Source organism: Nocardia sp. NPDC051052 (assembly GCF_044456045.1).
GTDB lineage: Bacteria > Actinomycetota > Actinomycetes > Mycobacteriales > Mycobacteriaceae > Nocardia.
Window position 1 is genome coordinate 745,436 of record NZ_JBITFL010000002.1, and the last position, 113,794, is coordinate 859,229.

General features: G+C 67.6%; 110 protein-coding genes and 1 pseudogene (2 of these 111 cut by a window edge). 37 read left to right on the top strand and 74 right to left on the bottom strand.

The features are described 5' to 3' along the window. Both ACIBCN_RS08515 and ACIBCN_RS08520 read right to left on the bottom strand, forming a co-directional pair. Positions 1-217 carry the 5' end (the start) of a TetR family transcriptional regulator gene (locus ACIBCN_RS08515; RefSeq protein ID WP_396990849.1) on the bottom strand. Its footprint begins 380 nt before the window's first position, so 217 of the gene's 597 nt are visible here — the first part of the coding sequence; the start codon lies at positions 215-217; its stop codon lies beyond the left edge, outside the window. Between the two features lie 148 nt (positions 218-365). Continuing rightward, positions 366-1,262: an alpha/beta hydrolase gene (locus tag ACIBCN_RS08520; protein WP_396990850.1), complete on the bottom strand. Its 897-nt coding sequence runs from the start codon at positions 1,260-1,262 to the stop codon at positions 366-368. Positions 1,263-2,017: 755 nt separating this feature from the next. Between ACIBCN_RS08520 and ACIBCN_RS08525 the strand changes: the two genes are divergently transcribed. Further along, a complete protein-coding gene (locus ACIBCN_RS08525) occupies positions 2,018-2,221 on the top strand; it encodes a cold-shock protein (protein WP_069166293.1) in 204 nt (67 codons plus the stop codon). A 53-nt stretch (positions 2,222-2,274) separates the two neighbouring features. Here the strand turns inward: ACIBCN_RS08525 and ACIBCN_RS08530 are convergent, their stop codons facing one another. Continuing rightward, positions 2,275-2,922: a TetR-like C-terminal domain-containing protein gene (locus ACIBCN_RS08530; protein ID WP_396990851.1), complete on the bottom strand. Its 648-nt coding sequence runs from the start codon at positions 2,920-2,922 to the stop codon at positions 2,275-2,277. A 113-nt stretch (positions 2,923-3,035) separates the two neighbouring features. On the opposite strand from ACIBCN_RS08530, the gene ACIBCN_RS08535 reads away from it, so the two are divergent. After that, positions 3,036-3,428, top strand: coding sequence for a hypothetical protein (locus ACIBCN_RS08535; RefSeq protein WP_396990852.1), 393 nt, complete (start codon positions 3,036-3,038; stop codon positions 3,426-3,428). A 34-nt stretch (positions 3,429-3,462) separates the two neighbouring features. Here the strand turns inward: ACIBCN_RS08535 and ACIBCN_RS08540 are convergent, their stop codons facing one another. The 8 genes from ACIBCN_RS08540 to recC all read right to left on the bottom strand — a co-directional run bounded on the left by ACIBCN_RS08540 (position 3,463) and on the right by recC (position 15,275). Continuing rightward, complete coding sequence (locus ACIBCN_RS08540; RefSeq protein ID WP_396990853.1) at positions 3,463-3,972, bottom strand: methylated-DNA--[protein]-cysteine S-methyltransferase; 510 nt, start codon at positions 3,970-3,972, stop codon at positions 3,463-3,465. 62 nt (positions 3,973-4,034) lie between these two features. Further along, positions 4,035-4,319, bottom strand: coding sequence for an Ada metal-binding domain-containing protein (locus ACIBCN_RS08545; protein ID WP_396990854.1), 285 nt, complete (start codon positions 4,317-4,319; stop codon positions 4,035-4,037). Beyond that, positions 4,306-5,034 carry a 2OG-Fe(II) oxygenase gene (locus ACIBCN_RS08550; protein ID WP_396990855.1) on the bottom strand — a complete coding sequence of 243 codons (729 nt, stop codon included), beginning with the start codon at positions 5,032-5,034 and terminating at the stop codon, positions 4,306-4,308. The genes ACIBCN_RS08545 and ACIBCN_RS08550 overlap by 14 nt, the downstream gene beginning before the upstream one ends. Positions 5,035-5,066: 32 nt before the next feature. Next, positions 5,067-5,681: a methylated-DNA--[protein]-cysteine S-methyltransferase gene (locus ACIBCN_RS08555; protein ID WP_396991167.1), complete on the bottom strand. Its 615-nt coding sequence runs from the start codon at positions 5,679-5,681 to the stop codon at positions 5,067-5,069. Then, positions 5,681-6,154: an RNA polymerase sigma factor gene (locus ACIBCN_RS08560; protein WP_396991168.1), complete on the bottom strand. Its 474-nt coding sequence runs from the start codon at positions 6,152-6,154 to the stop codon at positions 5,681-5,683. The genes ACIBCN_RS08555 and ACIBCN_RS08560 overlap by 1 nt, the downstream gene beginning before the upstream one ends. A gap of 49 nt (positions 6,155-6,203) precedes the next feature. Continuing rightward, positions 6,204-8,117: an exodeoxyribonuclease V subunit alpha gene (gene recD, locus ACIBCN_RS08565; protein ID WP_396990856.1), complete on the bottom strand. Its 1,914-nt coding sequence runs from the start codon at positions 8,115-8,117 to the stop codon at positions 6,204-6,206. Next, positions 8,114-11,620: a UvrD-helicase domain-containing protein gene (locus ACIBCN_RS08570; RefSeq protein WP_396990857.1), complete on the bottom strand. Its 3,507-nt coding sequence runs from the start codon at positions 11,618-11,620 to the stop codon at positions 8,114-8,116. Before ACIBCN_RS08570 ends, recD begins: the two co-directional genes overlap by 4 nt. Before the next feature lie 262 nt (positions 11,621-11,882). Further along, the gene (gene recC, locus ACIBCN_RS08575; RefSeq protein WP_396990858.1) at positions 11,883-15,275 is read right to left on the bottom strand and encodes an exodeoxyribonuclease V subunit gamma; all 3,393 of its coding nucleotides are present in this window, start codon (positions 15,273-15,275) and stop codon (positions 11,883-11,885) included. A 654-nt stretch (positions 15,276-15,929) separates the two neighbouring features. Here recC and ACIBCN_RS08580 point away from each other — a divergent pair. Next, positions 15,930-16,775 (top strand): tat pathway signal sequence, encoded by an 846-nt coding sequence (locus ACIBCN_RS08580; RefSeq protein WP_396990859.1) that lies wholly within the window; start codon positions 15,930-15,932, stop codon positions 16,773-16,775. Between the two features lie 23 nt (positions 16,776-16,798). Here the strand turns inward: ACIBCN_RS08580 and ACIBCN_RS08585 are convergent, their stop codons facing one another. Continuing rightward, positions 16,799-18,310, bottom strand: a complete 1,512-nt coding sequence (locus ACIBCN_RS08585) for a cytochrome P450 (protein ID WP_396990860.1) — start codon at positions 18,308-18,310, stop codon at positions 16,799-16,801. Between the two features lie 233 nt (positions 18,311-18,543). Between ACIBCN_RS08585 and ACIBCN_RS08590 the strand changes: the two genes are divergently transcribed. Both ACIBCN_RS08590 and ACIBCN_RS08595 read left to right on the top strand, forming a co-directional pair. Next, complete coding sequence (locus ACIBCN_RS08590) at positions 18,544-20,034, top strand: NAD(P)/FAD-dependent oxidoreductase (protein ID WP_396990861.1); 1,491 nt, start codon at positions 18,544-18,546, stop codon at positions 20,032-20,034. Between the two features lie 370 nt (positions 20,035-20,404). Beyond that, entirely contained in the window at positions 20,405-21,124 is a 720-nt protein-coding gene (locus ACIBCN_RS08595) for a hypothetical protein (RefSeq protein ID WP_396990862.1), read from the top strand. Positions 21,125-21,364: 240 nt separating this feature from the next. On the opposite strand, the gene ACIBCN_RS08600 is transcribed toward ACIBCN_RS08595, so the two are convergent. From ACIBCN_RS08600 to ACIBCN_RS08620, 5 genes are all read right to left on the bottom strand, one after another. Beyond that, complete coding sequence (locus ACIBCN_RS08600; RefSeq protein ID WP_396990863.1) at positions 21,365-22,021, bottom strand: urease accessory protein UreD; 657 nt, start codon at positions 22,019-22,021, stop codon at positions 21,365-21,367. Continuing rightward, entirely contained in the window at positions 22,011-22,730 is a 720-nt protein-coding gene (ureG, locus tag ACIBCN_RS08605) for an urease accessory protein UreG (RefSeq protein WP_396990864.1), read from the bottom strand. The genes ACIBCN_RS08600 and ureG overlap by 11 nt, the downstream gene beginning before the upstream one ends. 24 nt (positions 22,731-22,754) lie before the next feature. Continuing rightward, complete coding sequence (locus tag ACIBCN_RS08610) at positions 22,755-23,387, bottom strand: urease accessory protein UreF (RefSeq protein ID WP_396991169.1); 633 nt, start codon at positions 23,385-23,387, stop codon at positions 22,755-22,757. A gap of 179 nt (positions 23,388-23,566) precedes the next feature. Further along, the gene (locus tag ACIBCN_RS08615) at positions 23,567-24,460 is read right to left on the bottom strand and encodes an SDR family NAD(P)-dependent oxidoreductase (protein WP_396990865.1); all 894 of its coding nucleotides are present in this window, start codon (positions 24,458-24,460) and stop codon (positions 23,567-23,569) included. A gap of 52 nt (positions 24,461-24,512) precedes the next feature. Beyond that, positions 24,513-26,057, bottom strand: coding sequence for an MFS transporter (locus tag ACIBCN_RS08620; protein ID WP_396990866.1), 1,545 nt, complete (start codon positions 26,055-26,057; stop codon positions 24,513-24,515). 92 nt (positions 26,058-26,149) lie between these two features. Between ACIBCN_RS08620 and ACIBCN_RS08625 the strand changes: the two genes are divergently transcribed. From ACIBCN_RS08625 to ACIBCN_RS08635, 3 genes are all read left to right on the top strand, one after another. After that, the gene (locus tag ACIBCN_RS08625) at positions 26,150-26,830 is read left to right on the top strand and encodes a TetR/AcrR family transcriptional regulator (protein WP_396990867.1); all 681 of its coding nucleotides are present in this window, start codon (positions 26,150-26,152) and stop codon (positions 26,828-26,830) included. A 51-nt stretch (positions 26,831-26,881) separates the two neighbouring features. Beyond that, on the top strand, positions 26,882-27,877 hold the full coding sequence (locus ACIBCN_RS08630; RefSeq protein ID WP_396990868.1) for a zinc-binding dehydrogenase: 996 nt from the start codon (positions 26,882-26,884) through the stop codon (positions 27,875-27,877). A 69-nt stretch (positions 27,878-27,946) separates the two neighbouring features. Then, a complete protein-coding gene (locus ACIBCN_RS08635) occupies positions 27,947-28,534 on the top strand; it encodes a TetR/AcrR family transcriptional regulator (RefSeq protein ID WP_396990869.1) in 588 nt (195 codons plus the stop codon). A gap of 6 nt (positions 28,535-28,540) precedes the next feature. Here the strand turns inward: ACIBCN_RS08635 and ACIBCN_RS08640 are convergent, their stop codons facing one another. The 4 genes from ACIBCN_RS08640 to ACIBCN_RS08655 form a co-directional block, all read right to left on the bottom strand. Beyond that, a complete protein-coding gene (locus tag ACIBCN_RS08640) occupies positions 28,541-30,757 on the bottom strand; it encodes an acyl-CoA dehydrogenase family protein (RefSeq protein ID WP_396990870.1) in 2,217 nt (738 codons plus the stop codon). A 154-nt stretch (positions 30,758-30,911) separates the two neighbouring features. Further along, on the bottom strand, positions 30,912-31,721 hold the full coding sequence (locus ACIBCN_RS08645) for an enoyl-CoA hydratase/isomerase family protein (protein WP_396990871.1): 810 nt from the start codon (positions 31,719-31,721) through the stop codon (positions 30,912-30,914). Continuing rightward, positions 31,718-32,734 (bottom strand): TIGR03617 family F420-dependent LLM class oxidoreductase, encoded by a 1,017-nt coding sequence (locus ACIBCN_RS08650; RefSeq protein WP_396990872.1) that lies wholly within the window; start codon positions 32,732-32,734, stop codon positions 31,718-31,720. The genes ACIBCN_RS08645 and ACIBCN_RS08650 overlap by 4 nt, the downstream gene beginning before the upstream one ends. Then, entirely contained in the window at positions 32,731-33,999 is a 1,269-nt protein-coding gene (locus tag ACIBCN_RS08655; protein ID WP_396990873.1) for a cytochrome P450, read from the bottom strand. The genes ACIBCN_RS08650 and ACIBCN_RS08655 overlap by 4 nt, the downstream gene beginning before the upstream one ends. 177 nt (positions 34,000-34,176) lie before the next feature. Here ACIBCN_RS08655 and ACIBCN_RS08660 point away from each other — a divergent pair, with 177 nt between their 5' ends. Further along, positions 34,177-34,776, top strand: coding sequence for an exonuclease domain-containing protein (locus ACIBCN_RS08660; protein WP_396991170.1), 600 nt, complete (start codon positions 34,177-34,179; stop codon positions 34,774-34,776). Positions 34,777-34,956: 180 nt separating this feature from the next. Here ACIBCN_RS08660 and ACIBCN_RS08665 read toward each other — a convergent pair whose 3' ends face one another. The 6 genes from ACIBCN_RS08665 to ACIBCN_RS08690 all read right to left on the bottom strand — a co-directional run bounded on the left by ACIBCN_RS08665 (position 34,957) and on the right by ACIBCN_RS08690 (position 42,562). Beyond that, entirely contained in the window at positions 34,957-35,631 is a 675-nt protein-coding gene (locus ACIBCN_RS08665) for an O-methyltransferase (RefSeq protein WP_396990874.1), read from the bottom strand. 136 nt (positions 35,632-35,767) lie between these two features. Next, on the bottom strand, positions 35,768-37,471 hold the full coding sequence (locus ACIBCN_RS08670; RefSeq protein ID WP_396990875.1) for a hypothetical protein: 1,704 nt from the start codon (positions 37,469-37,471) through the stop codon (positions 35,768-35,770). A gap of 118 nt (positions 37,472-37,589) precedes the next feature. Next, on the bottom strand, positions 37,590-39,413 hold the full coding sequence (locus ACIBCN_RS08675; RefSeq protein ID WP_396990876.1) for a hypothetical protein: 1,824 nt from the start codon (positions 39,411-39,413) through the stop codon (positions 37,590-37,592). Positions 39,414-39,480: 67 nt separating this feature from the next. Continuing rightward, entirely contained in the window at positions 39,481-40,776 is a 1,296-nt protein-coding gene (locus tag ACIBCN_RS08680; RefSeq protein WP_396990877.1) for an ABC transporter substrate-binding protein, read from the bottom strand. Between the two features lie 32 nt (positions 40,777-40,808). Next, positions 40,809-42,131, bottom strand: a complete 1,323-nt coding sequence (locus ACIBCN_RS08685) for an SPFH domain-containing protein (protein WP_396990878.1) — start codon at positions 42,129-42,131, stop codon at positions 40,809-40,811. Then, complete coding sequence (locus ACIBCN_RS08690) at positions 42,131-42,562, bottom strand: NfeD family protein (protein WP_396990879.1); 432 nt, start codon at positions 42,560-42,562, stop codon at positions 42,131-42,133. Before ACIBCN_RS08690 ends, ACIBCN_RS08685 begins: the two co-directional genes overlap by 1 nt. Before the next feature lie 150 nt (positions 42,563-42,712). On the opposite strand from ACIBCN_RS08690, the gene ACIBCN_RS08695 reads away from it, so the two are divergent. From ACIBCN_RS08695 to ACIBCN_RS08705, 3 genes are all read left to right on the top strand, one after another. Next, the gene (locus ACIBCN_RS08695; protein WP_396990880.1) at positions 42,713-43,540 is read left to right on the top strand and encodes a DUF3097 domain-containing protein; all 828 of its coding nucleotides are present in this window, start codon (positions 42,713-42,715) and stop codon (positions 43,538-43,540) included. 90 nt (positions 43,541-43,630) lie between these two features. Further along, on the top strand, positions 43,631-44,446 hold the full coding sequence (locus tag ACIBCN_RS08700; protein WP_396990881.1) for a hypothetical protein: 816 nt from the start codon (positions 43,631-43,633) through the stop codon (positions 44,444-44,446). A 28-nt stretch (positions 44,447-44,474) separates the two neighbouring features. After that, a complete protein-coding gene (locus tag ACIBCN_RS08705) occupies positions 44,475-45,227 on the top strand; it encodes a S1 family peptidase (RefSeq protein ID WP_396990882.1) in 753 nt (250 codons plus the stop codon). Positions 45,228-45,254: 27 nt separating this feature from the next. On the opposite strand, the gene ACIBCN_RS08710 is transcribed toward ACIBCN_RS08705, so the two are convergent. From ACIBCN_RS08710 to ACIBCN_RS08755, 10 genes are all read right to left on the bottom strand, one after another. Continuing rightward, positions 45,255-45,716: a hypothetical protein gene (locus tag ACIBCN_RS08710; protein WP_396990883.1), complete on the bottom strand. Its 462-nt coding sequence runs from the start codon at positions 45,714-45,716 to the stop codon at positions 45,255-45,257. Positions 45,717-45,788: 72 nt separating this feature from the next. Next, entirely contained in the window at positions 45,789-46,850 is a 1,062-nt protein-coding gene (locus tag ACIBCN_RS08715; RefSeq protein ID WP_396990884.1) for a ferrochelatase, read from the bottom strand. An 18-nt stretch (positions 46,851-46,868) separates the two neighbouring features. Next, complete coding sequence (gene inhA, locus ACIBCN_RS08720; protein WP_396990885.1) at positions 46,869-47,705, bottom strand: NADH-dependent enoyl-ACP reductase InhA; 837 nt, start codon at positions 47,703-47,705, stop codon at positions 46,869-46,871. Positions 47,706-47,783: 78 nt separating this feature from the next. After that, a complete protein-coding gene (gene fabG1, locus ACIBCN_RS08725; RefSeq protein ID WP_396990886.1) occupies positions 47,784-48,500 on the bottom strand; it encodes a 3-oxoacyl-ACP reductase FabG1 in 717 nt (238 codons plus the stop codon). A 150-nt stretch (positions 48,501-48,650) separates the two neighbouring features. Continuing rightward, complete coding sequence (locus ACIBCN_RS08730; RefSeq protein WP_396990887.1) at positions 48,651-48,995, bottom strand: peptidase inhibitor family I36 protein; 345 nt, start codon at positions 48,993-48,995, stop codon at positions 48,651-48,653. Between the two features lie 177 nt (positions 48,996-49,172). Further along, on the bottom strand, positions 49,173-50,174 hold the full coding sequence (locus tag ACIBCN_RS08735) for a VWA domain-containing protein (protein WP_396990888.1): 1,002 nt from the start codon (positions 50,172-50,174) through the stop codon (positions 49,173-49,175). Further along, positions 50,171-51,127, bottom strand: coding sequence for a DUF58 domain-containing protein (locus ACIBCN_RS08740; protein WP_396990889.1), 957 nt, complete (start codon positions 51,125-51,127; stop codon positions 50,171-50,173). Before ACIBCN_RS08740 ends, ACIBCN_RS08735 begins: the two co-directional genes overlap by 4 nt. A 26-nt stretch (positions 51,128-51,153) precedes the next feature. Further along, positions 51,154-52,362, bottom strand: coding sequence for an AAA family ATPase (locus ACIBCN_RS08745; RefSeq protein WP_396990890.1), 1,209 nt, complete (start codon positions 52,360-52,362; stop codon positions 51,154-51,156). Between the two features lie 151 nt (positions 52,363-52,513). Next, positions 52,514-53,926, bottom strand: coding sequence for an NlpC/P60 family protein (locus ACIBCN_RS08750; protein WP_396990891.1), 1,413 nt, complete (start codon positions 53,924-53,926; stop codon positions 52,514-52,516). A 265-nt stretch (positions 53,927-54,191) separates the two neighbouring features. Continuing rightward, positions 54,192-54,764: a DUF6676 family protein gene (locus tag ACIBCN_RS08755; protein WP_396990892.1), complete on the bottom strand. Its 573-nt coding sequence runs from the start codon at positions 54,762-54,764 to the stop codon at positions 54,192-54,194. A 366-nt stretch (positions 54,765-55,130) separates the two neighbouring features. On the opposite strand from ACIBCN_RS08755, the gene ACIBCN_RS08760 reads away from it, so the two are divergent. Next, positions 55,131-57,950, top strand: coding sequence for an aconitate hydratase (locus ACIBCN_RS08760; protein WP_396990893.1), 2,820 nt, complete (start codon positions 55,131-55,133; stop codon positions 57,948-57,950). Positions 57,951-58,037: 87 nt separating this feature from the next. Next, complete coding sequence (locus tag ACIBCN_RS08765) at positions 58,038-58,604, top strand: TetR/AcrR family transcriptional regulator (protein WP_147132001.1); 567 nt, start codon at positions 58,038-58,040, stop codon at positions 58,602-58,604. A gap of 113 nt (positions 58,605-58,717) precedes the next feature. Here the strand turns inward: ACIBCN_RS08765 and ACIBCN_RS08770 are convergent, their stop codons facing one another. Together ACIBCN_RS08770 and ACIBCN_RS08775 are read right to left on the bottom strand one after the other, a co-directional pair. Beyond that, positions 58,718-59,512 (bottom strand): hypothetical protein, encoded by a 795-nt coding sequence (locus tag ACIBCN_RS08770; protein WP_396990894.1) that lies wholly within the window; start codon positions 59,510-59,512, stop codon positions 58,718-58,720. A gap of 147 nt (positions 59,513-59,659) precedes the next feature. Next, entirely contained in the window at positions 59,660-60,205 is a 546-nt protein-coding gene (locus tag ACIBCN_RS08775) for a MarR family winged helix-turn-helix transcriptional regulator (protein ID WP_396990895.1), read from the bottom strand. A 102-nt stretch (positions 60,206-60,307) separates the two neighbouring features. Between ACIBCN_RS08775 and ACIBCN_RS08780 the strand changes: the two genes are divergently transcribed. The 4 genes from ACIBCN_RS08780 (at position 60,308) to ACIBCN_RS08795 (ending at position 63,043) form a co-directional block, all read left to right on the top strand. Then, positions 60,308-60,811: a cupin domain-containing protein gene (locus tag ACIBCN_RS08780; protein WP_396990896.1), complete on the top strand. Its 504-nt coding sequence runs from the start codon at positions 60,308-60,310 to the stop codon at positions 60,809-60,811. Positions 60,812-60,890: 79 nt separating this feature from the next. Next, positions 60,891-61,307, top strand: coding sequence for an acyl-CoA thioesterase (locus tag ACIBCN_RS08785; RefSeq protein WP_396990897.1), 417 nt, complete (start codon positions 60,891-60,893; stop codon positions 61,305-61,307). Between the two features lie 261 nt (positions 61,308-61,568). Next, complete coding sequence (locus ACIBCN_RS08790) at positions 61,569-62,069, top strand: hypothetical protein (protein WP_396990898.1); 501 nt, start codon at positions 61,569-61,571, stop codon at positions 62,067-62,069. An 11-nt stretch (positions 62,070-62,080) separates the two neighbouring features. Next, positions 62,081-63,043, top strand: coding sequence for a hypothetical protein (locus ACIBCN_RS08795; protein WP_396990899.1), 963 nt, complete (start codon positions 62,081-62,083; stop codon positions 63,041-63,043). 252 nt (positions 63,044-63,295) lie between these two features. Here ACIBCN_RS08795 and ACIBCN_RS08800 read toward each other — a convergent pair whose 3' ends face one another. Together ACIBCN_RS08800 and ACIBCN_RS08805 are read right to left on the bottom strand one after the other, a co-directional pair. Then, entirely contained in the window at positions 63,296-63,529 is a 234-nt protein-coding gene (locus ACIBCN_RS08800; RefSeq protein ID WP_040736162.1) for a helix-turn-helix domain-containing protein, read from the bottom strand. A gap of 80 nt (positions 63,530-63,609) precedes the next feature. After that, positions 63,610-65,241: an ABC-F family ATP-binding cassette domain-containing protein gene (locus ACIBCN_RS08805; protein ID WP_396990900.1), complete on the bottom strand. Its 1,632-nt coding sequence runs from the start codon at positions 65,239-65,241 to the stop codon at positions 63,610-63,612. Positions 65,242-65,482: 241 nt separating this feature from the next. On the opposite strand from ACIBCN_RS08805, the gene ACIBCN_RS08810 reads away from it, so the two are divergent. From ACIBCN_RS08810 to ACIBCN_RS08825, 4 genes are all read left to right on the top strand, one after another. Then, a complete protein-coding gene (locus ACIBCN_RS08810) occupies positions 65,483-66,247 on the top strand; it encodes an SDR family oxidoreductase (RefSeq protein WP_396990901.1) in 765 nt (254 codons plus the stop codon). A 137-nt stretch (positions 66,248-66,384) separates the two neighbouring features. Next, positions 66,385-67,497 (top strand): lycopene cyclase family protein, encoded by a 1,113-nt coding sequence (locus tag ACIBCN_RS08815; protein ID WP_396990902.1) that lies wholly within the window; start codon positions 66,385-66,387, stop codon positions 67,495-67,497. Positions 67,498-67,584: 87 nt separating this feature from the next. Next, positions 67,585-68,508, top strand: a complete 924-nt coding sequence (locus ACIBCN_RS08820) for a Ku protein (protein ID WP_396990903.1) — start codon at positions 67,585-67,587, stop codon at positions 68,506-68,508. 33 nt (positions 68,509-68,541) lie between these two features. Next, a complete protein-coding gene (locus ACIBCN_RS08825) occupies positions 68,542-69,099 on the top strand; it encodes a GNAT family N-acetyltransferase (protein ID WP_396990904.1) in 558 nt (185 codons plus the stop codon). Between the two features lie 100 nt (positions 69,100-69,199). On the opposite strand, the gene ACIBCN_RS08830 is transcribed toward ACIBCN_RS08825, so the two are convergent. Both ACIBCN_RS08830 and ACIBCN_RS08835 read right to left on the bottom strand, forming a co-directional pair. Further along, positions 69,200-69,814 (bottom strand): hypothetical protein, encoded by a 615-nt coding sequence (locus ACIBCN_RS08830; RefSeq protein WP_396990905.1) that lies wholly within the window; start codon positions 69,812-69,814, stop codon positions 69,200-69,202. Between the two features lie 45 nt (positions 69,815-69,859). Next, positions 69,860-70,237: a hypothetical protein gene (locus ACIBCN_RS08835; protein WP_396990906.1), complete on the bottom strand. Its 378-nt coding sequence runs from the start codon at positions 70,235-70,237 to the stop codon at positions 69,860-69,862. A 233-nt stretch (positions 70,238-70,470) separates the two neighbouring features. On the opposite strand from ACIBCN_RS08835, the gene ACIBCN_RS08840 reads away from it, so the two are divergent. After that, positions 70,471-71,508 (top strand): isopenicillin N synthase family dioxygenase, encoded by a 1,038-nt coding sequence (locus ACIBCN_RS08840; RefSeq protein WP_396990907.1) that lies wholly within the window; start codon positions 70,471-70,473, stop codon positions 71,506-71,508. Positions 71,509-71,514: 6 nt separating this feature from the next. On the opposite strand, the gene ACIBCN_RS08845 is transcribed toward ACIBCN_RS08840, so the two are convergent. Continuing rightward, positions 71,515-72,381 (bottom strand): MetQ/NlpA family ABC transporter substrate-binding protein, encoded by an 867-nt coding sequence (locus ACIBCN_RS08845; RefSeq protein WP_396990908.1) that lies wholly within the window; start codon positions 72,379-72,381, stop codon positions 71,515-71,517. Positions 72,382-72,513: 132 nt separating this feature from the next. On the opposite strand from ACIBCN_RS08845, the gene ACIBCN_RS08850 reads away from it, so the two are divergent. The 3 genes from ACIBCN_RS08850 to ACIBCN_RS08860 are packed head-to-tail and all read left to right on the top strand — an operon-like array spanning position 72,514 to position 75,073. Then, positions 72,514-73,389, top strand: coding sequence for a MetQ/NlpA family ABC transporter substrate-binding protein (locus tag ACIBCN_RS08850; RefSeq protein WP_396990909.1), 876 nt, complete (start codon positions 72,514-72,516; stop codon positions 73,387-73,389). Further along, on the top strand, positions 73,386-74,399 hold the full coding sequence (locus ACIBCN_RS08855; RefSeq protein ID WP_396990910.1) for a methionine ABC transporter ATP-binding protein: 1,014 nt from the start codon (positions 73,386-73,388) through the stop codon (positions 74,397-74,399). Before ACIBCN_RS08850 ends, ACIBCN_RS08855 begins: the two co-directional genes overlap by 4 nt. Before the next feature lie 11 nt (positions 74,400-74,410). Further along, positions 74,411-75,073, top strand: coding sequence for a methionine ABC transporter permease (locus tag ACIBCN_RS08860; protein WP_396990911.1), 663 nt, complete (start codon positions 74,411-74,413; stop codon positions 75,071-75,073). A gap of 66 nt (positions 75,074-75,139) precedes the next feature. Here ACIBCN_RS08860 and ACIBCN_RS08865 read toward each other — a convergent pair whose 3' ends face one another. The 3 genes from ACIBCN_RS08865 to ACIBCN_RS08875 form a co-directional block, all read right to left on the bottom strand. Beyond that, positions 75,140-75,571, bottom strand: a complete 432-nt coding sequence (locus ACIBCN_RS08865) for a DUF4189 domain-containing protein (RefSeq protein WP_396990912.1) — start codon at positions 75,569-75,571, stop codon at positions 75,140-75,142. Between the two features lie 120 nt (positions 75,572-75,691). Then, positions 75,692-76,132: a DoxX family protein gene (locus ACIBCN_RS08870; protein WP_396990913.1), complete on the bottom strand. Its 441-nt coding sequence runs from the start codon at positions 76,130-76,132 to the stop codon at positions 75,692-75,694. Between the two features lie 97 nt (positions 76,133-76,229). Then, positions 76,230-76,649: a DUF4189 domain-containing protein gene (locus ACIBCN_RS08875; RefSeq protein WP_396990914.1), complete on the bottom strand. Its 420-nt coding sequence runs from the start codon at positions 76,647-76,649 to the stop codon at positions 76,230-76,232. Positions 76,650-76,708: 59 nt separating this feature from the next. Between ACIBCN_RS08875 and ACIBCN_RS08880 the strand changes: the two genes are divergently transcribed. After that, positions 76,709-77,149: a hypothetical protein gene (locus ACIBCN_RS08880; RefSeq protein ID WP_396990915.1), complete on the top strand. Its 441-nt coding sequence runs from the start codon at positions 76,709-76,711 to the stop codon at positions 77,147-77,149. Here the strand turns inward: ACIBCN_RS08880 and ACIBCN_RS08885 are convergent. From ACIBCN_RS08885 to ACIBCN_RS08925, 9 genes are all read right to left on the bottom strand, one after another. Beyond that, complete coding sequence (locus ACIBCN_RS08885) at positions 77,139-77,507, bottom strand: metal-sulfur cluster assembly factor (RefSeq protein ID WP_396990916.1); 369 nt, start codon at positions 77,505-77,507, stop codon at positions 77,139-77,141. The genes ACIBCN_RS08880 and ACIBCN_RS08885 overlap by 11 nt on opposite strands. Then, the gene (sufU, locus tag ACIBCN_RS08890; protein ID WP_396990917.1) at positions 77,504-77,983 is read right to left on the bottom strand and encodes a Fe-S cluster assembly sulfur transfer protein SufU; all 480 of its coding nucleotides are present in this window, start codon (positions 77,981-77,983) and stop codon (positions 77,504-77,506) included. Before sufU ends, ACIBCN_RS08885 begins: the two co-directional genes overlap by 4 nt. Before the next feature lie 3 nt (positions 77,984-77,986). After that, positions 77,987-79,240 (bottom strand): cysteine desulfurase, encoded by a 1,254-nt coding sequence (locus ACIBCN_RS08895; protein ID WP_396990918.1) that lies wholly within the window; start codon positions 79,238-79,240, stop codon positions 77,987-77,989. Between the two features lies 1 nt (position 79,241). Further along, the gene (gene sufC / locus ACIBCN_RS08900; RefSeq protein WP_396990919.1) at positions 79,242-80,060 is read right to left on the bottom strand and encodes a Fe-S cluster assembly ATPase SufC; all 819 of its coding nucleotides are present in this window, start codon (positions 80,058-80,060) and stop codon (positions 79,242-79,244) included. Positions 80,061-80,098: 38 nt separating this feature from the next. After that, entirely contained in the window at positions 80,099-81,307 is a 1,209-nt protein-coding gene (gene sufD, locus ACIBCN_RS08905; RefSeq protein ID WP_396990920.1) for a Fe-S cluster assembly protein SufD, read from the bottom strand. Beyond that, positions 81,307-82,743 (bottom strand): Fe-S cluster assembly protein SufB, encoded by a 1,437-nt coding sequence (sufB, locus tag ACIBCN_RS08910; RefSeq protein WP_396990921.1) that lies wholly within the window; start codon positions 82,741-82,743, stop codon positions 81,307-81,309. The genes sufD and sufB overlap by 1 nt, the downstream gene beginning before the upstream one ends. Next, entirely contained in the window at positions 82,740-83,540 is an 801-nt protein-coding gene (locus ACIBCN_RS08915; protein ID WP_396990922.1) for a helix-turn-helix transcriptional regulator, read from the bottom strand. Before ACIBCN_RS08915 ends, sufB begins: the two co-directional genes overlap by 4 nt. 356 nt (positions 83,541-83,896) lie before the next feature. Beyond that, entirely contained in the window at positions 83,897-84,916 is a 1,020-nt protein-coding gene (locus ACIBCN_RS08920) for a zinc-binding dehydrogenase (RefSeq protein ID WP_396990923.1), read from the bottom strand. 51 nt (positions 84,917-84,967) lie between these two features. Beyond that, positions 84,968-85,705: a TetR/AcrR family transcriptional regulator gene (locus ACIBCN_RS08925; protein ID WP_396990924.1), complete on the bottom strand. Its 738-nt coding sequence runs from the start codon at positions 85,703-85,705 to the stop codon at positions 84,968-84,970. Positions 85,706-85,797: 92 nt separating this feature from the next. Between ACIBCN_RS08925 and mptB the strand changes: the two genes are divergently transcribed. The 5 genes from mptB to pip all read left to right on the top strand — a co-directional run bounded on the left by mptB (position 85,798) and on the right by pip (position 91,285). Further along, positions 85,798-87,492: a polyprenol phosphomannose-dependent alpha 1,6 mannosyltransferase MptB gene (mptB, locus tag ACIBCN_RS08930; protein ID WP_396990925.1), complete on the top strand. Its 1,695-nt coding sequence runs from the start codon at positions 85,798-85,800 to the stop codon at positions 87,490-87,492. Continuing rightward, positions 87,486-88,418, top strand: a complete 933-nt coding sequence (locus ACIBCN_RS08935; RefSeq protein WP_396991171.1) for an ABC transporter ATP-binding protein — start codon at positions 87,486-87,488, stop codon at positions 88,416-88,418. The genes mptB and ACIBCN_RS08935 overlap by 7 nt, the downstream gene beginning before the upstream one ends. Then, positions 88,415-89,206, top strand: a complete 792-nt coding sequence (locus tag ACIBCN_RS08940) for an ABC transporter permease (protein WP_396990926.1) — start codon at positions 88,415-88,417, stop codon at positions 89,204-89,206. Before ACIBCN_RS08935 ends, ACIBCN_RS08940 begins: the two co-directional genes overlap by 4 nt. Positions 89,207-89,273: 67 nt before the next feature. Further along, positions 89,274-90,242 carry a heme A synthase gene (locus ACIBCN_RS08945; RefSeq protein WP_396991172.1) on the top strand — a complete coding sequence of 323 codons (969 nt, stop codon included), beginning with the start codon at positions 89,274-89,276 and terminating at the stop codon, positions 90,240-90,242. A gap of 56 nt (positions 90,243-90,298) precedes the next feature. Then, complete coding sequence (gene pip, locus ACIBCN_RS08950) at positions 90,299-91,285, top strand: prolyl aminopeptidase (RefSeq protein ID WP_396990927.1); 987 nt, start codon at positions 90,299-90,301, stop codon at positions 91,283-91,285. Here pip and ACIBCN_RS08955 read toward each other — a convergent pair. The 11 genes from ACIBCN_RS08955 to ACIBCN_RS09005 form a co-directional block, all read right to left on the bottom strand. Beyond that, positions 91,282-91,881: a TetR/AcrR family transcriptional regulator gene (locus ACIBCN_RS08955; protein WP_396990928.1), complete on the bottom strand. Its 600-nt coding sequence runs from the start codon at positions 91,879-91,881 to the stop codon at positions 91,282-91,284. The two genes, pip and ACIBCN_RS08955, sit on opposite strands and share 4 nt — an antisense overlap. After that, positions 91,878-92,543 carry a TetR/AcrR family transcriptional regulator gene (locus ACIBCN_RS08960; protein ID WP_396990929.1) on the bottom strand — a complete coding sequence of 222 codons (666 nt, stop codon included), beginning with the start codon at positions 92,541-92,543 and terminating at the stop codon, positions 91,878-91,880. The genes ACIBCN_RS08955 and ACIBCN_RS08960 overlap by 4 nt, the downstream gene beginning before the upstream one ends. A 44-nt stretch (positions 92,544-92,587) precedes the next feature. Beyond that, on the bottom strand, positions 92,588-93,340 hold the full coding sequence (locus ACIBCN_RS08965) for a hypothetical protein (protein WP_396990930.1): 753 nt from the start codon (positions 93,338-93,340) through the stop codon (positions 92,588-92,590). Positions 93,341-93,355: 15 nt separating this feature from the next. Beyond that, complete coding sequence (locus tag ACIBCN_RS08970) at positions 93,356-94,300, bottom strand: MlaD family protein (protein ID WP_396990931.1); 945 nt, start codon at positions 94,298-94,300, stop codon at positions 93,356-93,358. After that, the gene (locus ACIBCN_RS08975) at positions 94,297-95,316 is read right to left on the bottom strand and encodes an MlaD family protein (RefSeq protein ID WP_396990932.1); all 1,020 of its coding nucleotides are present in this window, start codon (positions 95,314-95,316) and stop codon (positions 94,297-94,299) included. Before ACIBCN_RS08975 ends, ACIBCN_RS08970 begins: the two co-directional genes overlap by 4 nt. Continuing rightward, positions 95,313-96,362 (bottom strand): MCE family protein, encoded by a 1,050-nt coding sequence (locus tag ACIBCN_RS08980; protein ID WP_396990933.1) that lies wholly within the window; start codon positions 96,360-96,362, stop codon positions 95,313-95,315. The genes ACIBCN_RS08975 and ACIBCN_RS08980 overlap by 4 nt, the downstream gene beginning before the upstream one ends. Then, on the bottom strand, positions 96,362-97,408 hold the full coding sequence (locus tag ACIBCN_RS08985) for an MlaD family protein (protein WP_396990934.1): 1,047 nt from the start codon (positions 97,406-97,408) through the stop codon (positions 96,362-96,364). The genes ACIBCN_RS08980 and ACIBCN_RS08985 overlap by 1 nt, the downstream gene beginning before the upstream one ends. Beyond that, positions 97,405-98,412, bottom strand: a complete 1,008-nt coding sequence (locus tag ACIBCN_RS08990; RefSeq protein WP_396990935.1) for an MlaD family protein — start codon at positions 98,410-98,412, stop codon at positions 97,405-97,407. The genes ACIBCN_RS08985 and ACIBCN_RS08990 overlap by 4 nt, the downstream gene beginning before the upstream one ends. Further along, a complete protein-coding gene (locus ACIBCN_RS08995; protein ID WP_396990936.1) occupies positions 98,409-99,437 on the bottom strand; it encodes an MlaD family protein in 1,029 nt (342 codons plus the stop codon). The genes ACIBCN_RS08990 and ACIBCN_RS08995 overlap by 4 nt, the downstream gene beginning before the upstream one ends. 3 nt (positions 99,438-99,440) lie before the next feature. Beyond that, complete coding sequence (locus tag ACIBCN_RS09000; protein ID WP_396991173.1) at positions 99,441-100,235, bottom strand: MlaE family ABC transporter permease; 795 nt, start codon at positions 100,233-100,235, stop codon at positions 99,441-99,443. Between the two features lie 74 nt (positions 100,236-100,309). Beyond that, positions 100,310-101,143 carry an MlaE family ABC transporter permease gene (locus tag ACIBCN_RS09005; protein WP_396990937.1) on the bottom strand — a complete coding sequence of 278 codons (834 nt, stop codon included), beginning with the start codon at positions 101,141-101,143 and terminating at the stop codon, positions 100,310-100,312. A 195-nt stretch (positions 101,144-101,338) separates the two neighbouring features. Between ACIBCN_RS09005 and ACIBCN_RS09010 the strand changes: the two genes are divergently transcribed. Beyond that, entirely contained in the window at positions 101,339-102,250 is a 912-nt protein-coding gene (locus tag ACIBCN_RS09010; RefSeq protein WP_396990938.1) for a 2-hydroxyacid dehydrogenase, read from the top strand. Between the two features lie 55 nt (positions 102,251-102,305). On the opposite strand, the gene ACIBCN_RS09015 is transcribed toward ACIBCN_RS09010, so the two are convergent. The 3 genes and pseudogenes from ACIBCN_RS09015 to ACIBCN_RS09025 form a co-directional block, all read right to left on the bottom strand. Further along, on the bottom strand, positions 102,306-103,763 hold the full coding sequence (locus ACIBCN_RS09015) for a flotillin family protein (protein WP_396990939.1): 1,458 nt from the start codon (positions 103,761-103,763) through the stop codon (positions 102,306-102,308). Positions 103,764-103,772: 9 nt separating this feature from the next. Continuing rightward, positions 103,773-103,949 (bottom strand): hypothetical protein, encoded by a 177-nt coding sequence (locus ACIBCN_RS09020; protein ID WP_396990940.1) that lies wholly within the window; start codon positions 103,947-103,949, stop codon positions 103,773-103,775. Between the two features lie 542 nt (positions 103,950-104,491). Continuing rightward, positions 104,492-104,966 (bottom strand): annotated as a pseudogene (locus ACIBCN_RS09025) (IS5 family transposase); the annotation flags it as partial. 69 nt (positions 104,967-105,035) lie between these two features. Between ACIBCN_RS09025 and ACIBCN_RS09030 the strand changes: the two are divergent. Further along, positions 105,036-106,022, top strand: a complete 987-nt coding sequence (locus ACIBCN_RS09030) for a threo-3-hydroxy-L-aspartate ammonia-lyase (RefSeq protein ID WP_396990941.1) — start codon at positions 105,036-105,038, stop codon at positions 106,020-106,022. Positions 106,023-106,308: 286 nt separating this feature from the next. On the opposite strand, the gene ACIBCN_RS09035 is transcribed toward ACIBCN_RS09030, so the two are convergent. Both ACIBCN_RS09035 and ACIBCN_RS09040 read right to left on the bottom strand, forming a co-directional pair. Next, the gene (locus ACIBCN_RS09035; protein ID WP_396990942.1) at positions 106,309-107,091 is read right to left on the bottom strand and encodes a transporter substrate-binding domain-containing protein; all 783 of its coding nucleotides are present in this window, start codon (positions 107,089-107,091) and stop codon (positions 106,309-106,311) included. 3 nt (positions 107,092-107,094) lie between these two features. Next, positions 107,095-107,445 (bottom strand): hypothetical protein, encoded by a 351-nt coding sequence (locus ACIBCN_RS09040; protein ID WP_396990944.1) that lies wholly within the window; start codon positions 107,443-107,445, stop codon positions 107,095-107,097. A 115-nt stretch (positions 107,446-107,560) separates the two neighbouring features. Between ACIBCN_RS09040 and ACIBCN_RS09045 the strand changes: the two genes are divergently transcribed. Continuing rightward, positions 107,561-108,526, top strand: coding sequence for a quinone oxidoreductase family protein (locus ACIBCN_RS09045; protein ID WP_396990945.1), 966 nt, complete (start codon positions 107,561-107,563; stop codon positions 108,524-108,526). Between the two features lie 181 nt (positions 108,527-108,707). On the opposite strand, the gene ACIBCN_RS09050 is transcribed toward ACIBCN_RS09045, so the two are convergent. Continuing rightward, on the bottom strand, positions 108,708-109,304 hold the full coding sequence (locus ACIBCN_RS09050) for a TetR/AcrR family transcriptional regulator (protein WP_396991174.1): 597 nt from the start codon (positions 109,302-109,304) through the stop codon (positions 108,708-108,710). A gap of 90 nt (positions 109,305-109,394) precedes the next feature. On the opposite strand from ACIBCN_RS09050, the gene ACIBCN_RS09055 reads away from it, so the two are divergent. Beyond that, the gene (locus tag ACIBCN_RS09055) at positions 109,395-110,822 is read left to right on the top strand and encodes an FAD-dependent monooxygenase (protein ID WP_396990946.1); all 1,428 of its coding nucleotides are present in this window, start codon (positions 109,395-109,397) and stop codon (positions 110,820-110,822) included. Between the two features lie 88 nt (positions 110,823-110,910). Here ACIBCN_RS09055 and ACIBCN_RS09060 read toward each other — a convergent pair whose 3' ends face one another. Beyond that, positions 110,911-111,897, bottom strand: coding sequence for a heme o synthase (locus tag ACIBCN_RS09060; protein ID WP_396990947.1), 987 nt, complete (start codon positions 111,895-111,897; stop codon positions 110,911-110,913). A gap of 606 nt (positions 111,898-112,503) precedes the next feature. Here ACIBCN_RS09060 and tkt point away from each other — a divergent pair. Then, positions 112,504-113,794, top strand: the 5' portion of a protein-coding gene (gene tkt / locus ACIBCN_RS09065; protein ID WP_396990948.1) for a transketolase. Its footprint extends 851 nt past the window's final position; only the first 1,291 of its 2,142 coding nucleotides appear in the window; its start codon is at positions 112,504-112,506; its stop codon lies off the right edge, out of view.

Sequence of the window (113,794 nt, forward strand, 5' to 3'; positions counted from 1 at the left end):
GTCCCTGGTCCGCGATCGCGGCCCGGAACAGCTCGTCCTTGTTGCCGAAATACCGGAACAGCAAGGCCTGATTCACCCCGGCGCGCGCCGCGATGTCGCGCACCGTGGCGCGCTCATACCCCCGCTCGGCGAACAATTCCTGCGCCGCCGCCAGGATCGCGGCGGTGGTGGCGGCCGAATCCCTTTTCCGGCTGACCGTTTCGTTCTCGCTGGACATGCATCCTCCGGTTGCCAAATCTGCGCAAGAGCAGCGTAAAGCAGGCAACCGATCCTTCGCTGACACCCGTTGCGGAGGCGACCGAGCGGTCCGCAACTGCCGTCAAGGATTGTCTACTTCGAGGCTTTTCGCGAGGTCTGCCGGTGTTTCAGGCGCCGAGGGCACTAGCCAGATGCGGCCAGGAGTCGTGCAGGTCCGTTTCGAACTGGCCCCAGGTGTGCGCGCCCTCGGGCCGGTTGACGTGCACCGCGGGCAGTCCGAGCTGATCGAGCCTGCCCGCGAACGCCGCAGTGCAGGCGCTGGCGATGGCCTCGATCGGCGGGAACGGCAGTCCCCCTTCATCGATCGCGCCGGGGGTTCCGGTAGCGGCCGACAGGTAGATCGTTTTCCCTGCCAGCACAGCCGCATTGGCGAACGCGTCGTGCGCCCGCCAGATCGCGTCGCCCGGCGCGCCCCACATGTTCGCCGTATTGCCGCCGCCGCGGACGACCTGCGCGCTGACCATCGCGACCCCGAGAGCGTCAGCGGTCCAAGGACATCCGCTGTACGCGGCCACGGCGCTGTACACCTCAGGTGCCTGGATCGCGAGGTCGACCGCCGACCCCGCACTCATCGAGACCCCCGCGATCGCGTTGCGTCGAGTGGAGCCGAGCTGGGCGTCGAGGACTCCCGGCAGTTCCCGGGTGAGGTAGGTCGTCCACCGGTTGCGCCCCACCGCCGGGTCGTCGGCGAGCCAATCGGTGTACAGGCTGTACGCGCCGCCGACCGGCATCACCACGTTGACGTGCTTGTCGGCGAAGAAGTCCCGGACATCGGTGTCGTCCCACCAGGAGATGCCGTCCTGACCGCCGCCGATCCCGGTGAGCAGGTACAGCGTGGGCGCCGGACCGCCGGCGGCCCGAATCACCCGGTTGGTCACCACCCGATCCATCGACGGTGAGTAGACATCCATCCGCGAGACCGACCCGCCCAGCGAGGCCTCCTCGACCAGCCGCGCGCCGGTCGGAACCGCCGCGGCCGGGCCGACCGACAAGACCGAAGCCATCAACACACCAACAAGCAAAACCACATACTTTGAAGCCGCCACTATCCCGTTATACCGCCGGAAGATCATCGCAAAACCTGAAGCGTCGGACCAAGATTCGGGTCTTGACAGTGCGACGCCATGCCGTTTCGTCCGGCCCGTCACCTGCCAGAAAATCGGTGCACCATAGACACTCAGGTTTACATCGCGTACAAGCCGCGCGAGACGGTGAACGTGCCTGCATCGGACACCAATTCGCATACCACGAAGATTCGCGCGCGCTCGCCACCATCGGGCGACGCCGTACGAGCCGAACTAAACCTCGATTTCGGTGAACAAATCACACTCAATCTCGAGGGATTTCGTGCCGAATCGCGCCGGCGGACCGCGGCGACGCCGAGGGCTCGCGGCGGGGCCCGGTCGATGGCCGCGGCACTAGCCGGGCGGACAGAAAAGTTACGCGCAGATCGGGCACGCGGTCGCACGTGGCGCTGACATGCCCTGATCGGAATCGCGGCGCGCCGAAGCGCCGACACGGGTTGTCCGTCGAGCCGCCCAGGCGCCGCCACCCACAATCGGCGGGAAAAAGGTAGGCTGACGCGGCGCTAGTGCTGTCGGCTCCAGGCCGGTAGCGCAGCGAGCGGAGAATGCTTTTGCACACATTCCGCCCGCCCGCGTTAACCACGCGGCCAGCGCGCATGGAATGCTGTCCACTGAGTCCGTAAATTTTGCACCATTTCTGTGGACTGAAACATCACTGAGTACAAGGAGAAAATATGACACAGGGCGTCGTCAAGTGGTTCAACGCGGAGAAGGGGTTCGGCTTCATCGCGCAGGACGGCGGCGGTCCCGACGTCTTCGTCCACTACTCGGCTCTCGGCGGGTCCGGGTTCAAGTCCCTCGATGAGGGACAGCGTGTGGAGTTCGAGGTCGGCCAGGGCCAGAAGGGTCCGCAGGCCACGGACGTCCGCGCCATCTGATCAGGCCGGATTGACGCTCCTCCCACTTTTCGGGTGGGAGGGGCACACCTGCTTCATATGCCGCGATCGATCATGTCCAGCATCCGCTCACTCATAGCGTCGAGCTGATCGTCCGGCAAGGTCCGCAGCGGGCCGTCGATGGCCAGAAACGCCATCCCGTGCACCGCCGACCACACCAAATACTCCGCCCCGGGTCGCCGTTCCGGCGGCACGTTCCCGGCAGCGACCATTTCGTCGAGCGCGTCTCCGAGAAGTTCGATGCCGGACCGGCCGGTAGGGCCCGCGGCATCCGGTAGGCCCATCGCGGTGGCATCCCGCCCGCTCGTGAACGCGGTGCGGAACAGCCCGGGTTCGGTACGCGCGAATCGCAGATAGCCGACGCCGACGCCGCGGAAACGCTGCCGCGCGGCCACCGCGGGATCCGCACTCAGGGTGAGACCGTCCTGCTCCGCCGCCATCATGGTCGCCATCTGTGCCAGCGCCGCGTTCGCCACCGCGGCGACGAGCGCGTTGCGGTCGGCGAAATAGGTGTACGCGGCGTTCGGCGCGACACCCGCCTGCCGAGCCGCCTCCCGGAGCACGATCGCGGCCGGGCCGCCACCGCCGCGAGCCAGGCGCAGCCCGGCTTCGATCAGCGCGGGCCGCAAGGCGCCATGCCGGTAGGTAGTGCGGCACGCGGCCTGCGGGTTGCGTTCAGTCATATCACCTCTCGATGTGATTCACCGCACAACATCTGTACGGCATCCAGATGCCGACCTGTGTTCTGTACGCCGTTCAGATTAGTGGAACGGGCACATCGACTGAGAGACGACCCATGGACCCCATCAAGCTGTTCACCGCGATCGCGCTGATCTCCCTGCCCACCGTGATGTTCGGTGGCGTGATGGCCTTGCGCCTGCTCGCCGCCGAGAAGCTCACCGAGTACCAGCGCACCTACTTCCGGACCGGGCACGCGCACGCGGGCGTGCTGCTGGTGATGACGTTGGCGACGCTCGCGATTCTGGCGGATACCGGATTCGACGACGGGGTGCTGTGGGTCGTGTGCACGCTGCTCGCGCTCGGCGTGATCGCCCAATCCGGCGGCATGTTCCTCAATCTGGCGATCGGCAAGCCGGGCAAGTGGTCGGCCACGAACACCCTGAGCGCCTTCGGTGGCGTGCTGCTCGCTGTCGCGATGCTCACCACCGCGTACGGCGTGATCGCCTGACGGCCCAGCGAGTTGTCTCGCCGGGCCGTCTGCGTCAGATTGCCAGGGGCAGTAGGAGATCGGCGGACTCGAGATCCAGCAGCGCGCGTTTGGCGGGGAGCCCGCCCGCGTAGCCGGTGAGGGCGCCGCCCGCGCCGAGGACTCGGTGGCACGGAATCAGGATCAGTAGCGGGTTGCGCGACAGCGCGCCGCCGACCTTGCGGGCGTCCTCGGGTCCACGACCTAGTGCGCGGGTGAGCGCGCCGTAGGTAGTCGTGTCGCCGTAACCGGTTGTGGCTTCGAGGGTTTCCAGGACCTGACGGTCGAAGGCGCTCATCGCGGACCGGTCCATGGGGACCGTGAATTCCTGACGGGTGCCCGCCAGATACCCATCGATCTCGACGATCGCGGTGACGAGATAGTCGAGCGCGCAAGAATTCTCGGCAGTCGGTGCGGTGGCCGCGTCGTCGGTGCGGACGACGCGGGTGATGCCCGTCGTGCTTGCTTCGATGCGGAGGTTGCCGAGTGTCGAGGCGTGAACTGTGCGGGCTGTTGAGTTCTGCATGGCGTGCTCCTGTTCGGCGTTCTTGTCATCTGGTAGACGCCGGTCGGGCCGCAAACGTGAGATCACTGGGAATTGTTGTGCCGGGCCGCTTTCCAGGCGGCGTACCGCTCCGGTAAACAGACCGCGCACGGTCGGTAGCCCGCGCTGATCGCGGTCGGTTCGTCGGCGAAGAAGACGCGATGGGCGCGATAAGCACCGCGAGACAGCGCACGTAACGCGGACGGGCAGTCCAGGCGACCGTAGATCCTGCCGCGCCGATGGCCGCCGTATCCTCCCGGAGTCGGGCTGAGGTACGGGCGGCCGTCGGCGTCGAGCAGCGTGTACATGCGGTTGTTACTGGGCGTCATGCAGGACTAGGCCGAGGGTGTGGCGGATGCCACCCCGAATTCGGCTGACGCCGTGCCGAACTGGCGAGCGAGACCAGCCACGACTCGACGGGGTCGGCCGGTCGCGGGTGGTGAAGATCAGGCCGTGCCCCTGCTCCAGCACGGTGACGGTCGCTTTCGACTGGGCCCGGGGTCGTTGCTCGACGAGCAGGAACTCGCCGCCGGTGTGGTCGATTCCCGGACGATCCAGCCCGATCACCACCTGCAATGGGAACACCAGGTCACCGTAGAGATCGCGGTGCAGGGCGTTCCAGTCACCTTCGGTGTAGCGCAACAGGATCGGCGTCGGCTTGGACTGCCCTGCGGCGTGACAGGCGTCGAGCCAATCGCCGAAGTCGTCGGGCCACGGAGCCGGATCGCCCAACCGTTCGGCCCAAGAGCGGGCGACGGGCAACAGCTTTCGATAGAACGCCGCGCGCATGGCCATGATCGGCTCGGGCACCGGATCGGCGAAGTACCGGTAGGTGCCCTGCCCGAATCGGTAGCGGGCCATGTCGATGGTGGAGCGGAATCTCGCCAGGTCGTCCCACATTTCGGTGAACTCGGCGCATTCGCCGGGCGTCAGCAGCGGGCCGGTCTGGGCGCAACCATAAGCATCGATCTCGTCGGTGAGGTCGGGCCAGGACTGTGCGGCGATTCGATCGGCCAGCGGGGCAAGGGTTTCGGTGTTTCGCATACCGCCTCCAAGGTCAGCGGGGTGGTCGGTGCTTACGCGGCTTCCAGCGTGAGCAGGGTGGTTTTGGCCTCGATGCCGCCGACGTACTGGCCGATCGATCCATCGCTGCGTACCACCCGATGGCACGGAATCACCACGGGCAGTGGGTTGTGCGCGCACGCCGAACCGACGGCGCGGACCGCCCGTGGATTGCCGACGGCAGCGGCGACGACGGCGTAGCTTTCGCGCTGCCCGTAGCCGATGTCGCTCAGATGCTCGATCACTTGACGACGGAATCCGCCGGTCAGTCGCAGATCGAGGGGCAGGTCGAAATGTGTTCGGGCACCGGCGAAGTACTCGTCGATCTCGCGGGCCGCGGCATCCAGGCGCGCGGGTGCGGCGAGCACGCGGGGGCTGACCCGCTCGGCGAGGGTGGTCAGGACGGTGTCGTGGTTCTCGTTGGGATAGGCGACGCGCACCAACCCAGCCGGGGTTGCCGCGAGCAACAGCGAGCCGACGGGGGTGTCCATGGTGCGGTAAGCGACGTCGAGCAAGCCCACGGACTGTGCGTCCGCCGCCAACCGGCGGTGCAGCTGAGCGAGCAGGTCACGGTCGGGGGTCAGGCCGTCGAACAGGCCGTTCGGGTCGCCACGGTCGATGGTGGCCATCATGTTTCATCCTTCGGATAGAGCTTGCGCAGAGTTTTGAGGCCGTCGGCGGCGGCGCGGCGGGCGGCGTCGGTGGAATTGCCGAGCAGCTCGGCGATTTCGGCGTGCGGCAGGCCTGCCAGATAGTGGTAGGCGACCGCCTGACGTTGCTTGGGCGGCAACGCTTTCAAGGCGGCCCAGAGGTGCGGGTCGTAGTCGGCCGGGTCCGGTTCCGCGGACGGGCGTTCCGGCAGTGTCTCGGCCGGGACCGGAGCGCGGGTGAGCGCGCGGCCGACGTCGATCGCGCGACGGTGCGCGATGGTGACCAACCATGCCTCGATGTTCGCGTCGGGTGCGAGGTCGGGATACGCGCGCAGGGCGGACAGGAAGGTCTCCGACCACGCGTCGGCCGCGTCGGTCGGCCCGAGCACCGCCCGGCAGACGCGCAGCACCATCGGGCCGTATTCGGCCACCACTTCCTCGAACGGAGGCAATCTCACACTGGGTAGACGTTCAGGCCGTCGGAAACGTGAGATTCGCCGGTCATCGGGCGCCGTCCGCGCGCCGGGACAACCCGCTCGCGCGCAGCACCCGGCGGGCGATCCCGGCCCTGATGGATTCGTCGGTGCCGATGACGCGCACGTGGCGGCGGGCCCTGGTGATCGCTGTGTAGAGCAGTTCCCTGGTCAGCAGGGTCGACTCCGGTTCGGGCAGCACCACCGAGACGGTGTCGTACTGGCTGCCCTGACTGCGGTGGATGGTCATGGCGAACACGGTGACCACGGCCGGGAACTGGGTCGGGTGCACCAGGTACGGCTCGCTGCCGCGTTGCAGCGCGGCGCGCAGCGAACCGTCGGGCATGCGCACGACCACGCCGGTGTCGCCGTTGTAGATGCGGGCCTCGTGGTCGTTGGCGGTGACGAGCAGCGGCTGGCCGGGGTACCAGGGTGCCGAATGGGATTCGGGGCCCGCTCCGCCGGCGGCCGCCCACTCGGCGGCCATCCGGTCCCAGCGTTCGACGCCGAACGGGCCCTGGCGGTGCGCGCACAGCAAGCGGTGCGATTCGAGAGCGGTGAGCGCGCCCGCAGCATCCCCGGCGAGGGCGGCGGTGGTCACCTCGCGGGCGGCGCGCACGACATCGGCACGGACACCGGACATTTCGTCGGGCGCGCTCAGCGACAGTTCGTCACCGCCCGCGCGGAGCAGGTCGAGTGCGGTGTCGGCGTCGCCGGCGCGGACCGCGACGGCAAGGTCGGCGATCCGGCCGCCGAAGCGGCGGCCCCGGGTCAGACGAACGATGCCGCCGCGCAGGCGAGTTCGCTCCAGCGTCGTGAGTGCGGCCGGATCGGCTTCCGGCGCGGCCGATTCCGGTGAATCCGCGCCGAGGATCTCGTCGAGCATCGGATTCGGGGTGCCCGCAACGGGTCCCGCGACCAGGTCGGCGAGCACCGCGCCCGCGTCGACCGACGCGAGCTGGTCGGGGTCGCCGACGAGGACCAGGCGGGTGTCGGGGCGCAGGGCGGCGAACAGCCTGCTCATCATGGTCAGCGACACCATGGAGGTTTCGTCGACGACGATCACGTCGTAAGGGAGACGGTTGAATTCGTGGTATTTGAACCGGGTGGTGCGGCCGCGCTGCCAGCCGAGCAGGCGGTGCAGGGTGGCGGCGGTGAGGTCGGGCAGGCCCAATTCTTCGGCCTGCTCACGGACGGCCTCCTGGAGTCGCGCGGCCGCCTTGCCGGTCGGCGCGGCCAGTGCGATACGCAGCGCGGGCAGTTTGGGATTCGCCTTGCGGTGCGCGTCGAGCAGGCCGATGATGCGCGCGATGGTGTGCGTCTTGCCGGTGCCGGGGCCGCCGGCCACCACCGTGGTCCAGTGCGTCGCGGCGAGCGCGGCCGCCAGCCGCTGCCGATCGGGTACGCCGCCGACCGGCGCGTCGAACAGCCGATCCAGTTCGCGGCGAACGATATTCGGGTCGACGACCGGGTGGAGTCCGGACCGCTCGGTGAGGACGCGGCGGACCGTCTGCTCCTGCTGGTAGTACCGGTCCAGGTACAATAGTGGGCCGCTGTCGTCGCGGCGCTGCGATTCCACCAGCCGCAACGGTTGCAGCGGACCCGCCGGGCCGCCGGTCACCAGCGGACTGACGCGAAGCGCGCCGACCACCGCCTCGATATCGGGCCACGGCAGCGTCGCCGGATCGATGCGCTCACCGGTGTCCCAGGTTTCGTCGGCATCGATACCGATCTCCCGCATCCGATGCAGCTCCAGGCACACCGAACCGGACCGCACCGCCCGCACCGCGAGCGCCGCCGCGAACAACACCTCCTCGGTGTCCTCACGACCCAAGCGCCCCAGCCGAATCGCCACGTGCACGTCCGCGGCGGACAGCACGCCCGCCTCATTGAACGCGCGCAACAACCCGGTCCCCCGCTGCGCCAACTGAATCGAGGTCATCGGGTGACCTCGCCGGCCAGCAGCTGGGACAGCGCGATGATGAGGGAAGCAGGCGGGTTCCAGTCGAAAACGCCGTGGCCGGTGGGGGTTTCGGGGCCGATCATGCCGCGCACGAAGAGGTAGCGGGCGCCGCCGAGGTGGCGGGCCGGGTCGTAGTCGGGCAGGCGCCAGCGCAGGTAGCGGTGCAGGGCGACCGCGTAGAGCAGGGCCTGCAGCGGGTAGTGGGAGCGCAGCATCTCGGCGGCCATGCGGTCGCGGGTGTAATGACCGACGGTGAGGTCGCCGGTGCCGAGGCGGTTGGTCTTGTAGTCGACGATCACGAATCGGGTGTCCGCGCCGTCGTTGATCCGGAGGACGGCGTCGATGCTGCCGGTCAGGTAGCCGCGCAGCGGGATGTCGTCGAGGGTGGCCAGGTGGTCGGCGTAGACGAAAAGGTCATCCCCGGAAGGCAAGTGGGTGCGCAACAGGTCCGCGATCTGCCGCAGTGTGGCGGATTCGGCGCTCGGCGCATCTCCGCCGGCCAGCGGCAGCTCGAATTCCAACTCGTTCAGGCGGTCTCGGCTGGAGATATCGGCGAGCGAGCCGATGCCGAGCGGGGTGCGCAGCGCGGCGAGTACGGCGGTGCTGAGCACGGCCGGATCCGCCTCGGCCATCAGGTCGTCGATGATCGCGCGGCAGCGGGTGTCCACCTCGGCGGCCAGATCCGGTGCGTCCGTGTCGATCAGCTCGAATACGCCGTGCACGAGGGTGCCGAACTCCGCACCGTAGGGCAACGAATTCATCAGCGACGCCGGGCCGGCGAACACCTCTTCGACCGCGGCGATCACCGGGGTGCTCGGCTCGTCGGCGGGACCTCGGTTGTCCTCCGGTTCGATGTCCAGCTCAGGGGTGACGGGGCCGTGCGCGGACGCGGTCAGCGCCGAGTACGAGGTGCGTCGCCACTGCTGGTCCAGCTTGCGGTCGAGGTGCGCGGCGGCGAGCTCGCCGGTGCCGGGTTCGGTGCGCACCCGCTGGACCGCGACGTCGTCGCTGCCCGCGACCGCGGTCACCGAGATGGCCTGCGCCGCTCCCCCGGCCCAGGCCGAAAGCAGGCCTGGCGCAACGGCGTCCGCGGGCACGGCGGCGCGCGGCGGGACGGTGTCGCCGCCATCGGGGCGACCGAGAATCATCCGGTGCAGTGGCGAAGCCGCGGTGGTGATCGCGGGGGCCCACCACGCGACGACCTGGCACATGGCGCGGGTCAGCGCGACGTACAGCAGGCGCAGTTCCTCGCCCGCCTCCTCGGATTCGCTGCGCAGCTTGCGTTCCGCGTACCCGGACGCGTCCGGCCCGCCGACATCGAGCACGCGCATGTCGTTGTCGTCATGGAACAGCAGCGTCGCCGGGTACGGGTTCTTCGCGTTGTCCCAGGCGAACGGCAAGTAGACGACGGGGAATTCGAGGCCCTTGCTGGCGTGCACGGTGGCGATCTGCACGGCGGCGGCGTCGCGGTCGAGCCTGCGGCTACGGTCGGCGACGGTGCCCGACGCGGGATCACGCACCCGGTCGCCCAGCCAGCGGGTCAGCGCGGTCAGGCCGAGCGATTCGGTGAGCGACACCTGATCGAGCAGCTGCGCGACGTGCCGCAGGTCGGTGAGCTGGCGCTCGCCGTTCTCGACGGCGAGCAGCCGGTGCGCCAAATCCGCTTCGGCGGAGATCTTTTCGAAGACCGCCGCGAAACCCGAACGCGCGAACAAGCGAGCGGCATCACGGAGTTGCGCACTGACCCGGCCGACCAGATCCGCTCCGCCGCTATCGATTTCGGCAGCCGTGATACCGATCAACGGCGTGCACGCCGCCAATCGGACCCGGTCGCCGCGATGCGGCTGTTCCAGCGCTCGCAGCAACCACAGCCAGTCGGTGGCACTGCTGGTCGCGAACACACTGGTACCGCCGGCGAGCACCGAGGCGACGCCGACGCGGTCCAACGCTGCTCGCACCACGTCGATTTGGGATCGCGTGCGCACCAGGACAGCGATGTCACCGGGACTGATCGGCCGGTGCGTGACGTCGTTCAGCCGTCCGGCATCGCCTGACGGAGCAGTTCCCGCGCTCAATCGGTCGGCGGCTCGATCTTGCGCGGTTGCCGGATCGACGATCGCCCCACCGAAGGTGGCATTGCGCACGGCCGCAGGCGAATTCAGGCCGGTGTGGCTCGGCCGCGCGGTAGTGGCCAATGTGACCCCGGATTCCAGCAGCCGGACGATGTCGGCCGCGAGATCGTCGGCAACCTTCGCGCGCATCCGGCCGACCGAGGGGAAACCGGACTTGTTCAACGGCCCCGCGCCGGTGCGCGGCAGACACCGCATCCGCATCGGGGTGACGAGGTCATCCGGCCCGGACAGCCGCGACCACGGCCGGGTGGCCGCCACCGGGTAGACGGTGATCTCCTTGTGCCCCAGGGCCGCTCCACCCTGCAGGTGGTCCAGCGCGGCAAGCAACCCGGCGTCGCTGCGCCAGTTGGTGGTGAGTTCTTTGCGGGTGTCGGCGTGCGCGACGGCATCCAGGTAGCTGAGCACCTCTGCGCCGCGGAAGGCGTAGATAGCCTGCTTCGGGTCGCCGACGAGCACCAGGGTGGTGTGGCCGTGGAACGAGCGCCGCAGGATGTCCCACTGCAGCGGGTCGGTGTCCTGGAATTCGTCGACCAGCGCGACCCGGTAGCGCTCGCGGATGCGGCGGCACGCGCGGGGTCCGTGCTCGGTGTCGGCCAGCACGTCGTGCAGCAGCACCAGCAGGTCGTCGAAGTCGCGCAGCCCGGCCAGCCGTTTCCGGCGTTCGGTTTCCGCGCGGACCGCGGTCGCGAAGGCCACCCGCTCGCCCGCCGCCGAGTCGCCCTTCGGCATCAGCACCGCGTGCCGGTCGCGCACGGCGGCCAGCGCCAGCGTGTGCGCTTCCTTCACGGAGAACGGCGGTTCGGTACGGGCGTACCGGTTCAGGTAGAGGTCGTCGGCGACCGTGCCGATCAGCTCGTCGACGTTCTCGACCAGCCGGGCACCGGGATCGTGCTCACCGGCCAGCCCGAGTTCGTCCAGCATTCGCTGGCAGAAGCTGTGCGTGGTCGCGATGGTGCCCGCGTCGAAATCGGAAAGAGCCGCGAGCAATCGGGCCCGCCTGCGCCGCACCTCGTCCGAATGCGCCTGCGCCAGATAGCGAATCAGGTCGTCGGCGTGCGCGCGAGCCAGTTCGGGATCCGCGAGCCCCGCCGCGACCACCACGAACCGGTCCCGGGTGCGCTCGCGCAACTCCTGCGTGGCCGCGCGGCTGAACGTCACCAGCAGCAGCTGCGAGACATCGATCCCGGCCTCGGCGACATATCGCACCGCCAACCCGACGATCGCATGCGTCTTGCCGGTGCCCGCGCTCGCCTCCAACACGGTGGTCCCGGTGGGCAGCGGACCGTACGGCTCGAAGCTGTCGGGTACGTCGAACTCGGGCACCACGAACGAGGTGTCTTGCACGGTCACGCGAACACCCGCCTTCCGACCCGCCGAAACAGCCATTCTGCCGGGCCGACGCGCGACTCCGTGCCACCGACACGCGTGACGGTCGCCGCAACCGCCTCCGAATCACGCCGGACAGACCCACAATCGCCAGCCCAGATCCCGTCCGGGCACGTCAACACCGCGCCGGCCGACGCTCCGATCAGCTCGTCGCGGCGGACCCAGATCCGCGCACGCCGATCCGCCTCCGACATTCGCGACGCATGACTCGTGCCGTCGCCAAGATTCACGGCTGCCCCTGGCTTTCCGCGCTCAGCAACGGCACCCACATGCGTCGGGCCAGCGCACCGAACCGGGTGGTCTCCCCCGGCTCACCGGGCGGGGCGGGAATCTCCATGAGGTGTTCGAGGCGGGGTGCCGGGCCCCACACATAACGCAGGTGGCGGTCGGTGTGGTCGCCGAACGGGCCTGGTCCGTTCGGACCGCCGTTGAATTCGCGTTCGGCGGCGACGATCGCCTCGTCGACATTGGCACCGCGGAAGCGACGTTCGGCGTAGGCCGCGGTGGCACCGGGAGTGATCGGCAGCGGCTCGGTCAGTCCGGCGTCGCGCAGCGCGACCAGCTCGCGCAGGATCGTGCGCGCCGCGGGCATATCCGGCGCGGTGATCTCGGAACGCCATGCGGGACGGCCGAATTGACCGCGGCCGGTGGTGACCGCGCGCCAGGAGCGATCCTCGGTGACCGCCAGCGCGAGCAGCGAAACCCAGGCGGCGATCCGGTGTTTCGGGGCGAGCCGGGAGAAGGTGGTGCGGACCAGGGTCTCGCCGCGCACCTCGGGCACGGTCCCGGTGAGCCTGCGCCCGTTACCGAGATCCACCGCGACGTCGACGGCGCGCGGCGCCCCCTCGTAGTCGCCCCGCGACGCGCGGACCAGCTTGTCCACGGTGTGTTCGACCTCGTCGAGCACCGCCGCGCCGAATCCGAAGGGCGGCAACGTGCCACGCCGCCACTCGGCGGCGCGCAGCCCGGCCGGGTCGGCGCCGGTCAGCCGGGCGGCCAGCAGGCGTTCGCCCAGTTCCCACTTCGCCAGGCCGTCGAGTTCGATGGGCAGCCGGTCGGCGATGTCCTCTTCGTGTTCGGGAACGCGCAGTCCGAGCCGCTGCCACAGGAATGCGCGGATCGGGTGCTCGACGAACGAGATCAGGTCGGCCAGTGCCACATCCGCGAGTTCCGGCGTCGGCAGCGGCTCGGGCAGGAACACGGGCCGCGGCACGGGGGGTTGCCCGGCGGACACCGCACCGGCGAGCGCGACGGTGTCGAAGCTGAACGGCCGCTCGGCCCGGAAATTGCGACGATCGAAGGCCTGCAACGGATGTCGGGTCACCACCGCGTCCATGCCTGCCGCGCCGACGTGGGCCCGCAGCGCGTCGAGCAACTCGGCGACGGGAATGGCCGGCGGCCGGTGCGCGCCGGTGACCGGGTCGGCACCGGTGTGGAACACCAGCAGCTTGTCCTTGGCCGCGAGGATCGCGTCGAGTAGCAGCTGCCGGTCCTCGCTGCGCGGATCCCGTTCGCCGAGTAGCGGATTGCGGGCGAGCACGTCGTCGCCGTCCACGCCGCTGGTGCGCGGGAACACGTCGTCGTCGAGGCCGAGCAGCACCACCACCCGATGCGGCACCGAACGCATCGGCACCAGGGTGCACACGGTCAGCTCGCCGGTGCGGAAGTTGGCGCGGGTCGGTGCGGCCGCCAGCCGCGAGTGCAGCAGCACCTCGACGTCGGCGAGCCGCAGCGGCACATCGCCCGCGTACTCGGTGGCGGCGGCCAGTTCCTGGCGGGCCTCGGTGCGCACCCACGCCTGCGAATCCGGCACGTCCGTCAGCAGATCCAGCGCACGGCCGAGCACCGTCGCCCATTCGTGTGCGGGGCGCGGCCCGCGCAGATCGCGCAGGCACACGGCCAACCGGTCGATGAATTCGGCGAACCGGCCGGCCAGATCGACATCGTTGCTGTCCACGTCGTCCAGCGGCAGCGCGAGATCCAGCCAGCCCGCGGCGCCGCCATCCACCGCGGCCTCGGACGTCTCCCCCGCGGTGACGCCGAGCAGGATCCGATCCACTGCGGCGTTCAGCGTGTTCTGCGCGAAGTCGGCCAGCCCGAACGCTTGTCGCTGCCGCTGCCCGATCCCCCACCGCGCGCCGGACTCGGCGGCCCATTCGCGCAACCGCTCGATATCGTCGTCGTCGAATCCGCAACGCCGCCGGACCGTTTCGGCCGCCGCCAGATCGAGCACCTGCGTCACGGTGACCCGGCCGTCGGCCAGTTCCAGCAGCACGCCGATCACCGCGAGCAGCGGATTGGTGATGCCGCGACCCCGGTCGGCCAGCCGGACCCGCAGGCGATGCGCCGGATGGCTCGAATCCGGTGCCAGCTCAATCGTTCCCGGCGCCCGCTGCCCGAAGGCCGCGCGCACCAGCGGCGCGTACGCCTCCACCTCGGGACACATGACCAGCACGTCCCTCGGCTCCAGCGTGTCGTCCGCGGCGAACAGCCCGAGCAGGCATTCGCGCAGCACCTCGACCTGTCGCGCGGGTCCGTGGCAGGCGTGCACCTGCACGGTGCCGTCACCGGCGCGCACCGCGGCAGGCGGCCACCGATCGTCGCGGATACCCGCCTGCAACGCCCGCAGCAGCGTCGTATCACCTTCCGGCACAAGATCATCCGGATAGTGCGTGTCGGACGACGCCACCAACCGCTGTTGCAGTTCCCGGACATCGCGGGCGAGACCGGCCAGCAGCGGGTGCCGCACGACGCTCCCACTGAGATCCGCGGCGCGCGAACCGGCCGCGCGGCTCCCGGCCAGTTCGGTCCACATCACCGGGCTCGGGTGCGGCAGCCACAGATGGATCTCGCGGGTCTGCGCCAACGCCGACAGCACCGCGAGTTGATCGGTGGACATCCTGGTCGCGCCGAACAACGAAAACCGCGCCGGAAATGGAACAAGTTCAGCGTCGGCTCGCAGCCGCGCGCACGCGCCGTCGAGCCGCTCCGCCGGACTGGGCGCACCCACCTCGGCGCGCAGCCGTCGCCACAGTTCCGGCTGCCACAGCAGATCGTCGGGCACCGGATTCCCCGCGCCGTCGGTGTCGGAACCCGCGGCCCATTCGAGGATGAGCCCGGGCCGCTGCGCCCCGTAACTGTCGAATAGCGAGGCCAGGTGGGCGGCGGTGGCGTAGCGGCGACCGATCCGATGGTCGCGCCCGGCCGGGTCCCGCGCGCCGAGATGCCGGGCGAGCACCGCGCACCACGGCTCACCGAGCGAGGCGTCGATCACCCGGAGCAGCGTCCAGACCACTCGCTCGACCGCCCACGGATCGTCTTCCGGGCGAACACCACTCGCCGCCGCCAATGCCGTCGCGACCAGCGCGGACGGCGACGGGAATTGAATGTTCGCCGCGACGCCGTCGGTCGAGGCCGCGTCGAAGGACGCGGAAAACGCCGCCGCCCCGGACACACCGAGCACCGACGACAACCGCTGCGTCAACCATCGCTCCACGCCCTTCGCGGGCACCGCCACCACCTCCGCCGCGAACGGGTCGGGCAGCGGCGTGGCCAGCAGACCGGCCAGTCCGTCCGCCAAGAGGTCGGCGCGTTCGGCACGGTGGATGTGCAGCGGCATCTGCGCCTCTCGGTCGGTGGAGTGTCGGACGGCGCTGGAGTTCGCGGCTCCCTCGTTGCTCGGGTGCGCCTCGGCCTTCGTGCACGTTTATACGCGCAGCGACCACCGAGCGACTTCACCACCCCGCGGCAGGTCCGAACGGACCTCAAAGTGTTACCTGTGTGACTGGAGTGAAATGAGCCACACAAGAACACATTCCTACGCCGTGTCCGCTCGGATCCGCGCGCCCGATGTGCAACAGTGCTGAACCGGGGAGGACGAGAGAGCTGCACCGAAAGGCTGGTTCGCGTTCATGATTGCGATGGTGATTCCCCTGGTTCCGCGAGGCGGGTTCACAGTCCGCCGCGTAGGAGATCGTTGGGAGCTCGTCAACTCGCGAGGCTACGGCCGTACCGTTGTCCTACATTCGTGGCCGCGCGATCAGCACACCGAGGCGTTCGAGCACTGCTATCGCCTCAATGGGCGCACGGTAGAGGAATTGCAGGCCGCGTTCCGCTGATCGGGGCGCTGGTGGCCGAAACCCGCTGGGACGCAAGCGCGCAACACGCACTAGCACACGCCGGTCCTGAGCTCAAGACGTGCGTCTAGCTCGCCGATGTGCGATCGTGTTGCCTCGTGCGCCATCCCTCGCCCGCCACCCGTTCCGTTCCCCGCGTGGCCGCGTCCGCCTGTGTCCTCGCCGCTGCGGCCATCCTCATCCCCAGCGCGCCAACGCTGCTGCCGAGCGCGGCCGCCGTGCCCATCGCGCATACCAGTGGGTGCTTGGCCGGTTTCGACTGCGATATGAGCAGTCGGATCACCGCGGTCGACAAGTACCTGACCGGTCGTCCCGGCGTCACCGGTTACGTTGTGCGCGACCGGGTCTCCGGTGGCGTGTACGCGAATGGCAACGCGGAGAACAAGGTCTGGACCGCGTCCACGATCAAGCTGGCCATCGCCGAGGACCTGCTGAACCGGGCCAGGGTCGGCGCGATCAACCTGACGCCGGAAGATCGCGGAACCATGGAGTCGATGCTGGCCACGTCCAACGACGGCGCGGCGGACATCCTGTGGACCAAGTACTCGGGTATCGACCGGATGGCGTTCAACAACGCGTTCCGCGCCAACGGCATGGCCACCCTCGACCCGCAGCCGACCAACACCGCGCTGTTCCCGGACTGGTCGTTCCAGAAGTGCACCGCCGCCGACCTGGACCGGTTGATGGACAACGTGCTCAACCGCATGCACCCCGACGACCGCAACTACCTGGTGGACCGGATGCGCGCGGTGGACAGCAACCAGCACTGGGGCGTGTGGGGCGCGGGCGCGGCGATGCGGCCGGGCCTGAAGAACGGCTGGTCCCAGGAACAGGGCGGCTGGGTGGTCAATTCGGTCGGGTTCGCGGGCCCCGGCGAGCGATACACCCTGGCCATCATGACCGCGCTCGGCGGCGACGGCGGCTTCACCGACGGCTCGGACACCGACACCAAGGTGGCCGAGATGTTGTTCGCGGGTCGCTGAACCCGCTTACGCACCCACCGAGTTCACGCGGAGCGTCGCCGCAGCACCATCGGCGCTCCGTCCCTCGGGAACGGAATCGAGGTGTACCCCCACGGCATTCGGTACGCCGCCGGAATCTGCCACGCGTACGCACGCACCAGCGCGGCGATGACCGTCTTCACCTCGAAGGTGCCGAAGTGCATGCCGATGCACTTGTGCGCGCCCGCGCCGAACGGCAGCCAGGCCAGGCGATGCGACCTGTCCTCGCGGCGGGCCTCGCCGAAGCGTTCGGGATCGAACAGCTCGGGCCGCGTCCACAATTCGGGTAGCAGGTGGTTGACCTGGTAGGCGAGGTCGACCGGGGTGCCCGCCGGAATGTAGTGGCCCGCGATCTCGGTATCGCGCACCGCGCGACGCGACAGCCCAGGCACCGGCGGCATCAGCCGCAGACTCTCCTTGACCACCAGATCCAAGTCGCGCAGCCCCTCCAGATCGTCGATAGTCGGTGCCGCACCGTCGATTTCGGCATCGAGGGCGAGCACCTCGGCGCGCACCCGCTCCTGCCAGTCCGGGTGCTTGCCCAGGTAATAGGCGACCGCGGTGGCCGTTGTCGTGGTGGTGTCGTGCGCCGCCATGATCAGAAAGATCATGTGGTTCACCACATCCGCGTCGCCGAACACCCCGCCGTCCTCGCTGCGCGCGTGGCACAGGCCGGAGAAGAAGTCCGGTGATTCGGTGCGCCGCTTCTCCGGCAGCATCGCGGTGAAGTAGTCCTGCAACACCTTTCGGCCGCGCAGACCCGATCGCCAGTGGCCGCCGGGGACCGAGTGCCGGATGATCGCGAGACCCGCGTGCGTGCAGTCGACGAACGCGTCGATCAGCTCACGGCGTTGCGCGCCGACATCGACGCCCATGAACGTCTCGCCCGCGATGTCGAGGGTCAGCTCCTTGAGCGTCGGATACAGCAGCACCGTCCGTTCGGCGTTGCCGCCCTGCGGAATCCAGCGTTCGATGCTCTTGCGCACGACCGGGGTCAGCGCGGCGAGGTGGGCTTCCAGGCGGTCCCTGGTGAAGGCCTGCTGCATGATCCGGCGGTGGAATTTGTGCTCCTCGAATTCGAGCAGCAGCAGTCCGCGCCGGAAGAACGGGCCGATGAAGTAGTCCCAGCCCTGGCCGAAATCGCGGCGGCGGCGGCCGAGTACCTCGTCGAGTGCCTCGGGTCCGGCGACGAGCACCCGGTCGACGCCGAGCGAGGTGTTCACCGAGACCGGTCCGTATTTGCGATAGCGGCCGACCATCTCGGCGGGGCCCCAGCGCATGTACTGCAACGCCCGGCCCAGGTATGGCAGCCCGGCGTCGCCGTGGACCGCGGTGGTTTCGCTGCCCTGCGGCGGCGTCGCGAGGACCTGATGCCGCTCGGGAAGCCGGCTGAGCGCCCGGTCGAGTAGGCGGTCGTGCGGAATGTCGATCAGCGCGGCGTTCTCGGAGCCGGGTAACTCGTCGGGTTTCCCGCGCACGCTGGGCTTTCGGCCGACTGCACGGTCCCCGGCGACCATTGCGAACCTCCCTGAACGACAGTGTTAATCGTATTCTGTTCGGCACCTTCGTTAGGTCGGTTCGCCGCAACGAAGTAGACCAATGGTGACCCGGCGCGACGTACGCATCGCGCCCCAACACACCCGGAACACGGATGTCGTGGCGACGGGCGAGCGGGAGCCGACTACGGTTAGGACCTGACAACAACCGTTCGCGGGGGATAAACCCCCAGGTCTGTCGAGGAGTCAGGACGATGAGCACAGCATCGCGTAGCGATTCGGTGGGCGATGGTGGCCGGGCGACGGGTGGGCGCACTCAGTCCGTCGAGAACCGTCGTCACCAGGTGGTGGTGATCGGCTCCGGCTTCGGCGGCCTGTTCGGCACCAAGCACCTCAAGCGCGCGGACGTCGACGTCACGGTGATTTCCAAGACCACATCGCACCTGTTCCAGCCGCTGCTCTACCAGGTTGCCACCGGCATCCTCTCGGTCGGCGAGATCGCGCCGGCCACCCGGCTGGTGCTGCGTAAGCAGAAGAACGCGCAGGTGCTGCTCGGCGATGTCATCGACATCGACCTCGAAGCGAAGACGGTCACCTCGCGGCTGCTCAACTCGAACACGGTCACCCCGTTCGACAGCCTGATCGTGGCCACCGGCGCGCAGCAGTCGTATTTCGGCAACAACCAGTTCGCCACCTATGCCCCTGGCATGAAGACCATCGACGACGCGCTCGAACTACGCGGCCGCATTCTCGGCTCGTTCGAGGGTGCGGAGCTGGCCACCAGCCAGGAGATGCGGGACCGCCTGCTCACCTTCGTGGTGGTCGGCGCCGGGCCCACCGGAGTCGAATTGGCCGGGCAGATCGCCGAACTCGCCGATCGCACGCTCGAAGGCACGTTCCACAATATCGATCCGCGCGACGCCCGGGTGGTGCTGCTCGAGGGTGCGGGCGCGGTGCTCGGGCCGATGGGACCGAAGCTCGGGCTCAAGGCCAAGAAGCGGCTGGAGAAGATGGGCGTCGAGATCCAGCTCAACGCCATGGTCACCGATATCGACGCCCTCGGCGTTACGGTCAAGGACTCCGACGGCACCGTCCGCCGCATCGAATCCTCCTGCAAGGTGTGGTCGGCCGGGGTGCAGGCCAGCCCGCTGGGCAAGATGCTGGCCGAGCGCTCCGACGGCACCGAGGTGGACCGGGCCGGGCGCGTCATCGTCGAGCCGGACCTCACCATCAAGGGACATCCGAACGTCTTCGTCGTCGGCGACCTGATGTCCGTGCCGGACGTACCCGGTCAGGCGCAGGGTGCGATCCAGGGCGCCACCTACGCGGCCAAGGCGATCAAGGCGGGGCTGAATGGTCAAGCGCCGCAAGACCGTAAGCCGTTCAAGTACTTCAACAAGGGCAGCATGGCGACCGTCTCGCGGTTCAACGCCGTGTGCCAGGTCGGCAAGCTGGAGTTCAGCGGGTTCATCGCCTGGCTGGCTTGGCTGGCGCTGCATCTGTACTACCTGATCGGCTACCGCAGCCGGATCGTCACCGTCATCCAGTGGTTCGTCACGTTCCTCGGGCGCAGTCGCGGGCAGATGGCGGCCACCGAGCAGTGGGTGTTCGCGCGGCTCGCGCTCGAGCAGGTCAATTCCGATGAAGAAGAGGCCGACGAGCTCGCGGCCGCGCTCGGTGCGCCCCCGGCGAACGGCAAGCTCGCCGAGAAGGCCAAGGCGGCCGTCGAGGGCCGGGTGAGCTGACACCCACGTACCGCCCGATCCCACCGAAGGCGACCTTCCAGCTGTCCTGACAGCCGAAGGTCGCCTTCGGTCGTCAGTGTGGTCTCCGCGTCGACTCGAGTCGGTGCGGAGACCGTCGGGTCGGGTTCGGTCGATGTGTGCCCGGATGTCTGAAATGCCGATCGCCGGTGGCATTCGCAACCCACACGTAGCTATTCAGCGGCAATACCGCGGCCGCCATATCGGCCGGAAATGCACCCATCCAGGCGCCGAGCAGATCCGAATGTGGGACGTCGAAAGTGACATCTCTTCTGACCTGACGAAAGGCGATCTACCTATGGGCACAGGCAAGCACAGAGCCCCCAACCCGCAGCGGCAAAAGGTGGGCTCGATGGTCGCGGCAGGTGCGGTACCGCTGGTCCTCGCACTGGTCGGCACCGGCACCGCCAATGCCGAGCCTGCACAACCCAACGCGGCGGCACAGCCCGACCATCCGGCCCAGTGGCCGGCGGCCGAGCCACCGAACGCCATGCCGTACGAGGGACTCAACATCCCGGACAACACCAAGAGCTCGCTGCAGTGGTCGCGGCCGCTGCCGGAGAAGAAGTACCTGGCACCGGTCGGCGTGCTGCACGCGCCCTTCCCGGTGGCACCGGTGCCGCCGATCGCGCCGCCGCCCGGCAAGTTCCGCTTCGGCGACGTGCAGGTGGACGCGCCGGACTGGATCGACTCCGAGCAGGCCATCCAGATCAATGACAACTCGGCCATCGCCGAGGCCAACCTGGCGACCTTCCTCGACTCGGTCGGCATGGAACGCAGCAGGTCCGACCGGATCGCCGGGCAGACCGTCGGCACGGCCGCGATGGGCGCGCTGGCCGGTGCGGCGTCGGGTGCCCCGTTCGCGGCGACCTCCGCGCTCGTCGGCGGCGCGGTGGGCCTGGTGGTCGGGCTTCCGTTCGTGCCGGTCGGCATCGTCGCCGGTCCCATGCTCGGTGCGACCTTCGGGGCGGCCGTGATCACCGTGCCCGCCGCGGCGATCGGTGCGGCGGCCGGTGCGGCCGTCGGCGCGGTGAACGCCTTCAACGCCCCCTCGCGGGTCGTCGGCGACTGATCATTACCAGCGGCTAGGACGTGCGGATCGAACAAGGGTGGGAGCCCGACGACATTGTCGGGTTCCCACCCTTTGTCTTTTCTCCCGTTCTGGGCGGGATACACCTCCGGGTGATGACAGACACCCACGCGCGTTTCTGATTCGGCGAGTCGCTTTCGGCGAGTCGTCGTAGTGTCAAGATCAGCGCAACATGTCAGCAATCATCGGGAGGCGCCGGGTGAACCGGAGCTGCCGCCTAGGTCAACGAGCAGGGACGAGGACTGAGCTCGTTCGGGTGAGCAAAGTCCCGCCCGCTGCCAGTGGCAGGCGCGTCTCGGCGAGGCCCGCGGTTTCCACCGGCCGGTCGTCCGGGTAACGCAGTTCGCTTTCCAGCGCTCGCGGTGCCGCGAGCGAGTCATCCGCGGCAGTGCCCGCCCCCAGCTCTAAACGGTGTCGCAGCAAGGGGATATCGCCGAGATCGGCGATCAGGTCGCCGCGCCAAGCGCCGTTGTCCTCGCCGGAACGTCCGATCTGCACGCGTTCCCGCAACCGCAGGCGAGCGTCCGGCGCGAGCAGGATCGTGGAGATGGTGTGGTGCTGTGCGCCGCCTGCCACGATCGTCGGCTCCGGATCGAAGTCGAGGTCTCCCCCGCTGTCGACCTGAAAACGCCAGTGCGCCAAGGACGCCGGCGTCGCCGCGCTCGGCAGCGCGATGGTGGCCGCGACCGACCGCACGACGAGCCGCGCGCCGGGACCGACCACGATGCGGATGTCGAGTTCGTCCCCGCCGAGCGGCGTCGCGGCGGTACCGATCAGGTGCACGGTGTGCGGGCCGGTGCGGCGGGCCGAGAGCCCGCCGCTCGCGTGGATCTCCGGCACCGTCGCGGTGCTCGCGACAATCCGAACCTCAGTGCGCAACAGCGGATTCGGTGTCGGCCCGCCGATCCTGCTCGGCGATGGCGCGCAGCTGCTCGCGCACCCAGGCCAGCACCGGGGTGGCGGCCGGGTCGTCGGTGAGCGAGATCAGCGCGGTCGGGCGGCCCTCGCGCACCTTGGCCGCGTCGCGCTCCATCACGCCGAGGTCCGCGCCGACGAGCGGGGCGAGGTCGGTCTTGTTGACCACGAGCAGGTCCGAAAAGGTCACGCCGGGACCGCCTTTGCGCGGCACCTTGTCGCCACCGGCCACGTCGACCACGAAGATCTGCACGTCGATCAGCCCGGAGGAGAAGGTCGCGGTGAGGTTGTCGCCGCCGGATTCGACCAGGATCAGATCCAGCGGCGGGTTCGCGGCGACCAGGTCGTCGATGGCGTCCAGGTTCGCGGTGATGTCGTCGCGAATGGCGGTGTGCGGGCAGCCGCCGGTCTGCACCGCGGTGATCCGCTCGTCCGGCAGCACCGCGTGCCTGCGCAGGAAGTCCGCGTCCTCGGTGGTGTAGATATCGTTGGTCAGCACGGCGAGCGAAAGTTCTTCGCGCAGTTGCCGGCACAGCGCGGCCACCAGCGCGGTCTTGCCGGAGCCGACCGGACCGCCGATGCCGATGCGCAGCGCCTCACCGGGTGTGCGTGCGCGTTTCGGCCGATCGTGGGTGTGGTCGTGCGGTTCACCGTCGATCAGATGCGGTGGCATGGTGGCGATCTCCTTCTTCCGGGGTCAGCTGGCGAACAGTGGCATGTCGCGGTGCAGGTGACGTTGCGCGAGGACGTCCTGCAACGGGTCGGACAGGCAGGCGAGGCCGTCGGCCGCCGCGGCGGCGGTGCGGTCGCACAGGTCGGCGAGGCGGACGGTGCAGCCCGCGATGGCGGCGGGGTCGAGGGCGAGCAGGCGCTGGGCGGCGGTAGCCGTGCCGGTCAGGGTCGTGTAGACGACCACGCCCGCGATCTCCCTCGGGGTCACCAGGCAGGCCGCGCCGACCATGCCGAACACCGTCGACAGGTGTGGACGCGTGCCGAGCGCGGACCAATCTTCTTGCGCCCACAGCTGTTTCGCCAGCCGCAGCAGACCGCGCCCCTGTGCGCGCGAGGCGGTCCGTGCGGCAGGCGACGGTGTCCGCGCGTCCGCTTCGGCTTCGGCACGTGCCGGTTCGAGCGCGCCCGCGCAGACCGCCGCGGCCAACGAGCCCGCGACCAGCCCTGAGGTGCTGATCCGGCGGCGCAGGTATAGCTCTACCGTCACGACGTCACGGACGAGACCGGACGCGATCGCCTCCTCGACCCCACCGGAATGCACGTGCCCACCGATCGGCAACCGCGAATCCGCCAACGCCAGCAGCGTCGCCAAACTCACCGACCCGATTTCACCCACCGAGGGATCCTATGCCCGGCGTGTTGCGGCGGCGTGTCCCGGTGGCCGCCCCGCCGCACCGAGCACGAGTCCTCACCCATCGAGGTGAGTCGTATGGTCGCTGTTGAAGATCAACTGGCGACCACCTGACTCGCCTCGATGACGGAGAACACGCTGCGCGTCTACGTCCGGCGTGAACTTCCGGGCAGGCGGCGGGGCATGCGCTCGAAGAAACGCTGGACTTGGTTGCGGGTGAGGTTGGTCCAGGCTTGGACGGGGGCGGACCACCAGGGGGCGATCTCGCGGGGTCTGGCGGTTACGGCGTGGCAGACGAGGTCTGCGGCTTCGTCGACGGTCAGGCCTGGGACGCGGCTGAAGTCGGTGGGGGCGCTCATTCTGGTGTGGACGAGTGGCATATAGATGGCGGTGGTGGTGATGCCGTCGCTGGCCGCTTCGGCGGCGACGCTGCGCAGCCAGACGTCGAAGGCGGACTTCGACGCACCGTAGGCGGCCCACTGGGGGGCGGGTGGCACGAGGATGGCCCAGGTGGAGATGTTGACGATGTGGCCTTGTTTGCGTTCGCGCATGTCTGGCAGCAGTGTGAGCAAGAGACGCACCGGGCCGAGGTAGTTGATGTCGATGGTGCGGGTGAAGTCGTGGAAGCGGTCGTAGGACTTGCTGATCGAGCGGCGAATCGACTTGCCCGCGTTGTTGATCACCACGTCCAGGTGGCCGTGCTCCGCCAGCAGTTGACGGCCGAGTTGTTCGACGGCGTCCATGTCGGTGAGGTCGGTGGGATAGACGTGCGCGGTGCCGCCGTCGGCCTCGATCTCCGCGGCGACCTGGTGCAGGTCGTCGGCGGAGCGGGCGACAAGCAGCACGATGGCGCCTGCCGCGCCGAGCTTGCGCGCGCTGGCCTTGCCTATGCCGTGTGACGCGCCGGTGATCAGCACGATCTTGCCGCCGACGGCCGCGCGCAGCGCCTCGTCGCGCGGGCGAGACTTCGGATACAGCAGTCGCGTCGCCACTCGCTCGGCGATCGGCCGCCCGTTGCGCTGCGCCGGGGTTTCGTTCACGATCCCGACTCTATTAGCAACGCGCCAATTTCACCCGTGGTATCTCGCGGTACTAATGCCCGGCGCCGGTGCTGACCGGGACGCGGGCGGGCGAGGCGAAGCGCGCGATCATCGCCATCGCGATCAGCACCGTGGCGCCGACGGCGGTCGCGATATGCATTCCGGAGACGAAGGATTCGCGGGCGGACTCGATCAGCGCGGGGTTGTCGCCGGCCTTCTGGATGGTCTCACCCAGCGTCGCGGCGTAGTCGCCGCCGGACCGGAAGATCAATGCGGCAAGCGATCCAAGCAGGGCGAGGCCCAGCGCGTTGCCGAGCTCGAAGCTGGTCTCCGAGATGCCGACGGCCGAGCCCGCGCGTTCCGGGGGTACCGAGGACACCGAGACGTCCGACACCAGCGTGAAGGCGAGGCCGTAACCGATGCCGGCGATGGTGGAGCCGACCAGGTACCACCAGAGCCCACCGTGCACGCCGACGCCGAGCAGCATGAGATTGCCCGCCGCCGAGGCGGTCAGCGCGAACACGAAGGTGTTGCGCGTGCCGAACCGGCGACCGAACCTGGCACCACTCATCGAGCAGACGAACACGGCGACCGCCATCGGAATACCGAACAAGGCCGCGGCGAGCGGATCGCGGCCGGTGACCGACTGCAGGTAGATGCTGGTGAGGTAGCTCATCGCCGCCAGGGACATCATGCCGACGAGGCTCGATCCGATGGCCACCGAGAATCCGGCCCGGGAGAACAGCCGCAGGTCGAGCAGCGGTTCGTCCAGGTGGCGTTGCCTGCGCACGAAGACGGTCAGGATCACCACGCCGAGCAGCGAGATGATGATCGCCTGGGCGTCGACCCCGTCGGCCGCGGCGTGCTTGATGCCGTACACGAGTGGCAGGATGCCGCCGATGGACAGCGCGACGCTCGGCAGGTCCAGCGGTCCGCGCACGCCCGCGCGGTGTTCGGGCAGCACGAACGGCCCGAAGGCGAGCAGGATCAGCAGCACCGGGATGTTGATGAGAAAGACCGAGCCCCACCAGAATTGGTGCAGCAGCATGCCGCCGATGATCGGGCCGACGGCCGAGCCGCCCGCGAAGAACGCGGTCCACACGCCGATGGCGGCGGCCCGTTCGCGCGCGTCGGGGAACAGGGTGGAGATCAGGGCGAGGCTGGACGGCAGCAGGGTCGCGCCGCCGACACCCATCAGCGCCCGCGCGATGATGAGCACCGCGGCGCTCGGCGCGAAGGCGGCCAGGATCGAGGCGATGCCGAAGATGGTGGCCCCGACGAGCAGGATATTGCGCCGCCCGATCCGGTCGCCGAGGTTGCCCATAGTGATCAGCAGGCCCGCGATCAGGAAGCCGTAGATGTCGAGGATCCACAGCTGCTGGGCGGCCGACGGGTCGAGGTCGACGGTGAGGGTCGGCATCGCCAGGAACAGCACCGAGATGTCCATCGACACCAGCAGCACCGGAAGCAGCAATACCGCAAGGCCGAGCCAGGCACGGCGCGAGCCGGCAGCGGGCGCCGACTCAGCGGGCCGCACTGTGCTCACCCTCCCCGCCGGCTCCGCCGGCTGCCGCCCCCCGGCCTCAACGTCTGTCATCCTGAGTTTTCCTCTCCATCTCGCGTACGGCGTACGCACGAGTTGGAGTACAGTGTACGCAACCTCCCCCGGAAGTGAAAGTGAGTCATGGGATGTCTGAGCTCAAGCTCAACCGAGCCGCCATCATCGACACCGCGATAACGCTTGCCGACGAAGAGGGCCTCGACGCACTGTCCATGCGGCGGATCGCCGACAAGATGGGCGTCGGCGCCATGTCGCTGTATCGGCACGTCGCGAACAAGGACGAACTCCTCGCGGAGATGACCGACGAGGTGGCGCGGCGCAATCCCTACCCGTCGGCCGAGGGACAGCAGTGGACCTGGCGCGATCGGGTCCGTATCGCCGCCGAGATCGATTGGGCGCTCTACCAGCAACATCCGTGGGTCCTGCTCACCTTCGCCACGCCGCGTTACAGCTTCGGGCCGATGAGCCTGGCCTGCCTGGCGTGGATGGTCGAGGGGTTCGCCGAGCTCAATGTCTCCACCCGCGAGGCGACCACCATGGCGTTCACCGTGTGGAACCACATCTCCGGCGCGACCCTGCCGCACATCAGCGCCTCGCTCATGGCACGCAAGGGGATGAACCCCGAGGGCGACAACGGCCTGCGCACCATGCTGAAAGGAAGATCACAATTTCCGGTGCCCGCCGCACTCGCCGACCTGGAGGGCAGCGGGATCAATGACCTATCCCAGGAGGATCTGCTGTACGCCGGGCTTTCCGCGCTCTGCGACGGCTTCGAGGCCAAGGCGCGGCAGCGGGCCGACTTGACCTGAACCTAGCTTGATGTTGCACGGTGATGGCGACCATCACGAACAGGAGCCACCGTGCACGCGATTCGCCTTCATGCCTTCGGCCCGGCCGACAATCTGCGCTACGAGACCCTTCCCGATCCGACGCCGGGGGCGGGCCAGGTGCGAATCACCGTGGCGGCGGCCGGTGTTCATCTCATCGACACGGCGTTGCGCAAGGGATTGCCCGGACCGTATCCGGTTCCCGAACTGCCGACGGTGCCCGGTCGCGAGGTCGCCGGAACAATCGATGCGGTCGGCGCCGAGGTCGACCCGGCGTGGGTCGGCAAGCGAGTGGTCGCACATCTGGGCATGGTGCCCGGCGGTTATGCCGAGCTCGCCGTGACCGAAGTCGCTCGGCTGCACGAGATTCCGGCGAACCTCGAACCGGCCGAAGCGGTGGCCATGATCGGCACCGGACGCACGACCATGGGCATTCTGCAGTTCACCGAGCTCGGCCCCGGCAGTGTCGCGATCGTGACGGCCGCGGCGGGCGGAATCGGCACGCTGCTGGTGCAATACGCGAAGAACGCCGGAGCGACCGTGCTCGGGCTTGCCGGTGGGCCCGCGAAAGTCGAACTGGTGCAGCGCAATGGCGCCGATCTCGCCGTCGACTACCTACTCCCCGACTGGCCAGCACAGGTCGGCGATTTCCTCGCGGATCGGCGCGCGACCGTCCTCTTCGACTCGGTCGGCGGCGAGACCGCTCGCGCCGCCGTCGATCTGCTCGGCAAGGGTGGGCAGCACCTGGTGTTCGGTGCGTCCGGGCAAAACCCGAAAGACGCTGCCGCCCCGACGCTCTCGGCTGAAGAGTTGGCCGCGCGCGGCATCACCTCCGAATTCGTTCTCGGCCCGCCGATGCTCCAGCGCGCCGGTGGCGACGTTCGCGTCCTCGAAGATCGCGCCCTGGCCGAGGCGGCCGCCGGTCGGTTGCGCCCTGCGGTACAGAGGTTTTCACTCGCCGAAGCCGCCGCCGCGCAGCACGCCCTGGAGACTCGGGCGACCACCGGCAAGGTCGTGCTGATTCCCTAGCGCCCGGACCGCCGGCCACTTGGTAAGACGCCGCTGAGCCACGGCCCGGCGGCGTCTTACCATGCACAGATGAGCTCGCAAGCGCGCCAACGCCCGGGTCGGCCCCGCGACGCCGACAAGGACCTCGCCGTACTGGTCGCCGCGCGCCGACTGCTCGCCGAGGTGGGCTACCAGCAGACCACCGTCGTGGCCATCGCACGTCGGGCCGGGGTGAACGCGCCGGCCATCTACCGGCGATGGCCGAGCCGGGAGGCGTTGCTGGAGGAGGCGGTGCACGGTCCCGGCGCGCACCAACTGCCCGAACCGACCGGCGATCTGAGGGCGGACCTGCGCACCTGGGTACGGATCTTCCTGGCCCGCGCGGCCAGCCCGGCGGCCCGCTCCGGAGTGCCGGGCCTGCTGGCCGATTCGCAGACCGAGGAGGCGCGCAGGCGACTGCTCGCGATCGGGGCGCCGGTCCGCCAGGCGTTCGCCGACATGCTCGCCCGCGCGGTCGATTCCGGGCCGGGCCCACTCGCCGATCCCGAGGTGCTGTTCGAAATCCTCTCCGGCACAACCACTTTTCATGCCCTGGTGCGCGGCGGGGACGATCACGACGGCTTCGCCGACACGCTCGCGGACGCGCTGTATGTGATGGCCATGCACGGCCGACGCTGAACCCGCCTAGCGCGGCAGGCCGAGCACCCGCTGCGCGATCACATTCAGCTGGATCTCGATCGTGCCACCGCCGATCAACACCGCGGGGACGCCGAGATAGTCCTCGGCATAAGGCATCTCGGCGCCGCCGAGACTACCGAGCGGGCCGAGCAGACCGAGCATGTCCCGTGCCCCGTCGCGCTGAGCGATGGCATGAAACACCTTTCGCACACTGGCGATCGCCGCGGCATCGCCACCGCTGATGCGGCCCAGCGCGTCTCGGAGGTTGAGCGCGGCCACCGCGCATTCCCGCGCGGTGTTTCTGCCCAATGTCCGCACCGCGGCGTCGCGGGTGCAGGCATGGTCACCGCGCTCGATCAACCCGCGCACCAGCGCCGCCGAGCCGTGCCCGAAATCCGCGTTGCCCATGGCGGATCGCTCGTGCGACAGCGTGCCGACCGCCAACCGCCAACCGTCGCCTGGCTCGGCGACGACACAGTCGTCCGGCACGAACGCCTGGTCCAGGAAGACCTCGTGGAACTCCCAGACCCCGGTGGCCTGACGCACCCGGCGCACCTCGACACCGGGTGCGCGCATGGGCAGCAGAAAGTAGGTCAGCCCAGCATGTTTGGGCGCATCCGGAGCGGTGCGGGCAAGACAGACACCCCAGTCGGCCGCAGCCGCCTGGGTGTTCCAGACCTTCTGTCCAGTAAGCCGCCATCCGCCGTCGACCCGGACGGCACGAGTGGTGAGTCCGGCGAGGTCCGAGCCCGCGGCCGGTTCGGAGAACAGCTGGCACCAGACGATGCGGCCGCGCAATGTGGGGATGACGAATCGATCGTGTTGCGCCGCGGTGCCGTGCGCGAGCAGCGTGGGCAGCACCCATTCGCCGATGCCCATTCTGGGTGGGGTGAGTCCGCGGCAACGGAACTCGGCGTCGACGACGGCCTGTTCGGTGGGTCCGGCGTCGAGTCCGAACGGCGCGGGATAGTGCGGCGCCACCAGGCCCGCGTCGGCCAGTCGCGCGCGGCGCGCGCCGCCGCGGGCCGGTGCCCAGCCCGAGGAAGGTTGCTCGTCGTCCGGAATGCGAAGTACGTCGTCGAGCACGGCGCCGACGCGCGCGCGTAGCTCCGGCAGCGTGTCGGCATCGATGAAGGAGAAGTCCCGCTCGGTCAGTAGGGCGATCTGGCCCAGTCGAGCCGTCCAGGTGTCCTCCGCCCCGGCGAGCGCGGCGAGGCTGATCGCACGTCGCCAGTAAAGATGGGCGTCGTGTTCCCAGCTGAAGCCGATCGCGCCGAGCAGGCCGACGCACTCCAGCGCCTGATCCACCACCGCGGGGAGCGCGGTCACGGCGGCGTGCGCCGTGGCCAGCTGACGTTGCCGCACCGACTGTCCCGCGGCGCGGGCGACATCCCAGGCGGCGGCCTTGATCACCTCCGCGCGGACCAGCATCAGCGCGGCACGGTGTTGCACAGCCTGGAATGCGCCGATGGCCCGGCCGAATTGGGTGCGGGTGCGAATGTAGTCGACCGCCGTGTCGAGGCACCAGGCCGCGATGCCGCTGGCTTCGGCGGCTAGCAGGCTGATGCCGATCAGGTCGGCGACGGCCGGGGTGATGCCGGTCAGGACGGAGTTCGCGGCGATCGGGTGCTGGGTGAGCCGCAGTCGGCCCACCGGCCTGGTCAGATCGACCGCGTCCGCCGCGATGACGCCCCCGGTCGGGCCGTCGAGGCTCGCGGCGTCGAGCCAGAACCAGAGCGGCTCGGCCCGGCCCGGCCGTTGGGCCGCCACAACAATCATCGCCGCACCGGGTAGGCCCACCGCCGGGTCCGAGAGCCCGGTCACCACCCACCCGTCGGGACGCTGGTGCGCGGTCAGCGTGCCACCGGCACCGAGCGCGCCGGTCGCGCCCGCGGCGAACGCCGCAAGCAGCTCGTCGCCCGCATCGGCGGCCGCTGCCACCGATCCGGCCAGCACGGTCGGCAGATAGGGACCGGGGACCAGTGCCTTGCCGAATTGCTCGACCACCACGGCCAGCATCGCCAGGCCGCACGCGTCGCCGCCGAATCGCTCGGGCAGATGCATGACATGCAGGCCCGCTGCCACCATCCGTTGCCACAACCGTTCGTGCGCGCCTTCCTCGTCGAGCTGGGCTCGGGTCGCCGAGAGCGGAGCGTGCCGCTGCGCGAAGGCCGCCACGGACGCGGCGAGCGCGTGCTGGTCGGCGTCGAGGGCCAGAGACATCGGTCGATCTCCTCGCTGGTATCGATGACCGCGCGCACGATACGAAGCGGTCGAAAAGACCCGGCGCGCCGCTGGCCGGCCGCCGAATCGAGACGAAATAGCTTGGCTGACAGGCAGTTACGTCGAGCCGGCGCTTGGGCCCACCCGCCAGCCGTCACGTCATGGAAGTCGGGAACTCCTCAGATACCCGCGCCGACCACCGCGGTTCGCGGCGCGCGAGGTAAGCACGGACCCCCTCGGCGGCATCGGGTGTACCCATCACCCGGTGGTGCAGCTCGGTCTCGAGCGCGGCCACCCGGGCCGGACCATAACCGTGACGCGCGGTGTCCCACAGCAGCTTTTTGGACAATGCCGCCGACATCGGCGCGACGTGGGTGGCGATCTCCCGCGCCATCGCCAGCGCGGCGGGCAGGACGCCCGCGGCAGGCAGGCATCGACTCGCCAGTCCGAGCCGGACCACCTCGGCACCGTCCAGCCTGCGGCCGGTCAGCAGGATGTCGGCTGCGGCGGCGGTTCCGGCCAAGTGCTGAATTGTCCAGTGCGCCATGGCATCCGGTATCATTCCGAACCGCACCTGCGGGACAGCGTAGGCCGCGTCGTCGGCGACCAACCGGATGTCGGCTTGCAGGGCGAGGGTGAATCCGATGCCGATCGCATGCCCGTTCATCGCCGCGATGACGGGCTTGCGCAGGTCGAACGCGGGCGGCGATACCGGGGACGCGCTGAAACCCGGGTCGCCGGGCGCCGCGAAGGTGTCCGCACCGCCGCCGAGGTCCGCGCCCGCGCAGAACGCCGGCGGTGTGCCCGTCAGCACCACAACGCGCACCGCGTCGTCGGCATCGAAGGCACGGTAGTACTCCCCCAGTGCCGTGCCCATTTCCTTGGTGAATGCGTTGCGGCGCTCGGGACGATGCAGGGTCAGCACGGCGATGCCGTCCTCGACCCTGGCGCGGACCGCACTCACGCGGCACCGGCCTGCAGCGCTCGAATCAGTTCTGCTACATGACTGTTCGACACCGGATAGCCGGGGAAGTAACAGCACACCCGGTCGGCGTGACCGCCGAATCGAGCCAGGATCGCCGCCGCGCACTGCTCAGGGGTGCCGTGCACCGCGAGCCTGGCGAGCATGGTGTCATCGATCAAGCGGGTCATGGCGGCGTGGTCGCCCGTCTTGCTCAGCACGTTCAACTCCGGCTGCAACTCGGACCAGCCCTCGACCTCGAGCACCGGCCGGTAGGCGGGCGTCGAACCGTAGAACGCCAGCAGCGCGCGCACACCCGTTGCGGCGGCAGCCAATTCGGCGGTCGTACGGCCGACACCGACGATGATCTGCGGGTAGATCCGCAAGTCGGCCGGTGCGCGCCCGGCCGCCGTCAGCCCGGCCGCCACCGCGGGCATGGTGCGTTCGCGAAAATGCTTGGCGCTGTTGAACGGCATCACCAGCAGTCCGTCGGCGACCTCGGCCGCGGCGCGCGTCATGCGCGGACCGAGTGCCCCGAGGCACACCTCCGGCGGGCCATAGGGATTGGGCCCTGGATTGAAGACCGGCGGCATCAGGGTGTGCGTGGTGAACCGTCCCTCGAACCGCAGTGGCGCCCGGCCCTCCCACGCCGCGAATATCGCCTTGATCGCGAGCACCATCTCGCGCATCCGCGCCACCGGCGCCGACCACTGTGCGCCATAACGCTTTTCGATATGCGGGCGAATCTGGGAACCGAGACCGAGCCGGAATCGTCCGTGGCTCAATGTTTGCAGGTCGTAGGCAACGTGCGCCAGATGCAACGGACTGCGCGGCAGGGCAATGGCGACATTGGACATCAGATCGGCCCGCACCGCGGCGGCGGCCAGCGTCAGCGGCACGAAGACGTCGTTGGCGCCTTCGAAGGTGAACAACCCATCGGCGCCGAGTGCGACCAGTTCCGCCGCCCTGGCCGCCGTGTCCGCGAGGCTTCCATCCAGGCGCAGATCCACTTTCATCGCTGCCCCGCCCGACCGGCACTTACCCGGTAGTCGACCGGGCACTTCTTGATGCCGTTGAGCCAGCCCGACCGCAACCGCTCCGGCGCGCCCACCACGGTCAGGTCGGGGAGGTGGTCGGCGATGGCGTTGAAGATCAGTTCGATTTCCAGCCGGGCCAGATTGGCGCCGACGCAGTAGTGCGCGCCAGTCCCGCCGAAAGACAGGTGCGGGTTGGGATCACGCGAAATATCGAAGCGAGAAGGGTTTTCGAACGCCTCTTCGTCGAAGTTGGCCGATCGATAGGACATGACCACCCGCTGACCCCGAGCGATCCGCACGCCACCGACCGTCACGTCGGCCAGCGCCGTGCGCTGGAAGGCGGAGACCGGGGTAGCCCAGCGGATGATCTCGTCGACGGCGGTTTTCGGGCGCGTGGACTTGAACAGCGCCCATTGGTCCGGGTTTTCGAGAAAACCGAGCATGCCGTGCGTAATCGCGTTGCGGGTCGTCTCGTTGCCCGCGACCGCGAGCAGGATCACCAGGAAACCGAACTCCTCCGATGTCAGTGACTCGCCCGCGGCGTCGGCGCGCACCAGCTCGGTCACGATATCGCTTGCGGGACAAGTCTTTCGCGCCTCGGCCAATTGCCACGCGTAGCCGAGGATCTCGGTCGCCGCGACCACCGGGTCGGCGTCGTTGTCCGGATCGTCGTAGGCGGTCATCTGATTCGACCAGCGGAACACCCGCATCCGGTCGTCCTGCGGTATCCCGAGCAACTCGGCGATGGCTTGCAGCGGCAGTTCACACGCCACCTGGGTAACGAAGTCGCCCGCCCCGGCGGCCGCGGCCGCGAGCACGATCGACTCGGCGCGCGCCGCGAGCTCGGCCCGCAGACTATTGACCGCCCGTGGCGTAAAACCTTTGGCGATCAGCTTGCGCAGCCTGGTGTGTTCCGGAGCGTCCTGGTTGACCATCGAGAAACGCTGCAGCTCGAGTTGCTCGCGAGTGAAGCCGTCGCTGAAACGCGGGATCGCGGTGTTCTCGAAGCTGGAGAACACGTCGTTGCGCCGCGACACCGCCATGACGTCGGCGTGCCTGGTGATCAACCAGAAGCCCTCGTCCGGGAAACCGCCGACGCCCGGCGGCTGCGGGGTCCACCATATCGGCGCGGTACGGCGCAGCTCGGTCAACTCCCGATCCGGGATCCCGGCACCCCAGAGCACCGGGTCCGTCGCATCGAAACCCGCAGGCAGCACCGGACATTCGACCCGACGGTTCCCCACGAGTTGCTCCTCACCGTCGTGCGGCCCCTTCGCGAAGCAGCGCCGACAATTACGTTACGACCTGTTACGTAAGTGTGCAACAGCCGACGAAATCCGCAATGCGGCAATGCCACTCAGCGGGACGCTGCCGCCAGCCAGACCGGGTCGATCACTCAGCGCTAAAAGCAATTGAGCGCGATGTACCGGTCACTTAGTCTCGACGACATGGGAGGGAATACCGAGCTGCTCAATGTGATCGACGTCGAGGCGACCTGCTGGGACGGTGCGACGCCGCCCGGCGCGGTCAGCGAGATCATCGAAATCGGTTTGACCGTAGTGGATTTGACCTCAGGTGAACGCCGCGATAAGCATCGGATTCTGGTGCGGCCTGCTCGTTCCACGGTAAGTGAATTCTGCACAGAACTGACCGGGCTAACTCAGGATGAGGTCGACACGGGGGTGTCGTTTGCCGATGCCTGCCGATTGTTGGCCACCGAGCACCAGGCCGGTATTCGGCCGTGGGCCAGCTGGGGTGACTACGACCGCAAGCAGTTCCTGAGCCAGTGCGATGTCACCGCCACCGAGTATCCGTTCGGGCATCGGCACACCAATGCCAAGCTGGTGTTCAGCGAGGCCTACGGGCTCAAACGGCGGCAAGGGATGGCAGGCGCGCTGCATATCGCCGGGCTGCCGCTCGAAGGACGGCATCACCGCGGCGAGGACGATGCGTGGAACATCGCGGCGCTGGTACTCGATATCGCGGGGCGAGGCGCCTGGCGGGTGACGAATACGGACTGAGCTGTCCGCCCCTGCGGCATCGCCGACCCTGTCTCCACTTCGCTGGCGCTGCGCGAAACCGCTGTGCGCGCACTTCGCTTGCGCTGCGCGAAAACCGCTCGAGCTGCACGAACGCCGCTGGCGCGCTGGACAGTTGATCGCGGACGACATGGCGAGGCGTGTCGTCCGCGATCTCGCGCCTCAGTCCGTATCGTCCTTGACTATCGCGTAGGCGAAGCCGTCCCAGCCCTTGCTGCCGACGGTCTGCACGACAGTCGCGTCCAATGTCGGCTCGGCGGCGAACAATTCGACGACGGCGCGGCTGGCGCGGATCGCCTCGTCCTCGGAGGTCGCGTCGGCGAGGCCGCCCCTGCGGACGACGTTGTCGACGATGATCACCGAACCCGGGCGGGTCAGCTTCAGCGCCCACTGGACGTAGTTGGAGTTGTTGACCTTGTCGGCGTCGATGAACACCAGGTCGAACGGTTCGGGCTGCTCGTCGGCCAGCACCGGCAGGCTGTCCAGGGCCGCGCCGACCCGAATGTCGACCCGGTCGCCCACGCCCGCGTTGTCCAGGTTCTTGCGCGCGACCTCGGCGTGCTCCGACTGGAATTCGAGCGTCACCACCTGCCCCTTCGCGCCGACCGCGCGGGCGAGCCAGATGGTGCTGTACCCGCCGAGGGTGCCGATCTCGAGCACCCGTCGCGCCCGCGCCGTCCGCGCCAGCAGATACAAGAACTTCCCCTGCGGCGGCGACACATCGATCGCGGGCAGCCGCGCGGCGGCATTAGCCGTCAACGCCGCCGCCGTCTCCCCGTCTCGCACCAGAGTGTCGACAATGTAGCTATCCACATCGGACCATTCGCTCGTCGTCATACCCCGCAGTCTGCCACCGCAGCCCCCGTGCGCACGGACACCGCTGCGTCAAGTCCGCACGCTGTCTCGGGATACGCACTGAGATCGGGGCCCTAAAGACGGTGCGGGTCCGGAGAGTCAGTGCGGATTCGGCTGGTCAGGTGGAGTGCGGGTCGGTGATGGGGAGGGGCCAGCGGTCTATGTGATGGAGGAGGGGGGTGCGGTGTGGGAGGACGCGGCGGATGCCGTGGCGGCGGAGGGATGAACGGGCTTGGGCGCGATAGTGTTCGACGTACCGGGCGGCGGGGTGCAGGCGGCGGGCTTCGGCGAGCCAGCCGGTGGCTTGGCGTTGGACTTCGGCGCGGGCAAGCGGTGGGTCGGCGCCCAGGAGGGTGCCGCCGTGTTCGGGGGCGACGGTCATGGCGGAGCCGAGGTGTTGCAGGCAGCGGGCGGTGCCGTGGTCGTCGGCGAGGGTGCGGTACGCGGTCAGCGATTGTTGCCAGCAGCGCAGGGCGCGGCGTGGCTCGCCGCGGGCCCACCAGACGATCCCCATGGTTTCGTGGATGTGGGCGCGGCCGTCGGGGTCGCGGCCGGTGCGGGTGCGGGATTCGGCCAGTTCCAGGCGGTCTTGGGCGGCGTCGAGCCTGCCCTGCCCAATGTGCACGACGGCCAGGTTGATCAGCGCGCATACCTCGCCAGCGACGTCTTCCCTGGGCAGTAGCCACCAGGACGCTTCCAAGCGATCCGTCACCGCGGCGAGATCGGTGGGTGATTCGGCGAGCAGGCGCAGCGCAGCACGGTGTTCCCAGCGGGCGGCGAGGCTGGTGGACAGGTTGCGCGGCCGGTAACGCTGGGGACGCTCGCGCAGTCGGCCAGCCCGCAACCACGCCAGATCATGGTGCAGCACAAAGGCTTTCAGCCCGTGCACGGCGCACAGCTCGGTGGCGAGCCCGGAGTCGTCCTCCCCCATACCGATTCGGGCGTACCACCCGTCCAGCGCGTCACCGATGCGCACCAGCTCCGGCACCAGGGTGCCGGGCACAGCCGCATCGAGTGCCACGCAGGCGGTGACGAGCTTGCGCAGGTACGGCTCCTCGGACTCGAACCAGCGGCGCGCGCCCGCGGCGAAGCGCACCGACTCCAAGGCGATCGCCCAGCGGGTGGCGCGATCGGCGTAGTAGTGCACGAGGGCGGTCAACGCCGCCCGCCACTCCGGTTCCGCGCGGACCGCCGTCGGATCCGGTTGCAGAGGCGCCTGACGGAGGCAATAACGTTGCGCGCCAGCAGGCGTCACGATGCCGCGCCGCTGCAGGTCGCCGAGTAGTGCCGCCGCCGTAGGGTGTGGCGCAACCCGTTCCAGCGGCAACCGATCCGAAGCGTCGAGGGCGGCCGTCAGCACGGCGAGCAGTGCGGCCGTTTCGAATACGCCAACGGGCAGGTCCCGGAGTACCGCACAGATTATGTCACCGTCCAACGCCTCCACGCTGCGCGGCGACGCAGGGCACGACTCCTCCTCGACATCGTCCACCCGGGGCCCCGGCTCGACCAGATCCGCGATCAGCTCGAGTTCCCTTGCGGTCCGGACCCTTTCGCGATACCGCAGCACGAATCGATAGCCCACATAGACCGCCGCGGCCGCGATGACCAGCACCGAAAGCCACCGCAGCGTCCCAGCCAGCACCGTCATCGCGGTGCTCTCGCCGAACGAGTTCACCACCAGATTCCGCGCCAACTCGAACAGCAGCGCATAGGCCACCACCGAAGCCGTACCCAGAAATCCTTGCCAGATAGACGATCTCGGCGTGCTCGGCTCGACCGACGACGCGTCCTCTCGCCGCTCCTGCTCCCCGGGATGGCTCATCGCAAGCCCCCACCCGTCCGCACGGGCAAATCCACCAGTACCGCAGCGTCACCCGACCACGCAGCCACACGGCGCATTACCGACGAGTCACGTTGCCGCACTGCACTTTCCGCGCGACTCATCGCAGTGCCCCGCCGGTGAGGCCGGGCACCAGCCAGCGCCGCCAGGTGGCGAGCAGTAGGGCTACCGGCAGGATCGCCGAGATCAGCGCGCCCGCGGCCAATTGGGCCGAGTTCTCGGTGAATTGGCGGGCCTCACCCCAGAGCAGGAGCGACCAGGGGGTCGCGCCCGCGCCGCTGATCAGCAGGCCGATGACGAAATCGTTCCAGACCTGGATGAATTCGAGGACCGCTACCGCGCCGAGGGCGGGGCCCGCGGAGGTCAGTACGCGGCGGGCGATGGTGCCGGGGCCCGCGAGTCCGTGCAGGGCGTCGGCGGCGGGGCTGCCGGGGGCGGCCAGCAGGGCGCCGCGTAGGACGAGGATCGCGATCGGTAGTCCGGCGGCCGCATGCAGCAGGATCAACGGGATTCGGGTGCCGGAGAGCCCGTAGGTGTCGATGAAGGTGTTCAACGGCCCGAGGTAGCTCTGCACCGGTAGCACCGAGAGCACGACCAAGAACACCACCGCGATGCCCGCGGCGGGACGGTTCGGTCGCAGAGCGGCAAGCCGATACGCCACCGGCACAGCCGCGGTGACCACGATAGCCGTGGCGAGCGCGGCCACCCACGCGGTGGTCTCCAGCGAGCGCAGCAATGCCGGATCGCGCCACATCCGGGTGATCGCGCCGAAGCCGTAGCCGTCGCGATCGTGCAGGCTGGTCACGATGAGCACGCCGATCGGGATCAGGGCCAGCGCCGCTACCGCCGAAATCCCCAGTGCCCGACCGAGTCCGAGACGTGGCCTGGCCTCCACCCCGGACGGCTCGGCCTGGGCCGACCAGCTGGTGCGGTGTCTGCTCACGTCGGTCTGCAGCAGCCACGCCACGAAACCGACCAACACTGCGAGCGGCAGCCCGTACGCGGCGGCGGCACCCGCGCCGGCATCGGAGTCGACGGCCAATCGCCACCAGTGCACGGTCGCGCTGTCGACCTGGTACTGCATCGAACCTGGCACCCCGATCAACACCACATCGAACACGCGCGCCGCGGCCACGCCGACCGCGAGCCCGACGATCAGCACCACCGGGCGCAGTAATTCGTAGAGCCGCAACGGCAACGGCCCGCCGTCGCCGCTATGCAGGTACCCGTTGCGCACCGGGTCGGTCTCGATGGCGCGGATACCGGCGCGGAACAGCCCGGTGACGAAGCCAAGCCAGGTCCACAGGAACGCCGACCCCAGCATCACCGCGAACCAAAAGCGGTAGACCCCAACACTTTCGATGCCGATCCAATCCCCGAGGTACTGGAAGATCAGCCGAAATGCCACCCCCGACACCAGCACCGAGATCCCGAACGGCACGATCAGCGGCCGCCACAACCACCGCGAATCCCTTCCCCACCAGGCGATCCCCAACGCCAGCGCGAGCAGCACCACGCCGAAAAGCACCCACACCAACGTCCGCAGATACGCCCAGCTACCGTCGCGCCCCAACGCACCGCCGAGCGCCCACAACCCTCCGACGACAACGGCCAGCAGAATCGGCCACGGCACCAGCCGAATCCCCGAAAACCACCGATGCCGAGCAAGCTGCGTCAACCCGACGGCCCCGAACGCCACCAGCAGACACGACACGACCACCACCGGCCGCGCCCGCACCGCGATCACCACCGTCCAGACCACCGGCACGGCAACCAACGACACCGTCAGCACCGTCGCGGGCAACCCAGCCGCCCAACCGAGCCACCGCCGCGGATGACTCCCCGCAACCAATGGCCCACGCATACGACGCGTGGCCAGCTCCAACCGCAACCCGTTGGCCTGGAAGTCAGGCGAACCCGCCATCACCCCACCTCTCCACGGCGCGGAGCGCGACAACAAGTTCGAGCCACGACCCGCTGGACTCTGCCGATCATCGCTGCCCCCGATCCACCGCGTCGAGCGCGGCGATCGCGCGATCGGTCGCGTCGTCGAGCCGTTCGGTCTTTCCGTCGCCGACCGCGATCAGGAAGTCGGTCAGTATGCGCCACAAGCCGTTTCGGCCGCCGACCGCGCCGATCCGGTCGGACAGGTCGAAGGCGCTGCGGGCGCTCAGGGTGCGGGCCGAGGGCTCGAGGAAGGGGGAATATCGGGCGTTCGTCCGGAGGTTCGGGGCGATGAAGCCGCCGTAGTTCTCGATCCAGGGCAGCGGCGCCGCCGGATCGGCAAGGGCACCAACCACTTCCATGGCCCGGTCGGCCGCAGACTCGGTGACCACCATGACGTCGCCGCCGACGATCCGTGGCGGATCCAGATCGGCCGCGACGGCCGGAAAAGCGGCGACGCCCACCACGTCTTCGACGCGCCGCCCCGAACGCTGGACCGCGGCGCGGACGATCGGCTCGGCGAAATCCGACTCGACCACCATGACCGCGCGCCGATGCTCGAATACCTCGCGAACCGCGTCCGGGAATTGGCGGGTCAGTGCGGCGGCGATGCCACCGGGAAACGCATGCCGGTGCCCCCACAGCGACCCGAGATGATTGAACGCGGCCCGCACCGCGGGGCTCTCCCAGGTTCGATCGGTGCGTGCGACGGCCACCTCGTCATAGATGCGGGGCGATTCGGCGAGCAACGCGTTCTCGAAGACATCGGTGAGCACCCACCCGTCCGCGGCGCCAAGGGCGAGCAGCCGGACCGGCGTCTCGGCGAGCACCTCCATGCGGTCCAGCCAGTCCGCGAGGGTCCAGCCGACCGGATCCCCGAGCCCGTACTGATCGACAAGTTGGCGGTCGTACCAGACCATCGACTTATCCGCCGCCTTGAACGGCACCCCGTACGGTTTCCCGTTGTGCTGCAACAACTGCCGCCACACGTCCGGGTAACGCGAGCCGAGCTCGTCGAACCACATCGTGTCGCGGACCGGCCGCAGTTTGTGTTGCTCGGCGAGCGGCCGCACCCGGCCCGCCTGCGGCAGCATCACGATGTCCGGCGCGGACCGCCCGCCCGCCGTGAACGCGGTCTCGATTTCGTCGCCGAGCGGAACGACGTCCACCTGTTGGTCGTAGCCGAGGCGGGCCAGCACCGCGCGGAACGCCGCTAGTTCGGCGCCGCTCCACGACACCCCGATGCGCACCGCACCGGGGTTACCGAGCAGCAGATCGGGCGCACAGGCGGCTGCCAGCGGCGCTATCAGCGCCATCTGCAGTAGTTCCCGCCTGCTTCGCATATCCCCCGGGCCTGGCTACTTCGTGCGACCGCCTACTTCGAGAAGTTCTCCGGCGGCTGCCACGGCCGACCATGCGGGTCGTCGGGGCGATAGGCCGGCGGTTGCTGCTGAGGCTGTTGCTGCGGCGGTTGTTGTTGTGGCAGCTGCTGTTGCGGCGGTGTCTCCTGCTGCGGCGGGTACGCCTCCTCGCGCGGCGGCATCACCGCCTGATGCGGCGACGCCTGATGCGCCGGGGGTGTCGTCGCCGCGGTCATCAATCCGTCCACCGGCTTGCGGGCGGTCTCTTCCGCCGCGCGCACCGCGCGTTCGATGGCGGGGTCGGGCGCGGTGTCGAACCAGTCGGCGACGTCCTCGGAGTCGTCCTCCACCTTGGTCGGTTCGCCGTCGGCGGTGGGCGCCTCGTAGCGGAAGATGCCGTCCTCGCCCTTGCTGCCGAAGCTGGTGGCGAATCCTTCGAGCGCCTTGCCGAAGTCGCTCGGCACCAGCCACACCTTGTTGGCGTCGCCGCGCGCGACCATCGGCAGTGTCTGCATGTATTGGTAGGCAAGCAGTTCCGGCGTCGGCTTGCCGTTCTTGATTGCGGCGAAGACCTTTTCGATGGCCTTGGCCTGGCCCTGTGCCTGCAGGTAGGAGGCGGCCCGCTCACCCTGCGCGCGCAGGATGCGGCTCTGCCGTTCACCTTCGGCCTCCAGGATCGCCGACTGCTTGGCACCCTCGGCGGAGAGCACCTGCGCCTGCTTGGAACCCTCGGCCATCTTGATCTGCGATTCGCGGGTGCCCTCGGCGGTGAGGATCATCGCGCGCTTCTCGCGGTCGGCCTTCATCTGCTTTTCCATCGACTCCTGGATGGAGGCCGGCGGGTCGATGCTCTTCAGCTCGACGCGCGCCACCCGCAGGCCCCAGCGCCCGGTGGCCTCGTCCAGCACGCCGCGCAGCTGGCCGTTGATCTGGTCGCGGGAGGTCAGCGTCTGTTCCAACGTCATGCCGCCGACCACGTTGCGCAGCGTGGTGACGGTGAGCTGCTCGACCGCGGCGATGTAGTTGCTGATCTCGTAGACCGCCGCCTGCGGGCTGGTGACCTGGAAATACACCACGGTGTCGATGTGCAGCGTGAGGTTGTCCTCGGTGATCACCGGCTGCGGCGGGAAGGACACCACCCGCTCGCGCAGGTCCACCTTGGCGCGGATGCGGTCGGCGAACGGGACCAGGAACGTCAGCTGGCCCGACACCGTGCGCGAATACCGGCCGAGCCGCTCGATCACCGCCGCCTCGGCCTGCGGCACCAGCGCGATCGACTTGAACACCACCACCACAACCAAAAGCACGAGTACGGCGGCAACGATCAGTACAGCCATTACGGCCCCTTCCAGACGACGGCGGTCGCGCCTTCGATCCTCATGACATACACCTTCGTACCCGGTTCATAAACCTCGGACTCGTCCATCGGCCGCGCGGACCAGACCTCCCCGCCCAGTTTCACCTGGCCGGAATGAGCGGCGACCTCCTCCAGCACCAGCGCCGACTTACCCTGCAGCGCATCCACGTTCGTCGGGATCGGCGGCGGCGTGCCGAAGCGGCGCAACAGCAGCGGCCGCACACCGACGAACAGCACCAGCGTGAGCACGCCGAAAACGATGGCGTCCACCACCAGCGTGGTATCCGCGACCGCGCTGACGCCCGCGGTGCCGAGCGCGGCGACACCGAGCATGAGCAGCGTCAGATCGCCGGTGAGCATTTCCGCCGCCGCGAGCAAGATGCCCGCGACCAGCCAAACTATTGCGGCCACGAAACCACTCTAGTGTGCGGGTGATGTTCTGGGGCCGCACTGACACGACTACAGATCTCGGGTGAATCACGAATCGCGCGGCCACGCGGGTGGACGCGCTGGCCGGGCCGATGTATCGAAATCGCCAGCGGCGGTGCTAGCTTCAGGCGGGTGAGCGGGCATAACAGCTATGGCGGCGACATCTTCTCCGGACACTCCCGAGCGAAAAAGCGGACGGTACCGCAGATAATCGCGGAGCGCGACCTCGTGGTCGAGGACGCGGCCAGCGGATTCTGCGGCGCCGTGGTGGGTTTCGATCGCAGCTACGACGGCGAGTTCGTGAAACTCGAGGACGCGCGCGGGGCGGTGCGTTTGTTCGCACTGCGCGAGGCCGCGTTCCTGATCGACGGCGAGCCGGTCACGTTGATCCGGCCGACGGCCGCCGCCCCGAAGAAGGAAACGCGCTCGGCCTCCGGTTCGACTCGAGTGGAGGGCCTGCGCGCACGGGTCGCACGGACCAGCCGGATCTGGGTGGAGGGCGTGCACGACGCCGCGCTGGTCGAGCGGGTCTGGGGCCACGACCTGCGGGTCGAAGGCGTGGTCGTCGAGCATCTGGAGGGTTTGGACAACCTGGCCGAGCGGCTCACCGAATTCGCGCCGGGACCGGGCCGCCGGGTCGGGGTGCTGGTCGACCACCTGGTCACCGGATCCAAGGAAACTCAGCTCACCACCGGGCTCGGCGCGAACGTCCTGGTCACCGGTCATCCGTACATCGACGTCTGGCAGGCAGTGCGCCCCGCGACCGTCGGGATCGCCGCATGGCCCGAGGTGCCGCGCGGCGAAGACTGGAAAACCGGCATTTGTGATCGATTGGGCTGGGGCACCCCGCAGGAGGGCTGGCGGCGGGTATACAACGCCGTCGAGTCCTTCCGCGACCTGGAGGCGCCGCTCATCGGGGCCGTGGAACGGCTCATCGACTTCGTCACCGAGCCGGAATAGCAGGTCGCGCGGGTACCCTCGCGCCGCTGCTCAGGAATGCCCTTTCCGGGAATGCCCGCGAATAACCGTCACCCTTTATGCTCGATAATTATGTGCTCTCCTAGTGCCACGCTGACGGTGTGGGCCGGCTCCTGGCTGGCCGGCTGTAGCGCGCCCGACGACGTATTGGAGGCCCTGCACGCGTGGGCGCCCCAGCACACCATCGCCGCAGGCGATCCGGTCACCGGCGGCCGCACCGACCTGCCGTGGTCGTCCAGAGGCAACCTGCCCGGCACCGGAATGATGGCGCTGCTCAAGGTGATTCGCGAGAGCATGGCCCAGCCCGGCGCCCAGCTGCGGCTGGTGCTTCCGGTGCCCGGCGACGTGCGCGGCCTGCCCACCGGCACCGCCTTCGCGGCCGACGCGATCGAGGCGGAAGAGGGACTGCTCATCGGCGTGCCCGGCACCGAAGGCACCGGCCTGATCCCGCAATGGACCGACGAGGACACGCTGCAGTGGGCCGTCTACAGCACCCCGATTCCGCCGGTGCCCGGCCAGGACATGTCGCTCGGCGAGGCCGAATACGCGATGCGCGAAGCGGTCCGCGACGCCGCCGACGCGCTGATGCGGTTGCACACCACCTCGGTCGGCTCGGCCGACTCGGATCCGAGGGAACTCATCGAGGCCGAGCTCGCCGACTACTCCCGGCACGACTACCCGGGTTCGATCCCGTTGCGGGCCAGGAAGATTCTCGACACGGCCGACCATGTCGCGGCGATACTCACTGTGGCGCAACGGGAACCGGCGTCCTCGCCGACCTCGGCCAGCGCGATCGGCGCACAGGAGTCACTGCTACGCCCACTGTGGGATGCTATCCGCGCGGCACGTCTGGTGGCCATTCACGCGGCGGCTCGCAGCACGCCATGAACCAGCCCTCCTCAGCAGGCGGTATGACATGAACTTCCCGCGTCGCGGCGCCGCGACCCTCGTGGCCGCACTGCTCGCCCTCGGCCTGCCCGCCGCGGCGCCCGCGTCGGCGATCGTCGGCGGTGCGGAGACCGAGGCGAGCGCCTACCCGTGGCTCGGAGCGGTCGGCAGCCCGCTGTTCTTCACCAGGCCGTCCGGCCAGTTCTGCGGTGGCGCACTGATCGCCCCCGACCAGGTGCTCACCGCCGCGCACTGCGTATCGCTCGCGCAACTGGTCGCCCAGGCGGTCACGGTCACCTTCGGACGCACCGATCTACGCGACTCCGACGGAGTAAAGGTGCACGTCAAGGACATTCGCATCCACCCCGGCTTCTACGACACCGACTTCGAGGGCGAGACCGTGCATCACAACGATCTGGCCATCCTCACCCTGGACCGCCCGCAGCCCGGTCCGTTCGTGAAAATCGCCGCCGCCCAGGCGAACACCGGCACCATCCTCGGCTGGGGTGCCACCTCTGAGGCCGACGAGTCCAACACCCACCTGCGCACCGCCGCCGTGCCGCTCGTCCCGGATGCCGACTGCGCCGCCGCGTACGGTGCCGCGTTCGATCCGAACGAAATGCTGTGCGCCGGTTCACCCGAGGCCGACACCGCCGAATACGACAGTGGCGGACCACTTCTCGTCGACGGACAGCTGGTCGGCCTCACCTCATGGGGCAAAGGCGCTGCCCGCCCGGGCTTTCCGGGGGTCTACACGAAGCTGTCCGCCGTCAAGTTCTGACCGGCGGACAGCCCCGAGCGTGTTATCTCAGTACTGTGCGGGCGGCTGATACGGCTGCTGCGGGTACTGCTGATGCGGCTGCTGCGGCGGGTACGGCTGCTGATACTGCTGTTGCGGCGGGTACTGCTGGCCGGGATAGGGCTGCTGCCCCTGGAACTGCTGCGGCGAATACTGCTGTTGCTGCGCCGGATACTGCTGGGCGGGATACTGCTGCTGCGGATAAGGCGGTGGCGCGTTGTGCTGCTGCGGGAATTGCGCCTGCTGCTGTTGATTCGAGTTCTTCTTGCGCGAGATCACGACGAGCACCACGATGCCCAGCACGACAAGGCCCAAACACACGAACCCGACCACCCAGGAACCGCCGCTGCTCCCCCCATGGCTACCGCGGCGCCGGGCTTCGCTGCTCTCCAGCCCGGCCGTCCAGACCTGCTGGTCGGACCAGACCTGCGGATCGAGCAGCCCGGTGGTCAACAATTCGGTATAGATCATTCGACTTTCATCTTTCGCCCCGCTTCGGCTTTCTCCGAAGGCGAACGCGATGCTATCGCAAGCCGATTCGCGTCATGTGACGGCCGCGGGACGCCGCTGCGGCGCACAGCAGCCGATGGCGCAGGGCGCTCCGTTGAGCGTGCAGCCGTAGCCGGGGACCTCGCCGAGGTGGCGGGCGGCGGTGTCGTTCAGCTGCTCATCGATCAATTCGACGACCAACCGGGCGAAGCGCGGGTCGGTGCCGGGGGTGGCGGCGCGGGCGAACGCCATGCCGAGTTCGGCGGCCTTCTCCTTCGCCTCGTTGTCCAGATCCCAGATCACCTCGAGGTGATCGGACACGAAACCGACGGGACAGACGATGACCGCCTCGACATCCTTGGCGGCGAGATCGTCGAGGTGGTCGACGATGTCGGGGTCGAGCCAAGGCACCTGCGGCGGGCCGGAGCGCGATTGCCAGACGAGGTCGTAGTCGGTGAAACCCGTTGCGGCAGCGGATAACCGGGCGGCTTCGGCAACCTGACGGCTGTACAGGTGACCACCGTCGGCGGGCGGCCCAGCGGCCGTGTCGGCGCTGACCGGAATGGAGTGCGCGGTGAAGACGAGCCGCGCACCGTCGCGCCGCTCGGCCGGAAGTTCTTGCCGCGCGGCCCGAATGGCGTCGGCGAACGCCTCGATCAGCAACGGATGGTCGAAGTACTGCCGCAACTTGACCAGCTCCGGTGCGTCGTCGCCGAAAGCGGTGCGCGCCCTGGTGATGTCCTCGTGATACTGCAGGCAACCCGAGTAACCACCCCACGCCGACGTGGGGAACACCAGTGCGGAGCGAACTCCGTCGGCGGCCATCCGCGCGACGGTGTCCTCGACCATCGGCGACCAGTTCCGATTACCGAAGTACACCGGGAGATCGATGCCCGCCGTGGCCAATTCGGCCTCGACCGCCGCGATGATGTCCCGGTTGAGCGCGTTGATCGGCGACACTCCGCCGAAGTGCAGGTAGTGCTGCGCGACCTCTTCGAGGCGTTCGCGCGGCACTCCCCGGCCCCGAGTGACGTTCTCCAGGAACGGCATCACGTCCTCGGGGCGTTCCGGACCGCCGAAGGACAACAGCAGCAACGCGTCAGCGGCCCGAACCACAATGTCCTCCTGGGAAGATCAGTTGATCGACATGCCTTCGGGGAACCAGGTGTTGTGGCTGGCTCCGCCGTCGACGTAGATGATCGACGCGGTGGTGCCGGGCAGCCAGTCCGACAGCAGCGCGACGATCGACTTGGCGACCACCGTCGGGTCGTCGACGTCCCAGCCGATCGGCGACGCGCCGTCCCAGTACTCGTTGAGCTGGTTGAGCTTGGCGGCATCGTCGGTCGCGGTGCCGGCGATGGCCTTGGCCGCGAGGGTCTTGATCGGGCCAGCGGCGATGAGATTCGAGCGAATCTTCTTGGCGGCGCCCACCTCTCGCGCCACGTACCGGTTGACCGACTCGAGCGCAGCCTTGGCCACACCCATCCAGTTGTAGTACGGCATCGCGGTGCGCGGATCGAAGTCCATGCCGACGATCGAGCCGCGCTCGTTCATCACCGGCAGCACCGCGCGGGCCAGCGACGCGTAGCTCCACGCGGAGATCTCGAACGCCTTGGCCGCGTCCGGGCCGGGGCCATCGAGGAACGGTCGCGCCTCCGGACCCATCAGGGTGCGCGGCGCGAACGCGATCGAGTGCAGCACGCCGTCGACGCCCTCGGGCGCCAATTCGCGCACCTTGTCCGCCAACTCGCCGAGGTTTTCCTCGTTGGTGACGTCGAGCGGGATGGCCGGGGGGACCTCTTGCGGCAGCCGCCTGGCGATCCGGTCGATCAGCCGCAGCCGCTCCGGAATGCCGGTGATGATCACCTTCGCGCCCTGCTCCTGCGCGACGGCGGCCGCGTGGAACGCGATCGACGAGTCGGTGATGATGCCGGTGACCAGAATGGTCTTACCTTCGAGCAGTCCGCCCATAAGTTTTCGGTTCTCCTGGAGTCGAGTGTGGAATTGCTTGCGGCCGCCGAGGTTTCGCCGGCCGCGGGGTCGGTCAGGTCAGTGACCCATGCCCATGCCGCCGTCGACCGGAATGATCGCACCGGAGACGTAGCGGGAATCCTCCGAGGCCAGGAAGCTGACCACGGCCGCAACGTCTTCCGGCTGGCCGAGGCGCTGCAGTGGAATGAACTTCTTGGCCATATCGCGCATGTCCTGCGGCAGTTCGGCGGTCATGTCCGTCTCGATGAAGCCGGGCGCGACGACATTCGCGGTGATCGAGCGCGAGCCGAGCTCACGGGTGATCGAACGCGCCAGACCGACGACACCGGCCTTGGACGAGGCGTAGTTGATCTGGCCGGGGCCGCCACCGAGGCCGACCACCGAGCCGAGGAAGATCATCCGGCCCCAGCGCGCCCGCAGCATCGCCCGATTAGCCCGCTTGGCACAGCGGAACGCACCGGTCAGGTTCGCGTCGATGACCCTGGTGAACTGCTCCTCGGTCATTCGCATCAGCAGCGTGTCGTCGGTGATGCCCGCGTTCGCGACCAGCACCTCGACCGGACCCTGCTTCTCCTCGACCTCGGTGAACGCCGCATCGACCGAAGCACTATCGGTCACATCGCATTTCACGCCGAACATGCCGTCCGGCACCCCTGACCCACGATGCGTGACGGCCACCTTGTGACCGTCCGCGACCAAGCGCTGTGCGACTGCCAGACCGATGCCACGATTACCGCCGGTCACCAGGACGGACCGGGCTGTGATGTTCGACATGGGCAACAACCTACCCGGTCGGATCTGGCGGTTACGACCCGCCCGACCACCGTCTCCAGCCGCACAGACGACCGATGCCGGCACCATGATGGCGCCGGCCTCGGTACGGATCGCCGAACAGGCCCGGCCGCCGCCGGATGGGATGGGCGATCAGCAGCTAGGGCACCACGACAACACCGTCGCGGCGAATCCCAGCGACGGAACAGCTTCGCCCGGTGAGACGTATTTGTACGCGCCTGGCGAACCGCAAGTCCCCTCGGACAGCATCACCTGCACCTGGGAATTGTTGAACACCGATCGAACCTGTCCCGGAAGCTCCGTGCAGTAGTTCTCGCTGCTGGCAGCGTGCGACAACGCCCAGGCACTTCCCGAGTAGTTGTCGCCCGACCACATGCAGGCGTCCGCGCCACACGACTGCGCGGAGGCCTGCCCCGGCACGAAGAACGACGTGAGGCAGGCGACAAAGGTCGCAAAGAACAGTCCGAAGATTTTCATAGCTCTCCCCTGAAATAGACACAGGTGTGGAGAGACGCGACCACCGAGATGTACGAGTTCCCCCCACACAGCGGCTCTCCCTTGCCGCTCGTCACGTACGGTAGCACGGATCGCCGTACGTCGAATCAGCCTGTTGCCGAAATGGCAGACGTGCCAAAGCAACTCGACTGTTCCCGGTTACGGCAAACGCTGGCGATACAGCAGCCCGGTGATCACGCCCGCGGCCGTGATCAGCAGCCCGAGCAGCAACCACGGCCTGCTCGCGTCGCCTCTGGTCAGCTCGAAGCCGATCTGCTGTTCGAGGGTGTCGTACACCTTGCTCAGTTCCTGCAAGGTGGAAGCGGAGTAGAACTCGCCGCCGGACAGCCGCGCGATTTCGCGCATCGCGTCGTCGTCGACTTCCACCTTCACTTTGTCGGTACCGCCGCCTTCGTGCGGAATCTCGACAACACCCCATTTGGTGCCGTAGGAGATCGTCGAAATCGGGACGTTCTTGTTCTTGGCCAGTCGCGCGGCGACGAATTCGTGCCGCGGGTTGTCCACGTCTTCGTACGCGGGGACAGTCTGCTTGCCGTCCGACATCAGCACGATCCGCGCAGGCGGCGGTTCATTGGCGCCGCCGAGCACCGACGCGAGGGTGTCGATCGCGTTGAGCGCGGTAATGATGCCCTCGCCGGTGGCCGTGCGCTCGGCCAGGCGCGCGTTGTCGATCGCCGCCTTGACCGACTCGTGGTTGGTCGTCGGCGTCACCATTACCGACGCCGTACCCGCGAAGGTGATGAACCCGATGTTGAGCCCCTCCGGCAGGCCGTCGACGAAATCCTTGCCCGCCTTCTTCGCGACCTCGATCCGGCTCGGCGGCACGTCCGTCGCCTCCATCGACAGCGACACGTCCATGACCAGCATGACCGTCGCCCGGTTGCGGGCCACCTTCTTCACCGCGGTCGGCCCGGCCGCCGCGATCGTCAAGAACACCAGTCCGATCACCATGAGCACGATCGGCACGTGGCGGAACAGGCTCGGTCGCGTCGGCGCGACCTTCTCGAGCAGCTCCATGTTGGTGAACTGCATCATGTGCTTGTGCTTGCCGCGCTGAACCAGCACATAGCCCAGCGCGATCAACGCGATGACGACCAGGAAGCCGAGCCAGAACGTTGCGGTGAAATGCGAAATACTCACTGGCGTGGCACCCGCCCGGTCGGGGCGCCGAAGCTGTGGCGCCGGGTGGACACGAACCGGACCACGTCGGAGATCCAGTCCCGATCGGTCTGCAGCGTGAGCACCGGTGCGCCGCAGCTGCGCAAAGCCTGTTCGACCTGATCCCGGTGCCGTTGCGCGGCGGCCGCGAAATCGGCACGCAGCGTTGGCGTCACGCTGAATTCGCGGGTGCGCCCGGTCTCCGGGTCGTGCAGCACGACATCGCCGACGTCGGGCAGCGACAGATCGCGCGGGTCGAGCACCTCCACCGCGAGCAGGTCGTGCCGCGCCGAGATGGCGCGCAGCGAACGCTGCCAGTCGATGTCGCCGAGGAAGTCGCTGATGATCACCGCGAGGCCGCGTTTGCGCTGCGGGCGGCGCAGCGATTCGATGCCGCCGCGCAGATCGCCGCGCACGCCGTCGCGGGCGTGCGGGGTGGTCGCGATGCTGCGCAGCAGCGACTGGGCGTGCACCCGTCCGCTGCGCGCCGGCACCCGGACCAGTTCCTCGCCGGTCGCGACGACGGCACCGATCCGGTTGCCGCCACCGCTGGTGAGGTGGGTGATGGCGGCCGCGGCGGCAATCGCCAAGTCGCGCTTCTGGCACAGCGCGGTACCGAAGTCGAGGCTCGCCGAGAGGTCGACGACCATCCAGGTTTCCAACTCCCGATCGGCGATGGTCATCCGCACGTGCGGATGGGTGGTGCGGGCGGTGACCGACCAATCCATCTGCCGCACATCGTCACCCGGCTGATAGGTGCGCGCCTCGCCCGGCTCGGAGCCGGGGCCGGGGATCAGGCCGAGGTGGTCGCCGTGCAGCACGCCGTCGAGCCTGCGGCGCACCGTGAGCTCGAGCGTTTTCAGCGCCGCGGCCAGCCGCGGGTCGGTCAGCTCGCCCGCGTGGAACGACGGCGGAGCGTGCGGAGACGCGTTCACGGAGGGAAACGATTCCGGCGCCGCGGTCACTTGTGCTGAACGTTGCCGGCGGGCTGGGACTGCTGCCCGTTCGGCTGCTGCGGCACCGGCTGCGGGACGCCCTGCTGCTGCGGCTGCTGCCCGGGCTGCGGCACGCTCTGCTGCGAGACTTGTTGCGGCGCACCGGAATTGACCGGGGCCGCACCCGGCGCGACGGCCTGCGGAGCGACCTGCGGCATGCCGATGGTCTGCAGCACCCGCTTGATCACTTCCTCCGGGCTGATCTCGTCGGCCAGCGCGTCGTAGGACAGCACGAGGCGGTGCCGGAGCACGTCCGGGATCACCTCGACCACGTCCTGCGGCACCACGTAGTCGCGACCGCGGATCAGCGCGACGGCGCGGGCCGCGGCGATGATGCCGAGGCTGGCGCGCGGCGAGGCGCCGTAGGCGATCCAGCTGGCCACGTCCTGCATGCCGAAGTCGGCGGGCTTGCGGGTCGCCGCGATCACCCGGACCACGTAGTCGACCAGCGCGTGATGCACGAAGACGGTGGCCGCGACCTGCTGCAGGCGGACCACGTCCTCCGGGGTCAGGATGCGCGACGCCTCCGGTGGGGTGACACCCATCCGGTAGATGATCTCGCGCTCCTCCTCGACCGAGGGGTAGTCGACGACGACCTTGAACAGAAAGCGGTCGCGCTGCGCCTCGGGCAGCGGGTACACGCCCTCGCTCTCAATCGGGTTCTGCGTCGCCATCACCAGGAAGGGATTCGGCATCGGGTAGGTCTTGCCGCCGATCGACACGTGCCGCTCGGCCATCACCTCGAGCAGGGCCGACTGCACCTTCGCGGGCGCGCGGTTGATCTCGTCGGCGAGCACGAAGTTCGCGACGACCGGGCCGAGCTCGGTGTCGAATTCCTCGCGGCCCTGCCGATAGATACGGGTACCGATGAGGTCGGTCGGCACCAGGTCGGGGGTGAACTGCACCCGGGAGAACGAGCCGCCGATCACCTTGGCGAAGGTCTCCACGGCCAGCGTCTTCGCGATGCCCGGCACGCCTTCGAGCAGTACGTGACCACGCGCGAGCACGCCGACGAGCAGTCGCTCGACCAGCCGATCCTGGCCGACGATCACCCGCTTGACCTCGTAGATCGCCTTCTCCAGCGTCTGGACGTCACGCTCCAGGGTGCTAGGCGTGGCAGGCGCATCTTTCGCCAAATTCGCCCCGCTCACACCGTCTGTCGAAGTCACCAACATCCCCGCTTTCGCTTTGGTCCTGTGCGTGCTGCCACAACTATTCCAGGTAATGGCCGTATGTGCCGCAACCGGACCCGACATGAAGGGAATTCAAAGCTTTCAGGTGTCCGGTTCGGTAAGTGCGCGGCTGGTGTGACACGACGAAGAACCGTCAGCTGACGATCCGCACCGCGTAGGGCATGATGCCACCCTCGCGCACCGACGTCACCCGGACCACCTCGCCGGACTCCGGAGCCTCGATCATTTGGCCGTTGCCCAGGTACAACGCGACATGCTCGCTGGCGTTCGTGCCCCAGAACAGCATGTCGCCGCGGGCGCGCTGATCGACCGGCACGCGAGTGCCCGCGTTGTACTGGTACCCGCTGTAATGCGGCAGCGAAACCCCGATCCCGGCGAAGGCGTAGATCATCAGGCCGGAGCAGTCGAAGCCGATCTTGTTGAAATCGCCGTAGCTGTCGGCGACGCCGCCGTCGCGGATGCCGTAGGTCGGGCCGTCCTCGTCGCCGCCGCCCCAGGCGTAGATGACGCCCAACTGGGACATGGCCCGGTCGACCACCGTCTCGATCGCCGCCGAGCCGCCGATGGACGGCAGGCTCGGACGCGGCGTGCCGCGGCGCGGTGGCGAATTCTCCAGCTGGGTGTGCGGGCGCTTGCCCTCGCCGAGTTGCCCGGCTCGGCCCTGCGCGTTCTGGTCGGCGTTGGCGCGGGCGGCGGCAGCCGCCGCGGCGGCACGCACCGCGGCCTCCTCTGCCTTGCGCTGCTGTTCCCAGTTCAGATAGACGTCGCGTTGCCCTTGCAGGCCCGCCACGTTCTGCCGGGCGAAGTCCAAGCGGCCCTGCGCATCCTGGCGCTGGCGTTGCAGGTTGTCGCGCTGCACGGTCTGCTGGTCCAGCGCGGCCTTGGCGGCGGTGACCGCGTGCTCGGCGTCGACCTTGGCCTGTTCGGCGGCCGCGGCGGCCGCGTCGGCGTCCGACTTCGCTTGGCGCGCACTGGAGTTCTTGTTGCCCTGCTCGATCTGGGCGCGGCGCAGGCCATCCAGGACCTGCTGCTGGTTCTTCGAGACCAGGGATAGGAGTTGGGCCTGGTCCAGGGCGGCGGCCGGGGTGGCCGCGGCTAGGTAGACGACCATCGACTCGGCGGCGGGCCGGGTGTAGGCCTGGGCGGCGAACTGGTCGAAGTTGCGCCGCGCGGCGCCGACTTTCGTTCCGGCGTCGGCCAATTCGCGCTGGGTGTCCTGCACAACGGCGGCGGCCGCGTCGGCGGCGTCACGCGCGTTCTGCAGATCGACCAGGGCCTTGTTCACTTCCTCGCGCTTGCGCGCTACCTCGCTGTCGAGCTGCTGCAACTGCTGGTCGACCGCCGCGACCTGATTGATCAGCCCGCCGACCTCGGTCACGCTCGCGTCGACTTGCGCTCCGGCATCGGCGATCTGGCCGTCACTCGGGTTCGGCGGGGCGGGCGGCACCGCGACGGCAGGCCCGGCCAGCACCACGACGACGGTCACCAGCAACCCCAGAGCGACTCCCAGCGGACGTCGATAAGCGGCCTCGCCGTTGTTGCGCATCGCACCTCCCAAGGACCCGACTCCAGCAACGCACCATGAGCACCAACCGCACCTACCCGCTCAATGGTCGGCAGATAACCCTTGACAACACTTCTTCCCCATCGGTAACTACACGACCGTACGACACTCGAGTCACCAAAGGAACTCCAGCCACAGAATGACAGGCGTGTAATTTTGCCTTTGCCTGGAATTAGCCGTATGTGGCAAAGGTTTCCGAGCGGTAGAACATACCGGTCGTCAGGGAAAGTAGCTGGTTAGCAACCAGCTATGTGGTGGAGGCCCGATCGCCCTCGGAATCTGAAACACTCACCGGCGTGGCGGGTTCGGCACGCCGACGCGACTTCACGAAGTAGAGCCCGATCACGACCGCCGCGGTGCCAGCGAGCAACACACTGGCGATCGCATTCCAGGAGACCGACTCCGGCTGCTCCAACTTGTCCACGAAATGCTGTGCCGCCTCGGCGGAGTGCCCGCCGTTGAACTTCGCCTTGTCCTCGGCCCACTCGAGGCGGACCCGGGAGATGCTGTCGCTGTAGGTGCCCGCCCAGTCGTCGCTCAGCACCAGGACGGTGCCATGCTGGGTGCCGCCGATCTCGGTGGCCAGGTCACGCAGGCTTTCGTGGCCGGGCGCGCCGGGCACGACCACGATGTCCAGCGGGATTCCGTGCGCTCGCGCGTCGGCGGCGACGGCCGCCAGCTCCGTCTGATCCTTGCCATCCACCGTGGCGACGTGGTTGTCGGCCAAATCGGCGTTGATCGTGGTGACGGTGTCCTCGGTGAAATTCGGCGGCAGTTCGGCGGCCATGGGCGTGAAAACCGAGGTGTGCGAGACGGTCATCTTCCATCCGGTCTGTCGAGCCGCATCGGCATCCGAAGCGACGTGCATCCAACACTGCGGGGTGAGCACCACGCCACCCGGCTGGCTCCGAAAGCACAGTACGCGACGGAGAGTCGGTGCACGCACAGACGGCACGTGACGCGCCCCCGCGCGGCCGGGCAGCAGCGGCGGCGCACACTTACGGGGCGGGCCCCATGCGCTTCACAGGACAAGCGTACTGTTAAGCTCGTAGCGCGCGGAACCGGCGCCCTCCGGTCCCGGAACACCTGCGAAGACCACCGTAGCGACTGCTTGCCGGTCGCTCGAACAACCCGCCGCCGGCGCAGCCCCGCCGACGGCCAACCCTCACAGACGAGTGGAGCTGACGTGACGACAAGTATCGATACTTTCGGCGCCAAGGGCACCCTCGAGGTCGGAAGCAACTCCTACGAGATCTTCCGCCTCTCCGCCGTGCCCGGCACCAAGAAACTCCCCTACGCCCTCAAGGTCCTCGCGGAGAACCTGCTCCGCACCGAGGACGGCGCGAACATCACCGCCGATCACATTCGCGCCATCGCCGAGTGGGATGCCTCGGCCGAGCCGAGCATCGAGATCCAGTTCACCCCGGCCCGCGTGATCATGCAGGACTTCACCGGCGTGCCCTGCATCGTCGACCTCGCCACCATGCGTGAGGCCGTCAAGGCCCTCGGCGGCGACCCGGACAAGGTCAACCCGCTGGCACCCGCCGAGATGGTCATCGACCACTCGGTGATCATCGACGTGTTCGGCCGCGCCGACGCGCTCGAGCGCAACGTCGACATCGAATACTCCCGCAACCGGGAGCGCTACCAGTTCCTGCGCTGGGGCCAGGGCGCGTTCGACGACTTCAAGGTCGTCCCCCCTGGCACCGGCATCGTGCACCAGGTCAACATCGAGCACCTGGCCCGCACGGTCATGGTCCGCAACGGCCAGGCCTACCCGGACACCTGTGTCGGCACCGACTCGCACACCACGATGGTCAACGGCCTCGGCGTATTGGGTTGGGGCGTCGGCGGTATCGAGGCCGAAGCGGCCATGCTCGGCCAGCCCGTCTCGATGCTGATCCCGCGCGTCGTCGGCTTCAAGCTGACCGGTGAGATCAAGCCCGGCGTCACCGCCACCGACGTGGTGCTCACCGTCACCGACATGCTGCGCAAGCACGGCGTCGTCGGCAAGTTCGTCGAGTTCTACGGCAAGGGCGTCGCCGAGGTACCCCTCGCGAACCGCGCGACCCTTGGCAACATGAGCCCCGAATTCGGTTCCACCGCAGCGATCTTCCCGATCGATGAGGTCACTGTCGACTACCTGCGCCTGACCGGCCGTAGCGACGAGCAGCTCGCGCTGGTCGAGGCGTACGCCAAGGAACAGGGCATGTGGCACGACCCCGAGCACGAGCCGGTGTACTCGGAGTACATGGAGCTCGACCTCGGCGATGTGGTGCCGTCCATCGCGGGCCCGAAGCGTCCGCAGGACCGAATCCTGTTGTCGGACTCCAAGACCGCGTTCCGCAAGGACATCCACAACTACACCAACGACGCGGAGAGCGGCCCCGCCGCCGCCACCCCGCACACCCACCTCGACGAGGCCATCGAGGAGTCCTTCCCAGCCAGCGATCCGGCCGTGCTGTCCTTCGCCGACGACGACGCGGTGCTGGTCCCGTCCGCCGCGAACGGTGCCGTCGGCCGCCCGAGCAAGCCGGTCAAGGTGTCCTCGGAGGAGTACGGCGACTTCGTGCTCGACCACGGCGCCGTGGTGGTCGCCTCGATCACCTCCTGCACCAACACCTCCAACCCGTCGGTCATGCTCGGCGCCGCGCTGCTCGCGCGCAACGCCGTCGAGAAGGGCCTGACCTCCAAGCCGTGGGTGAAGACCTCCATGGCGCCGGGTTCGCAGGTCGTCAACGACTACTACAACAAGTCCGGCCTGTGGCCCTACCTGGAGAAGCTCGGCTTCTTCCTGGTCGGCTACGGCTGCGCCACCTGCATCGGCAACACCGGCCCGCTGCCGGAGGCCGTGTCCAAGGCGATCAACGACAACGACCTCTCGGTCACCGCGGTGCTCTCCGGCAACCGCAACTTCGAAGGCCGCATCTCCCCCGACGTGAAGATGAACTACCTGGCCTCGCCGCCGCTGGTCATCGCCTACGCGCTCGCCGGAACGATGGACTTCGACTTCGAGCACGACGCGCTCGGTCAGGACGCCGACGGCAACGATGTCTTCCTGAAGGACATCTGGCCCTCCTCGAAGGAGATCGAGGAGACCATCGGCACCTCGATCAGCCAGGACATGTTCATCAAGTCCTACGCCGACGTGTTCAAGGGTGACGAGCGCTGGCGCGGCCTGGAGACCCCCGAGGGCAAGATCTTCGACTGGGACGCCGACTCCACCTACGTGCGCAAGCCTCCGTACTTCGACGGCATGCCGCAGGATCCGGAGCCGGTCACCGACATCTCCGGCGCCCGGGTGCTCGCCCTGCTCGGCGATTCGGTCACCACCGACCACATCTCCCCCGCGGGCAACATCAAGGCCGGTACCCCGGCCGCGCAGTACCTCGAGGGTCACGGCGTCGAGCGCAAGGACTACAACTCCTACGGCTCGCGGCGCGGTAACCACGAGGTGATGATCCGCGGCACCTTCGCCAACATCCGGCTGCGCAACCAGCTGCTGGACGACGTCTCGGGCGGTTACACCCGCGACTTCACCCAGGATGGCGGCCCGCAGGCCTTCATCTACGACGCCTCGCAGAACTACCAGGCCGCGGGCATCCCGCTGGTCGTGCTGGGCGGCAAGGAGTACGGCTCGGGTTCCTCGCGTGACTGGGCGGCCAAGGGCACCTCGCTGCTCGGCGTGAAGGCCGTCATCACCGAGTCCTTCGAGCGCATCCACCGCTCGAATCTCATTGGCATGGGCGTCATTCCGCTGCAGTTCCCGGCCGGCGAGTCGGCCGCGTCGCTGAAGCTGGACGGCACCGAGACCTTCGACATCGAGGGCATCACCAAGCTCAACGAGGGCACCACCCCGAAGACCCTGAAGGTCACCGCCACCAAGGAGAACGGTGACAAGATCACCTTCGACGCCGTGGTCCGGATCGACACCCCCGGTGAGGCCGATTACTACCGCAACGGCGGCATCCTGCAGTACGTGCTGCGCAACATGATTCGCGGCTGATTACACACACGCCGTTAGTCGAGAGTCCGCGCACCGCGTTTTCGCGGTGCGCGGACTTCTCGCACCTCTTGGAGGAGCACGCCCGCTATGCCCAAAGTCAGTGACGATCACCTCGCCGCCCGGCGCAGCCAGATTCTCGACGGGGCGCGGCGCTGCTTTGCCGAATACGGGTACGAGGGCGCGACGGTGCGACGCCTCGAGGAAGAGATCGGGCTGTCCCGCGGCGCCATCTTCCACCACTTCCGGGACAAGGACGCGCTGTTCCTCGCGCTCGCGCAGGAGGACGCCGAACGGATGGCCGACGTCGCGGCCAACCAGGGCATCGTCGGGGTGATGCGGGACATGCTCGCCCATCCCGAGCAATTCAATTGGCTTGGTACACGTTTGGAGATCGCGCGGCGGTTGCGCACCGATCCCGAGTTCCGCGCGGGGTGGACTCAGCGGTCGGCGGAACTGACCGCCGCGACATTGGCTCGGTTGGAGCGGCGCAAGGCCGCGGGAGCGTTGCGTGACGACGTGCCCACCGATGTGTTGCTCGGTTACCTCGATCTGGTGCTGGACGGGTTGATCGCGCGGATCGCCTCCGGGCATACGAACGAAAACCTCACCGCGGTACTGGATCTCGTCGAAGCCTCGGTGCGTCGGCGGGACTGAACTCCCGGCCGCACCCGGAACATGCAGAGCCGCAACACTTCTGATTCGCGGCAACTGAAATCGCAGGCGATTCGCGGTGCGGGACATCAAGAGGTGGCGGCGAGCCACCCGATTCAGAACGTCGCGTTGATGTAGTCGGCCGCGTCGGTCGTCCACAGATGATCGGTGCCCGGCATGTTGTGCCCGGAGTACAGCACGTGCTGACCATCCGGCCACGGGGTGAGGTACCCGATGAGCCCGCGGATGGCCGTGGCGTATCGATCGAGGTTCGCGATCGGATCGTGCATCAACCAGTCGAGCAGCTCCGCGAAGATCAGCGGACCGAGGTTGCCGATGCGGGCACCCTCGAGGAAGGAGAACGGCGAGATGCCGACGTCGATGAACCGGAGCGGCGAGTCGGCGGGTGCGGCGGTGATGATGTCGCCCGGATTGGCGTACTCACGGACGGCGACCGCGGCGGGCCAGGCGCCGCGCTGACCGTGCAGGCCATAGGTCGACGGCGGGCACAGATTCCCCACCGACTGCCCCGCCCTGCGCAACGGGTTGGCGATATTCACCGCGAACGCGATCTCCAGCGGCGACCCGTCGGTGTTCTTGTACTGGCCGGTGCGCACCCCCTCCAGAATGTGGCTCGCGCAGATCCCGCCGAGCGAATAGCTCAGCAGCCCACAGACATTCGGCGAATCCTGGATCGCCTTGACCCCCGCCGCGATACCCAGCCGCACCGAGGTGTCCAGCGACGAGCCCCAGACATCCGGGTCCGGCCCGACCGAGGCGGGCCAATTGGGCTCGAAGAACGAGAATCGTCCAGTATCGAGCAGCTTCGTGACGTCGTGCAGCATTCCCGCGGGCGCCCCATTCGAGTTCCGCGACTCGCCGGTGCCGCGGAGGGTGATGATGTCGATCATCGATGATCTCCTAGCCGACCGCGCCGAGGTTTCGGCGAAGAACCCCACGGTAAGCCCGCTGCGCACCCATCACACGAGTAACGAACTACTCGATCCGCTCACCGAACCCACGCCTCCGAACGGACCTGCCACGACCCGTTCGGAGCGCTACTCCCCTGGCTCCAGGCTGTCGAGGAGGACGCGGGCGATGCGGTCGAGTTCGCTGCGGTCTGCCGCGGAAAGTACTGCCAGCATGCGGGTTTCATTGTCGGCGTGCGCGGTGACGACTCGGTCGATGAGCTCGCGGCCGTCGGCGGTCAGTGCGACGCGCACGGCGCGGCGGTCGGTGGGGTCGGCGATCCGCCGGACCAGCCCGGCCGACTCCAGCCGGTCCAGACGGCCGGTCATGCCCGCGCGCGACAGCATCAGCGTGTCGGCGAGCACGGACGGGTTCAGCTCGTACGGTTCACCCGAACGACGCAGCGCCGCAAGCACATCGAACTCGCCGCGCTGCAATCCGTGGGCGGTGAAGACCTCCTCGACCGTCCGCCGGCCGACGATGAGCAGGCGGGCGAGGCGGCCGAGAATCGACATGGCCTCCAGTTCGAGGTCGGGTCGTTCGCGCCGCCACTGCCCGATGATCACGTCGACGGGATCGTCCCCCGCGTCGCCGACCGACGGTTGAGCGGACGCCGGGGTCGTGGGGTCACCCATGTGCTTGCGAAATCAGTCGCGTCTCAGCCATGGACAGGATTCTATTCGTCGATATATAGTTCGGTAGCGAATTATCAATCACCGAACTACCTGGAGAGCAACATGAGCACCACCACCCCGCGCATGGACGCCGCGATCCGTCAGTCGCAGAACGCCGAGACATTGGGCACCGACGCGGTCACCATGCGGCTGCTCCTCGACGCCGAGGCCACCGACGGTGCGCTGAGCACGCTCGAGGTCACCATGCGGCAGGGGGCGGACGGCGCGGCACCGCACTATCACACCAGCTCGGACGAGCTGTTCTACGTCGCCGACGGCGAACTGCAACTGCTGGCCGGCGACAAGATCGTCACCGTCGGCACCGGCGGCTCGATCGTGGTGCCGAAATTCATGCCGCACGCCTTCGGCGCAACGCCGGACAGCTCCGCGCGAATCATGATCGCGCTCATGCCCGGCGTGCAGCGCTTCGAATACTTCCGGCTGCTCGACCGCATCGCCAAGGGCGAATCGCCGCTGGCCGACCTCGCGGCCGCGCAGGAGGAGTTCGACAACCACTTCGTCGACGCGCCGAACTGGTGGGCCGAGCGCAACGCCAACCGCCGCTGAGCACGCTGCACAATTCGACTGTGATCAACCCGTCGATGCAGGTCGGAACAACTCCGGCCGCGCAGGAGGTTCGCAGGATATGACCTTTTCCGTTCCGATCGTCGTTCGTGGTTACGAGCTCGACACGCAAGGCCATCTGAACCAGGCGGTGTATCTGCAATACGCCGAACACGCCCGATGGGAACTGCTCCGTTCGGTAGGCGCGCCGCAGGACAAACTCGTCGCCAGCGGCATCGGCCCGGTCGTGCTCGAAAACACCATCAAGTACCTGCGGGAGTTGCGCGGCGGCGACGAAGTCACCGTTTCGGTCGACTTCGAATGGTCGACCGGTAAGACCTTTCGATTCCGGCACGAGATCCGCAAACTCGACGGCACCGTCGCCGCCGAGATATCGACGACCGCCGGCCTGCTCGATCTCACCGCACGCAAGCTCGTCGCCGCACCGGGCGAACGCCTCGCGGCGCTGGCCGAGCGCCCGGACCTGCTCGGTCTGTGAAGCGGTAAGTACGGATGCACAGCCGTCAACCCACGGCAACGCATCCCTCAAATTTTCCGTTCGGAAATAGCTAAACGGTTGCGCAGGAACTATTTCTGGTGTACCGAAAATCTTTCGGCGCTAGCGCATCCTGCGTCGAAATCCGGTTTGCCACCGGCCGTGAAATCTCCCGATCCGATCCGATCCGACCCAGCTGCGCGATATGATCCAGTTCACGCTCGGGGGTCGTGGCAAATCGCGAGCAGATCGGAGAAACAAGTTATGACCGACGCACTCCGCCTTCCTGGCACCGCGCCGAAGAGTGACCGCGTTCCGCCGCTGCAGGGTTTGCTGGTAGCGGAGTCGGAACGCGATATCACCGTGCGGGTCGCCGAGGGAACGTGGACGTTCTGTCGGTCCGACGTGTTGCGCGTGCTCGATTCGCCGCTGCCCGACGGGGTCTCGCGGGTGCCCGACGGAGTCACCACCCGGTCCGACGCGCCGGAACATGGCGGTCGTCCGGTGCTGGTGGATATCCGCGCGGGTGCCACCGCCGACTTCACCCGCCGCCTGCGCATCGACCTCGTCGACCGGCCGATGACTCTCACCGAGGCACCGTCCGCGGCGCTCGGCGACGAGCAGTTGCGGCAGCTCACCGAAACCTGGGCCGACCGCCTGCAACTCGCCGACCTCACCGGCGCGCACGGCGCGACCTTTACCTACTGCCAGACCAAGTCGCTCGCGACCAGCGACGACGGCATCAACTGCGACAGTCTCGACTGAGCGGTGCACGCATGACGGCACGCCGGGCGAGCTCGGTCCTCATAGTGTCGGAATCCGACGATCTACACGCCACCGCGATGGCGGCGACGCTGCGAGAACACCACGCGCTCAACGCGATTCACCTCGACCTGCGCGACTTCCCCCGGGAGTCGGGCAGTTTCCGGCTGGACCGGCTCGGCACCGCGCGCTCGCTCTCGCACCTGATCGGACTCGACGACGTGCGCTCGGTCTGGTGGCGGCGGCCGCATCCCGCCCAGGTGCCCGGTGGCGTGCGCGCCGCCGACGACGACTTCCGCCAGGCCGAATGCGACAGCTTCATCCAGGGCATGCTCTGGTCCATTCCGGCCAACTGGATCAACGACCCCGGCGCCGACCGCACCGCGACCCGCAAGATCGTGCAGCTGGAGACCGCGTTGCGGGCCGGGTTCGCGGTACCGGAGACGCTGATCACCAACGATCCGGACGAGGCCCGCAGCTTCGCCGAATCCCGGCCCGGCCCAGTCGTTTACAAGCGCACCGGGACCAGTCGCGCCGAGTTCGCGGAGACCAGGATTATCACCGAGGCCGACTACGGCAGGCTGGCGGGGATCCGCTCCGCGCCGACCACCTTCCAGGATTACGTCGACGCCGAATGCGATCTGCGGGTGGTTTGGGTGGACGGCGTCGAGTGGACGGTGCGCATCGATTCGCAGGCCGGTGTCGGCCGGGTCGATTCCAGGCTCGACACCTCGGTCGACTTCGTGCGCGAGCATCTGCCCGCGTCGGTGAGCAAGTCGCTCGCGACGCTGATGGGCGCGCTCGGATTGTCCTTCGGCGTCTTGGACATTCGGCTCGGCCTCGACGGCGAGTACTACTTCCTCGAGGTCAACCCGCAGGGACAGTTCGCGTACCTGGAGATCAAGACGGGGCTGCCCATTTTCCGTAGCCTCGCCAATCTCCTCGTCGATGGCGACGGGGCGGTCAGCGGCTACTGACGAGAGTCCGTCAGGGGCACACCCGATCTCGGACACCGGCGCCGCTCGACCCCGAACCGCAGCCGGAAACGGCAGCAGCCGAGGCTCATCCGGCGCGCGCGACCGGATCAGGTTGGGCCGCACGGCAGTCGCCGGCTGGCCAGCGAATCCAGCGCGCGTCCCTGGGCGGGCTCTAGACGACACCCGACCCGCCGAACTCACCGGTGTCGGCGAAAAACATACCGCCGAAACCGGTTTCGAGTTTCCGGAACGCTACTGGCTCTTGCGACGGTTCGCACCGCCGCGACTGCGGAGTTGCACGTGCGACTCCACCAGTACGTTGTGGATGAAGCCGTAGGAGCGACCGGTTGCTCGCGCCAGCGAGCGGATGCTCGCCCCTGCCTCGTACTGCTTCTTCAACTGGGTCTGTAGGCGGTCTCGGGACTTCCCCGTGACGCGTGTTCCCTTACCCAGGGTGGCTTTGACTTGCGTGGGCCTGTCGCTCATGGCTTCCTCCGAGTCGCCGAGCAGCTCTTTCCAGGCTAAGCACTCGAGGGTCCGTGATCAACGGATTCTTGTGATGAAAGTCACGCAAGCTGAATAAGTTCCAAATATTCGGCGGACCAATGGTCTTCCGAACCGTCCGGTAGCAAGATCACCCGCTCCGGCGACAGCGCCTCCGCGGCGCCCGGATCGTGCGTGACCAGCACGACCGCGCCCGCGTAAGTGCGCAGCGCATCGAGCACTTGCTCGCGCGACACCGGATCGAGGTTGTTGGTCGGTTCGTCGAGCAGCAACACGTTCGCGGCCGAGGAAACCAGACCGGCCAGTGCGAGACGGGTCTTCTCACCACCGGACAACGTGCCGGCCGGCTGCTCCAACTGGGGACCGGTGAACATGAACGCGCCGAGCAGGCTGCGCAGGCTCTGCTCCCCCGCGTCCGGCGCGGCGTGCCGGATGTTCTCCCACACGCTGGCCTGATCGTCGAGGGTGTCGTGTTCTTGCGCGAAATATCCGACCTTCAGGCCGTGTCCGGGGACCAGGTTGCCCGCGGTCGGTTGCTCGACCCCGGCCAGCATCCGCAGCAGCGTGGTCTTGCCCGCGCCGTTGAGGCCGAGCACGACGACCCGGCTGCCGCGGTCGATCGCCAGGTCGACGCCGGTGAAGATCTCCAGCGAGCCGTAGACCTTGGTCAGGTTCTCCGCCATCAGCGGGGTTTTGCCGCACGGGGCCGGCTCGGGGAACTTGATCCTGGCCACCTTGTCGGCCACGCGCACGTCGTCCAGCTCGGCCATAAGCCGGTCCGCGCGCTTGGCCATGTTCTGTGCCGCAGTGGCTTTGGTGGCCTTGGCACCGAGCTTGGCCGCCTGGATGCGCAGCGCGCCCGCCTTCTTCTCGGCGTTCGCTCGTTCGCGGCGACGGCGTTGTTCGTCGGTGGCACGGGCGTCCAGGTACTTCTGCCAGGTCATGTTGTAGACGTCGGCCTCACTGCGCACCGCGTCCAGGAACCAGACCTTGTTCACCACGTCGGCAAGCAGTTCCACGTCGTGGCTGATCACGATCAGACCGCCGTCGTGGTTCTGCAGGAAACCACGCAGCCAGGTGATCGAGTCGGCGTCGAGGTGGTTGGTCGGCTCGTCGAGCAGCAGGATGGTGTCGGAACGCCCGCCGCTGCCGTCGGAGGCGGCGAACAGGATGCGCGCCAACTCGATTCGACGACGCTGACCACCCGACAGGGTGCGCAGCGCCTGGGCGAGCACCCGGTCGGGCAGGCCGAGGCTGTTGCAGATGCGCGCCGCGTCGCTCTCGGCGACATACCCGCCGAGCGCCGAGAAACGCTCCTCCAGGCGGCCGTACTTGCGGACCGCCTTATCGCGTTCGGCCTCGTCGGCCACCTCGGCCATCAGCGCCTGCTGCTTCTCCATGTCGCGGATCAGCGTGTCCAGGCCGCGCGCGGAGAGCACCCGGTCGCGGGCGAGGATGTCGAGGTTGCCCTCGCGCGGATCCTGCGGCAGGTAGCCGATATCGCTGGAGCGCAAAATCTTTCCGGCGTACGGCTCGCCCTCGCCCGCCAGGATGCGCAGCGTGGTGGTCTTGCCAGCACCGTTGCGTCCGACCAGTCCGATCCGGTCGCCGGACTGCACCCGCAGGGCCGGTCCGGGGGCCGACAGCAGGGTGCGGACGCCGGCCCGGACCTCCAGGTCGGTCGCGGTGATCACAGATTTCTCCTCGCGGATCAGTGGTGCTGGGCGGTAGCTACTCGATTGTGCGACGCGATATGCACAAGAACCACTGATTTTACCTGGGTCCGGCGACCGCTTTTACCCACGGCGACGCACATGTGACGGCGCTAACTGAACGGCGGGTAGCCTGCCGATGCATGAGCGAGCGCTGCAAACGACGAATCAACACAGCTACCCCGGTAGTTACGGCGGAGCCGAGCGCCAGCGAGGTGGAGTCGTGACTACCGATCTGCTGGGCAAGAGCGCGTTGGTCTCCGGGGCCAGCCGGGGCATCGGCAAAGCTGTCGCGGCGGAGTTGTTGAGTCGTGGCGCGAACGTGCTGATCACGGCCCGTAAGCAGGATCCGCTGGACGAGACCGCCGCGGAGCTGCGAGCGCTCGGTCATCAGGGCGAGGTCGTGGCGTTGGCAGGCAACTCGGGTCATGCCGAGGATCGTGCGGCGGCCATCGATCGGCTGATGGCCGAATTCGGTTCGGTGGACATCTTGATCAACAACACCGGCATCAACCCGGTGTTCGGCTCGCTGATGGACGCGGACCTGGACGCGGTGCGCAAGATCTTCGATGTCAACGTGGTCGCGGCGCTCGGCTACATCCAGCAGGCATTCAAGGCGTGGATGGGCGAGCACGGTGGCGCGGTGGTCAATGTCGCGAGCGTCGCAGGAATCCGCTCGTCCGGCGTGATCGCCGCGTACGGCGCGTCGAAGGCCGCGCTGATCCGGCTCACCGACGAACTCGCCTGGCAGCTCGGACCGAAGATCCGGGTGAACGCGGTCGCGCCCGGCGTGATCAAGACGAAGTTCGCCGACGCGCTGTACTCCGACGACGAGGAGCGCGCGGCAAGCAGCTATCCGATGAAGCGGCTCGGGACGCCCGAGGATGTGGCGCGGCTGATCGGGTTCTTGGTCTCCGACGAGGCCGCGTGGATCACCGGCGAGACCGTGCGCGTGGACGGCGGGTTGCTGTCCACCGGCGGTCTCTGACCGTCCGAAACGCCGATGGTCGTTGCGTATTCGGCGATGACGGCGGTCCGTTGCACGCGGTCGGTGAGCCGGGGCGGCAGGCTGTCCGCCATGCGATGCCTCGCGGCAACGCCATGGCGAATATCGGTGGGCGCGCAATGACGACGGAGGTCATCGTCTGTGGTCTCGGTCCCGCGGGCCGGGCACTGGCGAGTCGCTGCCTGGTGCGTGGACTATCGGTCACCGTTGTCGATCCACTTCCTGATCGGCGGTGGTCGGCTACCTACGCGGCATGGGCTGACGAACTCCCCGGCTGGCTGGATCCGGCGGCTATCGCGGCCACGGTCGACCAGCCGACGGCGTGCGGAACCCGCGCGCACCGGATTGATCGGCCTTACGTCGTGCTCGATGCGGACCGGCTGCGGGCGTCGCTCGAGCTGACCGGTGCCGACGTGGTCGCGGATCGTGCGGTGGAGCTGACCGCCAACACGGTCGTACTGGCCTCTGGACGGCTGCTGACGGCTCGACGGGTGTTCGATGCGCGTGGCATTGCCCGATCTGCCGCATTTGCCGAGCAGACGGCTTACGGGCTTGTTCTCGACGCGCGGCACTGCGCGGGCGTCGAACCGTTGTTCATGGACTGGCGCACGGACAACGGCGCACCCGCCGACGCAGCACAGTCGTTTCTCTACGCGGTGCCGCTCGGCGGCGGCTCGATGCTGCTGGAGGAGACCTGCCTGGCGGGCAGGCCCGCGCTCGACGGAGCCGTGTTGCGCGACCGATTGCACCACCGATTGCGTTCGCGCGGAATCGAATTCACCGGCGATGAACGAGTCGAGCGGGTTCGCTTCCCGGTCGAGGGCGGCCGGCCCGGACGGCATACTTTCGGCGCCGCAGGCGGTTTCGCGCATCCGGCCACCGGCTACAGCGTGGCGGCCTCCCTGACCGCGGCCGAGGCGGTTGCCGCGGGAGCGACGGCCTGGCCCGCATCAGCCCGCGCCGTGTATCGGCTCCGCGCCGCGGGACTGCGCGCATTGCTCGGGTTGCCGCCCGCCGATCTCCCGGTCTTCTTCGACGCTTTCTTCGCCATGCCGACCTCCGCGCAGCGCGCCTACCTGTCCGGTCGAACCGACCTGACCGGCACCGTCACCGCGATGCGCACCCTTTTCGGCGCCCTCCCGCCCCAGCTCCGTCGGCGCGTCGCTGCCGCGACACTTGGGATGGGCATTCGCTCGCGTATTCGAATGCCGTCGGCCATGATGGAAGAATGAGTGGGCCTTAACGTCCAGCACTCATCCGTTCCGAGTCGCCGAAGCGGTGACCCGCGGACGAGGTACCCGCGTCGAGGGGATGCAGCAGTGAGGTCGATCTGGAAGGGCTCGATCGCATTCGGGCTGGTAAACGTCCCGGTCAAGGTCTACACCGCGACCGAGGACCACGACATCCGATTCCATCAGGTGCATGCCAAGGATGGGGGTCGGATCAAATACGACCGTGTCTGCACGGTGTGCGGTAAGTCCGTGCAGTACGCCGATATCGACAAGGCGTACGAGTCACCCGACGGCGACAAGGTCATTCTCACCGACGAGGACTTCGCGAAACTGCCCGCCGCCGAGAAGCACGAGATCCCGGTGCTGCAGTTCGTCCCGTCGGACCAGATCGACCCGATCCTGTTCGACAAGAGCTACTACCTCGAGCCCGACTCCAGCACGCCCAAGGCCTACGTGCTGCTGGCGACGACGCTGGAACGCATCGACCGCACCGCGCTCGTGCACTTCACGCTGCGCCAGAAAACCCGGCTCGCGGCGCTGCGTGTGCGCGACGGGATGCTGGTGCTGCAGACGCTGCTGTGGCCGGACGAGGTGCGCGCGGTCGACTTCGAATCCCTCGACGGGGTCGCCGCGCCGCGCCCGCAGGAAATCAAGATGGCCGAGACGCTGGTCGAGTCCATGTCGGACGATTTCGATCAGGACCAGTACACCGACGAGTACCAGATCGAACTCAAGCGGCTGCTGGACGAGGCCATCGCCAGCGGCACCGGCAAGGTACCCGAGCAGCCCGAGTCGGCGCCCGCCGAGATGGACGCGGAGGTGGTCGATCTGGTTGCCGCGCTGCAACGCAGCCTGGAGGCCAGCGGTCGGCGCGCGGCGGGCGGTGGCGAAGACAACGGTAAGGCCAAGCCGGCGAAGAAGGCGGCCGCTAAGAAGACCGCGGCCAAGAAGACCGCCGCGAAACCTGCGAAAAAGGCGGCCAAGAAGACCGCGGCCCGCAAGGGTGCGTAAGAGCGGGCGCACACTCCTGGCAAACTGTCGCGTATGGATTCCGCCATTGTGATCGTCCCGATGGGTCTCGGCCACCTGCGCCAGGTCCTCGATCTCGGTCACGAAGTCTTCGACATCACCACCAAGCCGTACACCTCGTGGTCGCTGACCTCGGTCGCCGAGCACCTGGACAGCCCCGACAACGCCTGCTGGGTCGCGCTCGACTCCGACCGGGTGGTCGGTTTCGTGCTCGGGTCGATGGAATTCGAGAACCGCGACGACTGGGCGTACCTCGAGTGGATCGCCGTCGCGCCGGACATGCAGGGGCACGGCATCGCCCGTCGCCTGGTGGACGTCTGCTCGGAAGCCTTGTTCGCCCGCGGCGCGCGGCGCATCGTCACCGATGTCGAAGACCGCAACGCCGCCTCCACCGCTCTCATGACGCGCAGCGGTTTCCTGCCCGCCGCCACGGTCACCCTGTTCGTCCGGCCGAATCCCAATGAATCCGAACCGGATTCGCACCTCGACGCCGCCGCCATCGCACCCGGCACCAAGCGCGCACTGATCCGCCGCGGGCGTCTGGCGGGCGACAACCACCGCGCCGCCCGCTAGAACAGACGCTGGCACACTGACACTCAGCACTTCCTATTTCCCGCACCGGATTTCGCAGGCAATTTCAGGTGCGGGACATCAAAAGGCGTGCGGCGGCGGCCTATTCGACCGCCGCTCGGCCTTGCTCGAAGAACTCCAGCAGGGTGGCGGCCGAGTCCACTTCTGCGCGGGGGCGGAAGGCACCGAAGGGTGCGTTCCAGAATTCGCCGGTGCGTGGTGTCCACGGGCCGACGTAGGCATACGGGCCCGGATGAAATGAATCACCCGGCGAGACACCGTAATTCACCTCGCCGACCGCGCTGGACATATCGAAATGCTCCGGCCACAGCACCGGCGTGACGTCCGGCGCCACACAACGCAACGCCTTGTCGCCCAGCGCAAACCAGTCCCCGACCAGCCGCGCCGCCTCGGGATCGATCGCCATCACGCTGTCGGGATCAACCCCCGTCGTGTCCTTGTACACCCCCTTCGGCGCCTCCGGCTCGAACCCCGCCAGCCGCCCGATCTCCCGGTAGGTCCCCTGAAGCGGTGCCCGTCCCTCCGCCCACACCAATTCCGCGCCGACCACCGACACCGGCCACCGCACACCACCGAAACCGTGGTGCACAGCCCGCAACCGAATGGTTCCGTGCTGCCGATACTGCGGTCCCGCGATCAACAACTCCGCCACCGCATGTAGCGCCAGTCGCGATCGCACATAAATCTGCTCGTCCACACCCGCATCATCGCCGGTGTGGACGCTACCCGCAGGTGTTTTCGCCTAGGGCTTAGCCGCACCCTCGGGAACAGTGATCCCGAAGTGCGACACGATCGCATTGACACCCAGCGTCAACGCCGACACGTCTTGTTTCAGGCCGGAAACATCCTGCTTCAAACCCGAAACGTCGTGCTTGATCGACGCGAATTTGTCTCGGACCTGATGCCTGAACCCGCACATCCCCAGCCTGAACGCCACGAAGTCACGGCGTAACCCCCAGACTTCCCGATGCAGCCCTTCGACCTGCTGATGGGTCTTCTTGACCCTCTTCTTCGTCTTGTAGACGGCCTCCTCATACGCGAGCCGGTCCCCATCCAGCGCCGTGTAACTGCGCTCTAATCTGCTCACACGCACCTCGAGCGGTTGCAGCGTCACTGACATGTAGATCCCCCTGCCTCGAATGGAATGAGGCCCCAGTGTAGGGCAAGGTACCGACAGATATGCAAGCCAATTCGACCGCTAATTCCGTTCAGCCAGAACGGTTTTCAGAATATCTCGTAGGAACGTTCCAATAGGAACGTACGTTTACAGGAATGTGACCCGAACGAGCAACCTGGGACGTCCGCGCGTTCCATGCTGGGAGCGGTCATCGACTAACGGAAGGACGGCTCGTCGTGGAGTTTCAGGTTCCCGTCATCGATATCTCGGCCTACGTCGGCGGTGCGAACGTCGCGGAGCGGGCGGTGGTCGCGCGGCAGATCGACGAGGCGGCGCAGAGCGTCGGATTCATGCAGATTCGCGGGCACGGCATCGCTCAGTCGGTGCTCGACGAATTCGCGTCCGCCCTCGACGATTTCTTCGCCCTCGATCAGGCGACGAAGGAGGGCTACCGAGCGGCAGTCGAGTTCAATCGCGGCTACTCGCCGCCGAAGAGCGAGAGCCTGAGCTTGAGTCTCGGAGTGGCGTCCGCGACCCGAATGAACGACTTCTTCGAGGCGTTCAATATCGGCACCACCACCGCCGACTACCCGGATCTGGACTTGCCCGCCGCTGCGGGCTACGCCGAAAATGTCTGGCCCGCACAGCTTCCCACCTTCCGGCGACGCGTGCTGACCTACTACGCCGAGGCCGCGCGCGTCGCGGGCACCCTCACCACCATCTTCGCCGACGCCCTCGACCTGCCCGCAGGCTACTTCGACCGCTTCACCGATCACTCGCTGAATGTGTTGCGAATGAACAACTACGCGCTGCCGCCGGGCAGCGTCGACCTCGACGGCGAGCTCAGGGGCATGGGCGAGCACACCGACTACGGCATCGTCACCGTCCTGTGGGCCGATCAGGTGCCCGGCCTGCAGGTGCTCGGCGCGGATGGCCGCTGGCATGACGTGCAGCCCGCCGACGACGCACTGCTGATCAACCTCGGCGACCTGATGGCCCGCTGGACGAACGAGCGGTGGCTTTCCACCCTGCACCGGGTAATGCCACCGATCATCGACGGCACCGTCGAACGACGCCGTAGCGCGGCGTTCTTCCACGACGGCAATTTCGACGCACTGATCGAGACACTCCCCTCGTGCATCGGTGCGGGCAGCAAGTACGCGCCGATCACCGTCTCCGAACATGTCCAGGCGAAACTCGCCGGTTCTCGTGGCCTGCAACCGAATACGAACGCGCAGCGAGAAGCCGCACGGGCCATTGCGGCGCGCTCGTAGCCGAAACTACTTGCGGAACTTGACTTCCAGCTCGGTCGCCGCGGCCTGTAGGTCGGCAGGCTCGTTGGTTTTGAAGATGCCCTCATAACCGGTCTCGGCGCGCACCGCGGCCTCGACCTCCGGATCGTGGTACAGCCGAGCCAGTTTCAGCAGCGTCGGATTGTCCTTGTCGGCGGCCCGCGCGGCGAAGATGTTGATGTACTGCTTGAGCTCCGGCAGCTCCGGATCATCGGTGTAGATCGTGTCGTTCTTCGTCAAACCTGCTGGGCGAGCGAAGGTGTCGTCGACGAACGCGGCGTCCACGCTGCTGAGCGACTGCGCGGTCAGCGTCGGATCGACCGGAGTCAGCCGCACCTTCGACGCGGCGGTATCCACGTCCTCGATCTTCGAATCCCAACTGGCACCGCCCTTCAGCACGATCAGCCCCGCCGCGGCCAGGCTGAGCAGCGGCCGCACCTGGTTGGCCGAATTGTTGCTCAAGGTGATCTGACCGCCGCGCGGGATGTCGGCCACTGACTTGTGCTTACGCGAGTACAGCGCGAGCGGGAAGATCTCGGTCGCGCCGATCGGCACCAGGGTGTCGTTGTTGCGGGCGTTGTAGTTGGCCAGGTATCGCACGTGCTGGAACTTGTTGAGATCGATCTGGCGTTGCGCGAGTGCGGGATTGGGCTGGTTGTAGTCGGTGAAGTTGATGAACTCGACGGCGATGCCCTGATCTGCGGCTTTCTTCTTGTACACGTCCCAGTGCGGCAAGGAGAGATCGTTCACACCGATGCGGATCACGTCGCCGCGGTGCTCCGCGCCACACGAAACGGCGGCGATGGCCAGGGCGGAAAGGAGTGGGATCAGCAGTAGTCGGTGCATCAAGCGCATTGCGAGCAAACTAGACGGTCGTACAAGTTTCCGGAAGGGTTTCGCTCACCACAATCCCAACTGTTGTCCACCCGGTTGCCGGGCCGCTTGGATTACCGGGTTCATATAGCGACAAGCATTTCGGGAGCACGAGTGAAATTCCATCGGGTACTGGCGATCCCGGTCCTGGTAGCAACCGCGGCCCTCACCCTTACGGCGTGCGGTTCTGACGACAAGGCCTCCTCCGACACGGTAGTGCGGATCGGCACGACCGACAAGGACAAGGCCTGGGACGTCTTCGAGCAGCGGGCCAAGGACAAGGGCATCACGCTGAAGGTCACCACTTTCTCCGATTACAAGCAACCGAATCTCGCACTGGCGCAGCAGCAGATCGACGTGAATCTGTTCCAGCACCTGCAGTTCCTCGGTGCGTACAACGTCGCCAACAACGACACCTTGACGCCGATCGGAGCCACCTACATCGTGCCGCTCGGGCTGTACTCCAAGAAGCACAAGACCCTCGCGGATCTGCCGCAGGGCGCCGAGATCGCCATCCCGAACGACCCGACCAACCAGGCGCGGGCCCTGTTCGTCTTGCAAGCGGCCGGCCTGCTGAAGCTGTCCTCGAAGACGAATTCGCCATCCCCCGCCGACATCGACCGTGGCGCGTCCAAGGTGAAGGTGACCACCGTCGACGCGGCGCAGACCGCGCTCTCGCTGGCCTCGGTGGACGGCTCGGTGATCAACAACACCTTCCTCGAGCGGTCCGGCATCGACCCCAGTTCGGCGCTGTACAAGGACGATCCGAAGGATCCCGCGGCCGAGCCCTACATCAACGCGCTGGTGACCAGGGCCGAGGACAAGAACAACCCGAAGCTGCTGCAACTGGTCGAGCTGTGGCACGACCCCGAGGTGCAGCAGGCGCACAGCGAGGTGACCAAGGGCACCGCCGTCGAGGTACGGCGCAACGGCCCTGAGCTGGAACAGATTCTGCAGCGGGTGCAGCAGTCGATCCGCGACGGCAAGTGAGCGATACCCGGCCCGCTGTCGAGTTCCGTTCGGTCACCAAGGTTTTCGGCAAGGGCGCGGATGCCCATGTCGCACTCGACGATATCGATCTGCGCATCGAGCAGGGCGAAATCTTCGGCGTGATCGGCTATTCCGGCGCGGGCAAGAGCACGCTGGTCCGGTTGATCAACGCGCTGGAGAAGCCGACCAGCGGCACCATCGAGGTCGCGGGCACCCCGATCACCGGGGTGCGCGAGGCGCAGGTGCGGCGGCTGCGCCGCGACATCGGGATGGTGTTCCAGCAGTTCAACCTGTTCCGATCGCGCACGGCCGCAGGCAATGTCGAGTATCCGCTCAAGGTCGCGGGCTGGAAGCGGGCCGAGCGTAAGGCTCGGGTCGCCGAGCTGCTGGAGTTCGTCGGGCTGTCCGACAAGGCCCGCAGCTATCCCGATCAGCTCTCCGGCGGGCAGAAGCAGCGGGTCGGCATCGCCCGTGCGCTGGCGACGTCGCCGTCACTGCTGCTCGCGGACGAGTCGACCTCGGCGCTCGACCCGGAGACCACCGGCGAGGTGCTTCGACTGCTGAAGAAGGTCAATCGCGAGCTCGGCGTCACCATCGTGGTGATCACCCACGAGATGGATGTGATCCGCGCGGTGGCCGACCGGGTCGCGGTGCTCGCCGAGGGCCGCATAGTCGAACTCGCCAGCACCTTCGATGTTTTCGCGGCTCCGAAGGCGGCGCCGACGCAATCGTTCGTGGCGACGGTGCTGCACAATCGGCCGTCCGAGGACGAATTACGCAGGCTCGGTGAGCTGCACGGCGGCAGGCTGATCACGGTGGACGTCGACGACCGGCGCGGCATCGGCGCGGCGCTGGCCATCGCGGCATCGGCGGGCGTTCGTTTCGAGGTGGTCTACGGCGGGGTGAGCACGTTGCAGGACAAGACATTCGGCAGCATCACCTTGGCGCTACACGGCCCCGACGACGCCATCGACGACGTGATCGACGAACTCCATCGCCAGTCGGCCTGAAAGGCGTACCTATGCATGCTAATTGGGACACTCTCCGGCCACTCCTGTACGAGGCCATCGACCGGACCATCTATCTGGTGCTGATCACCTTCGTGATCGCCGGTCTGATCGGCCTGTTTCTCGGCACCGTGCTGTACGTCACCCGCAAGGGTGGGCTGCTGGCGAACGCGCCGATCAACCTGCTGCTCAACGTGATCGTCAATGTGGTGCGGCCCATCCCGTTCATCATCCTGCTCGCGGCACTCGGCCCGGTGACGCTGAAGGTGGTCGGCACCACCATCGGCGGGGATGCCGCGGCGTTCGTGATGATCGTGGCGGCGTCGGTCTTCATCGCCCGGATCGTGGAGCAGAACCTGGTGACGGTCGATCCCGGGGTGATCGAGGCGGCCAGGGCGGTCGGCGCCGGGCCGCTGCGCATCATCGTGACGCTGTTGATCCCCGAGGCACTCGGCCCGCTGGTGCTCGGCTACACCTTCGCGGTGATCGGGATCGTCGACATTTCCGCCATGGCGGGCACCGTCGGCGGCGGCGGGCTCGGCGATTTCGCGCTCGTTCAGGGCTATCAGCGATTCAACTGGCAGGTCACGCTGGTGGCCACGCTGATCATCATCGCGGGCGTGCAGGTCATCCAGTTCTTCGGCAACTGGCTGGCCCGAAAAATATTGCGCCGCTGAGTGGTCGAGACGAAATGAAGGGTGTCCGTGCTCAGCACGGACACCCCTCGTTCGGTTAGGGCGTGACTACTCCGGCGTGCACTGGGAGTGCAGGATCTCGGCACGCTTGGGTGCCGAGCTACCGAAATTCGGGAACGGCGGTGCCAGCGGGCCGAGGGCGGCGATGGCGTTGCGTTCCGCCTCGCCCCGATCCCGGCCGGTGCCGACGGCCCACTTGCCGTCCGAGCTCGCCGAGACCGCACCGCATCCGTCTGCGAAGCGGACGACGATGAAGCAGTCCCGACTGTCGCATTCGGCCAGCGCCCTGGCGTCCGACGCTTCCCAGCTCGGGTAGTTCCACCCCGAAGCGGTGTCCCCGTTCTTCGGGTTCAGCGCGAGCGAACCGTAGTACCGGCCCGCCGCGTCCGGCTCTGCCTGAGCGGCGCCCGCACCGGCCGCGACCAATGCGGCCGCGGATGACACGACCAGGCCGAGAACAGCCTTGCGCGACAACGACATTGTGATCCTCCCCGAGAAAAGAAATAGCTTCGAGCAAGATCATGAGGCACCGCATCCGATTTGTCCAAATCATTCCCGGATTGAAAACCACCGGGACACAGAGCCTTTCGTAATGAATACTCAGATTGCGGTGCGCGCTGGTGCGGCACCGCGCCGAGACCACGGCGGGACCACGTCGCGCCAGTCGGCCGGCCAGTTCGCCAACGCGACAATCATCATGATCACCCAGTGGATCGGCGCGGACGTGCCCTGCCAGAACGGGGCGTCGTCGACGAGGTGGGTGGTGACGGCGCCGGTCAGCACGAGCACCAGCAGCGCGGCGCCGAGGAACCTGCTCTCCCTGCGTGGAATCACCAGCAGTACGGCGGCGGTCAGTTCGAGGGCACCGACCACGAACCGCATATTCGGGTGATAACCCCAGTCAACGAACTTTTCCGCGTACGCGGGCCCGAAAAAGGTTGGGCCGGGCCAGAATTTGGTGACAAAACCGACGAAGAACTCGAAGCCGAGAAACCAATACACCCCGGTGATGAGCCTTGCCTTGCGGATCCGTTGCGCCATCGTCGATCCCTTCGACCGCGATCGCCACGCGACGTGGCGGTGACGGGGCGTTCCCGTCACCGCTATGACCGGACGTCACCGGGATTTGTGACCGCGCTCAGCCCGCGTTCTTCGTGCACGAGGACAACACGATGCTCGCTGCCCGCGGCGCGGCGCTACCGAGGTCAGGGAACGGCGGCGCACTCTCACCGAGCTTGGCGATGGCCAGTCGCTCCGCGTCCTCCCGCGCGGGCGCCGAGTCCGCCGCGAACTGCCCGTCCGCACCCCGCGCGATGGCCGCACATCCATTGGCGAACCGCACCATGATCCGGCAGTCATAGACACCGCAGTCCCTGATCGCCACCGCATCCGCCGCCACCCAGGACGCCTGATCAGTGGCCGCCACAACCTTCCCGGTCCCCGGCGAAAGAGCCAGCGTCCCATAGTAATTGCCCGCCGCACCCGCCGACCCCACGAAGGTTAGCGCCGCGGTAGACACCAGAGCCGCACCGAACGCGGCCCTACCCAGAACAGACACCAGAATCTCCCCGTTTCAAAGAAATAACGCGAAGCTGATCATCGCCGAGGCTCGCCGCTGTGTCCAGCATCCGTTGCGCCCCAACACAACCCCATCGACGCTTTCATGGCGTATATCGAGAGGCCGCGACGCAGCCGGGACCGGAGCTGCGCATCGAAGCGGCGCGCCTGTCGATGGGCATGCCTGTCCTGATAACCGCCTACGACACGGTTGCCGAGCTACACGGCTTCCCGATAGCCGAAAGCAACGCGACGCACGTGCTGGGCGTGCAACTTTCTCGCTCGAAACACCTTGTCGTGCACCGAGATCGACTCGATCTAGTACAGGTGAGTTCGATGAATGGCGTTTCCACCACAACGGCCGCCCGCACCGCGATCGACAGCCCCAGCTTCACCGAACCCATCCGGCGGGCAATCAACCACCGTCGACGTGAGTCAAAGGTCGCTAAAGAGTCCTTCTACGGCGACCATTTGACTCACGTCGACGACGTCAGACGGTGAAGCCGAGGGCGCGGAGTTGTTCGCGGCCGTCTTCGGTGATCTTGTCGGGGCCCCAGGGGGGCATCCAGACCCAGTTGATCTTGAGGTCGTCTACCAGGCCGCTGCGGACCAGGGCGTTGCGGGACTGGTCTTCGATGACGTCGGTCAGGGGGCAGGCCGCGGAGGTGAGGGTCATGTCGAGGATGGCTACCTCGTCCTCGACGGACAGGCCGTAGACGAGGCCGAGGTCGACCACGTTGATGCCGAGCTCGGGGTCGACGACGTCGCGCATCGCCTCCTCGAGGTCCTCGAGGCGCTTGATGTCCTCGGCGGACAGCTCGACCTGCTCAGGTGTCTCGGTTGCCGGTGTATCGGTCATGCCTGGTCCCCGTTTCCCATCGAACGTTGCGCCTCTTCTGCCGAGGTTATCCGGAGCACCGCGTCTTTGAACGCCATCCAGCCGAGCAGCGCGCATTTGACGCGCGCCGGGTACTTGGCGACGCCGACGAAGGCGATGCCGTCGCCGATCATGTCCTCGTCGCCCTCGACGGCGCCGCGGCTGGAGATCATCTCGTGGTACGAGTCGACCACCTTCAGCGCCTGCTGCACCGGCAGGCCGATCACCTGGTCGGTGAGGACGGAGGTGGAGGCCTGACTGATCGAGCAGCCCTGACCGTCGTAGGAGACGTCGGCGACATCACCGTTGTCGTCGAGCTGCACGCGCAGGGTGACCTCGTCACCGCAGGTCGGGTTCACGTGATGCACTTCGGCACCGAACGGCTCCCGCAGCCCGCGGTGGTGCGGGTGCTTGTAGTGGTCCAGGATCACTTCCTGGTACATCTGCTCCATGCGCATGTTCTATGCAACTCCAAAGAACTGCTGAGCCTTCCGCACCGCGGCAACCAGTGCGTCCACCTCATCGAGTGTGTTGTAGGCGGCGAACGAGGCGCGCGCGGTGGCGGGTACGCCCAACCGCCGCATCAGCGGCCACGCGCAGTGATGTCCGACCCGCACCGCGACACCTTCGTCGTCGAGAATCTGGCCGACGTCGTGGGCGTGGATCCCGTCCACCACGAACGACACCGCGCCGCCGCGGTCCACGTTCTCGGTGGGCCCGATGATCCGTACCCCGTCGATCGCGCTCAAACCCTCGATCGCGGCACCGACCAGCGTGTGTTCGTGCTCAGCGACGGCAGCCATGCCGATCGCTTCGAGATACCGCACGGCAGCGCCCAATCCGACCACCTGAGAGGTCATCGGCACACCGGCCTCGAACCGCTGCGGCGGCGGCGCGTAGGTGCTGACCTCCATGGTGACGGTCTCGATCATCGAGCCGCCGGTGATGAACGGCGGCGTCTCCGCCAGTAGCGCGCGACGCCCGTACAGCACGCCGACACCGGACGGACCGAACATCTTGTGCCCGGAGAACGCGGCGAAGTCGACCTCGAGCTCGCGGAAATCCACCGGCATGTGCGGCACCGACTGGCAAGCGTCGAGCACGGTCAGCGCGCCGACTGCCTTTGCGCGGCGGACCAATTCGGCGACATCGGTGATGGCACCGGTCACGTTGGACTGGTGGGTGAACGCGACAACCTTGGTGGCGGGCGACAATTCGAGCGAATCGAGATCGATCCGGCCGTCGTCGGTTACGCCATACCACTTCAGCGTCGCGCCGGTCCGGCGCGCGAGCTCTTGCCACGGAACGAGATTCGCGTGGTGCTCCAGCTCGGTGATGACGATCTCGTCACCGGGCCCGAGGTGGTACGGGAACCGATCGTCGGCGAACGAGTACGTCACCAGGTTCAGCGATTCGGTCGCGTTCTTGGTGAACACGATCTCGTCCGCGTCCACGCCGACGAACCGGCCGATGTCGGCGCGCGCGCCCTCGTAGGCGTCGGTCGCCTCCTCGGCCAGCTGATGCGCGCCGCGATGCACCGCCGAGTTGTGGGTGACCAGGAACTCGCGTTCCGCGTCGAGCACCGCCAGTGGCCGCTGCGAGGTCGCGCCGGAGTCCAGGTACACCAACGGTTTCCCGTCCCGAACCGTGCGGCTCAGGATCGGGAAGTCGGCCCGGATGCGGGCCACGTCGAGGGTGCGGACCGTGGCGGTCATATCAAGCTCCCGCAGTAGCAGACTCGGGGACGGCGGTCGGCGAAGCCGACGGGGTGGGTGAGCCCTGAGTAAAACGGACGTAGCCGTTGGCGTCGAGTTCGTCGGCCAGCTCCGAGCCGCCCTCGGCCACGATGCGACCGCCGACGAAGACGTGCACGAATTCCGGCTCGATGTAGCGCAGGATGCGGGTGTAGTGCGTGATCAGGAGCACGCCGCCGTTCTCCCGCTCCTTGTAGCGATTGACGCCCTCGGAAACGATGCGCAGCGCGTCGACGTCCAGGCCGGAGTCGGTCTCGTCCAGGATGGCGATCTTCGGCTTGAGCAGGCCCAGTTGCAGGATCTCGTGGCGCTTCTTCTCGCCACCGGAGAAGCCCTCGTTCACGTTGCGCTCGGCGAAGGCCGGGTCGATCTCCAGCTCGGCCATCGACTCCTTGACTTCCTTGACCCAGTGCCGCAGCTTGGGCGCCTCGCCACGCACGGCGGTGGCGGCGGTACGCAGGAAGTTCGAGGTGGAGACGCCGGGGACCTCGACCGGGTACTGCATGGCCAGGAACAGGCCCGCGCGCGCCCGCTCGTCGACGGACATCGCGAGGACATCCTCGCCGTCGAGGGTGATCGAGCCGGAGGTCACCGTGTACTTGGGGTGGCCGGCGATCGCGTACGACAGGGTCGACTTGCCGGAGCCGTTGGGGCCCATGATGGCGTGCGTCTCACCGGAATTGATGGTGAGGTCGACGCCCTTCAGGATCTTGATGGGCTCGCCGGACGCGTCCGGGTTGGCGACCTCGACGTGCAGGTCCTTGATCTCCAGGGTGGTCATCGAATTCGAGTTCCTTTGTGGGGTATGAGTTTTCGGGATCAGACGCCGACAGCGGCGAGCTCGGCCTCGATGGCCGACTCCAGCCGCTCCCGGACCTCGGGGACCGCGATCTTCTGGATGATCTCCTGGAAGAAGCCGCGCACCACCAGGCGGCGGGCCACATCTTCCGGGATGCCACGCGCGCGCAGGTAGAACAGCTGCTCGTCGTCGAAGCGGCCGGTGGCACTGGCGTGACCGGCGCCGGCGATCTCGCCGGTCTCGATCTCCAGGTTCGGCACCGAGTCGGCGCGCGCGCCGTCGGTGAGCACCAGGTTGCGGTTCACCTCGAAGGTGTCGGTGCCTTCGGCGGCGGCGCGGATCAGCACATCGCCGACCCACACAGTCCGCGCGTCGCCCTTGGGCGAGTGCGGATCCCCTTGCAGCGCACCCTTGTACAGCACGTTGGACTTGCAGTTCGGCTGCGAGTGGTCGACCAGCAGGCGCTGCTCGAAGTGCTGTCCCGCGTCGGCGAAGTAGAGGCCGAGCAGTTCGGCGTCGCCGCCGGGGCCGGCGTAGCGGACGGTTCCGGTGAGGCGAACCAGGTCGCCGCCGAGCGTGACGGCGATGTGCCGCAGCGTGGCGTCGCGGCCGAGCAGCGCGTGGTGCGCGGTCGCGTTGACCGTGTCGTCGGCCCAGTCCTGCACCGCGACGACGGTCAGCTTGGCGCTGTCGCCGAGCACGAATTCGACGTTCTCCGCGTAGGTTCCGCTGCCGCGCTGGTCGATGACCACGGTGGCGGTGGCGAAGTTGCCGAGCCGGATCTGCAAGTGGCCGTAGGCGGTCCGGCCCTCGCCGGGGCCGGTGACCGTGACCACGACCGGTTCGGCGACCTCGGTCTCCGCGCCGACCGACACGACGGTGGCCGACTCGAAGCCGGAGAACGCCTGGGCGGCAACGCGATCCGCGGGGGTGCCCGCGGCGCCGAGGCGTTCGTCGTCGCGTCCGACGGTCTCCACCTGGACACCCTCGACCGAGCTGACCTCAACCGTGGCCTGTCCGTCACGCACCGCGGAACCATCGTGCAGCCCGCGCAGGCGGCGCAGCGGGGTGAACCGCCACTCCTCGTCCCGGCCGGACGGCACCTCGAAGGCGTTGACGTCGAACGAGGTGAAGACCTCGCCCTTGTTGGTCGCCGCGCCAGCGCCCGGGTTCTGAATCGGCTTCGAAGGGTTTTCGCCTTCGACCGCTCCAATGACACCAGTCGACATCAGCCAACGGCCCCTTCCATTTGCAGCTCGATGAGCCGGTTCAGTTCCAACGCGTATTCCATCGGCAGTTCCTTGGCGATGGGCTCGACGAAGCCGCGCACCACCATGGCCATTGCCTCGTCCTCGGTCATGCCGCGGCTCATCAGGTAGAACAGCTGGTCCTCGGACACCTTCGACACGGTGGCCTCGTGACCCATCGTCACGTCGTCCTCGCGGATGTCGACGTACGGGTAGGTATCCGAGCGGCTGATCGTATCGACAAGCAGCGCATCGCATTTCACCGTCGACTTGGACCCGTACGCACCCTTGTTCACCTGAACCAGGCCGCGGTAGGAGGCCCGGCCGCCGCCGCGCGCCACCGACTTGCTGATGATGTTCGAGGAGGTGTGCGGCGCCAGGTGCAGCATCTTCGCGCCGGTGTCCTGGTGCTGGCCCTCGCCGGCGAACGCCACCGAGAGCACCTCGCCGCGGGCGTACTCGCCGGTCATCCAGACCGCCGGGTACTTCATGGTGACCTTGGAGCCGATGTTGCCGTCGACCCACTCCATGGTCGCGCCCGCCTCCGCCTTGGCCCGCTTGGTGACCAGGTTGTAGACGTTGTTCGACCAGTTCTGGATGGTGGTGTAGCGGCAGCGGCCGCCCTTCTTCACGATGATCTCGACCACCGCGGAGTGCAGCGAGTCCGACTTGTAGATCGGCGCGGTGCAGCCCTCGACGTAGTGCACGTAGGCGCCCTCGTCGACGATGATCAGGGTCCGCTCGAACTGGCCCATGTTCTCGGTGTTGATCCGGAAGTAGGCCTGCAGCGGGATGTCGACGTGCACGCCCGGCGGCACGTAGATGAACGAGCCACCGGACCACACGGCGGTGTTCAGCGCGGAGAACTTGTTGTCGCCCGCGGGGATCACCGAGCCGAAGTACTGCTGGAACAGCTCCGGGTGCTCCTTCAGCGCCGTGTCGGTGTCGAGGAAGATGACGCCCTGCTTCTCCAGGTCCTCACGGATGGAGTGGTAGACGACCTCGGACTCGTACTGCGCCGCGACACCGGAGACCAAGCGCTGCTTCTCCGCCTCCGGGATGCCGAGCTTGTCGTAGGTGTTCTTGATGTCCTCGGGCAGATCGTCCCAGGTGGCCGCCTGCTTCTCGCTGGAGCGCACGAAGTACTTGATGTTGTCGAAGTCGATGCCGTCGAGGTTGGAGCCCCAGTTCGGCATGGGCTTGCGATCGAAGATGCGCAGCGCCTTGAGCCGGATGTCGAGCATCCAGTCGGTCTCGCTCTTCTTGGCCGAGATGTCGCGGACAACCGCCTCGGACAGGCCTCGTTGCGCGCTGGCTCCGGCCACATCCGAATCGGCCCAGCCATAGCCGTATTTACCCAGGGAAGCGATGGTCTCTTCCTGAGTGAGCGGCTGCACCTGGTCGGTGGTTGTCGTCATTCGGCACTCCTTCCGGAGTTCGTTCGTATTGCTGCGGGCTGTGCAGCGGTTTCTGGTGAAGTTTTGTTGGTGATCGGTATTACGAGCAGCGGCACATGCGTCGTGCACGCGCAGTCGCCGTTGGCGATGGTGGCCAGCCGCTGCACGTGCGTGCCGAGCAGGTCACGGAACGCCTCGAGTTCCGCCTCGCACAACTGCGGGAATTCCTCCGCGACGTGTGCGACCGGGCAGTGATGCTGGCAGATCTGCACGCCGGTGCCCACCTTGCGGGTGGAGGCGGCGAAACCGGCCACGGTGAACGCGTCCGCGATCTCCTCGGCCTTGGCCTCGGTCTGCTGCGGGGTGTGTTGCTCGACCGGTGCGATCCCGGCCACGATAGTCCTGGCCCGTTTCCTGGCGAACTCGGTGATGGCTTGGTCGCCACCGATCTCGCCGAGCTGACGGATCGCCGCGCCTGCCAGGTCGTCGTAGGCGTGACCCAGTTGGCCACGGCCCGCGGCGGTGAGTTGATACTGCTTGGCGGGACGGCCGCGACCCTTCTGCTGCCACGGCGCGGACCTGCTCGCCCGGGCCTGACCCGAGTTGATCAGCGCGTCGAGGTGGCGCCGCACGCCGGCCGGAGCCAGGCCCAGCGTGGTGCCGATGGCGGTCGCGGTGATCGGGCCCTCTTCCAGCAGCAGCTGGACGATAGCCGCGCGGGTGTGCCCCTCACCGGCGGTCGCGGGCGCAGCGGACGATCCGGTACCGGCCTTACGACCAGCCCTTTCGTCCTCGCTCTGCAAACCCACGGTTTTCACAACATCAGTGTGGCGGAATTCGTTCCCGAAATCTAATAAGGGTGCCCTGAGTTCTTGGGGCTCGTGACCTGCGTAGACCCTCGTTGACGGGTCAGCGAGAGTGCGATCCTCAGTGCCGCGGAGTTGCGGATCGGGGTCGTGACCGCCCGCTATTTAAGCCGAGCCTTAAAACGGCCGGAAATATAGCCTCTGAGCTGCGGTTTCATCGGGCGGCCCCGGAACACCCCGGGGTGCGCGATGTTCGCGGTCGACGGGTCGGCCGCTTCGGCAACCGACGCCGCGACCATCATTTTCGCGGCGATCGAGTCCAGTGCGTTACATCACATATGGTCACCCGACCACCTCACCGAGACCGTTCAACGGACGGCGACAAGCTTCATCGGTGTCTCCAATAACGCGTCGACAGCCTCGTCCCAGTTTGCTGTACGGGTGGTAACCAGCGACGGATCGAACCGCCCCACGGCGACCAATTCCAGGACATCGGGGATGGCGGGACGAGCGTGCGCGCGACCGGTATGGAACGTGCAGCACCGCGAGTACATCTGGAAGATCGGCAGTGACACGTCGGCGGGCTGGACGCTGACGCTCGTGCACCAGCCGTCAAAGGCGGTGGCGTTGATCGCGGCACGGAGCGCTGTCGCGCCGCCCGCGGATTCGACCGTGATCGGGAACCGGCCGACGCGAGCGTCGCGCGGACCCTCGATTGCCTCGGCGCCCAAGGATTTCGCGATCTCCAAGCGCTCGACGGAGTCGTCCAGATAGACGACGCGGGCCGCGTCGAGCGCGACCGCCAGGCCCGCGGCGTAGAGCCCTATTGACGGGGACGCGGGTCCGCCGATGACCAATACCTCGGCGCCGGGGTTGTCCGCGAGCTGCGGGCCGACCGCGCGATAGCCGTCGGGGATGTTGTCGCTCGCGCTGGCCACGGCCACCGGGTCGACACCGGGTGGCAGCGGCACGAGCATGGCGTCGGCGTGCGGGATGAGCGTGCGGTCGGCCCAGAGCCCACCCCAATCCAGTCCGCCGAGCGGGCCGAGGCCGTAGGACGACAACGGCGCGTGACTCGTGCAGTTGCCGGTGCGGCCGCGCAGGCAGGAACGGCATGTGCCGCAAGAGATTTGGAACGGCACCACCACCCGATCACCGACCGCGACCGCGCGCAGGCCGTCCCCGATCGCGACCACCTCGGCCACCCCCTCGTGCCCGAACGGGTAGGGGCCGGGCAGCGGAAAGGCACCGCACAGGACGGCCGGATCGATATCGCAGGTGGCCAAGGCGATCGGGCGCACCAGCGCCTGGTCCGGCCCGGTGAGCTCGGGTTCGGGGTGCTCTTCCCACCGCAGCTCGCCGGGGCCGGTCAACATCAGACGCTTCATGGGTCGAGTTTCGCTAGAACGTTCTTTCTAGTCAATGCCTCGCCGGGTATTTCACTGCCCAACACCAACTTCCGGAACATTTCCGGTGGATTCCGCGGCCGCCACCACTCTCGCTTCGACCGACGGTGCCGCGTCCACCGCGGGCATCCCCTTGTCGATATCGGATGATCCGGTGCCCGGCGGACCCGTCTCCGCCGCGGCCGCTTCGGCACTCGGCAGACCCGCCTCGCTGAACGTCACCCGGATCAGTCGCTCCATCGCCGCGGCCACCGTGTGCAGCGGTGCCTCCGAACGCCGGACCCTGGCCAGCATGGTCGCGCCCTCGTACGCGGCGACCACCGTGGTGGCCAACTCCCCCGCGTCCTGTGCGGACAACCCCAATTCGGCGAGCATCCCGGCGAACGCCTGTTCCATCTCCTCGAAGGCGGACGCACAGGCGGCACGGATCGTTTCGACATCGCTGCCGCCGTCCAACGCTGGTGTGCCGATCGGGCAGCCGTCGTCCCAGGCCGAGGCGGCCAGCTTGCCGACCATGAAATCGAAGATGGTGGTGGTCGTCGCGAAGACATCCGTCGGCGCCTGCCGGATCATCCGCCCGGTCAACGTCCCCGTCCCGGTGATGGCGGCGACCGCGATCTCCTCCTTGCCTCCTGGAAAGTGGTGGTAGATCGAGCCATACGGCAATCCGGCCGCCTCGCTCAACGCCTTCAGACCGAACCCGTGATACCCGTGCTGTGCGAGCAGCCCGCACGCGGCGACTTCGATCCGCCGCCTGGACTCCGAAACCATGTGTCTGATTGTGCCCCGGCCGGCGACGCTTCCGATCGGAACGAGCACCGCCGTCACCGGTCTGTGCCGGGACCCGCCCGGCCGCGCCCCTTATGCTTCGTCTCGTGGCGGTACTGGAGGGCGCGCGGCGCAGGACACTGGCATTCGGGCGCCGAGCACTCGGGTTGGACGTGCCGACCGCCGATCACACGATCGCGGTCCTGCACCAGGACGAGACCGAGGTTCCTGGCCTCGACCGGAAAGAGCGCGTCCAACTGGACCGCATCCGGCTGATGGGCGCCACCGGCACCGTCCTGATGGCGATCAGCGCGCTGGGCATCGGCGCCCAACCGGTCCACCAGAACCCGACCTCCGGCGTCCGCGTCCTCGGCATCTTCGCCCGCGCGCACACCGGTTCGCTCGCCATGTGCATGGTCGGCACGGTCGTGGTGGTGCTCGCCTGGCTGCTGCTCGGCCGCTTCGCGGTCGGTGGAATCGGTGGTGCTCCCCTGCGTCGACTGACCCGCTCCCAGCTCGATCGCACCCTCCTGCTCTGGATCATCCCGCTCAGCGTCGCGCCGCCGTTGTTCAGCAACGACGTGTATTCCTATCTGGCACAAAGCGAAATCGCGGCGCGCGGCATAGATCCGTATCAAGAGGGGCCGGTCGCGGGGCTCGGCATCGATAACGTGCTGACCAACAATGTGCCGACGATCTGGCAGAAGACACCGGCACCCTATGGTCCGCTGTTCCTCTGGATAGGCCGCGGCATCGCCGAACTCACCGGCGACAACATCATCTTCGGCGTCTGGGTGCACCGGGCACTCGCGATCGCCGGCGTCGCGCTGATCGTCTGGGCGCTGCCTCGACTGTCCCAGCGCTGCGGTGTCGCGCCGGTCAGCGCGCTGTGGCTCGGCGCGGCCAACCCGCTGGTGCTGTTCCACCTGGTCGGCGGCGTGCACAACGACGCGCTGATGCTCGGCTTGATGCTGGCCGGCCTGGAGCTCTGTCTGCACGCCATCGAGGACATACACCCGTTCGACGGACGTGCTTATGCGTGGTTGATCGGCGGAGCCATCGTCATCGCCATGTCGTCCTCGATCAAGCTCACCTCGATCATCGCGCTCGGCTTCGTCGGTATGGCGCTGGCCCGCCGCTGGGGGTTCAGCCTGCGCTCCGTCGGCGTCGCGGCCGCACTCCTGGGCGCGATCGCAATCAGCACAACAGTTTTCATCGGTGCGGCGAGCGGGCTCGGATTCGGCTGGATCCACACCCTCAACGTCGCCAACGCCGTGCGCAGCTGGATGTCGGTGCCGACGGTGCTCGGCATCATCACCGGGTTCGGCGGGGTGCTACTCGGACTCGGCGACCACACCACCGCGCTGCTCAGCATCACTCGCCCGATCGCCGCGGTGATCGCCGGCTTCCTCGCGGTCCGCATGTTGATCGCGACCGGCATCGGCCGGCTGCACGCGGTCGGCGCGCTCGGCGTCGCGCTCGGCGCCATCGTGCTGCTGTTCCCCGTGGTCCAGCCCTGGTACCTGCTGTGGGCGATCGTGCCGCTGGCCGCGTGGGCCACCCGCCCCATCTTCCGAGTCCCCGCCGTGGCCTTCTCCGCGATCGTCAGCGTCATCCTGATGCCCCGCGGCGCCGACCTGGAAGTCTTCCAAATCGTCGGCGCCGCGATCGCCACCGTCATCGTCACCCTGCTGTTCTTCGTGGTCACCCGCAACAAGCTGCCGTGGCGTGGCCAGCGGGGGGTGTCGGCTCCGTCACAGCTGCCCACCTCTTACGGTGTGACATCGTGACAGCCTCCGGACCTGCCGTTCGCGTCGACGGTGTCGTCAAACGTTATGGCGCGACCACTGCGGTCGATGGTTTGAGCTTCGATGTCGAACGCGCACAAGTACTTGCGCTGCTCGGTCCTAATGGGGCAGGCAAAACCACCACCGTTGAAATGTGTGAGGGGTTCGTGACACCGGACGCGGGCTCGGTGCGCGTCCTCGGGCTTGATCCGATCGCCGATTCTGATCGCTTGCGGTCCCGCATCGGGGTGATGTTGCAAGGCGGCGGCGCCTATCCAGGGGCGAAGGCGGGCGAGATGCTCGATCTCGTGGCTGCCTATTCCGCCGATCCGCTGGATCCGGAGTGGTTGTTGCGGACGCTGGGGTTGCAGGACAATCGGCGGACGCCGTATCGGCGGTTGTCCGGTGGGCAGCAGCAGCGACTTGCGTTGGCCTGTGCGCTGGTGGGGAAGCCGGAGATCGTGTTCCTGGATGAGCCGACTGCCGGGTTGGATGCGCAGGCGCGGTTGATCGTATGGGAGTTGATCGACGCGTTGCGGCGGGACGGGGTGACCGTGGTGCTCACCACGCATCTGATGGACGAGGCGGAGCAGCTGGCCGATCAGCTGGTGATCATCGATCATGGGCGGATCGTGGCGTCGGGAACGCCCGCCGAGGTGACCGCGCACGGCGCCGCGGGACAGTTGCGCTTTTCCGCCCCACCGAAACTCGATCTCGACCTGTTGAAATCGGCGCTGCCGGAGGGCTTCTCGCCACGGGAGACCACGCCGGGCACGTATCTGGTGGAGGGCGAGATCAATCCGCAGGTGCTTGCGACGGTGACCGCGTGGTGTGCGCGAGTGAACGTGCTGGCCACCGATATTCGGATCGATCAGCGCAGGCTCGAAGATGTCTTCCTGGAACTCACCGGACGGGACCTACGCGGATGACCCAGCCCGATCTGACCGCCAACCGCTTCACGCCGGGCACTTTCGCCCCCGATCCGCGGCCGAACTCGCGCGCCGCGATGATGCTGGCGCAGACCCGCCTAGAGCTGATCCTGTTGCTGCGCAACGGCGAACAGCTGCTGCTGACCATGTTCATTCCGATCACGCTGCTGGTCGGGCTCAGCCTGCTGCCGTTCGGCGACCTCGGCGACGACCGGGTAGACAAGATCGTGCCCGCGGTGATGATGGTGGCGGTGATGTCGACCGCGTTCACCGGACAGGCCATCGCCGTCGGCTTCGATCGCCGCTACGGCGCGCTCAAGCGGCTCGGCGCTACCGCCTTGCCGCGCTGGGGCATCATCGCGGGCAAGAGCGCGGCCGTGCTGATTGTTGTTGTGCTGCAAGCCATTCTGCTCGGCGCCATCGGCTTCGCGCTCGGCTGGCGACCCGAGCCCGCCGGGCTCGCGCTCGGCGCGCTCGTGATCGCGCTCGGCACCGCGACTTTCGCGGCGATGGGTCTGCTGCTCGGCGGCACGCTGAAGGCCGAAATCGTGCTGGCGCTGGCGAACATCCTGTGGTTCGTCATGCTCGGCATCGCCAGCGTGGTGTTCGCCGCCGACGACCTGCCCACCGCGGTGAATGTGCTTGCCCGCCTGATCCCCTCCGGCGCGCTGGCGGTCACCCTCGAGGACGCGATGCGCAGCAGCATCGACTGGTTCGGCATCGCCGTGCTCGCCGCGTGGGGCGCGGTCTCCGGCGTGCTCGCCGCCCGCTACTTCCGCTTCGAATAGGCAGGCTCGACGGTCCGGGTCCGGTACCAACGACAGCGTGTAGTTGACCGTGCTCTACCATCGTGACGTGCTGTATCGCGCCTTTCTGCGACTCGTCGACCTGCTGCCGCTGCCCTCGCTTCGGGTGCAGCGCTTGATCGCCATCGCGGTGATCCTCTCGCAGGCGGGTATCGCGGTCACCGGGGCTGTCGTCCGGGTCACCGCCTCCGGCCTCGGCTGCCCGACCTGGCCGCAGTGCTTCCCCGGCAGCTTCACCCCGATCGGCGTCTCCGAGGTGCCGGTGCTGCATCAGACCGTCGAGTTCAGCAACCGGCTGCTCACCTTCGCCGTCTCGCTGTGCGCCGCGCTGATCGTGCTCGCGGTCACCCGCGCCCGGCGCCGCCGCGACGTGCTGACCTACGCTTGGCTGATGCCAGGCGGCACGTTGCTGCAGGGCATCATCGGCGGCATCACCGTGCGCACCGGCCTGCTCTGGTGGACCGTCTCCGTGCATCTGCTGGCCTCGATGCTGATGGTCTGGCTGGCCGTGGTGCTCTACGCGAAGATCAACCAACCCGACGACGGCATCGAGGTCGTACAGGCGCCCGCGCCGCTGCGCTGGCTCACCGCGCTCAGCGGTGTCGCACTGAGCGGCGTGCTGATCGCGGGCACCCTGGTCACCGCCGCCGGGCCGCACGCGGGCGACAAGAGCATCGAGCGTCCGGTCGAGCGCCTGCAGATCGAGATCGTCACCCTGGTGCACCTGCATTCCCAGCTGCTCGTCGGCTATCTGGCGCTGCTGATCGGCCTGGCCTTCGGCCTGTTCGCGGTCGGCATCACCGCCGCGGTCCGCACCCGCCTGTTCGTCCTGCTCGCCCTCGTCTGCTCGCAGGCCTTGGTCGGCATCGTGCAGTACTTCACCCACGTCCCAGCAGCTCTCGTGGTCGTCCACGTCGGCGGAGCCGCCGCCTGCGTAGCGGCCACCGCCGCCCTCTGGGCATCCCTGCGCACCAGAGAACCGGTCCCCGCCCCCGCCCCCGCGAAGCAATCCGCCTGACCCACAGACCGGTTGACTACGCTCAAGAAGATCGTGGTCGGCCGGAGGGAGTGGCGATGGGTGCGGGACAGACGGAACGTGTAGTGGCACAGCCGTTTCCTGATATCGAGCCGTATGCGAAAGGGCGGCTGGACGTCGGGGACGGAAACCGGATCTACTGGCAGACCAGTGGGAATCCGGACGGCAAGCCCGCGCTGGTGGTGCACGGCGGGCCGGGCAGTGGGGGTAATCGCCGTGCGCATAAGAACTTCGACCCCGCGATCTATCGCACCATCATGTTCGATCAGCGCGGGTGTGGCGAAAGCCTGCCGCACGCCTCGGACCCGGCGGTCGAACTGACGCACAACACCACCGAGCACCTCATCGCCGACATGGAACGGCTGCGGGTCCATCTCGGTGTCGAAAAGTGGCTGCTGTACGGCGGTTCCTGGGGTTCGACGCTGATCCTCGCTTACGCCGAACGGTATCCCGAGCGGGTTTCGGAGATCATCCTGGTCGGCGTCACGATGACCCGCCCGGAAGAAACCGACTGGCTCTATCACGGTGTCGCCCGCTTCCTGCCCGGCCCGTGGGAAGCCTTCCGTGACGCGCTCCCGGAAGCCGAGCGGAACGGGAATCTCGTTGCCGCATATAGCCGTTTGGTCAACAACCCCGATCCGGCGGTCGTCGCGAAGGGGGCCCGCGATTGGTGCGCGTGGGAGGACGCCGTCATCGCGCACGAATCCCTCGGCAACCCGGGCCAATACAGCAGCAAGCCCGACGCCGCCATGCTCGCCTTCGTGCGAATCTGCACGCACTATTTCGCCAACAACGCCTGGCTCCCCGACGGACAGCTGCTGCGCGACGCGCACAAACTCGCCGGGATTCCGGCCGTACTGATCCACGGACGGCTGGATCTCAGCTCGCCTTTGCAGACCGCCTGGCAACTGGCGCAGGCATGGCCGGACGCCGAACTGCACGTCATCGACGATTCCGGCCACACCGGCAGCCCCACCATGGGCGCGACAATTCTCGAAGCGACCGCCCGTTTCGCCCGCCGCTAGGGCTCGAGTGCCGCCCGGACAAACCTGACGAGGTCGGTCCTGACGCGTTGCTGGTCCAGGCCGTCGGCCCCGTCGCGGACCGCCGACAGCAAGGCGGACAACAGGATCGACAGCAGGATCTCGCCGGTCAGCCGCGGGTCGAGGGCGGAGTCCATGTAGCCGAGGGCAATGCCGTTCTTGATCCACGCGGTGGCTTCGTCGCCGTAGATCGTCAGGTTCTGGATCGATCGCTCGGCCACCTGGTCATCGATCGAGGTCGCCTCCAGGAGGATGAAGGTCACCAAACCCGGTTCCTCAGCAACCAATTCGTAGCACTGGTCGATGACGCCGGCGGCGAGCGCGCAGAATTCGTCCAGGGTCTGCGGGCGCTGCCCGGCCACCACCCGGCCGAAGACACGGCTGCGGATCAACGCGAAGTAGTGGTCGATGACCGCGTCGAGCACGTCGCGCTTGTTGGTGAAGTAGTTGTAGAAGGTGCCGTGGCTGACACCCGCCCTGGCCACGATGTCGGCGACGACGACCGCGCGATATCCCCTGTCCACGAACAGCTCATAGGCGGCGAGAACAAGCTCCGCGCGACGTTTGGCGACATTCATCGAGCGGGTCCGGCCGTGACGGAATGGCTTGGCCGCAATGCCTTTTCGAGCAGGGTGAGCACGCTGGCGGTGGCTCGTTCCCGCGCCTGCGGCGTGTTGTCGCCGCGCATCTCCTGCAACAACCCTGGCACCACCAGGGTCAACGTAATGTGCGCGGTCACCTCGGGATCCACATCCGCGCGAATCCAGCCCGCCGCGATGCCACGTCGCAGTTCCTGCGCCACAAAGGTACTCACGAGAAGTTCGACACCGAGCAGCCGATCGCTGAGCTCCTTATCGATGGCGCTCGCCTCGACGAGCGTCAGCCGAACGAAGTCCGGATCGTGCTCCAGCATCGCGTACAACCGCGTAATCGCCGCCCGCACACCGGCGAGCAGCTCCTCGGCCGAGTTCGGACGACTCAGCAGCGACTGCGGCTCCAACGCGTCGATGAGCTTCCCGAAGCCGAAATCAACCACATGGTCCAGGATTTCGCGCTTGCTCGCGAAGTACCGGTACACCGTGCCCTGCCCGATACCGGCGTGCGCGGCCACATCGGAGATCGCGGTCGCCTCGTAACCGCGCTCGACGAACACGGCGTACGCCGATTCGATGATCTGCTGCCTGCGTCGTTCCGGCAGACCGGCGAGCGGTGGCCGACCGCGGCGGGGCTGCTCCGGCACAGCACTCCCTCTCGACAGAACAGGACAAATAGCGCGTCATCTTATCAACGCGCCGGTGTATCACCCTTCGGCCCGTAGTCCACGACCTGCCAGTTGCCGCCGTTCTTCGCCACCGTGACCACCAGCAGGTTCGGCACCGTGGCGGGAGTCGGCTGCTGGATGTTCTGGGTCTTCTGTGTCGCGAAGACCGTCACCGAGTACTGATCGTTGCCTTGCGCGTCCACGGCCGTGCCGAGCACCTGCCCGGTGGCCACCACCTGCGCCTCGGTCATGATCTTCGCCAGCGTGTCGTGCACCTCGTCGTAGCGCTTGCGCAGCGCGTCGGACGTACCGCGCTGCACGCCGTCGAAGAAGGCGGGCAGGTTCTTGTGGTCGTAGGTGAGCGAACGCAGCGTGTAGTCCTTGGCGATCTCGGCGGCCTTGTCGCGGTCGGCGTTCTGCTGGCGCAGCGCGCTGAGATCGTCGGAGGTGGACTGCCAGGACAGGCCGAGCGCGATGCTGAGCACCGTCAGCAGCACCGCGAGGCCGCCGAGGAGGTAGCTGATTCCGTTGCGCCGCACGCCCTTCGGCTCTGCAATGGGAGCGGCGACACCTCCATTTATCGCAGTGACAGCCGCGTGCGTCGGCGCGGCGACAATCTCCGGAGCGGCAACCGTCTCGCGCGCCGCCGCGGCCTCCGACATCGGAGCGGCAACGGCCGCTGGCGGCGAGGCGGCATCGGGCACGGGGACGGCGCCCGTCTGGGGCGCTAGGTCCTGACCGGTCTCGGACGCGTCCGCGGGCTCGTTCGTGGTCATGATGTCCTCAACTCTCTATTTCGGAACGTCGAGCGTGATACGAGCGGTCCCGTTCTCCGGGAAGGTCGCCGACAGCAGGTCGATGATCGAACCAGCGTCCACCCGAACGGGTTTCAGCACGCTGGTGGACGGCTTCAACGCGGTGGCGATGTGCGCGAGATCGGGCCCGAGTACCGCGAGGTACTGGTCGATCTTCTGCACCAGCGGCCCGAGCGGCTCATCCCAGATATGTTCGCCCGCATAGGAATAACCCTGGAAACCTTGAATAAGGTGCACCACTTCGGGCAGCACCCGGGTGAAATCGTCGGCCCAGCCGCCGATCACCGGTCCGTACCCATTGAAGTTCTCGGCGAGGTCCTGTCCGTTCAGATACAGCCGGGTGATCTCGTCCCGTTTGTCGTGCAGCAGCTGCGCCGTCATGGTCAGCGTCCGGGTGAGGTTGGCGATTTCCTTCTCGCGCCCCGCGTAACCCTGCGACAGGATGGCGGCGAGCTGTTCGATCTTCGCCGGATCGATCTGCGAGTTCAGCACGTCCAGCTTGGCCAGCGCCTCGCTGACCGTCGTGGCGATCCGAACCTGGTGCGCGGGAATGACACTGCCGTCGGCGAGATACGGGCCCGCCGTTCCGGTCGGGCGGAAGTCCATGAACTGCTCGCCCGCCGCCGACAGATTGCTGACGTGCACCTCGCTGCCGATCGGCACCCGATACTTCGCGTCGAGCTCGATCCGCACCGCCAGCCCGGCGCCGGTGGCGGTGATGGCGCGCACCTTGCCGATCCGCATGCCGCGCAGGTCGACCTGGGAGGTCTGCATCAGCCCGCCGGACGAATCCATCAGCACCGTCACGGTATTCGTCGTGCGACGCGGATCGATGTCGAGCACCCCGACGGCCAGGTACGCGGCGCACACCACCGTCATCACGAGCAACAGCACCAGCGAAACCGGACCGGACAGCTTCATCGGACCATTCCTATCGACCGCAGCACCTGGATCATCTGGCCCGAGCGAGCGGACGCGTCGGCGGCGACCGCGTCCGCGCTGAGCCGCTGCACCCGAATGTTCGGTGGCGCACTGAAAAACGGGATCAGCTTGTCGCGCAACAGCCGGTTCATCGCGTCGACGTTCATCGGGACCGTGGTGTCCGAGCTCGCGATGGTGAGCGCCGCGGGTGCGAGGGTGCTGATGACGTCGTGCAGGTCGCCACGCAGCGGCAACGCGAGATCGCCTACGTACTCGGCCAATTGGCCGCCGTCGATGATCAGCTGGACCAGGCCGAACAGCACGTCCGACAGACCGGCGGCGCGGCCGGGCCCGAGGGTGAGGGTGCGGTCGACGTCGTCCTTGTTCGCCTCGAGGGTGGTCGTCACGCTGGCCGCGGCGGCCAGGATCCGGTCGATATCGTCGCTGTGCGTGGCGAGGTCGTGCAGCGCGTTCTTGCCGCCGGTCAGGATTCGCCGCAGATCCGCCGGATCGGCCGGGAAGGCGGCGTTGACGCTGGCAACGAGCTCCTGCATTTCGCCGAAGCGACCGCCGGTGACAATGTTCGACAGCGCCCGCAGAATGTCTTCCACGTTGGCGGCGGGCACCGTGTGCGAGCGCGGGATGACGTCGCCGTTCACCAGGAACGGCGGACCCGCGTTGGGCGGTGCCTGCAGCGCGATATGGATGTCGCCGAGGATGGTGCTCTGCCGCAGTTCCGCGGTAGCCGACTTGGGCAGCCGCACATCGGATTTCAGGTCGATCGTGGCGACGGCGGTGTCCCCGATCAGCTCGATCCGGTCGAGCATGCCGACCTCGACGCCCTCGGCGATGACCTTGGCCCGGTCGGGCAGGTTGAGCACCGAACCGAATTCGATCCTGATCGAGAAGGTTTTCCCCGCCAGATACGTGCCAGGAATCGGCACGTCGGTCGCGCGCACACCGCAGCCTGCCAACAGCAGCACCAGCGCGGCGAGCACGGGTATCACTCGCTTCACGGCGCCCCCAACGATCCGAGGATCACCTGGGCCAGACCCGGCTGGCTGCCGTCCGCCGACTCATAGTGCGGCGGACGGTAATTCACCCGCAGCGCACCCGTCGCCGGGTCGAACACCTGAACCAGCCGATTGCTCAGCGGCGGCAGCTGCACCAGCAGATCCACGATGCTGCCCGCCAGCACCGCGTACCGATGCACCTCCGGCACGATCCGATCCAGGAATTCGTAGGACTGCTGATCGTATTTGCCGACATTGCGGGCGATCACCGGCAGGAACTGCAGCGCGAGATCGACCGCCCTTGACAATTGGGCGGAGAAGCCTTCGACCAGCTGGACACCGTTCTTCAGATTGTCCAGCAGCGCCTGCATATCCGGCCAGTTGGTGATGAACATCGTGGTGAGCTGGTCGAGGTTGTCGACGAGCCTGCGGATCACCACATCCCGGTCGGCCGGATCGCCAATCACCTGAGACAGCCGCTGTAGCAGTGCATTCCACTGTGGTCCGGTGCCGTCGAGCGAGCGGACCGCGCCGGTGATCGTCTGATCGAGCAGCGTGTCCGAGGGCGCACCCGGCGTCGGCGACTGTTGCGCGCCGAGCAGGTCGCCGGAGAGTTTCCCGAGTGCGCCGAGCGCTTCGCTGATGCCGACGGGTGTCTTGGTGTGCTCCAGCGGAATACAGGTCGCGGTATCGAATTTCGGTCCGCCGGTGTAGGTCTTGGTCAGCTCGACGTGCCGGTCGGTGACGATCGAGCTGGACATGGTCACCGCGCGGATGTCGGCGGGCAGCGCGAGCTTGCTGTCGATCGTCATCGACACCCGCATGCGGTCACCGCGCGCCTCGATACCGGAGACGGTGCCCACCTCCACGCCGAGCATGGTGACGCTGTTGCCCTCGTAAAGCCCCACGGTGTCGGTGAATTCGGCACAGAGGGTCTGTTCGGCGGGCTGTACCCGGTCCATCCAGGTCGCGCCGCTCACACCGACCACCACCGCGACCGTGACCACCGCGGCGGCGATCACCACGCCCGCTCTACCCCAGGCCCGCATCAGCACGTCCTCCCCTCGAACGGAATGCACAGTGCCGGACCGCGAATCACGCTGGCGGACTGGTCGATGGTCACCCCATCCGCGCCGAGCATCGCCGAGATCTTCCCGATGAAGTCCTTGATCCCCGCGACGACCGTGTCGAGCCGGCCGGGATCCTGCACGAGTTTGTTGAACAGGTCCTCGAATTCGGCGACCGACGGCTCGATCGAATCGCCGTAGGCCAGCACCGGCCGATGGATCACCGCGAACAATCGCTTCAACAGTTCGAAAACCTGGACGACCTCGCCCTTGCGCTGCCCGAGCACCACGGCGACGACACCGAGTTCGCGCACGAAATCGGCGAGCACCGCCCGGTCGGTCGCGATCGCGCCGATGTATTCGTCGGACACCCGCACCGCCGAATCCAGCTGCTTGGACCGGTCGGCCAGCACGCCCGTCAGGTCGTTGAAGTTGCCGATGATCGAGCGCACCGCGTCGGGCTGACCGGCCAGCGCGGCGTTCACCTCGGCGATGGTGCCGCGCAGGGTGGTGCCGTCGACCTGGCCGAGCACCGGCGTGGCCACGTCGATGATGTCGGTGAGCTCGAACGGTGTGGTGGTCCGCTCCGGCGCAATGTGCTTGCCGCCCAGCGCTGGCTCCCCCTGCGGAGCCAGCGACAGGTAGTGCCCGCCGATCGGGGTCAGCATCTTCACCGCCACCGCCGAGGCGTCGCCGACGTGCACGTCGCGGTCGACGCCGAAGCGCACCTCCACGTGGTCGCCGACCAAGCCCACCGAACGGACCTGCCCCACTTTGATTCCCGCGATCCGCACCTCGTCTCCGGTGCGGGCGCCACCGGAGGATCGGAAGTCCGCCGTATAGGACTGCTCGCCGAACGGCACCACGTACAGCACCGCGGCAGCCAGCAGGGCCAGCACGCTCAACAGCACACCCGCTACCCCCCACCGCAATTGGGACCACGACTCCGACTTCGCCGCCCGCAGCTGTTTCAGCTCCCCGAACAGCCGGAACGGTAGCCCCGCCAGTTGCCCTGCCGCACCGGTCATTTGCACACCACCAGCTTCTGATTGCCGAGCACGACATTGCCGATGCCCGGTAGCCCGAGCTCACCACCGGCACACGAATACGTCTTCGCCTCGCCGCTGGCCGGGATGTGCTGGTTGAGCCCGGTGAGCAATGACGGCACCAGCGACAGGATTTCGACCAGCTGATCGGTCTGCGGCAGCAGCCTGCGCAACAACCCGTCCAACGGCAGGTAACTCTGGTCGTAGGCGCCTTGCAGCTCCTCGAGCAGCGGGATGAGCGGCACCAACGTGCGATTGGCCTGCTCGATGGCGGTGATGATGGTCGCGGTCCGGCTGCCGAACGCGTTCAGCACGCCGTTCAACTGTTTGACGAGATCGCCGACCGCCGCGGACTTTCCGCCGATCGACCGGGATATCTCGCCCAGGTTGTGGATCAGCAGCACGACCACCGCCTCGCTGCTCTTGGCGTGCTTGGTGAGCTGGTCCAGATCGGCGAGCGCGGGGCCGATGCCGCCGCCGTCGCCCTGCAGCACCCGCAGGATGTTGGTGCCGAACTGGTTGAGCTGAGCCGTATCCAAGGTCTCGAACAATGGTTTGAAGCCGTTGAACAGTTTGGACACATCGAAACTCGGGATGGTGCGCTCCACCGGAATGGTGGCCCCCGGCGCGAGCCGCACCCCGCCGGTTTTCGCGGTCACCAATTCGATGTAGCGCTGCCCGATCAGATCCTGGTATCGCACAGCGGCTTCGGTGTTGTCGAAGACCGGGCGCTGGCGGTCCACGGTGAACCGGACGCGGGCGCGCGTGTCGTCCAAGGACACGGTGTCGACCTTCCCGACCGCCACCCCCGACATCCGGACCACGTCCCCGGCATAGAGCCCCGAAATGTCGGTGAAGACAGCGTCATAGGAGACCTTGTCCTTCGGCACCGGCGTATTCAGCGCGGCCACAATGAAAGCCGAGCACACCGCGACGATCGCGACGAAGATGCCGAGTTTGACGGCCGCGCCGGTCACACTGTTCATCGCGGCATCCCGATGATCGAATCCGCCAGATACGGCATGTTTTTCACGATCACCTCGAGTTGCAGCTGCACCCGGCCGTCGATCACCGGGAACGCGCTGTCGATGCGGGCCAGCAATGCGGGCAATCGGTTGTACGCGGGTGCGACGGTGCCGATCGACGCGCTGATCGGCACCACCAGATCCAGCACCCCGCCGATGATGGCGGCCAGATCGGGGTTGTCCCTGCGCAATAGATCGGTGACGGGCAGCAGCAGCGCGGTGTCCAGACGGGACAGCGAATGCTTCGTCCGCTCCCGGTTCTCCTCGGTGCCGAAATACTCGCTGTTGTCGAGCACGCCGAGGATCACGTCGACCACCGGCGGCGTCACCTGCGCCGCGCCGGCACCGACATCCGCGCCGATGTCCAGGTAATGACCGAGCGGCGCACGCTGATTCATGGCGAGCACCCGCGCGGTGGCGAAGAACGACCGCACCGCCGGACCGAGCGAGGCGGTGTTGTCCAGCAGCAGATCGAACAGCGCGCGCACGGTGTCGGAATCCAGCACCTGGGTCAACCGCGCCGCCCTGCGGAACACACTCGACACCGTCGCGTTGGTCGCGTTGGCGCCGATGAACAGCGTGGTGTTCTCCGGTAGCCGACCGCCCTTGCCCGTGTTCACCAATTCGATTGCGCTGGAACCGAAGATGTTCGACGAGGTGAACCGCGCCGACACGTCGTCGGTCAGCGCCGCGGCCTGGGTGCGATCCAGCGACAACTCGATGCGCTGGTGCCCGTAGTCGACGGTCTCGACCTTGCGCACGGTACCGATCCCGAAACCGCGGAACTTCACCTCCGCACCCGGCGCGAGCCCCTCACCGAGGGTTGCCGCGTCGATGGTGAGTGCGAAGGTGTCGGCGAACTTGCCCTGCGCGTATTGCGTGGTGAACACGGCCACCACGAGGACGACCGCGGCGACGACCAGCCCGCGCAGCCGCAGCATCCACCGCCCGGCGGTGCGCCCTGAATGATCAACGAATATCGGCACGCGTCACCCCGAAATCTTGATTCCGACATCGAGACCCCAGAAGACGATCGTCATGATCATGTCCGCGATCACCACGAGCACCAGGCTCGCGCGGATCGCCCGACCCGACGCGCGCCCGACCCCTTCTGGTCCACCGGTCGCGTAGAAACCCTGGTAGCCATGGATCAGGATGATCATCACCACGAAGACCGTCGCCTTGATCAGCGACGCGATCACGTCGCCGGGTTGCAGGAAGGCGTCGAAGTAGTGGTAGTAGGTGCCCGAGGATTGACCATGCAACACGTTGACGACCACCGCGCAGGACAGGTAGCTGAGGATCAGCGTCAGCAGGTAGAGCGGGACGATGGTGATCATCCCGGCGATCACCCTGGTGGTCACCACGAATGGAATCGGCCGGATGCCAATGGCTTCCAGCGCGTCGATCTCCTCGGAGATGCGCATCGCGCCGATCTCGGCGGTCATCCGGCAGCCCGCCTGCGCCGCGAAACCGATCGCGGCCACCATCGGCGCCATCTCCCTGGTGTTCGCGTACGCGGAGACGAATCCGGTCAACGGACCCATGCCGACCATGTTCAGCGCGGTGAAGCCCTCGACGCCGATCGAGCCGCCGACCGCGATGCCGAGGAAGATCAGCACCGCCACGGTGCCGCCACCGACGATGATATTGCCGCTGCCCCAGGTGATATCGGTGAGGATCAGCATGGTCTGACGGCGGTAGGCACGCAGCGTGTGCGGCACCGCGGTGAGCACCTGGATCACGAAAGTCAGTTGGTGGCCGAGCGATTCGAACAGGGTCATGGGTCCGCGCGCGCCGCGCTCGACGAGACGACCGGTTCGGCCGAACGGCCGATACTGGGCGGGAACTTCAGTCATCAGCCCACCTTTTGCGGCAGAAACATCGAAACCAGCTGGGTGATCACGAGATTCACGCCGAACGCGGCGATCACGCCGATCACCACGGCCGCGTTCACCGCGTTCGCGACGCCCTTCGGCCCGTGGGTCGCCTCCAAGCCGCGCTGACAGGCGACGATCAGCACGATCACCCCGAACACCACCGACTTCGCGATCGCCACCGCGAGATCGGCCATGGTCGCGAAGGCCGCGAACGAGGACAGGTAGCTGCCCGGCGTCACCCCCTGGAAGCCCACCGCCACCACGTAACCGGTGAACACACCCATGAAGATGACCAGCAGGCAGAGCAGCGGCGTCAGCACGATCATCGCCGCAAGCCGCGGCGTGACCAGCCGTCGCACGGGATCGATTCCCATGGTGCGCAACGCATCTACTTCTTCGCGGATCGTGCGGGCGCCGAGATCCGAGGCGATCGCCGACCCGGCCGCGCCGCCGAGCAGCAGCGCCGTCACCATCGGCGCGCCCTGCCGGATGACGCCGAGCCCGCCCGCCGCGCCTGCCACCGAGGTGGCGCCGACCTGCTGGGTCAGGCTGCCGACCTGGACCGAGACGATCACGCCGAACGGAATCGCCACCAGCACAGCGGGAATCGCGGTGACGCTGACGATGAACCAGCCTTGCTGCACCGTCTCCCGCCACGGATGTCGCAGCCTCAGTAGGTCGCCGACGAGGAAGCTGAACGCGGCGGCCGCGAGTTGTATTGTCCGGCCGAAGGTCTGCAGACTCTTCAGCACGAGATCGAATCCCCACCGCACCAGTGGCTCGGACACCCGAGCGACCCTGTCTACGACCACAGTTACCTCATTCCACCGGCTCCCCCCGGCGAGGCCCAATTTAACCGACTGATATGTCACTCTGCGGCCGTTTCGGCCCGATCGGTCCACCGACTGAGACAGTTGCGGATAAATGCGTTTCCACGGGCCGACCGGCCGGAAAAAGTCCGGCGGAGCCCGGGCGCACACCGCGCCGCAGCCGCTAACCTGGCCTGCATGGCGGTCATTGTTCTGGTGCCGGACGACTATGGCGTCGCGGTGCTGTCCGGAATCGACGGGGTACAACTGGTGCGATACAACGCGGGCGAGCCGCTGCCCGACGGCGCGGAACACGCGGAAGTGCTGGTGCCCAAGTTCCTTTCCCGGGCCGACACGGTCGACCTGACCCGACTGCCCAAGCTGCGGCTGGTGCAGACGATGACCGCGGGCGCCGAAGGATGGATCAGCCAATTGCCCGACGGGGTGCGCCTATCCACCGGACGCGGCGCACACGGCGGCAGCTCGGCCGAGTGGGTGATGGCCGCGCTCTTGCATATCTACCGTGAACTCGGCGGTTTTACGGATGCCAAGCGCGCGCAGCAATGGGCCTTCCATCAGACGGAGACGCTGGTCGGCAAGCGGATCCTGGTGGTCGGCGCGGGCGACCTGGCCGCCGAATTGATCCGCAGGCTGACCGGCTTCGACACCGCGGTGACCCTGGTCGGCAGCCGAGCCCGCGATGGTGTGCACGGCGTCGACGAACTACCCGGCCTGATCCCAGGACATGACGTCGTCGTGCTGACTGTCCCGGTCACTTCCCGGACCACCGGGATGGTCGACGCCGCGTTCCTCGCCGCGATGGACGACAACGCCATCCTGGTCAATATCGCGCGCGGCTCGATCGTCGACACCGACGCCCTGCTTGCCGAACTGCAATCGGGCAGGCTGCGCGCCGCGCTGGACGTCACCGACCCCGAACCGCTCCCACCGGGCCACCCGCTGTGGACCGCGCCGAACCTGCTACTCACCCCGCACGTCGGCGGCAACAGCACCGGCAGTTACGAACGCGGCTACGCCGTCGTCCGCGCGGAGATCGTCCGCTTCATCACGGGCGAAGAGCCGAAAAACCTGGTACGCGGCGAATATTGAGCGTCGCGCACCAGGTTCTGCCGAATGACGCTGCGGTCAGCGCGAAGTCACTGAGCTACGGCCGGTCGGCACCAACCTGGCCATTCTCCGCGGGCTTGACGCCGGAAGTCATTGCCGGGGCCAGTGATTCACGGGCCATCGAGGTCAGCGCCCCCGCCTGCTGGATGATCTCGGCGAGCGCCGAGGTCACCCCCTGGGCACCGTTGAGCACGGTGAAACTGTCGATATGCTCGAACGGGGCCGCGGCCGCCGCGACGATCTGCGGCAGTTTCTCGGCGATCTGCTGAGCGATCACCGCCTCCTGATTCTGACTCATCGCCTCGGACCGCAGCTGGATGCCCGCCGCCTCAGCCGCCATGTGCGCGCGGACCGCGTCCGCCTCGGCCAGGCCGCGTGCCTTGATCGCGTCGGCCTCCGCTTGGCCGGCCAGGCGGGTCGCGTCGGCCTGTGCCGCCGCGCGCAGCTTGATCGACTCCGCCTCGGCGAGTGCCTGCATCTTCGTCTGTGCCGCAGCGGCTTCCGCGCGCAACCTGGTTTCCTGCGCGTCGGCCTCGGCCTGGCTGATCCGGGCGTCGCGGTTGGCGGTCGCGAGGGTTGTCTGCCGGTAGGCCTCTGCGTCGGCGGGCTTGCGCACGTCTACCTGCAGCTGCTGTTCCATCTGCTGCGCCTCCAGCTGGGAGACCTTCGTCGCCACCTCGACCACCGCCTGCCGCGCCGTGGCCTCCGCGAGCGGACCCTGCTGTGCGGCTTCCTGACTGGCGCTGTCGATCTCGGCCTGATACTCCGCCTTCTTGATCTGGGTGTCGCGCATCGCGAGCGCGATCTGCCGCTGCGCCGCCTGCTCCTGCTCGATGGCCTCCCGGTCGGCGTTGGCCCGCGCGATCCGCGCCTTCTGCTCGACCGCCGCCTGATGTGGAATCGCCAGGTTGGCAATGTAATTGGAGCCGCTGGCGATCGATTGGATCTGGAAACTGTCGATTACCAGGCCGAAGGACTCCATCTCCTGCGAGCACCGGTCGCGCACCTGCTCGGAGAACTTGTCCTGATCGCTGATCATGTCCTCGACGGTCATCGAGCCCGCGATGGCCCGCAGGTGTCCGACAAACACGTTCTGCACCTTGGTTTCCAGCTCCTCGGCCGGACGGTCCAGGAAGCGGCGCGCCGCGTTGGCGATGGACCGGTAGTCGTCGCCGATCTTGTACACCACCACCCCGCCGAGTTGCAGGTTGATCTTCTGCTGGCTCACGCACGGCACCTGGATCTGACTCTCGTGTGCTTCCAGCGAAATGAAGCGCACCTTGGTGAGGCCGGGCATAACGAAGCAGCCGCGGCCGGTGACGATCCGAAACCCCATGCTCTCGCCGACCCCTGATGGTTCTTCACCGGCGCGGAAACCCGAAATAATCAGTGCCTCATCGGGTTCCGCGACCCGCCAGGACAGGCGGAACAGCACGGCCAACACGATAAGAGCGACGACGACGATCCCGATGACGACCAAGATTTGGACGTCCATGATGCACCTTCATTTCCAGGGAGTGACTTCGACCGTGCGCCCACCCAGGCTCCCCGTCACGAGAACCTGGGTGTGCTTCGGAATGGTTGTCGCCCCGTCGGCGGCCCGCGCCAGGAATCGTTCGGTCCCCGCCCGCACCTCGATCACCACCTCACCGAGATGGTCCGGCCGGATTGCCGCGGTCACGCGCGCAATCTTGCCGATTACATCTGTCGCCACCACTCCTCCGACCCCGCCGCAGTTCGACCCTTCACGGTGACCCCACCGAATCCCCTGCCGCAAGCATCTTTACGAAACCGATACGGGCACCACCGCCCCATCACCTCGAGATCCACACCCACCCTGAGCGCCGCGAACCCCGGAAAAGAGCCCGGCCAGTATCCGATGGCAGCTCCGTCGTCAGGTGCTCACCGCTTCTGTGACCTGCACACTCGCTATACCTGGTGTGCGGGTCACAGAAACGGTGAGCGGCCAGAACAAGCGGTGCGAAAACGGTGAGCGGCCGGAACAAGCAGTGCGGATCGGACACCCAGCAGCCCCCAAAACGCCCACCGGACATGCTCACTCCTTCGAAGCGCTCGCGAACAGCACCACAGCCAGATGACCACGCTGGAACGCGACACCGCGCACCTGACCGATAACTAAGGCCGGGGACCCCACCTCGCGCGCCCAGCACTACTCCGGTCATCCCACGAACCAGTCGAAAACCTCGAGGCCAGTACACCCTCGGAGGTCTCTCGGTTAGCCGCCGAAACACTTACCGACAGTGGGATTCCCGCGCGATCGGACAGTACGTGGATCTTCGAGCCGGACTGACCCCGGTCGACCGGGCTCGGCCCGGTCATGGGCCCCCTTTTTCGCCCGAACGCTCGCCGCGTCGATCACCGTCCGTGACGACCAGTCGATCAAGCCCTGGCTGCCCAGCTCATCCAGCAAAGCCTGGTGTAATCGCCGCCACAGGCCCGCCTCGGTCCACGCGGCGGACCGGCGATGGGCCGTCGGCACAGTGACGCCGAACGAGGCGGAGAGCATCCGCCACGCGCAGCCGCTGGTCAACACGAACACGATGGCGGTGAACACTTTCCACGGATCAACGGGTTCGGTGCCACCGCCCTGCGGTCTCGCAACGAACCGAGGCAGTATCGGTTCGACGATCTCCCACAACGGATCTGGCACCAACCGCGCCGCAAGCTTGTCGAGCACACGTCGAGCTATGCCGCACAACGGATTACATCCATGAACGGTGAAGTTCCGGATGGCAGAATGCCGTGGATGACAAGCCTTATCACGATCGACGACGTGCGCGCGGCGGCCGACCGGCTGGCCGGTGTCGCCCACCGGACTCCGGTGCTCACCTCCCGCATGTTGAACGAACGCGTCGGGGCCGAGGTGTTCTTGAAGTGCGAAAACTTCCAGAGAGTCGGCGCGTTCAAATTCCGCGGCGCATACAACGCTATCTCCGAGCTGACGTCCTTACAGCTCACACGTGGGGTGGTGTCCTGGTCGTCGGGCAATCACGCCCAGGCAGTCGCCCTGGCCGCGCGTCTACTGTGTACCTCGGCCGTCATCGTCATGCCCGAGGACGCCCCTGCTTCGAAGATGGCTGCCACCAAGGAATACGGAGCCGAGGTCGTGACCTACGACCGCTATACCGAGGACCGAGCCGCAATCGGCGAAGCCCTGGCCGTCGAGCGTGGCCTGACCGTGATTCCACCGTTCGACCACCCTCTGGTCATGGCGGGCCAGGGCACCGCAGCGCTCGAGCTCATCGAGAAGACCGGGCCGCTGGACACCTTCCTTGCTCCGATCGGCGGCGGCGGGCTGATGGCCGGGTGCGCCACCGCCGTGACCGCGCTGGCCCCCGGCATCCGCGTCATCGGCGTCGAACCCGTCGACGGCGACGACACAAAACGGTCCCTTGCAGCTGGGCGCCGGGTTCGGATACCGGTTCCGCGCACTATCGCCGATGCGCAGGCCACCGAGGTCCCGGGTGAACTCACCTTCGCTGTCAACCGCAGGCTTGTCGACGAGATCGTCCTGGTCACAGACGATCAACTGGTGGCGGCGATGTCGTTTCTGTTCGACACGATGAAAATCGTCGCCGAGCCGACCGGTGCCGCACCCGTTGCCGCACTTCTGGCCGGGCAGATCGAGCGCCTCGGTACCCGCGTCGGGGTCGTCATCTCCGGCGGCAATATCAGCGCGTCACGGCTCAGCGCGCTCATAGCCGACCATGGCCCACAGAAATCGACTGGTTAGAGCATCCACGACTCGTGGCCACCGCCGACTACGAGGAACGGCCACGTAAGACGGGCTCTTAGGGTGCTGATTCTGCTGCCAGCCACGTTGTTGCGTGGTCGCAGTGTCTGCGGCCGTTGAGGGCGCCTGCCGGTCGCGGCACCGACCGGGGGCGCGCCCTCACGGACTGTTGCCGGAAATCCGCACTCTCACTTGGGATTTGCACTCGGAATAGGGCCCTGAAGTCAGTGCAGGTCCCGAGTTAGGGTGCGGATCCTTGCTTACGACGGTTGCGTTGGCGACGAGCTCAGCCGGCGGGGACGGTTGGGTTCGGGCCGATCCACTGGGCGAATAGGTGGTCCACGGCGCCGGTGGCGAGTTGGGTTGCCAGCCAAGCGTTGAGGGCGGTGGATAGGAGCGGGGCGTCCTTGCGGATCAGCAGCACCTTGCCGAACGAGTCGAATGGCTTGTCGGGGTGCAGGACCTGGAGGGTGGGGTGTTGGCGGACGCGGTAGCGGCCCTCGACGCCGTCGGTGACGAAGACGTCGGCTCGACCCTGTTCGACCTCATCGAAGATGGTGAGATTCTCCGGCCAGAGGGTGAGTTGGGCGTCGGGGAAGTTCTTGCGGGCAAACTCCTCGTTGGTACCGCCGCGATTCGCGATCACCCGCACCTCGGGGCGGTTGATCTGCTCGATCGTCGAGTAGTCGGTGTCGTCGCCGCGCCGGGTGATCGGCGTCTTGCCGTCGGTGCCGTAGGTGATCGAGAAGTCGGCGAAGGCCCGGCGGGCGGGCGAGTCGGAGATGCCGCCGACGGCGATATCGCACTGCCGCTCAGCGAAATCCGTCTTCAGTGTCGCCCAGGTGACCGGGACGAATTCGGCCGGTCGACGAAGGACCTCGGCGAACCCGCGCGCCAGATCGATGTCTACGCCCCGGTATTCGCCCGCACCCTCGGCGATCGCATACGGGGGATAGTCGCCCGGTGTGCACACGCGCAGGGCATTCGGCTCGGCTGCGGCCGGAATCGCCGGTGCGACAAGGACTGTCCCGGCCAGCAGCGCCGCGCCGAACAGTCGTATTCCGCGCATCGCTCAGCTCTCGTTGCGCGCCTTGGGGAACTTCTTCTGCCGGGCGACCCAGCCCGCCATCTTGGTCCAGTGCGACTTGCGCGGGGTGACGACCGAGGTGAGCTCGCGGTCCCACTCGTCGGCCTCGGTGAGGCCGTCGACGGTGGCGACGAGTTCCTTCGCGGTCGCCAGGTCGGCGACGACGCGGTCGCCGAGGATGCCGTCGGCACCGACCAGCGTCACGCGGACACCGGCGCGGCCGACCGGCTGCAGCACGGCGGTGGCCGAACCGTCGTGATCGGCGACGAATCCCTTGACGGACTCCACGAGGGCGCCCGACAACTTCACTGGGGCCGTGGCGGCATGAGCACTCATGGACCGTAGTTTACCGACCAGTAGGAAACGGTCCAGTCCCCGTGCCGAATTGTCGGCGTGCACGCGGCCTGCGCCGGATCTGGCGCCCATGCCGAAGAGGTGTAGAACAGAACTCATGCGTGCGATCCAGGTGTCCGAACACGGCGGTCCCGAAGTACTGCGCTACGTCGAGGTGCCCGATCCGCGGATCGGACCGGACCAGCTGCTCGTCGACGTGCAGGCGGTCGGCATCAACTTCATCGACACCTACATCCGGACCGGGCGATACCCGCAGGCGGTGCCGTACGTCCCCGGCTCCGAGGCGAGCGGTGTGATCGCCGAGACCGGCGCCAACGTCACCGAGTTCGCCGTCGGCGACCGCGTCGCGTGGGCCGCCGGACCGGGCAGCTACGCCGAGCGGGTCGCGGTGAACGCGAACGCCGCGATCAAGGTGCCCGACGATGTCGAACCCGCTGTCGCCGCCTCGGCGCTGTTGCAGGGCATGACCGCGCATTACCTGCTCGAATCGATCTACACCCCACAGCCCGGCGAGTCGGTCCTGGTGCACGCGGGCGCGGGCGGTGTCGGCCTGATCCTGACCCAGCTCGCCGCGGCGCGCGGTGCCCGCGTGATCACCACGGTGTCCTCGGACGCGAAGGAAAAGCTGTCCCGCGAGGCGGGTGCCGCCGAGGTGCTGCGCTACGACGACGATCTCGCGGACCAGGTACGCGCCCGCACCGACGGTGTCGGTGTCGCCGCGGTCTACGACGGAGTAGGCGCGGCCACCTTCGAGGCCAGCCTCGCCGCGTTGCGCGTGCGCGGCATGCTCGCCCTCTTCGGCGCGGCCAGCGGACCGGTCCCCCCGTTCGATCTGCAACGCCTCAACGGCGCGGGTTCGCTGTTCGTCACCCGACCCAGTCTCGCCTTCTACACCCGCGACCGCACCGAATTGCTTTGGCGTGCAACAGATATCTTCAACGCTATCGCCGACGGCACACTACGAATCCTGGTCGGCGCGACCTACCCGCTGGCCGAGGCCGAGCACGCCCACCGCGATCTGGAAGCGCGCAAGACGACCGGCTCCATCGTCCTACTCCCCTGACCACTCGTGCAGCCGCACGCCTGCTGATTTCCCGCATTACGACTCGCCGCACTGACAAGCGCGCGGCTGTCTAGGGCCACAGCTACGCAACCGGCCGACGCGCCAGTTGTCCCTACTGATTCCCTCGGGAGCATCCGGGCCGTCGTAGGGTCCTGGCTCCCAGGGGTGTCGGGTATGGCTTTCAGTAGTCGAGGCCGGTCAGACCTCGGTAGATGAAACGGGTCAAGGCTTCGATGGCTTGTTTGTCGGTCAGCTCGACGGTGCCTTCTTCGACGGCCTGCACCATGCCGGTGGTGAGCAGGAACATCATCGCCAGGCTGGCGTCGGGCGTGCTCGGCAAGGTGAGCCCACGCGGACCGAACCCGTCCAGATGATCGGCGATGTCGCGTCGCTGCTGGATCGCGAATTGCCCCGCCTGCCTGGCGAATTCGTCGTTGACCAGGGCCGCCTGCTGGATCGATCGGAACACCGCCCAGTGCTGCCTGGCCGCGAACCAGTACCCCTCGACGTGGAAGCGGATCGCCGCCGGATCGGTCAAGTCCGGGTTGTGGTCGGGGCCTTCCGCCGTCACGTCGCCCGCCGCCGCGACGTCGTTCAGCAGCGCCTGGAGTAGTTCTTCCTTGCCCGCGAAATGGTTGTAGAACGACCCGGCCGCGCGATTGGCCGCGGTCGTGATGTCGACGATCTTGGTGTTCAGGTAGCCACGCTCCGCGAACAGCCGTAGGGCCGCCGCCTTCAGCGCGAGCTCGGTCTCGGCCGACTTCTCCTTGCGACTCATCGACACCTGCACCCACCTCCTTGACAGGGAACGTACCAACTCCAATACTGAATTAGAATTCATTGAATATAAGTTCATCTAGGAGAAATCGTGCAGAACCAGGTACTCGTCGCCGGTGCCGGACCCACCGGCCTGACCCTCGCCCTCGATCTGGCCCGCCGGAACATCCCGGTGCGCGTCATCGACCACGCCACCGAGTTCTTCGCCGGCTCGCGCGGCGACGGCATCCAACCCCGCACGCTGGAGGTGTTCGACGACCTCGGTGTGCTCGACGCGGTGCTGACCGCAGGCATCCCGACGCCGATCATGCGGGCCTACCTAGATGGCGAGTTCGCCGGTGAACGCCGGATGTGGGAGCCGATCGCGCCGACGCCCGCGCTCCCCTACCCCAACCCATGGGTGCTCGGACAGTCCAGGACCGAGGCGATCCTGCGCGATCGACTCGCCGAGTTCGGTGTGCGTGTCGAACTCGGCACGGCCCTGGCGCAATTCACCCAGGACGCGACCGGCGTCACCGCGACGCTGACCCGCGACGGCGTCGAGGAGACCGTGCGGGCCGCCTACCTGGTCGGCGCCGACGGCGGACGCAGCACGGTGCGCAAGTCGCTCGGCATCGCGTTCGAGGGCAGCACCGACGAATCGCTGCGGATGCTGCTCGGCGACGTCCGGGCCGACGCACTCGACCACGAGTTCGGCTACTGGTTCGCCGGGGCCGATCGGCCGATGGAGGGAATCGCCATGTCCCCCTTGCCCGGTGGACGCCAGTTCCAGTTCGCGGCCCCGCTGATCGGCGATGCCGAGCCGACCCTCGCCGTCCTCCAGGAGTACGTCGACCGCTATTCCGGCCGCACCGACATCACGCTGACCGACCTGACCTGGGTGACGGTGTGGCGGCCGAATGTCCGGCTGGCCGAACGGTTCCGCGACGGACGCGTCTTCCTGGCCGGCGACGCGGCGCACGTGCATCCGCCCACCGGCGGGCAGGGCATGAACACCGGCATCCAGGACGCGTACAACCTCGGATGGAAGCTGGCCGCCGCGCTGCACGGTGACGAATCACTGTTGGACAGCTACGAATCCGAGCGCCGAACGGTCGCCGCCCGGGTGCTCGGCGTGAGCTCGGCATTGCTGGACAAACTGGTCGACGGCGACGAAGACGCGATGGAACGCGGACCGGAAACCCAGCAACTCGACATCAGCTACCGCGACATCAACGACCACCGGCCGCTCGTCGCGGGCGATCGCGCGCCCGACGCACCGCTGAAAGACATGGCAGGCAACCCGATTCGCTTGTTCGACCTGTTCCGTGGTCCGCACGCGACGGTGCTGTGCTTCGGCGAGGCCGTTGAAGTTCCGGACGAATCGGGCGTGGAGGTCTACGTAGTAGTCCGCCCCGGCACCGCAGCGTCCGAGCGGCACGTCATCGACATCGAAGGCCACGCGTTCACCGCGTATGCCGCCGACCCCGGTACACGCATCCGGATCCGTCCCGACGGCTACCTCGGCCACCGCGCCTGAACTGCGGCGTACATCTCGTCCCGCCGCTCACGAATTCGTCGGCAAAACCCTGCGCAGGAAGCGAATCGGTGCGCGCGGTTCCGTGCGCTTAGAACCAGCTGCCGATCGTATCCCAGCCGAGCACGGAATCCACCGCGAGGCCGCAGAACACCACGGCGAGATAGTTGTTCGACTGCAAGAACAAACGCAACGGCTTCACCGACTCGCCGCGCCGCACGCCGGAATACAGTTGGTGCGCCATCAGCAGGAACCACGCTCCGGCCACCAGCGCCACGGCCGCGTACACCACGCCGGTCGCCGGGACCAAGGCGAGCGTGGTGAGCACGGTGAGCCAGGTGTAGATGACGATCTGCTTGGTAACCACCTGCTCGGTCGCCACCACCGGCAGCATCGGCACGCCCGCCGCGCGGTAGTCCTCCTTGTAGCGCATGGCCAGCGCCCAGGTGTGCGGCGGCGTCCAGAAGAAGATGACACCGAACAGCGCGATCGCGGGCCAGCCGATGCCGCCGGTGGCCGCGGACCAGCCGACCAGGGCGGGCATGCAGCCCGCGGCGCCGCCCCACACCACGTTCTGCGAGGTGCGGCGCTTGAGACCGAGGGTGTAGACGAAGACGTAGAACAAGATCGTCGCGACCACCAGCACGCCGCTGAGCAGATTCGCCTGCCACCACAACCAGGCGAACGAGGCGAGGCCGAGCAGCACACCGAACACGAAGGCGTGCGAGGTGGGCACCGCCGCCCTGGCCAGCGGGCGCTTCGCGGTCCGCTTCATCACTTTGTCGATGTCGGCGTCGGCGACGCAGTTCAGGGTGTTCGCGCTGGCCGCGCCCATCCAGCCGCCGAAAAGGGTGACCAGGATGAGGCGGATGTCGATGTGCCCGCGGTCGGCGAGCAGCATCGTCGGAATCGTCGCGACGAGCAGCAGTTCGATGACCCGCGGCTTGGTGAGCGCGATGTACGCGAGCACCCGCCGGGTCAGTCGGGACGGCAGGCCAGGACCCGTGAACCGGTCGGCCAGCGCCGTGGGAGCGGAGCCGTGCGCGTCATTGCCACCCGGCTGTTGCCCAATCCGCACTGTTTCTCCTCGCACGCTGTGCATCGCATCCGGCATGGACCAAGCAGCGCGCTCGGTCCCGCCGACCTGGATGCGCGAGAGCTGGACCTTCGCCCGCCTCGGCGCCCCTTCGGCCGTGCGGCGCGGCTACTACTACAGAGGATGGTAGACCCCCGCCGACCCTGCTCCGCGCATAGCCCCACGCAACAAGTCCCGAAATGTGGTCCAGCACACGAGGGCAATCCGTTTCACCCCGGCGGACCCAGTCGAGAGCTACTAACCCAACTCGACCACCACAGCGCGAGTTTTGCGAGCGCCGTTCGTGGCCCGTCTCGCGTCCGAGCTGTCGAAGCGCATGCGCCGCAGGCGCGAGTCTCGACAGCTCGGACGCGAGGCCCACCCGTCGCCCGACCACCACCCCTCATCGAATCGCTGCGCGATGCTGATTCATGGGGCCACGAACACGCCGCGGCCACGCGGCCAATAAACACAGGGTTCCTCTCGTACTGCTGAGCGGGCACAACTAGGGTGGTTGGGTACACACCCGGTAAGCACGCGCGCTGCCGTGCGTTCATCGCCGCCAGTGTTGCCGCCGTCGACGAAACCAATGTCAGGAGAACCTCGGTCGTGTCAGTCACAGACGACATCCGCGCCCTCACTCAGCCGAATCACCCGGACGACTGGACGGATCTGGACACCAAGGCCGTCGACACGATCCGAGTGCTCGCCGCGGACGCGGTGCAGAACGCCGGAAACGGGCACCCGGGCACCGCGATGAGCCTGGCGCCGCTGGCGTACTCCCTCTACCAGCGCACCATGCGGATCGACCCGAGCGATCCGAGCTGGGTCGGCCGGGACCGTTTCGTGCTGTCCTGCGGTCACTCCAGCATCACCCAGTACATCCAGCTGTACCTGGCCGGTTTCGGCCTGGAGTTGGATGATCTGAAGAACCTGCGCAAGTGGGGCTCGCTCACCCCGGGCCACCCCGAGTTCCGGCACACCGACGGCGTCGAGATCACCACCGGCCCGCTGGGTCAGGGCTTGGCCGCTGCGGTCGGCATGGCGATGGCGGCCCGCCGCGAGCGCGGCCTGTTCGATCCGAACGCGGCGACAGGCGCCAGCCCGTTCGATCACTTCGTCTATGTGATCGCCTCCGACGGTGACATGGAGGAGGGTGTCACCTCCGAGGCGTCCTCGCTCGCGGGCACCCAGCAGCTCGGCAACCTCGTGCTGATCTACGACGACAACAAGATCTCCATCGAGGACGACACCACCATCGCGTTCACCGAGGATGTCGCCAAGCGCTACGAGGCGTACGGCTGGCATGTCCAGGTGGTCGAGGGTGGCGAGGATGTCGTCGCCATCGAGTCGGCGCTGGCCGCCGCCAAGGCGGAGACCGGCAAGCCGTCGATCATCGTGCTGCGCACCATCATCGGCTACCCGGCGCCGAACAAGATGAACACCGGCGCCGCGCATGGTGCCGCCCTCGGTGCCGACGAAGTGGCCGCCACCAAGAAGATCCTCGGCTTCGACCCGGAGCAGACCTTCGAGGTGTCCGCCGAGGTCATCGAGCACACCCGCAAGGCCATCGAGCGCGGCAAGCAGGCGCATCAGGAGTGGCAGCAGCAGTTCGACGCGTGGGCGCAGGCCAATCCGGAGAACAAGACCCTGTTCGACCGGCTCGCCAAGCGCGACCTGCCCAAGGGCTGGGCCGAGAGCCTGCCGACCTACGAGCCGGACCCGAAGGGCGTCGCGACCCGCAAGGCCTCCGGCAAGGTGCTCGCCGCGCTGGCCCCGGTGCTGCCGGAACTGTGGGGCGGCTCGGCCGACCTCGCCGAGTCCAACAACACCACCATGTCCGGCGAGGGCAGCTTCGGCCCCGAGTCGATCTCCACCGGCATGTGGAAGGCCAACCCGT

Coding starts and splice junctions, on each gene's coding strand:
- ACIBCN_RS08520 (WP_396990850.1), bottom strand. CDS start 1,262: ATGGCTTCGGTCTTGTCGGTCGGCCCGGCCGCGGCGGTTCCGACCGGC.
- ACIBCN_RS08525 (WP_069166293.1), top strand. CDS start 2,018: ATGACACAGGGCGTCGTCAAGTGGTTCAACGCGGAGAAGGGGTTCGGC.
- ACIBCN_RS08530 (WP_396990851.1), bottom strand. CDS start 2,922: ATGACTGAACGCAACCCGCAGGCCGCGTGCCGCACTACCTACCGGCAT.
- ACIBCN_RS08535 (WP_396990852.1), top strand. CDS start 3,036: ATGGACCCCATCAAGCTGTTCACCGCGATCGCGCTGATCTCCCTGCCC.
- ACIBCN_RS08540 (WP_396990853.1), bottom strand. CDS start 3,972: ATGCAGAACTCAACAGCCCGCACAGTTCACGCCTCGACACTCGGCAAC.
- ACIBCN_RS08545 (WP_396990854.1), bottom strand. CDS start 4,319: ATGACGCCCAGTAACAACCGCATGTACACGCTGCTCGACGCCGACGGC.
- ACIBCN_RS08550 (WP_396990855.1), bottom strand. CDS start 5,034: ATGCGAAACACCGAAACCCTTGCCCCGCTGGCCGATCGAATCGCCGCA.
- ACIBCN_RS08555 (WP_396991167.1), bottom strand. CDS start 5,681: ATGGCCACCATCGACCGTGGCGACCCGAACGGCCTGTTCGACGGCCTG.
- recD (WP_396990856.1), bottom strand. CDS start 8,117: ATGACCTCGATTCAGTTGGCGCAGCGGGGGACCGGGTTGTTGCGCGCG.
- recC (WP_396990858.1), bottom strand. CDS start 15,275: ATGCCGCTGCACATCCACCGTGCCGAACGCGCCGACCTCTTGGCGGAC.
- ACIBCN_RS08585 (WP_396990860.1), bottom strand. CDS start 18,310: ATGGTCGCCGGGGACCGTGCAGTCGGCCGAAAGCCCAGCGTGCGCGGG.
- ACIBCN_RS08590 (WP_396990861.1), top strand. CDS start 18,544: ATGAGCACAGCATCGCGTAGCGATTCGGTGGGCGATGGTGGCCGGGCG.
- ACIBCN_RS08595 (WP_396990862.1), top strand. CDS start 20,405: ATGGTCGCGGCAGGTGCGGTACCGCTGGTCCTCGCACTGGTCGGCACC.
- ureG (WP_396990864.1), bottom strand. CDS start 22,730: ATGCCACCGCATCTGATCGACGGTGAACCGCACGACCACACCCACGAT.
- ACIBCN_RS08620 (WP_396990866.1), bottom strand. CDS start 26,057: ATGACAGACGTTGAGGCCGGGGGGCGGCAGCCGGCGGAGCCGGCGGGG.
- ACIBCN_RS08625 (WP_396990867.1), top strand. CDS start 26,150: ATGTCTGAGCTCAAGCTCAACCGAGCCGCCATCATCGACACCGCGATA.
- ACIBCN_RS08635 (WP_396990869.1), top strand. CDS start 27,947: ATGAGCTCGCAAGCGCGCCAACGCCCGGGTCGGCCCCGCGACGCCGAC.
- ACIBCN_RS08640 (WP_396990870.1), bottom strand. CDS start 30,757: ATGTCTCTGGCCCTCGACGCCGACCAGCACGCGCTCGCCGCGTCCGTG.
- ACIBCN_RS08650 (WP_396990872.1), bottom strand. CDS start 32,734: ATGAAAGTGGATCTGCGCCTGGATGGAAGCCTCGCGGACACGGCGGCC.
- ACIBCN_RS08660 (WP_396991170.1), top strand. CDS start 34,177: ATGTACCGGTCACTTAGTCTCGACGACATGGGAGGGAATACCGAGCTG.
- ACIBCN_RS08665 (WP_396990874.1), bottom strand. CDS start 35,631: ATGACGACGAGCGAATGGTCCGATGTGGATAGCTACATTGTCGACACT.
- ACIBCN_RS08670 (WP_396990875.1), bottom strand. CDS start 37,471: ATGAGCCATCCCGGGGAGCAGGAGCGGCGAGAGGACGCGTCGTCGGTC.
- ACIBCN_RS08675 (WP_396990876.1), bottom strand. CDS start 39,413: ATGGCGGGTTCGCCTGACTTCCAGGCCAACGGGTTGCGGTTGGAGCTG.
- ACIBCN_RS08680 (WP_396990877.1), bottom strand. CDS start 40,776: ATGCGAAGCAGGCGGGAACTACTGCAGATGGCGCTGATAGCGCCGCTG.
- ACIBCN_RS08685 (WP_396990878.1), bottom strand. CDS start 42,131: ATGGCTGTACTGATCGTTGCCGCCGTACTCGTGCTTTTGGTTGTGGTG.
- ACIBCN_RS08700 (WP_396990881.1), top strand. CDS start 43,631: ATGTGCTCTCCTAGTGCCACGCTGACGGTGTGGGCCGGCTCCTGGCTG.
- ACIBCN_RS08705 (WP_396990882.1), top strand. CDS start 44,475: ATGAACTTCCCGCGTCGCGGCGCCGCGACCCTCGTGGCCGCACTGCTC.
- ACIBCN_RS08710 (WP_396990883.1), bottom strand. CDS start 45,716: ATGATCTATACCGAATTGTTGACCACCGGGCTGCTCGATCCGCAGGTC.
- inhA (WP_396990885.1), bottom strand. CDS start 47,705: ATGGGCGGACTGCTCGAAGGTAAGACCATTCTGGTCACCGGCATCATC.
- fabG1 (WP_396990886.1), bottom strand. CDS start 48,500: ATGTCGAACATCACAGCCCGGTCCGTCCTGGTGACCGGCGGTAATCGT.
- ACIBCN_RS08730 (WP_396990887.1), bottom strand. CDS start 48,995: ATGAAAATCTTCGGACTGTTCTTTGCGACCTTTGTCGCCTGCCTCACG.
- ACIBCN_RS08745 (WP_396990890.1), bottom strand. CDS start 52,362: ATGTTGGTGACTTCGACAGACGGTGTGAGCGGGGCGAATTTGGCGAAA.
- ACIBCN_RS08750 (WP_396990891.1), bottom strand. CDS start 53,926: ATGCGCAACAACGGCGAGGCCGCTTATCGACGTCCGCTGGGAGTCGCT.
- ACIBCN_RS08755 (WP_396990892.1), bottom strand. CDS start 54,764: ATGACCGTCTCGCACACCTCGGTTTTCACGCCCATGGCCGCCGAACTG.
- ACIBCN_RS08765 (WP_147132001.1), top strand. CDS start 58,038: ATGCCCAAAGTCAGTGACGATCACCTCGCCGCCCGGCGCAGCCAGATT.
- ACIBCN_RS08770 (WP_396990894.1), bottom strand. CDS start 59,512: ATGATCGACATCATCACCCTCCGCGGCACCGGCGAGTCGCGGAACTCG.
- ACIBCN_RS08775 (WP_396990895.1), bottom strand. CDS start 60,205: ATGGGTGACCCCACGACCCCGGCGTCCGCTCAACCGTCGGTCGGCGAC.
- ACIBCN_RS08780 (WP_396990896.1), top strand. CDS start 60,308: ATGAGCACCACCACCCCGCGCATGGACGCCGCGATCCGTCAGTCGCAG.
- ACIBCN_RS08785 (WP_396990897.1), top strand. CDS start 60,891: ATGACCTTTTCCGTTCCGATCGTCGTTCGTGGTTACGAGCTCGACACG.
- ACIBCN_RS08790 (WP_396990898.1), top strand. CDS start 61,569: ATGACCGACGCACTCCGCCTTCCTGGCACCGCGCCGAAGAGTGACCGC.
- ACIBCN_RS08795 (WP_396990899.1), top strand. CDS start 62,081: ATGACGGCACGCCGGGCGAGCTCGGTCCTCATAGTGTCGGAATCCGAC.
- ACIBCN_RS08800 (WP_040736162.1), bottom strand. CDS start 63,529: ATGAGCGACAGGCCCACGCAAGTCAAAGCCACCCTGGGTAAGGGAACA.
- ACIBCN_RS08815 (WP_396990902.1), top strand. CDS start 66,385: ATGACGACGGAGGTCATCGTCTGTGGTCTCGGTCCCGCGGGCCGGGCA.
- ACIBCN_RS08825 (WP_396990904.1), top strand. CDS start 68,542: ATGGATTCCGCCATTGTGATCGTCCCGATGGGTCTCGGCCACCTGCGC.
- ACIBCN_RS08835 (WP_396990906.1), bottom strand. CDS start 70,237: ATGTCAGTGACGCTGCAACCGCTCGAGGTGCGTGTGAGCAGATTAGAG.
- ACIBCN_RS08845 (WP_396990908.1), bottom strand. CDS start 72,381: ATGCGCTTGATGCACCGACTACTGCTGATCCCACTCCTTTCCGCCCTG.
- ACIBCN_RS08860 (WP_396990911.1), top strand. CDS start 74,411: ATGCATGCTAATTGGGACACTCTCCGGCCACTCCTGTACGAGGCCATC.
- ACIBCN_RS08865 (WP_396990912.1), bottom strand. CDS start 75,571: ATGTCGTTGTCGCGCAAGGCTGTTCTCGGCCTGGTCGTGTCATCCGCG.
- ACIBCN_RS08870 (WP_396990913.1), bottom strand. CDS start 76,132: ATGGCGCAACGGATCCGCAAGGCAAGGCTCATCACCGGGGTGTATTGG.
- ACIBCN_RS08885 (WP_396990916.1), bottom strand. CDS start 77,507: ATGACCGATACACCGGCAACCGAGACACCTGAGCAGGTCGAGCTGTCC.
- sufU (WP_396990917.1), bottom strand. CDS start 77,983: ATGCGCATGGAGCAGATGTACCAGGAAGTGATCCTGGACCACTACAAG.
- ACIBCN_RS08895 (WP_396990918.1), bottom strand. CDS start 79,240: ATGACCGCCACGGTCCGCACCCTCGACGTGGCCCGCATCCGGGCCGAC.
- sufC (WP_396990919.1), bottom strand. CDS start 80,060: ATGACCACCCTGGAGATCAAGGACCTGCACGTCGAGGTCGCCAACCCG.
- sufD (WP_396990920.1), bottom strand. CDS start 81,307: ATGTCGACTGGTGTCATTGGAGCGGTCGAAGGCGAAAACCCTTCGAAG.
- sufB (WP_396990921.1), bottom strand. CDS start 82,743: ATGACGACAACCACCGACCAGGTGCAGCCGCTCACTCAGGAAGAGACC.
- ACIBCN_RS08920 (WP_396990923.1), bottom strand. CDS start 84,916: ATGAAGCGTCTGATGTTGACCGGCCCCGGCGAGCTGCGGTGGGAAGAG.
- ACIBCN_RS08925 (WP_396990924.1), bottom strand. CDS start 85,705: ATGGTTTCGGAGTCCAGGCGGCGGATCGAAGTCGCCGCGTGCGGGCTG.
- mptB (WP_396990925.1), top strand. CDS start 85,798: ATGCTTCGTCTCGTGGCGGTACTGGAGGGCGCGCGGCGCAGGACACTG.
- ACIBCN_RS08940 (WP_396990926.1), top strand. CDS start 88,415: ATGACCCAGCCCGATCTGACCGCCAACCGCTTCACGCCGGGCACTTTC.
- pip (WP_396990927.1), top strand. CDS start 90,299: ATGGGTGCGGGACAGACGGAACGTGTAGTGGCACAGCCGTTTCCTGAT.
- ACIBCN_RS08955 (WP_396990928.1), bottom strand. CDS start 91,881: ATGAATGTCGCCAAACGTCGCGCGGAGCTTGTTCTCGCCGCCTATGAG.
- ACIBCN_RS08965 (WP_396990930.1), bottom strand. CDS start 93,340: ATGACCACGAACGAGCCCGCGGACGCGTCCGAGACCGGTCAGGACCTA.
- ACIBCN_RS08970 (WP_396990931.1), bottom strand. CDS start 94,300: ATGAAGCTGTCCGGTCCGGTTTCGCTGGTGCTGTTGCTCGTGATGACG.
- ACIBCN_RS08980 (WP_396990933.1), bottom strand. CDS start 96,362: ATGCGGGCCTGGGGTAGAGCGGGCGTGGTGATCGCCGCCGCGGTGGTC.
- ACIBCN_RS08985 (WP_396990934.1), bottom strand. CDS start 97,408: ATGACCGGTGCGGCAGGGCAACTGGCGGGGCTACCGTTCCGGCTGTTC.
- ACIBCN_RS08990 (WP_396990935.1), bottom strand. CDS start 98,412: ATGAACAGTGTGACCGGCGCGGCCGTCAAACTCGGCATCTTCGTCGCG.
- ACIBCN_RS09000 (WP_396991173.1), bottom strand. CDS start 100,235: ATGACCCTGTTCGAATCGCTCGGCCACCAACTGACTTTCGTGATCCAG.
- ACIBCN_RS09010 (WP_396990938.1), top strand. CDS start 101,339: ATGGCGGTCATTGTTCTGGTGCCGGACGACTATGGCGTCGCGGTGCTG.
- ACIBCN_RS09015 (WP_396990939.1), bottom strand. CDS start 103,763: ATGGACGTCCAAATCTTGGTCGTCATCGGGATCGTCGTCGTCGCTCTT.
- ACIBCN_RS09030 (WP_396990941.1), top strand. CDS start 105,036: ATGACAAGCCTTATCACGATCGACGACGTGCGCGCGGCGGCCGACCGG.
- ACIBCN_RS09035 (WP_396990942.1), bottom strand. CDS start 107,091: ATGCGCGGAATACGACTGTTCGGCGCGGCGCTGCTGGCCGGGACAGTC.
- ACIBCN_RS09040 (WP_396990944.1), bottom strand. CDS start 107,445: ATGAGTGCTCATGCCGCCACGGCCCCAGTGAAGTTGTCGGGCGCCCTC.
- ACIBCN_RS09045 (WP_396990945.1), top strand. CDS start 107,561: ATGCGTGCGATCCAGGTGTCCGAACACGGCGGTCCCGAAGTACTGCGC.
- ACIBCN_RS09050 (WP_396991174.1), bottom strand. CDS start 109,304: ATGAGTCGCAAGGAGAAGTCGGCCGAGACCGAGCTCGCGCTGAAGGCG.